This is a genomic window from Sphingobacterium sp. lm-10, from assembly GCF_023554555.1.
Lineage (GTDB): Bacteria > Bacteroidota > Bacteroidia > Sphingobacteriales > Sphingobacteriaceae > Sphingobacterium.
The window spans coordinates 57,672-173,014 of record NZ_JAMJWC010000003.1 but is presented as its reverse complement, the minus strand read 5'-3'; the positions used below and the strand labels follow the sequence as shown (position 1 = coordinate 173,014).

The following is a 115,343-nucleotide window of genomic DNA, read 5'->3' as shown; positions in this document are numbered from 1 at the left end:
CTTTATTACCCAAGGATCCGGACCGGTGGTAACTGTAACCTCACCTTTTTTAAAAGAGCCGACTTCCTGTGTTAGTCTTGTATCCAATGATTATCTGAATTTTACACAGCATCCAAAAATAAAACAGGCCGCTATCGATGGCATCACGAAGTACGGCACAGGTGCTGGTGCATCACCATTGATCGGTGGGCATCATGAGTATCATGTGATGCTGGAGAATAAACTTTCTTCTTTTTTCGGAAAACCCTTAGGTAGCAGTATCGTCTTTACTACGGGATACACAACCAACAGTTCAACATTATTAGCACTATTAAAACCGGAAGATTGTGCGATAGTAGATATGGAAGTACACGCTAGTGTTTATGAGGGGCTCCTAAATACAACGACCAAACGGTTTCCACATAACAGTATGGTACATTTAGAACGTGCATTAGCAGAAGCCAAACAAACGCACCGTACGCGCCTCGTCATTATTGATGGTGTATATTCACAGAATGGAGACTTAGCTAAATTAGATGAGATCAAGGCCTTGGTAAAATCTTATGGCGCATACTTAATGGTGGATGACGCACACGGTATTGGTGTATTAGGCAAGACAGGACGCGGGGCGATTGAAGTTTTCGATGCTTTGCAGGATGTAGACATCATTTCAGGCACATTGAGCAAAGCTTTCGGTCATATTGGTGGATTTATAATTGCATCATCAGATATAATTAATTATTTGCGTTACCAGTCAAGGCAGCAAGTATTTTCATCTACATCAACCCCAGCTACTTATGGTTTACTGAAGGCAATCGATTTGATAGATGAAGAACCACACTGGCGTGCGCAACTATCCGACAACGTGACTTACTTCCGAAATGGACTACAAACCTTGGGGGTAGATATTGGCGATACCGCATCACCAATCATTCCGATCAAGATTGGAGATCCACATCGCACCGCTACTATCGCTAAATTACTGCTAAACGCAGGGGTGTATGCCAACTGCATTGTTTATCCCGGCGTAGCGAAAAAAGACGCTAGAATTCGCACAAGCTTGATGGCGACACATACAAAAGCACATCTGGATCATACTTTAAATGCTTTAGAAGACATAGGAAAGAAAATTAGCTTAAAAAAATTACGCTAAATGATTTTCTTTCTTTCCTATTACGGATATAAATAACTAGTTTTGAATAGGTAGATAAGTAATAATGGCTAAACAACAAAGAAAAACTTACCGCGGCGTAAAAAACGATAAAGAGCGGACAATGGGAAAGCTCGTCATGGCTGTCGGGTCAGTTCTAGAAGAAAAAGGCTATACCGGATTGACCATCGCTAATATCTCTAGAAGAGCTGGCGTGGATCGTAAACTCGTAACCCTGTATTTTGGATCGGTTGAGAACCTCGTAGAAACGTATATCAAAGACAAAGATTACTGGGTAGCCGCTACTGTAGGTGCCATGGAATACTTTGGACAGTCTCCTAAAGAGGGATCCAAGGGTTTTCTCGAGTCTTTGCTGACGAATCAAATGAAGGAGTTTGCGAAAAATCAGGAGATGCAAAAAGTAGTTTTATGGCAGATCAGTGAAAAAAGTGACATCATGTCTAAAGTTACGCAAGAGCGAGAAAAAATGAGCGCTTTGTTCTTTGCTTTTGCAGATCGAGAAATCGGGCCTGATAAATTAGATCTTCGAGCAATCTCCAGTATACTGGTTGCCGGGATATATTATCTGGTACTACACTCTAAAAATACAGATAGCCTATTTTGTGAGATTGATTTAACAACGGAGGATGGTATGAAGCGTATTGAAGACGCCGTTAAACTAATCCTTAAATGGACGTACGACAGTGTAGACATCACGCCGCCAACAGCATAGATATTTATATTTATCTAAAATTTAAAGTCAGATAAATTACGACACGTTCTTATCCATAAAAAAGGGTTGACTACTATTCGCAGTCAACCCTTTTTTATGGATAAGTCCCCTCTATTGTTTACTTAGGTAACACAGTTGTCAGAAATTCTTGATCTGAAGGTGATACGGCAGATCTAAAACGATGTACCAACTGACCATTTGGATTAATAACGAACTTTTCAAAGTTCCATTTAATATCACCAGTAAAATCTGAATTCGGAGCAGACGTCAGGTATTTAAACAATGGTGTTGCTTTGTCCCCTTTTACATCAACCTTTTCCGACAAAATAAAGGTAACTCCATAGTTTTCTTCGCAAAAGGCTTGAATGTCTTCATTTTCATCCAATTCCTGCCCGCCAAAGTTATCCGAAGGGAAGCCAATAATAACTAATTGATCACCATGCTGCTCATGCAGAGCCTGTAAATCTTTGTATTGTTTAGTAAACCCACATTTAGAGGCTGTATTTACCAACACTAATGTCTTACCTTTGAAATCAGAAAGTTTAACTTCCTTACCGTCAATAGTCTTTATGCTATAATCGTACACACTGGACGACGGAATAAGCATCGTAAAAATCAATAACATCTGTAACATATTGTTTGTATTTTTAAAATTAGTTAATCAAATTCAGTACCAAGATTGGCCGCGGCGGTGGAGTTCTCCATCTCCCTACGTATCACAAATTCAAAAAGTGGCTTGATCGGACTTTTGAGTATCCGTCCTACCTTTACGCCATGTAATTCACACACATCACGCAGTTGAAGATCGAAATGGAAGGCTACTCGTCCGACAAAATTGCATTCATGATCCCAGTAGTTTGGATAGGTCATAATATGCGTACGAACGAACTCATCAAAGCCGTTTCGCAGTAAAGTATCTATGTAGGAATTCAATCTATTTTCGTCCATAAAGGGCACAAAGGACGCTAGATAAGCATTTGGTCGGTCTTTTTGGTAAACGTTTTTGACCACAACTTCTTTGGTGACATGGTATTGCTCCTCAAATAGCTTAGCCACATCACGCGGCATGTTTCCATACAAAAAATCCAAAATTAGTTGCTTACCAAACCAAGCACCCGAACCTTCATCACCCAACACGTAACCATTACCATGCAGACTGGGAGATAAATAGTCACCGTCGAAGAAACTCATGTCTGATCCGGTACCAATATTACACACAATACCTTCTTGTGTGCCCAACGTAGCATAAGCTGTGCCCATCAATTCGGTTTCTACGGAAATAAAGGCATCTGGAAATATCTCTGAGAGTGCATTAGAAACAATTTCGCGTCGATCCGGCGTGGAACAACCTGCACCAAAAAAATAGACTTCGTGCACTTCTGAGATGTACGGAATAATTTCGGGCACCTCGCCAAGCACACGAGCAATCTCTTTCTCACTTACAAAATAGGGATTCAATCCTTTTGTTCGAAAAGACAACGGATTGCTATCTGGAAGATGCAACATCCATTCTGAACTCGACGAACCACTATCTGCTACTAAAATCATACGTTATTATTGGTATCCACTTCCTCAAATATACTACTTTTCTAAGCAATTTGCTTTTGCAGCTTGTAAAGCAACCTCAATGATCTGGCTGTAAAAAGAGGTCTCAGTCATTCCAAAAGCACGCACTTGTTGCGGAATAAAACTTTGTGCTGTTTGCCCTGGTGTTGTATTGATTTCAATAAAATAGAAGTTCTCGGTTTGCGTCTGTAGGAAGAAGTCGACCCGCACCATTCCGCGACAATTCAATTTGCGATAGACCTCCCGAATGATCTGGGCACTGAGCACATTTTGCTCTTCTGTAAGATCTGCGGGAGTGATTTCTTCGGTCAACCCAGGAATATATTTGGCTTCGTAATCAAAGAATTCCCGGGTAGTGATTACCTCGGTAGCGGGGAGCACAACTAAATCCCCCTGTTCATTACGAAAGATACCCCGCGAAAACTCGCGACCCTCGATAAATTCTTCTACTAATACCTGCTGCCCGGTATGAGCCGCATCGTAGGCCTTAGCAATGGCCGCATCGAGTTCTTCGAGGGTTTTAACTTTCGTCATACCAATGCTGCTGCCTCCTGCATTTGGTTTTACAAAAAATGGCAACGATAATTTCTCTTTCACTTGCTGTGCCGCCGTTTGGCGATCTCCAGCAAAAAGAAGTACTGAATCGGCCAAGTGCATCGCTGGAATACCGGATAAAACGGCCTTCGTATAGCCTTTATTCATGGTTAATGCAGAAGTGAGGGCATCACAACTGGTGTAGGGCAGGCCGATCATGTCAAAATAGCCTTGTAAGCGCCCGTCTTCACCTGGGCTACCATGCAAAACGATAAAAGCGACATCAAACGTGATAATATGTTCTTCTACAGTAATAGAGAAATTATGCCTATTTACATCCACCTTCATTCCAGATTCCGAAACATAAAACCATTGGTCTCGCATGATGGATATCGGATATACCTCGTATCGTTCAGCATCTAATTTGGAATGTACAAATGCCGAGCTTTTAAAAGAAACCTCCGCCTCCTCTGTATATCCGCCTGTAATAAGTGCAACTTTTGTCTTCATTGTATTGATGGTATGATTAGGATATTGTCCAAAGACAAATATAAATACTTTATCGTGTACCCTACATCATAATTATTCTCACCATCTATAGAAAACAATTACACAACCATCACCTAAGTTGGCATGGCTAGAAACAATTAATTAACCTAATACTTACAAATACATAACATAAAGAAATGACACTTGATATGAAATAAATAATAATTTTGAAGAAATATATAATCTAATAATGAAAAAATATTATTTATTAATAGTATCTGTATCGCTATTTTTAGTTTCTTGCGTCAAGGATCGTATTCTACCCTCTTTGGAGACCTTGTATCAACAACCGGGGTTACCCGTATTAGAAAACCGATCTATTATCCATTATTGGAATTTTAATGATGAAGCGCTACTCAGGCCAACACAGACTATCGGCAATGCCTCAATCAGTTACACGGCTGGCAGCGGTATAGCTGATGCAGTTTCGCCGGGAACAACGTTGAATGCGAGAAGAAGTGATCCCGCTGGTGGCGCACTTCGCTTACGAAATCCTGCAGGCGTTTTAACACTTGATCTCCCCACCAGTAATTATAGAGACATCATCTTTTCATTCGATGTACAACGCACGAGCAACGGCCCACAGCTGAATACGATTGCTTACAGCATTGACGGCACAACATTTACATCTGCTAATCTAACACCTAACATGAATCAGGTAGATTTGGATTGGCAAACGTTTTCTTACAATTTATCCCATATCGAAGGGGCGAATAATAATTCGAATTTTAAAATTCGTATCGCCTTTGATATTGGCAATACAGGTGATTCTGGAAATAACAGATATGATAATATCACCTTAGATGGTACTATCATCGACCTCAATTTTGGAATTCCTGAGTTGGTACATTATTGGGATTTTAATACATCTACCTCTTCTACCCCGGCTGTCACCCCTACTATGACGAGAGGCGGCGCTTCCTTGCTATATAATGGGACATGGGACAGCTATAACATAGGTACTCTGATTAATGCGCGCGAAGACAGTGGAGCCGGATGGGCGCTAAGGCTTCGTAATCCAGCCGGTGCATTCACCCTAACGGTTCCGACCACCGGTTATAAAGACATTAAATTCTCCATGGCGGTACAGCGCACCAACAATGGCGCTGCGACTAATACCGTTACATATACGATAGACGGAACTAATTATATTTCCACCGGTATTTCTTCCAACAGTTATACTCCCGAAAACGAACCTTTGTATGGGTTAGTGACCTTTGATTTTTCGAATATCTCAGGAATAGAAAACAACCCGAATTTTAAAATTCGGGTTGTTTTCTCCAATGGAAGCACGGGCAGTTCGGGCAATAACAGATTTGACAACATCCTCGTAGAGGGGGTGCGTTTATGAAAGCTATATTAGCCGTGTCTGTACTGCTGCTTTCTTCGGCATTTTTTCGGGTGCCTATCAAAAAGCAGATGCGTTACCACAGCAAAATTGTGCTGAAAATTCCAGAACCATCGGACATTTGCTTTTCATCAGACAGCCTATCATTGTATATCGTAAGCGATCAAGGATCTCTTTACCAAACTGATCTTAAAGGAAATATTCTTAGAAAATCTGACGTAGCGGGGACGGATTTTGAAGGTGTTCATGCCGATGAAGAATTCGTCTATATAGCCGATGAAAGCGCGCGTCGGGTTTTGAAGCTGGATAATAAAACCTTAAAACAGGTTGCTGTGTACGATGTGCCCTACAGCGGCGCAAGAAACTCTGGAATAGAAAGCTTAACCTTTAACCAAGCCAGAGGAACTTTCATCATGATTACTGAAAAGAATCCCATCCTGATTTTTGAGCTCGATAAAGATTTTAGAAAAGTAAATCTACACCGGTTTACTTCGGCCAGAGATATCTCCGCAGCCACCTATCACGATGGTCATCTTTGGTTATTGAGTGATGAAGACAGAGCAGTCTTTAAATTAGATCCCTATAGTTTCGACGTATTGCAAACTATCCGCATCAATATCATTAATCCAGAAGGAATCGCCTTTGATCGCGATGGTCAAATGGTCATCTGTAGCGACGACCGTAGAACCCTATATTTTTTTAGCAAGCCCTAACTAATTCTGTGAAAAACCTCCTCATTATATTATTCGCTTTTTCAACGTTAACCGTACAGGCTCAGGTAACTGTGGCCAGCGGCGATCATGTGGTAGAAATTGGCACGGTACTCTCTTCCTATCTTAATTTCAGAACTATCAAACCCGACGCTAGCAATCAGAATCAAAATAATGACCGCTTTAGACTACGAGATGCACGTTTCTACATCAGCGGACGCATTGGAAACGATTATGAGTATAAGCTACAAGCAGATCTTTCGAGTTTAGGCGCCAGAGAAGTCGATCCCGAGACACCAGCATTGTACGACGCATACATCAAGTACAAAGGGTTCAAACCGTTTAACATTACCGCAGGCTATGGAAAACTACCTTATTCTAGATTTTCTATGGTCGCTTTTAAGCATTCTCCCTATTGGCAACGGGCTCAAGTCGTACGAGGTGATCTTTTTTCGCGCAGGGATGTCGGTGTTATGTTAGATAAAAGTCTTTGGAACCAACAAATCAATATTTACGCAGGGGTTTACACTGGGGTTGGCGAGCTTTTCCTACAAGGAGACAACGATCCTTCTGGTGCCTTTGAATACGTAGGCAGGATCGATTTTGCTTTCCCTAGTCGTTATCGCTACCAAGATATCGACACCAAGATTAGCCCCGTTCCTATGTTCGCTATTGGTGCAAATACCCGATATTCCAACAGAAATTTACCAGAGGGCGCATCTTTCATTTCCGGACACGATGGGCGTTATGGCATCAAAGTAATTAATGGCAAAAAATTAGGCGTAGGTATAGATGCTACCTTTCAATACCAAGGTTTCTCTGCCCAATTTGAGTCGCAACTTTTCAAAGCTACACCGCAACATCCTGATGATCCCAACCTGAGAGGGTTACCTCCAGAATTGACGAACGGCTATTTTAAATTCGGCGGATTGGTCGCTCAAGCAAATTATTTCTTCAAACCTGCCAAAACCATCATATCTGGCAGATACGAGGAATTGAATCTGAACGATTTGATACCAGGCAGCTCACAACGCCTCTCTGGTGCCATAGCGTTTCAAATAAACGGTTTTAGATCCATGATCAAGGCACAATACTTTAACATACTGAGAGAAGAATCTATCGACCCGTTAAGATGGACGGAACAATTTAGAATTGGATGGCAATTCGTTTTATAGGTAAAAAAAGAGACTGCCTTTTTGAGACAGTCTCTGTGGTATAAGTTCAAAATCCTATACTTCAATCAATTTCTATAATAAGTTGTAAACGTGCTGTAATTTTGGCTGGGCAATACTTGATCATTTCCTAATAGTTGCAATACCAGATAGTACTGATTGCCGGCGACGGTACTACCTGGAATAGGATCAATCAATATCCACGCTGAGGACGAGTTAGCAGGGATAGTCACTACCCTCTCCGGATTTACAAACTCGTAATGTGTACCTTCTACTGCTGGCATAATAATATTCTGTTGCGCCAGCGGCACTTCTAACGCACCGATTGCATAATTGATGTGTATATCCGTTGAAGATTGATGCCCCACCAATTGTACCAAAATAGAATCACGTCCTCTGTTATTAACCGACACATGCCTGCTTACGAGTGTCATTGCAGTACCGGTAGCATTAAGAAAAACTCCCTCAGGAGTGTAGGCCGCATTCCTTCCCAAAATATGATTTTTAAACTCTACAACCGATGCGCCTGTATACCTTATCTCCCTCTCCTGCTGGCAACTAATAAATGTTGCAGAAGAGAGAATGAACCCTAATATATATATGTTAATCTTTTTCATCTTCATTTTGCTTTCTATAATAAAATCTTAAAATCAATACCCTGGATTCTGTGGCAAACTTGGATTAAGTGTTGCTTGAGCAGCAGGAATCGGTGCGAGCAACCGATGGTCTTCGTGCGACAAGAAACCTACTCCTCCAACAACAGATGCGGATTTGGGCACACCTTGCCCCCATCGCTTCAGATCGAAATACCTCATACCTTCGAAATTAAGTTCTCTGTTTCGTTCTTGTTTAATGTAGTCCACTATTCCAACACCAGTAGGGACACTAGCAGTTGAGGCATTTCTTGATGCGCGTAGACGAACTATCTCAGCACTAGCCTGACCGTATTGCCCTAATGTAGCCAAAGCCTCTGCCCGCATCAACAAGACATCTGCATACCTAACGATAATCAGATTATCCGCATATAGGCCATTTGAGTTATTATACTTATCTGACCATCGGTATTGAGGATGTCTGCTGTCTACAAATATTAAATTTAGTCGGTCGTCGTTAGGATCATTAAATGAGTTATATAACTCTGGGCTGACCGTCTGCCCACCAAATGTCGAGATTCCATTCCATAGCGGTGCATGAGTATAGGAATATAATGAATTGTTAGATCCCAGAGATTGGGTTGCAAAATCGATCCACAGCTGGGTGAAAGCCTCGGGATGTGTAACTTCTCTAAAAGCAGCATCTATATCGTTTGACAAAACTGCGGAGCTATTTGCAAAGGCTAAATCAAAATCTGATAGGGCATCCTGATAGCGTTCCCAGTATAAGTATACTGTCCCTCGAATTGCATATGCTGTACCTAAAGTAAAGTATCGAACCGGATTGGCTGGATTTGTCGAATTCTGGAAGAGCGCAATAGCTTGAGTTAGATCAGACTCTATTTGCGTATATGTTTCCAAAATGGAAGATCTATTTATTGATTGAGCATCTTCTAGGCTATTGGTCGGAGTCAACCTAATTACCGCGGATCTATCGAATCCCGAACCCTGACCCGTGGTTGGTATTTTATTTGGCTCATAACCATACACTCTCGCTAAATTGAAAAAACTCAATGCTCGAATCGTATAGGCCTGAGCTAATATGCTATTTCGAGTACCTTCTTGAGCTTCCGTAACCGTTAAGTTGGGTGTATTTGCTATAACTTCATTGACATCATTGATGACTAAATAGCTTGATGCCCAAATGTTATAATGAGCCATATTGTCGTTTCTATTTGCCGAAAGATAGCGTTGTCCCGACAAATCACCATCCGTCAATATGTTATCGGCTAAGGCATCGCCCATCAATTTCAAGTCTCTCCCGTACAAACTTCCGTCGCCCGCAAGTAAAAAGCGATTGTAGGCAGAGTTTAACACGGCTCCTGCTGCTGCAATATCTGTAAAAACGACATTTGCTGATAATTGATTTTGAGGTTCTATCTCAATCCAGCTCTCACAAGAGGAGAACAATAAACTTAAAAGGGCTGTATATACTAATATCTTCTTTTTCATATGGATTCTACTAAATTTAAAAGGTAAAGGCTGCCCCAAACGTAAATGTTACTGGATGGGGATATACGTTCATTGAATTTGTCGAACCCGCCGCCAACATCGCAGTATTTTCTGGATCCTCACCCGTGAATCGAGTTATCGTCCACAGGTTCATACCTTGAGCAAACACTCGAACACTTTGAATGCTACCGATAATGGATTTTGGCAGGTTATATCCCAATGTAAGCTGCTTAAGTCGGATGTATGAAGCGTCTTGCAACCATCTGGATGAAAACGTGGTGATGGGTGTACTGCCCGGTTCGGCTCCATTGTAAAATGGGCGTGGTATCCCCACAACGTCACCAGGTTGACTCCATGATTCGTACAATTGGTTAACAAGTGAGTTATAACCATATGCTCCCGAAAGCTCCAACGGATAATTAGTATCCGTCCAACCTACATTTCCGTATTGATACTGAAACAATATATCCAAGGAGATTCCTTTGTAGCTAAACGTATTGTTCCACCCGCCGAAGAAGTCTGGATTGAATGATCCGAATGGCCGACGATCATTTACAGCTACCGGATTATACGTTATGTTATCGTTCTGATCGTAGTACATAGCACGTCCATCAGCGGGGTTAACACCAGCCCAAGGGATAGTGAAAGCTTGATTCAGACGTTGACCAACAGTATATCGACCAAAATTGATATTTGGAGTGCCAAAATAAGGCTCAATAGCGGCCTGCTCATTTAGTTCCAATAATTTATTGTCAATAAACCCTATGTTAAACGAGGATGTCCACCTGAAATCTCCAGTATGAACGGGAACAACTCCCAATTCTAAATCAATTCCTTCTAACCTAGCCCTACCCGCATTGACAGTTATTGAGCTGTAACCTGCATCGGTAGGCAGCTCCTGGTCGAGTAGCATATTGCTTCGATAATTTCGATAGATATCGAACGATCCGAAAATACGGTTGTTAAAAAATCCGAAGTCTAATCCCAAATTGACCGAAGACAACTCCTCCCAAGTGAGTGTTGGTACACCCATTTGGTTTGGTCTTAAGGTAGCCTGGCCGTTGTATGCTCCTCCAGCACCTGGAGAGTTGAATAAGGTTAAAGCAGAAAAATTCTCGATAACTCCCTGATCACCAGTAACACCATAACTAGCTCTTAATTTCAATTCATTCATGAAACTCACATCAAAGAAATCCTCGTCAATAATTCGCCATCCTGCGGATAAGCCGTAGAACAGACCGAATCTGTTTTCGGAACCGAAACGGGAAGATCCGTCGTAACGCATATTACCAGAGAACAAATATTTACCTTTGTAATCGTAAGAACCGCTAGCGATCAGGCTGGCCATTTTATACCCAGTAAATGTTGAAAAATACGATGTATTTGTTGCTGCCTGACTAATCAATCGCAGCAATGGATTGGGAAACGTCTGCGCACCAGCTCCCACATTTCTCTGTGAGTAATCCCTGTACTCAAATCCTGCAAGCGCGCTTATGGTATGATCCTGAGCAATCGTCGCGTTGTAATTGGCCGTTAATGTAGTGTTGAAATTTACTGTTCGGGTAAATGCATCATTTCCCGTACCGGCCGTTCCAGCATACGCCGGAATATCACCAGGCCTGTAGTTGTAGTTTCTTGCGTCTGAAAAGTCCAAACCACCAAATGCGCGTAGACGTAAACCAGGGAGCACAGTGTAGTTCAATGCAATCGAGGAGAGTGTACCCCATGTATTTGTTTCGCGATCTTCTTCATTTAGTACCTGTACAATATTATAGCCATAGCCATTTATTAGATTATTGTTCCACGTTCCATCTTGATTATAGATAGAGTTGAGCGTTGGAATTAATAATGCACCAGTAAAAGGTGAATTTGTAAAAAATCCATTTCCGGTTGCTGGCCCAGAGGAGACGGCATTAAATAAGTTAATACGGGTATCCAGAGAGAATCTATCGGAAGCCTGATGATCCAAATTCATCCGCAAATTATTTCTTTTAAATTCCGATCCGATAACTGTTCCTTGCGTATTGTTATGTCCGGCACCAACATAAAACGTCGTTTTATCACTACCACCAGAAACATTCAGATTGTATTGACCTAAATTACCTCTTCTAAATACCTCATCGTACCAGTTAACATTTATTATTTCAGAGGGCTGCAGCCAACTATCAGGATTGTTACCCCATAATCTTGTGTTCCATACATTTACACCAGCCGGACCATTCCCTTGAACAGTGTTATACAGATTGAAATAGGCTTGTCTATATAGCTCGTAGTATTCTGACCCAGTCGCCAAATCATACGGATTAGGATTATCTTGCCAACCTTGCTGTACATCCAAATTGATAACAGTTCGTCCGGCCCTACCTTTCTTCGTCGTAACCAGGACAACGCCGTTGGCAGCCTGAGCACCATAAATGGAAGCTGTGGCCGCATCCTTCAGCACCTGAATAGACTCAATGTCATCTTGATTCACAAAGGAAAATAAGTTTTGGGTCGTCTGTGTAGACACCCCACCAGGATTCATTTGTACACCATCGATAATATATAATGGTTGGGCATTTCCATTCACAGATACGGCTCCCCGAATTGCCACATTCAACCCGCCACCAGGTTGGCCACTACTGGAAGTGACTTGAACACCTGCCAAACGGCCTTGCATTGCCCTGTCAAAAGACTGAGTCGGTAGTCCCTCAATTTCTGCACCACTCAACACAGATACCGCACCTGTAAGACTCTCCTTTTTAATTTCCTGACCGTATCCCGTGACGATTACCTCGGCTACGACAGATTGGTCGGGAGTCAATTCTACGTTGATTATTGTGTTTGACCCGATCGTTATCTCTCGTTCTGCGTAGCCGATAGCTCTGAAAATCAGGATTTGCGTATTTGTGGTAATACTAATTGAATAGTTACCGTCAGCACCCGTCTGAGCTCCAGTTCGACGGTCCTTGCCAACGACTGTAATTCCAGCTATTGGTGTGCCATCGCCCGCAGATGTAACCCGTCCCGTGATTTGCCGTGTTTGCCCATGTGCTATTCCCATAAGGAAAATCCAAAGCGCAAAAAAACTAAGTAATTTTTGTTTCATATTAATAGTGGTTTGTTTAGATATGCACTGGTAGTTACGCTAGCTGAATGACTATTCGCTCACTTTGGATCCCCCCCATTTCAACAGCGCCATATTTCTGCCTTACAAAACAGTTATGGCATCGTCGAACCTATCGCACGCATGTGGCTTACGCTATTGTTAATAAAACAGGAATGGTTTAGCGCAGTAACCTCTACAGCCTACTCGAAAAAGAACATAATACTCGTATACGAATTATTTAAGCACCTCATTCACAGCGGCTATATTCTTGTAATATTCCTTTTTTATCATATCACATGTTACTCCTTTTTTCGTTCCATCTATACTCTGACGTATATAGGTTTTAGAGACACCAAATTTGGTTACTAAATGATCTAATACAACCTGATTGTATTTATTTCGCTTTTTGTTAAATTTGTCCATTGCTCTGTTGGTTATCTAATTGACAACTACCAGATTTTCTGATAAATAATTTCTTAGTTAGTCATTTGATTATCGCTAAGGTAAATATAAAATTTCAACAATTAAAATAAATGGATGAAATTTCAACAAATATCAAAGACAGAATATTGAAAATAGCTGATATTAAACAACTTAATAAGGATAAATTTATTGAGAGTTTAAATCAAAAATATTCTAATTACCGAGGCTTATCTAAGAAATCTTCTCCATCCGCCGACGTTATAGCCGAAATTTCAACAAAACACCCTGATATTAATATCGAATGGGTATTAACCGGCCAAGGAGAAATGCTTCGCCCTTCTGCATTACAAGAGGCTGCACGCAACTATCAAAAATCAACTAAAGAAGTCGAATTTGCCGTGCCGTTGATTTCAATAACAGCGATGGCTATATTTGAGAATAATCTGGGGCAAACCCCAATGCCTAGCGGCATGGAAAAATATGTTATTCCTGAATTTAAGGAATCTAATATTGAGTTTCTTGTCCGCATGAAAGGCGACTCGATGCAGCCTAAGTACTATAGCGGAGATCTTTTGGGTTGTCGTCGCTTACCAATAGATGCCTTTTTCCAATGGAACAGAGTATACGTCTTGGACACGACGCAAGGCCCTCTCATTCAACGTGTACAACAATCTACTAATCCAGGATATTTAACATGTGTATCAGACAACGAAGCCTATCAGACCTTTGAATTGAACTTTGAAACAGATGTCAAAGCATTGGCTATTGTCTTGGGCGCCATCAGATTGGAATAATCTCGATTTTCCATTTATACGGATTGCATGCAATACACGGCTGTGGCTACACTGAAAACTCTGCAAACCACTATTCTATATGTAGCAAACGAAATTGTGTCGCTATAGGCATGTATTAGCCGTGGTTTACATATATTTGCACTACCTTTTATTCATAATGTGTTGTGCATCTATCTATCAGATAGGCCTTGACATACGAGTTAGGGGTGTTTGTATTCTAAGTCTATAAATATTTCGATACTATATGTCAAAATTCTTTCTCTATCTAAGAACTAATACCTTTCGAAAAAATCTGATCTACGCGATTGTAGGCATTATTGTATTGTTCATCCTGACGTATATTGCCTTAAGGATTTATACCAAACATGGTGATCGCCAAGAGGTGCCGGTATTGAAAGGCCTACATATTAGCGAAGCCATTGCCATATTGGATAATGCAGGACTAGAATATCAGGTAGATTCTATTTACCAGTTGGACGCTCGCCCAGGACTAGTCATTGAGCAAGATCCAGAACCGGCGTCGGCGGTAAAAGGTGGTAGAACAATTTATCTTACCATCATTACGCAAAGCGCTCCAGAGATTGCTTTCCCAGAGTTGGTAGACAAAACCCTAATTGAAGCAACTTCTATCATTAAAAATCATTCGCTGAAACTCGGTGATACGACTTATGTAAATGACATTGCACGTGACATGGTTTTGGAAGCGACATTTGGCGGGCAGCCTATTGCTGCCGGGCGCATGATACCAAAAGGATCACGCATCAACTTAGTGCTGGGTAATGGCCGTGGAAATGACCAGGTAACTATTCCTGAATTAGTTGGGCTTCCCTATAGTGAAGCCGAATTTGCCTTGCGCGGCCTTGGTTTAGTTGTTGGAAGCATCAGCTTTGCTGATGGCTCAAGAGACACCTTAAATGGCACTGTGGTAGAGCAAACGCCGGATATTACTGCTCAATTTATCCCATTGGGATCTGCAGTACACCTCAAACTGTCTAATTCCGTTGTTCCAACTACAAACGAATAGATTTATCTACCATGCAAGCTCAACCAGAGAAAAAAAGAAGAAGCCTATGGATTCCTGTCGGAATCGTGCTCATCGTTATCGCGCTTGTCCTATCGTGGGTGGCGTATCTGGCGGTATTAGCGCCGACAGTACAGACCGATGCGGAGTATTTTTATGTACATAGCGACGACAAATACGAAGATGTGATGCAGCGCATCAAAGAAGAAAACATCGTACGAAATTATGCGCTCTTTGAGTATATGGCCAAAGCTATGGATCTTTCTGAAAACATCAATCCAGGCCGATATAGATTGGATTCGGAGATGAACAATCGCCGATTGATTGGCAATCTACGTGGCGGGTATCAAGAAGCCGTAAAATTCAGATTTCAGAATGTACGTCTAAAGGAAAACTTTGCAGGCTTATTAGGCCAAAATTTCGAGGCAGACTCTGTTGAATTTGTTCAATTGCTTCAAGACCAAAAAACGGCAGAAAAATATGGCTTTACGCCAGACAACTTTTTCTCCATGTTTATTCCAAACACCTACGAAATCTATTGGAACACTAAGCCAGAAACTATCATGGCTCGTTTCCATACGGAATATACCAATTTTTGGAATGCAGAGCGAAAAGCAAAAGCAGATGCACTAGGCATGACGACGCAGGAAGTCAGCGCATTAGCAGCAGTAGTAAAAGGCGAAGCCATGCATACCGATGAGATGCCTGCCATTGCTGGCTTATACATCAATCGCTTGAAGAGAAATATGCTTTTGCAAGCCGACCCAACCGTGATTTTCGCCAATAACGACTTCACGATACGCCGCGTGCTCAATCGGCATCTAACTATAGACAACCCTTACAACACCTATCGTTTTAAAGGGTTGCCCCCGGGGCCAATCATGATGCCAAGCATTGTCGCGATAGATGCGGTGCTAGACTACAAGAAACACGATTACCTATACATGTGTGCAAAGGATGATTTCAGCGGGTATCATTTGTTTGCGAAAACGATGGCAGAACACTTGGTAAATGCACGCAAATTTCAACGTGCGTTAGACGAACGGAACATTAAACGTTAGGTGTAAGCGGCATGCGCATTTTTGTCATTCCGCTTTATTAATTTTAACTTAGCCAATATGTTTGTATTCGAAAATAAAATACGTGTACGCTACGCTGAGACAGATCAGATGGGATACATGTATTATGGAAACTATGCCACATATTACGAAGTTGCCCGCACCGAGATGCTTCGAAGTACAGGTATCTCTTACAAGGAATTAGAAGACATGGGCGTAATGATGCCTGTGGTCGAGATGCAGACTAAATATCTGCACCCTGCAAAGTACGACGACCTTATTACAATTAAAACTAGCATTCGTGAATTGCCTAATGTTCGTATCTGCTTCGAATACGAACTATATAATGAAACGGGCGTACTATTGAATACAGGTAAGACCCTGCTCGTTTTTGTGGACATGGCGCGGAATCGGCCTTGCCGGGCCCCAGAAATATTTATGGATAAAATAAAGCCTTACTTCCGGTACGATGAAAAATGTCCATAATAGACTCCTAAACGTAAAAATCTACGATAACTTTATCGAGTGGACAAAGGCTGCCGTGTTACCTGGGTTTGGTTCGCTGCCATTATATACTGTGTTTGCTTTTTTCTTCCAAGAAATTGCGCGGGAATCAATTATCAATAAAGCCTCTTCCCTGGCGTACAATTTTATGCTGGCCATATTTCCCGGAATTATCTTTCTCTTTACCTTAATCCCCTACATTCCGATAGACGATTTTCAGGATCAATTGATGGAACTGATACAAGTTGCGCTTCCGTACAATGTCTTCGAATTTTTGGAGATGACGCTCAATGACATCATTAAAAGACAGAACAGCGGACTACTTTCGGTTGGTTTTTTACTCAGTACATTCTTCGCCACTAATGGGATGACCACACTGATGATGACATTCAATAAGTCTTCACTATCACAAGAGAATCGAAGCTGGGGACAAAAGCGATTGGTTGCGATTTTGCTGTGCCTGGCCATCGTGCTTGCATTGGCCACAAGCATTGCCTTATACGCGGGTTCTAATTACTTATTAAGCTCCATGCGCAACAGAATTGATTACGATCTAAACTGGGTCTGGCGCTTCATGATACCAGCGGTACGCTGGGTCACATTGTTTGGCGTATATTTTTTCACGGTGAGTCTGGTGTACAAATTCGGGCCTAGCAATCGCTCTCGTTGGAAGTTCTTCACCCCAGGTGCTACCCTTGCGACCATCCTGGCTATATTGACCTTCTCGGCATTTGCATTCTATATTAATAATTTTGGCGCTTACAATAAACTATATGGTTCTATTGGCACGTTGATCGTCGTGATGATATGGATGTACCTCAATGCGCTAATTCTTTTATTGGGCTTCGAGTTGAACGCGGCCATTGCCCTTTCTAAACAGAGCATTAAAATTGTACGGCCTCGTACATACAATTCCTTTAAGTCAGATACCAGAGAAGGTGATCAGGAGTAACAAGGGATTAAGCGCGTTATCGCGCTATCTTTTTTTGAACATAAATAGTTGTATATAAAAGTTTTTTGTACTTTTGCAGTCTCTGCAACGCAGGGAAAAGGAGAAAATTAATTAATGGCAAAAAAACAAGAAGCAGAAAAAGAATTAGCAGCGAAAAACGCAGAGCTACAAGGTGCTGACACTAAAGTAGTGAAAGACACTGAAACCATCGAATCTGAAGCAGATTCAAACCTAATCAACGAAATCAAATCCAGTGCATTGAGTACTCCAGAGCAGGACTTTGACTGGGATTTCGATGAAAAAGCCTTCGGTAACTACAGCGAGGCTGAGCGTACTAAACTAGAAGAGCAGTACGCTGGTACATTCAATCAAATTAACCAAGGTGAAATTATTGAAGGTACTGTAGTATCGATCAATAACAAAGACGTGGTATTGAATGTTGGATTTAAATCTGATGGTTTGGTAGCACTTTCTGAGTTCCGCGACCTTCCTGAGTTAGCTGTTGGCGACACGGTAGACGTATTTGTTGAATCTCAAGAGGATGCAAACGGTCAATTAGTATTGTCACGCAAACGTGCTAAGACACAAAGATCTTGGGAAGCAATCAACGAAGCTTTGGAAAATGATGCAATCATTGATGGTTTCGTGAAATCACGTACCAAAGGTGGTTTGATCGTGGACATTAAAGGTGTAGAAGCTTTCTTACCTGGTTCACAGATCGACATCAAGCCTATTCGTGATTACGATATCTATGTAGGTAAAACAATGGAGTTCAAAGTGGTGAAAATCAACCATGAATTCAAAAACGTTGTCGTATCTCACAAAGTGTTGATCGAAGACGATTTGGAGAACCAAAAATCCGAGATCGTTGCGAAATTGGAAAAAGGTCAGGTATTGGAAGGTACTGTTAAAAACATCACAGATTTCGGTGTGTTCATCGATTTGGGTGGTGTGGATGGTCTATTGCACATTACAGATATTTCTTGGGGTCGTATTGAGCATCCAAGAGAGGTTCTTGCATTGGATCAGACAATCAACGTGGTTGTTCTTGACTTTGATGATGAGAAAAAACGTATCGCTCTTGGTCTGAAACAACTTTCTGAGCATCCTTGGGAATCTTTAAGCACTGATCTAGAAATCGGTTCTAAAGTAAAAGGTAAAATCGTAACTGTTGCAGATTACGGTGCTTTCCTTGAAATCATCCCTGGTGTTGAAGGGTTGATCCACGTATCAGAAATGTCTTGGTCTCAAAACCTACGTTCTCCTCAAGAGTTCTTAAAAGTAGGTGATGAAATCGAAGCGCAAATCTTGACTTTGGATCGCGAAGATCGCAAGATGAGCTTAGGTATTAAACAATTAACTCCAGATCCATGGCAAAACATCGCTGAGCGTTACCCAATCGGGTCTAAAGTGAAAGCGGCTGTTAAAAACATGACTAACTTCGGCGTATTCGTTGAGTTAGAAGATGGTATCGATGGTTTGATCCACATCTCTGATCTTTCTTGGTCTAAAAAAATCAACCACCCGAACGAATTCACTAAAGTAGGTGAAGAACTAGAGGTTGTTGTATTAGAGCTTGACGAAGAAAACCGTAAATTGTCTCTAGGTCACAAACAATTGGAAGAAAATCCTTGGGATACTTTCGAAACTATCTTCACAGAAGGTTCTCTTCACGAAGGTACAGTGATCAAAGTAGGTGACAAAGGTGATATCGTTGCACTTCAATATGGTGTAGAAGGATTCTGTCCATCTAAACATGCTGTTAAAGAAGACGGTAGCGTATTGAAAGTAGACGAAACCAATGACTTCAAAATCATTGAATTCAACAAAGAAAACAAGCGTTTGGTAATTTCTCACTCTCGTATCTGGGAAGATAAGAAATCTGAAGCTCGTGTAGAAGAATTCAACGCACGTAAGAAAGAGGCAAAAGCTGCCAACACTGCTGTGAAAAAAGTGAAGGATTCTGTTGAGAAATCTACTTTAGGTGATCTAGGCGTATTAGCTCAGTTGAAACAACAAATGGAAGGCGACGAGAAAAACTCTAAATAGTTTTTGATCGTAACCGAATCATTTTAAATACTCGAAACCCTCCGCAATGCGGAGGGTTTTTTCGTTATATTCGTTTTACATAAACCACTAATGGTAAGACGTATGCACAACCTTCCTCTAATCAATATCGCGGCACTACATGTGCTGATAGCACAAGGCAAATCAGTAGTACTGATCGATGCCACAATCGACAAAGTCAATCAACGTATTGATGCGGACGGTGCTACGCCAGAATTGATTCCTGATTCCGTCTTTATGGATATCGAGGAGAAGTTTTCAGACCATAGCAATCCATTGCCACATACCTTTGTCGACGCGGCAAAATTTGAAAAGGAAGCGCAAGCATTGGGTATTAATCGAGATTCTATTTTGGTGATATACGATCGTTGGGGCGTGTATTCCAGTCCGAGAGCTTGGTGGATGTTTCGCGCCATGGGTCACGAGAATACGTTTGTATTACAAGGGGGATTACCCGCTTGGAAAGAACAGCATCTTCCTATAGTATCCAAACATCTGGATACAGCAACATTGCCCCACGGGAACTTTATCGCCAATCCACAACCAAATTTTTGGAAAAGCAAAGCAGAAATCTTAAAAGGATTAAAAGATCAGGAAAACACGATTATCGACGCCCGCAGCGCTAGTCGCTTTGCAGGCACCAGTCAAGAGCCTCGTGCTGGTTTACGATCGGGACATATTCCCGGTGCACAAAATCTTCCTTTCGACCAAGTATTGTCAGACATACAATATAAAGATTCGTCAGCGCTAAAGGCTATCTTCGATCCGTTGATCGGAGAAAAACCCGTTGTCTTTAGCTGTGGATCGGGCATATCCGCCGCTATTATCGCATTAGCGGCTTACCAATTGGGTTACGAAGATCTTGCTATTTACGATGGATCATGGGCTGAATGGGGCGCAGATGAAAATGTGCCGGTTGAGAGAGATTAAACTTTCGCAACTCAGAAAACCCTATGCAGAAGCACCTGGCAAAGGCACATAATCTTCGTCGCCAACCACAGTTGGAAATTTGCTCTTGAACTAATCTTTCCAGTTCCTGCTCACCTACACTCTTGTTTGAATTTTAAACAAGAGAAAATAAGCTCTTTTTTTCTAATAGATCTTATTTCTGTCCGTACTGAGATCATCCGTCTGTTGCAAAATAGTACCCAAGGATTTATGGATTTTTCCATAAATCAGCATCCCTTCATAAAAATTGTGTATTTTTTATTAAAATCTGAATCTTTATTATGCGACATATAGCGATCATTTTTTTAGCAATATTACCAATCCTGTGCTTCGGTCAAGACATAGACACGCAATGGAAAGAGGTCGACCGATTAATAAGCATTAAAAACTACCAACAAACGCTTCCTATAATACAGGCAATAAAAAAGTTCGCAAAGACCAGTGGAAATAGTCCGGAATGGATAAGGGCAGTATTGGCTGAGCATCACGGATTGACCATCAACATGACTGAAGACTCCGCGTTCTACCGAAAGCAAAATCATCTAATAACCCACATCGGCGAGGCAAGTGGTGTAGAAAAAAGTATACTGCAAAATATGTACGCATCATTCCTCCTACAAAACATAAATAGGCGTCGTGTAGAGGAAGCTGAAGGCTATTTAAGCTGGGACGCCAAGCAAAGAAACGGATACATAGACTCCCTCTTCCGCATTTCGTTAGCAGATAAATCTGCTTTAATTGATGAAACAGTAGCATCATGGAAGACGATCGTCTCTGATTTGAAGAATCAATCCATCGCGCCTACCATTTATCACCTACTAGCCTACAATTATCTGGATTTCTTTGATTTTTACCATACGACAGACGCCGACCAGAAAAAAGAGCTGATCCAGATTTTGCAAGATATCAACAAAGAAAAAAGCTACGATGATGCGTATGCTTATTTGCTATTTAGACCCTATGCTATGCTCGGATCTTGGGATATTCGTCAGCATTCGAAGGAAATTGAAAAGATGCTCCAAGATCATAAGGCACAGTATAACGCACATATCCTACTTTTCATAGCCAACGCGGAGAAAGGGGAAGGAAAGAATAAAGAGGCGATGGAATATGTACATCAGGCGATGAATTTGTATCCAAATTCACCTTGGATAGAAGATGTTAAAGCCTTGTATAAAACGATAAACCGATCATCCGTTTATATCGAAGCTCCTCCTATCAGCCCAAGTGATATGTACACACCGATCAAACTGATGGCGCAGAATACAGATCGGGCCTACGTACGTGTTTACAACGTAAGCACCACACCAAAAAAATTCGAATTATTTCGATCAAGTTATGATACGCTCTCCAATAATGTGACGATTAATGCTCCATTGGTTTACAAAGAGCAAATCATACTAAAATCATTTGACGACTACAATCAACATAGCACAAACTACAAAATAAATCCATTGCCCTACGGCAATTATAAAATACTGATCGCCAATAATCCTGACTTTAAGGACAACGGACAGGGTGAGGATGTATCTGAAACAAATTTGGTAGTGAGTGACCTTTTCATTTCTCCAACGATCAAAAACAAAGATATTTATCCAAAACAAGACCATTTCAACGTCTTGCTAGCTAACCGAAAGAACGGCAGTCCATACAAAGATCAGGCGATCGAATTGTATGCTCAAAATGAAAAAACGCTAACGAAAATTCAAACGCTTAAAACCGACAAAAACGGGGCATTTAACTATTTAGCAGATGGCGAAAAGCATCGCCGTGGTCTGAATGACGTGCTCCTATTCGTTCCCACCGAACAACAGCTTATTCCTTTGGACTATTTTTATAACATCCCTACGCGAAATATTGCTGACAATGACTCAGGAGATGAGATAAAAGAAAACGCGCTGATTATGACGGATCGCGCGATTTACAGACCGGGGCAGGAAGTGCTTTTTAAAGCAACGATTTACACAGAAGATGTACTGAAAGGTAAGGTGGTACAGGATCGTTGGGTAAATATCGTCTGTAAAGATGCAAACCAACAAGCGATAGATACCCTGAAATTGAGCACAAATGCATTTGGTTCCGTTCACGGTAGTTTTCGTATCCCCAAGAACACTTTAAATGGCGTATTCTTTCTCGAGGTGCACAAGGAGGATATGCTATTATCCCGAAAGTCGATTCGAGTAGAAGAATACAAACGGCCCACCTTCGCCGTACGTTTTGAGGAGAATAACAAAACCTATTCAAAGCAGGATACGGTTGTATTCAGCGGAAAAGTAGAAAGCCTTTCCGGAGTAGCACTGCAGCAATCGACCGTAAAATACCGTATTCATTTTCGCGATCCTAGAACATATGGCAAAATTGTGCATCTCGATAGTACGACCCTTACCAACGAAGACGGAAAATTTTCTATACAGATCGCTTTAGCAGATTCGGCTTTTCAAAAGCTAACAGACTTTGAACTCCAAGTGCATGTTGAGGCGATCAACCGGACTGGAGAAATCCAGACGGCAAATACCGCCTACCGGTATTCAGACAATCCCTTACGTATTACGGTAAATTCACTCCCGAGCGTCTTAGAAGGTCAATGGAAAACAGTCATCATTCGCACCACTAATCCTAATGGAAAGCCGCTCCCGGCAACTGGTGTGGTGAATATCTACAAATATGAGAATCCGTCTATTATACAGATGGATCGAAAACCATTTGATTTCAATGCGGAATATCACCTTCTGGACACCACAGATTACGAAAGACAATTCCCATGGTACTTTGATAAGGTCGATCTATTTCCTGAAAGACCTAAGAAGCATGTGGCTACTTACCCCTTTGATAGTGAAGGGTCGGATACTATTCGTGTAGATTTTACATATACATACGGTTCCTACCTGATAGAGGCATTTAGCTATCAGCAATCAGATACTGTGCGGACTACCAGCCGCGTTAACGTCCTTTCCAAAGAAGACCGAAAAATATCAGACAAAGACTTTCTAATCATCAGACCTGACCAAGGTGAGTATTCCTTAGGAGAAAAAGTGACGCTCCATTTCCAGACGGATTTTGAAAATGCGTCGGGCGTATATATATGGACCGTACTCAAGGACGACACGAACAAAGCGACATTTGTGCCTTTCTCAAAAGGCCACGCGACATATACACATACGATTACCGAAAAGGATGTTAGGTACAATACCTGGTTTGAAGTGATGATGATCCATGAAAATAAAATGATAAATCGTCGCGCAGACATCCCACTCAGTAAAGCCGACAAATCCTTGGATATACAGCTCAAAACCTTTCGCGACAAAATAACACCGGGACAAAAAGAAACGTGGAGCTTCACGGTCAAAAACAAAGACAAAGCCGTTGAAAGCGAATTATTAGCCACTATGTACGATACGGCGCTAGATCAGTTTGCCGATCATCAATTCCCTGATGCATTCCCCAGCGGACAGTATCGGCAGTGGTATCAAGTTTATTCAGGTTGGACACTAAACAATTTCACTCGTAAAGCATGGAGTAATACGCTCTTCCAAACCCCACCCCCCTCCTACGATATCTTTGTCCGTTCGCCAAACTTCCGCGACTACGGCCTAATGCACACACAAAATCTCATGTATGGAACACATCGTAAACAATACATGGCCTCCTCAGGAGGTGCAGCACCGATGGGCGACTTTGCGGCTAAAAGAGTGGAAAGTCAAGCCTCTGGGATAATGATTCGTGGAAACAACACCACATCTACCCCTAGCCAACAGCAACTCGTAATCGTCGATGGTTTAGTGGTGAATGGCTTTGATCACAATAGTCTTGATGCCGACAGCGTGCATGAGATGACTATCTTAAATGGTGGTGAAGCTACAGCCCTTTACGGTGCTCGTGCAGCCAACGGTGTGTTGGTCATCACGACGAAAGAGGGTTTTGAAAGTGAAAATAAACTTAATGAAGTACAGGCGCGTGCAAATCTACAGGAAACCGCATTTTTCTATCCCGATCTGCTAACTGACAAAGATGGAAACACCACCTTTACTTTTGACAGTCCTGAGGCGATGACTCGCTGGAGATTGATGCTCTTTGCGCATACTGAAAACCTGATGGCCGGCGCTGCATCTTTCTACACTCGGACGCAAAAAGAATTGATGGTACGTCCAAACCTACCACGATTCCTGCGGGAGGGTGACGAAATTGTGATCAAATCGGACATTCAAAACCTCAGCGAGCTTATTCAAAATGGCTCCGCACGACTAGAAATCATTGACCCCGAAACGAATGCAACTATTTCTTCGGCATTCCTGACGGATAATGGAAAACGCGATTTCACCACTCAACCGAAACAAAACTACACCGCATCATGGACCTTGACCGTGCCAAAAGGCTACGCCGTCGTACAACTTAAAGTAGTGGCCGCTACCGCAGAGTTTTCAGACGGAGAGATACATGAACTGGCGATTTTGCCAAATCGTATCTTGATTACAGATACTAAAAAAATCATGTTGGATAAGGACCAAAGCCAGGACTTAATCATTCAGGCAAAGGACAAAGACAATTTACAGGCAAAGATCCAAGTACAAAGCAATCCAATTTTGGAAATCATCTCCGCTTTGGATTACCTGAAAAACTACCCTTACGAGTGTAACGAACAAATAGCTAGTAAATGGTACGGGTTGAAGATGATACAGTACATCAACAAAAAATATCCCGCTATTGCTACCTATTTTAGCAGGCCTGATCCTGACGACACAGAGTCCAAACTAGAAAGCAACAGCAATCTGAGCGAACTACTTATTACGGAAATGCCTTGGGTGCGACAGATACAAAATGACAGGCAAAAAGTGAGGTCATTGGCTACCCTTTTTAACAGTGATCTCGAGTCGGAAATTCTGCTACTAGAACGAAAATTAACAGGAAATCAAATGGAAAATGGTGCTTTCAGCTGGTTTGAAGGTGGTAAATCCGACCTAAGCATTTCCTTACGACTGTTGGAGATATTTGGTAAGGTCAACAAATTGGATGCAAAACTAATCAACCCGTCTATTCAGGGTATTAGCGAAAAAATCATGCAATTCGCAGATCAAGACACCGCCATTTATGGGTCAAAAGCAGCCACAAACCTGGTGCTTGATTACCTATATACTCGTTCCCTGTGGAATGATCGACAAGTGTTACCCGCTGCACAGGTTGAGCAACTCCGTAAACACATTGATCTGACTGCCACGTACACCGCTAATCAACCCGCGGGTTTGGCGGCAAAAGCTTGGTTGATCAATGCCTCATACGACTATCGCATTGCCAGCATAGAGGTCAAAAATCGGATAACCCAGGAAGCGATTCATGATAAAGATCGGGGAACTTATTGGGAGAGTAATACGGCGCATTATAATAGCATGAGTTTACAAAGCTACATGGTAGAAGCGTACCAGCAGTTGGATTCTTCGAAGCTAGAGCAAATTACCCAATGGATTTACTACAATAAACAGCAAAGCAATTGGCAAACAACCTGGAACACGGTAGATGCCGTATATGCGTTGCTCTTAGCCAATGATCCTAGAGATTTTGTGTTAGATAATGCGGTTACCATCGAAATAGATGACACGCTTGCCGTAGTTGAGAATAAAGTCTTGGGACAAATAAGCACCACCTTAAGTCCTGAACAATTGGTAAAAGACCGCACTATTCAGATTTTGAACACGAACAACCGGAAAATATACGGTGGCATCTATCATCAATACTTTTTGCCACTAGATAAGGTGCAAAAGCAAAAAAGCGAACTCTCGGTATCCAAAAAATTCTTGGTGAAGAATGGAACAGAATGGGAAGAAACGACCTCGTTCAAAAAAGGGGACAATATTAAAGTGCAGCTCACGGTGGTAAACAATGCACCACTTAGCTACGTGCACCTTCGTGACAGTAGAGCTTCCGGGTTTGAACCAATCTATCAACCGTCTGGTTACCAATTCAGGAAAGGGTATTACTTCACCATCAAGGATGCGTCCACCAACTATTTTTTCGACTACCTTCCGAAAGGTCAACATGTCTATGAATACGAAGTAAAAACAAATAACAATGGAACATTTAGTAGCGGCATCACTCAAATCGAGTGTATGTATGTCCCTACGATAAATGCAAGGTCGGAAAATGTGAGACTAACCATTCGCGATTAGTAACGATCATTAGGTGTCACCTAATTTCTGTGACACCTAATTTATTTTCTGTACAAGCATCAGAACGTGCCTTTACAGATTAAAACAGCTTTTTTAAACTAGCGATAAAAAACAGGCTGGCCTACTTACTTAGATGCCCCAGGTAAAGGCACATAACCATCGTCGCCAGGCACGGCGGGAAATTTGTGGTCTACCCAATCTTGCTTCGCTTGATCCAAAATCTCTTTGCTGGTGGCCACAAAATTCCAGGAGATAAAGCGTTCTTCGGGAAATGGTTCACCACCAAAAATATACACTGTAGTGTTGGCTTTCATACTAAATGTACACAAGTGAGCATCCTTGGTAATCAGAATTTGTTTTGGCCCATAAGCGTGCTCTCCACTTTCAATCTCTCCCTCCAGAATGTACAAGCCGCTTTCTCCATACAACTCGCCACGGATATCAATTAATGTATCGTGTTTCGACTTTATCTCCAGCATGTACAACTTGCTATATACAGGTACTGGAGATCTACTGCCGAAAGCTTCCCCAGCGATTAATTTATAGCTGGCATTATCGTCTTCCCAAGCAGGGATATCCTTTGCTTCCGTATGATGAAACTCCGGATCCATAAATTCCAGTTCTTTAGGCAATGCCACCCAGATCTGCAGCCCATGCATGTATTTATCTTTCGTGCGCAAATGTTTTGGAGTACGTTCGGAATGGACGACGCCTTTCCCAGATGTCATCCAATTGACCGCACCCGGGGTAATCTCCATAGCGGTTCCAATACTATCTCGGTGAAAAATAGCACCATCGAACAAATACGTTAACGTGGAAAGCCCAATATGCGGATGTGGGCCAACATCTAAGTTTTCGTGATCTGCCAGACAGGCAGGCCCCATATGATCTATAAATACAAAAGGCCCTATAGATCTCTTCTGACGGAATGGCAATAATCTTCCGACAAGAAAATTGCCAATATCGGCCGCCTTTTCCTCGTGTATAAAATCAATATTAGACATATCTTATCAATTACTGGTTGTCTAAAGATAGTCCATATATTTTGAATTTCCATGCTGTCGTGCTATCGCACGACAGCATGGATTATTATTCTACTCCACCGCCTAGGGCACGATACAAATCCGTGATCGCTTGTAATTTTTCACGCTTGATGTTAATGGCTTCCAGTTCATTTTCCAACGCGCTATTCTGCGCCGTGATGACTTCAAGATAGGTCGCCATACTGCTTCGGTACAGAAGCAAAGCATCGTTGGTTGCCTTGTCTAAGTAGCTTTTCTTCGCTTCGACTAATACGAGACGTTCATCTGCATGGTTAGACATGGCTAACGCATCCGAAACCTCTCCTACTGCCGTCAACACCGATTGTCGAAATTGGACAGCTGCTTTTTCTTGCTCGATCTGAGCAATCTCGTAAGCCGTTTTCAACTCTCTTTTTTGAAAAATGGGTTGCGTTAAATTCCCCGCTACCGTCTTCACAATCGAACCGGGTAAGTCAAACCAAGTGTTGAACCGAAAGGAATTGACACCGATTGAAGGCGTCAGACTTAAAGCAGGATACATCGCTGCCTTAGCCAATCCTGTTTGCGCATTTGCGCTGATGATAGCATATTCTGCCGCTTTCACATCCGGTCGCCTGCTGAGCAATAACGCCGGCACGCCGGTATCGAAAAATTCTTCGGGCATGGCTGCCTTCAGGCTGCCCGCACGTTCCAACGCAGAAGGAAAACTACCACATAGGATATTGATCGCATTTTCCTGTATGGCTATATTTTGTTTAGCCAGAGGAATCAACAGTTCAGCGGTCTTCTTTTGGGCTTCTGCTTGATCTAAAGCCAAAGAACTGGTCATAGCAGATTGATATTGTAGCCTTATCATCGCCAAGGTGCTGTCTCCCAGCGCGACATTACGTTGCGCCACCTTCAGCTGTTCATCTAACGTGATGAGGGAATAATAAGCCTGTGCTACCTGCGCTACAATTCGGGTTTTCAGCGCATTCATATTCTCTCGCTGCGCAAAATAACTAGCCCATGCACCTTCACGTTGCATCGGTACTTTGCCCCATATATCTGCTTCCCAGGAAAGCCGAAGTGTCGCCGTATAATCATCCATGTAGGGAGTGCCCAAAAACTGTTCGCTCAATGAACCATTTAGGGAGTTACGCGAAAGCCACATTCTATTTGCTCCAACCGCTAAATCCAGCGTGGGCAGCAGTTGCAGTTTGGCTTGTTTGTACGTTAACTCTAACTGATCCATGGACAACTTGGCCACCATAATATCGTTGTTATGTTCCAATGCCCTATCGATTAAGGATAACAGAATCTTATCCTTAAAAAATATGTTCAAAGGTAATAATACGCTATCAGCAGTCACTCCCGAGATCTCTTCTCTATAATTTTCTGGCAAGTCCAATTCTGGTCTTGCATAGTTGCGTCCTACCTGGCACGACGTCAGCACAATGGCTATCGCCATGACGGACAGAACGGATTTTGTTAGCTGTCTCATCGTTTTAATCTTTTGTAGGTGTAACTTTAGGTTTTCCTGAAACCAACTCCTGTAGGTATTGGAAGAAAATGTACAATATTGGAATGACGAAAACCCCTAATATTACACCGCTCAACATGCCCATAGCAGCTCCAGTACTAATCGACTTATTTCCCGAAGCTGAACCGCCTGTAGCGAGCATCAAAGGAATCATACCTGCAATAAATGCGAGAGATGTCATGATAATCGGGCGAAGCCGAGCTCTGGATCCTTCTAGTGCCGACTCCAAGATAGAGAGGCCCGCTTTGCGTCGCTGTACCGCAAACTCCACAATCAAAATAGCATTCTTGGCTAATAATCCAATTAGCATGATGAGACCTACCTGCACGTAAATATTATTATCTAATCCTATCGCCCGTATACCTAAGAATGCGCCTAGTATACCGGTTGGAATAGAAAGTAATACGGCCAATGGCAATAGATAGCTTTCGTACTGTGCAGAGAGCAAAAAGTAAACAAAGAGAATACTTAGCATCAGAATGACCAGCGTTTGATTACCCGCCGATTTCTCTTCTAAACTTAAGCCAGTCCACTCAAAACTGTAATCGCCAGGCAATTTGCTCAATACATTTTTCTCTAAATCATCCATGATCGCCCCATTACTCGTCCCTGGATTGGCTACGACATTAATAGTGACCGAATTGTATAAGTTGTAGCGGTTGACGGACTCCGGACCATACACTTTGTTCAAGGTTACCATGGATTTAACAGGTACCATCTCTCCCACGTCATTGCGTACAAAGATTTCATTGAAAGCTTCTTCATCTGTTCTAAAAATACCATCGGCTTTGATGTTAACGCGGTAAAACTTACCAAAACGAGTGAAGTTCAACGACTGATCTCCTGCAAAATAGGTTTGTATTGCGCCTAACATAGCGCTGACATCAACCCCAATTTGGGCGGCTTTATCTTCATCCACTTCTAATTCGAATTGTGGAAAATCAGCTCTAAACATCGTATACGCATACTGTACACCGGGTTGTTGCATAATCTGTCCAATCACTTCATCTGCTCTTTCTTTCAAAGCAGTCGGGTTATTGCCCATGCGATCTTGTAATACCAACTCCGCTCCCGAGGTCATTCCATATCCATCTACCGGCGGCGAGCGGAAAGCCATGATAGTACCCTCTTTTACCCCAGCAAATTTGGCTGAAATGATACCCAAGATCTCATCGATATCGTTGATCTCACCCCGATCCTTCTTGTTTTTTAATTTGACAAATCCCATCGCATAGGCTGGTCCAGCACTATTACTCAAGATATTGAAACCCGTAATACCCGAATTACTCTCTACCGCTTCCATATCCATCAGAAGAGCGTTGATCTTCTCTGCCACTACCGTAGTACGATCTAGCGCAGTACCTGGAGGCATACTCAAACTATAGACGATGAAATTATCATCCTCCATCGGCACAAAGCTGCGGGAAGTACTATTCATGATATAAATCGCTCCTGCCGTAATCAACGCGATAAAACCGGTAGCCAGCCATTTTCGTTTAGCCAAAAATTGTACGCCGACGACATAACGATTTGTCATGTGGTGGAAACTGGTATTGAAAGCTTTGAAAAAACGGCCTCCAAATCCTGCTTTTTTGCCCTCGTCTTCGTCGCCGTGATGTTGATTTTTCAACAATAAAGCACACAGCGCAGGAGTCAATGTCAAGGCGTTAATGGCCGATATGATAATCGCGATCGCTAAGGTATAGGCAAACTGCTTGTAAAATATTCCGGATGATCCGGTCATAAAACCGATCGGAATAAATACCGCGGACATCACCAAAGTAATGGAAATTACGGCACCGGTGATTTCGCTCATCGCACTATGTGTTGCTTCCCGCGCGTTCATGGTAGAACTTTCCAGTTTACCATGTACTGCCTCGACAACGACAATCGCATCATCGACGACAATACCAATCGCCAGCACGAGTGCAAATAAGGTGAGGATGTTGATGGTAAAACCAAAGGCTAACAAAAAGAAGAAAGTACCCACAATAGCCACTGGAACTGCAATGGCAGGAATAATAGTAGACCTCCAATCTTGAAGAAAAAGAAAAACCACTACGAATACCAGCAAAAAGGCTTCGATCAAAGTAGATTTAACTTGCCCCGTTGCCTCGTCCAAGCGTTCTTTGGTACTCATCAAGCTGCTTTGGTTGATACCCGGAGGGAATCTTTTAGCGGCATTCGCTAACTCTTCTCGCACGCCAATTTCAATCTCGTTGGCATTGGAACCAGAAGTTTGCAGAATGGCAATAGTGACGGCATTCTTACCATTGAAACGATTATCGCCACTGTAACTAATGGATCCGAACTCTACCCGAGCCACGTCTTTTAACCGTACCAGATCTGTACCATTTCGTTTCACGACGATGTTTTCGTACTCCTCGGGCTGTGTTTTCTTTCCTTTATACCGAATTACATATTCGAGTGCTGCTTCCGACTCTTCCCCCAGCTTTCCGGGCGCCGACTCCAAACTCTGTTTAGCAATAGCCGCTGTCACATCGTCGGGCACCAGATTGTAACTAAACATCTTTTGCGGATTTAACCACACGCGCATCGAATAATCTTTTGCCCCAAAAACCTGTGCTTGCCCCACTCCCGGCACCCGTTTGATTTGTGGTATCAGGTTGATATTGGCATAATTTTGCAGAAAAAGCTCATCGTACCGATCATTATCTTCGGTGTATATACTGAAGATCATAATCATGCTGTTTTGCTGCTTCGAAGTCGTTAACCCCATTCGAATCACCTCCTGCGGCAGGATCGGCGTAGCTTGTTGCACACGATTCTGCACATTTACTGCTGCCTGATCCGGATCTACGCCCTGCTTGAAGACAACACGCACGGAAAAAGTTCCATCATTACTGGCTGTGGAAGTGATGTATTCCATATCCTCCACCCCATTGATTTGTTCTTCCAATGGTGTTACGACCGAGCGCAACACGGTCTCACTATTTCCGCCAGGATAACTTCCTGACACCTGCACCGTAGGCGGCGCTATATCTGGAAACCGGGTCTGCGGTAAACGCAAAAGACCAATCACTCCCAGGATGACAAATATGACTGATATGACCGTCGCCAACACGGGCCGGTCGATTATTCCTCGTATCATGGATACTATTGCTTTATACTATGTTTAGAGATAGATACTAATTTTTGAGCGTGTCTGCCGCAAGGGTTGGCTCCACCACCATGCCTTCATTGAGCACATCAATCCGGTTTAGGGCTATTTTTTCACCTTGCTTGAGTCCGGATTTCACAATATAATTGTTGCCCGACTTGCCGGTGATATCTATTGGCTTCATCACGACCTTATTGCTGTCTGCCAAGGAGAACACGAAGAAGCGGTCTTGAATATCGCGCACACTAGCCATTGGAATGGTCAGCGCATCAGCAATGGTTCGCGTCAGGATTACCTTTCCGGCACCGCCCGAGCGTAAAGCTTTATCCGGATTTGGGAACGTGGCTTTCATTGCGATGCTACCCGTGGTACGATCAATATTTCCACTGGCTATTTCCAATCGCCCCGGATGCGTATAGGTAGTACCATCTGCCATAATGAATTTCACGGCATCGATCCCCTGATCGGTTTTACTGTCCTTTACAAAAGCGATAAAATCTGCTTCCGTTAGGGAAAAATAGACATTAACTTCGTTGATCTCCGACAGCGTTGTCATAGGCGTAGCATCATTAGGGGTTACCAGATTACCAATACGCTTAGGAATACGACCTATATAACCACTTACCGGCGCTTTGATCAAGCTGAAGTCGGCATTGATCTCGGAAGATCCGAGTGCAGAACGAGCCTGAGACACCTGCGCTTTAGCCGCGGCATAAGTGGCCTCTGCTGCTTCAAGCTGCAACTCCGTGTAGACCTTGCCGGCAACCAAAGGCCGTACTTTCTCTAATTCAATCTTGGCACTCTGCTCTGCTGCCAATGCGGCCTCGTATACTGCGCGGCTGCTGTTTACTTGCTCGTTGAACACATCGGCTTTAATGCGAAACAGCGATTGTCCTTTCTGCACATATCCACCTTCCTGCACAAAGATCTGATCCAGATAACCGCTCACCTGAGCTTTGATATCTACATTTACAATTCCTTCAATCGATCCTGGGTATCTCTTTTCTACCTGTGCTGACCCGGAATGCAATGCTAGAAAGTCAACATCGGGCGTGGCCGGTGCTGGTGCTGATTCTTCTTTCGTTCCGCAGGATATCAAAATTCCAAAAGTGGCCAGACCCCATGTGAAGATCATCATTATTCTGTTCGCGAGGATACGCTTTTTCATATCGTAAAATTCTATTTTGAAATGCAAAATTAAGTAAATAGGTAAATGTAAATGTCAGCCAAGTTTACCGAAGTGTAAAATTTGGGTACTCAAGCGATACCCTAAGGATTCTGAAGTAACGGCTTATTTTGAATGAATAGTGAATTATTAATAATTCAACCAATTTTTAAATAGGGATGCCTTTTCGCGGCTGATGATCACCTCTAATGCTGGATTCTGTTTAATATCTACTTTAAGCTTACCATTGAAATAATTATGCACTTGACCTATAGCATCGACACATACGATGAACTGACGATTAGCGCGGAAGAAAACCGAAGAATCCACCTGTTGCTCTAACTCTTCCATCGTTAAAGGAATCACTTCCTCACTACCATCTGAAAGACGTGCTCTTGTAATTTTCCATTCGGAATAAAAATAAATGACATCCTGCACTAAGATGGATTTATACCCATCCTTATAGGGAAGTAAAAAACGCTTGCGAAAAGGCTTAGGTTGAAAGAAGTGGATCAAATCATCTAAAGCATGCTGGTTTAATACACTCGGATGTTGCTGAGATTCCAATTTCTCCAACGCGGCAGACAGTTCTTCTTTCTCCACAGGTTTTAGCAAATAATCAATGCTGTTGTGTTTGAAAGCACGTACTGCATACTCGTCATACGCTGTGGTAAAAATAATAGGACAATCAATTGGTTTGCGTTCTAAAATTTCAAAACTCAATCCGTCGGATAATCGCACATCCATCAGCATAACATCTGGGCAGGCATTGGCTGCTAACCAATCCAGTGTTTCGGAAACGCATTCCAATACACCAATCACTTCGGCTCTCGGCCTAAGCTCTTTAATTAGTCGCTTTAAGCGGTCTGCATTCGGTTTTTCGTCTTCAACGATGAGTATTTTCATAATTTAAACAGTGGAAGTGTAACGGCGAAAGTATCTTCATCCTGCTGAATATTAGGCTCTGCTGTAGATAGTAATTTGTATCTACGTTTAATATTCTTAATACCAATTCCAGATGATGGAATCTCTTTTCCTAGCGGAAGAAGCGTATTTTCTACTAGTAATTCTCCAGCATCTGTGGTATGTATTCTTATCTGCAACGGGTCTCGTTTGCTCGTTTTGTTATGTTTTAAAGCATTTTCTACTAAAAGCTGTAAAGTAAGCGGCGGCAAGTGATAAGAACGGTATTGAGGATCTACCTGTATATCAAACTGTACACCATCGCCAAAACGCTGCTGTATGAGATAGCGATAAGGTGTTAGAAACTTTAACTCTTCATCAAGTGTAAGCACATCTTTTTTAGCATTGACCAAAAGGTACCGATAAATTCGGCTAAAATTCTCGGCATATTCGTATCCTACCTGCTGGTTTTCCAAAATAAGCTCTGAAAGTACGCTGAGATTATTAAATACAAAATGAGGATCTATTTGGAGCTTCAAGGATTGCAATTCTGCCTCCATGGCTACTTGGCTAAGTTCTGCTGAGCGGATAGCCTCGTTCTTCCAGTTTACAACAAGATAATTCCCAATATTGATTCCCATGATCATCAAGGAGATCACAATACTCACTAACACCCAACGCAGCATTTCCCGCGTTTCCGCTTCCATGGCTAACGGATTATTGTCTGCAATAGGCTGATCTGCAAATATATAAGGACAAATCAGACTGAATAATTGATTAATCAGCATGACGACCGTAAGGTTCAAGATTGTTTCGGCAGCAAGCCTCTTCCCCGGATACTGCGTCCAGGAGATCTTTGTATTCAGCCATTTACCAATATTAATGCTCGACTCGGATATTAGAAAGCAAAATAATAAGGATGTCATCAGATCTAAAAGCACCTGATCACCAGGACGCGTGAAGAATGTATCCCAATAGACAGAGAATGGATCCATCAAGTATACCACTAGGTACAGCAGGAGAAAAGCAGACACTACGTAGATTATCCGCTTGGCCGTGTTATTCAGGAAGCTATCTCTGGTATTATTCATTCATCAAATTATTTATTTTCAGGTTACCGATTACCCACAATACAAATTTGCAAATTTTAACCCTTGCGTACAGCCTAATATGACCAAAGCTCCCATATATTAAACTGAAAACGATGATTAACAGACTGAAGCGTAATCAAAAATATACCGTATTTACACGATAAACCTGCGTTTATTACGGTATTTAGCAGTTAATACTACGTAATAGCATGGGTAAATGCTGCGATTGGCATCGACTTTGTAACTATCCGATACAATACATTAGCACATTTTTTTACACAGCATATAATAAGCATCAGTCATCCACCCCCCGGATGACTTTTGTCTTTTAAAACCTTTCTTTTCTAATGCTTACCTTCTCATAACCCGGTTTTCAAACGCCTGCTTGGTAATTAACGTTCAAGATTAATTGTCAAAATTTTGTCTAAAAACTAAATTTTTTCAAAAAGATTTGAATAGTGTACTTTTTACACTATCTTTGTGTCATCATAATTTAGGTTTATAATTGGTTAGTAAAGGTTTTCATTCTCCCCGTTTGAAAACCTTTTTTTATGCCCCGGAAATAACATTTTTACTCACTTCTTGTTCTTTCAACAGTATTTATATCACTCACAAATAGATAGACAACATCATGAGAACAAATTTATTAGGTGCAACGCTACTATTCAGCACCCTGATCGTTACGTCGTGCGACAACACGCAAGAAAATAAAAAGGGTACAGACCAAATTGAGGAACAAAATCGCTCCTTTGATCAAACGCCCGATCTCCAGGACAGCGTACAATTGGATTCCATTACGGGAGATTCTGTGGATTACAATAAGCCGGAATCACCGCGTATGTAAATTGATCTACTATATCTATGCCAGTATCACGACCTTTTTTCGTGATGAAAAACAAATGAATTTTTGTGGCGTTCGAATGCCAAATGCCAACTATATCGTGACAAAGCCTTTCAAATCGATCCCAAAAGATTTGTTAAATTTGCTGGCTCATTGATCCTGGTATTTACAATTATGAAAAAGATTTCATTTCTTATTTTCTGGTATGCACTGGCATGCTGTATCACTTCTAATTCTTACGCACAGGTGGAACGACCAAAACTAGTGGTCGGTTTAATGGTCGATCAGATGCGATGGGATTACCTTTATCGTTTTGCTGACCGATATGGAGATGATGGGTTTAAACGATTGTTAAAACAAGGATTCTCCTGTGAAAATACCCTGATCAATTATGTACCTACTTTTACTGCAATAGGACATAGCTCCGTATATACGGGCTCGGTTCCCTCGATTCATGGGATCGCGGGAAATGACTGGATTGAGCAAGCTACTGGACAATCGATGTATTGTACCGAAGATGATCTGGTCAAAGGCTTGGGAGCAGATGGCAAAGAAGGACAGCAATCACCGAGGAACCTATTGGCTTCTACCGTAACTGATGAGTTGCGCTTAGCTACCAATTTTAGATCGAAGGTGGTGGGAATTTCCATTAAAGATCGCGGGGGGATATTACCTGCCGGTCATCTGGCGAATGCAGCTTACTGGTTTGATAGCAAATCAGGCAACTGGATTTCCAGTACATTTTACATGGATGCGCTACCCAAATGGGTCAATAATTTCAACAGTCAGGATTTAGCCACCAAATACATCAACCAAGATTGGAATACACTCTATCCAATCAACAGCTATGTCAATAGTATTGCCGATGACAATATTTATGAAGGTACGTGGCCTGGTGAAGATAAGCCTGTATTTCCGAGAAAGACTTCTGAACTCGTTAAGGACGCAGGTTTGGAGTTGATAAAAACGATGCCGCAAGGCAATACTTTCACATTAGATTTCGCGAAGGACGCTATCAAAAATGAACAACTGGGCAATAATCCAGATGCACAGACAGATTTCTTGTGCGTCAGTCTATCCGCCACTGATTATATCGGCCACCGATATTCACTGTCTTCTGTGGAGATTGAAGACACTTACCTGAGACTGGACCAGGACATTGCTGAATTTTTGAAATACCTGGACGACACCGTCGGTGAGGGAAATTACACTTTTTTTCTGACAGCAGACCACGCAGTTTCGTACAATCCATTGTATTATACCGATCAAAAAGGAAGCGGAGGGTATTTATTTAGCCGGCAAATTCAACGCAACTTAAACGAAGTACTAAAGGAGCAATTTGGTCAAGACGGGCTTGTGATTAGCTTAACGAATTATCAAGTACATCTTAATAATAGCTTAATAGATTCTCTGAGCCTTGATGATACTGCTATCCGAAATAGGGTGATCAAAACCCTGAATAAGGAAGAAGGAATTGCCTACGTTGTTGATTTGGAAGGTCATCAAAACATGTTGCTTCCAGCTCCACTGCGCGAGAAGATCATTAATGGTTATAATCGCAAACGAAGCGGATCTATACAAATTATCGTAGACCCGCAATGGTATGCTGGCACACCACGCTCTCCAGGTACTACACACGGCGTCTGGTCACCTTATGATTCTCATATTCCGTTGATTTTTATGGGCTGGGGAATTCCACAAGGGAAAAGTAATAGGCCGGTAGAAATTATTGACATCGCGCCAACTATATCTTCGCTGCTACATATTATGGAGCCAAACGGTAGTATTGGCAAGCCGATTACAGAAGTACTAAGCCATTAAATAATAAAGCCTCCATCGAAAACGATGGAGGCTTCACACATTTAATATTCAAACACAATCGACCAATTATATTAATCGTTAGGGCATCAATACGTGATCAATTACATGGATCACGCCATTAGATTGGTTTACGTCTGCAATAGTGATTTTAGCATCTCCACCTTTGCTATCTTTGATGTATAAATCCTTATCTTTTTTCCAGATGGTTAGTTTCTCTCCTTGAACCGTAGTCAATTGTGCTTTACCATCTTTGTCCAACTTTTTCCAGATTGCTTTTGCATCCAATTTACCCGGTACCACATGGTAAGTCAAGATATTTGTCAACATTGCTTTGTTTTCTGGCTTAACTAAGGTTTCTACCGTACCAGCTGGAAGCATATCGAATGCAGCATTTGTTGGTGCGAAAACAGTGAAAGGCCCTTTACCGGATAATGTTTCTACTAATCCCGCTGCTTTTACCGCAGCCACCAATGTGGTGTGGTCTTTAGAATTAACCGCATTTTCTACAATATTTTTCGACGGATACATTGGAGCTCCTCCTACGGTAACCGTTTTTTCTTTCATTTGTGCTTGCACATCTACTGCTTGTGAGGAAAGTGCCAGTGCTAAAACTGCTGCACTCCATAATGTTGCTTTTTTCATGATAATATTTTTATAGAATAAATTGTATTGTTGTTTCTCTCATTTACGATAGCTTGCTGACTTTGGATGTAAAAACAAGCTTTTTTTTTATTTTTTATCGTTAATAACCTTATGATCAGGCTCAAAATCTAAACTAATAGAATTCATACAATAACGCTTTCCAGTCGGCTCAGGTCCGTCGTCGAAAATATGACCCAGGTGAGATTCACACCGGCCACATTGTACTTCTGTACGTTCCATACCATAGGAAAGATCTTTCAGGTAGATAACGGATTTTTTGCGTACCGGCTCATAAAAAGAGGGCCAGCCACAAGTGGAAGCAAATTTAGCGTCCGCTCGGAAAAGCTGATTGCCACACACGGCACAGTAATACGTGCCGGGATCATCCAAATCAGTATACTTGCCTGTAAATGCCTGTTCTGTGGCACCCTCGCGAGCAACGGCGTAAAGATCTGCCGGAAGTATTTTCTTCCATTCGGCATTCGATACTTTTAGTTTTTTGATATCGGTACGGCTATAATAAGGGTTGTCCGTTTGCGCTTCTGCGACACCTGTCGTAAAAAATACGGCAAGCATGAACAGTAGCGTAGAAATTGGATGTGTATTGATTGCTCTCATTGTTTTAGTTTTAAATACTTTATTATATACGTCGGGAGATTGCTTATGGTTTTAGGGATAATGGTACTATGGAAAGAAAATTTATAAGAGTCTTGATTTTTGATAAGTAATCCCTACATTTGATACAAATACAATTTGATTGAGCCCAATACGACATCTTTCAGAAGAAACGCTAATCAGTTTGCTCCAAAAAAGGGATCGCAGAGCATTTAATTATCTTTATGATAGTTACTCTGGTGCACTATATGGAGTAGTGATTCGCATCGTCTTACATAAGAATTATGCTGATGAGGTGATTCAAAATGTATTTGTTAAGATATGGAATCATATCGAACAATTCGATCAACAAAAGGGACGCGTATACACTTGGATGCTGAATATTGCGCGCAACGCCGCAATAGATTATATAAAATCTAAGGGAGTAAAGAACGAACAAAAAAACCAATCGCTTCCCGATATCGTAAATAGGTCTGAGAGTTCTAATTATGCTGTGACAGAACCTCAAGAAAAAACAGATTTAATTGGACTCAAAGAAGTGTTAAACGCTTTGAAACCAGAATGGAGAAAGCTGATTGACTTGGCTTACTATCAGGGATATACTCAAAAAGAAATCGCTGAAGAATTAGATCTACCTATTGGAACTGTTAAAACGAGGGTGCGGGCGGCATTGTTACAGCTGAAACAAGTGTTGAATGAATATCAATAACGGCAGTGGATATTAAAGAATACATATCATCAGGAATTATAGAATCGTACGTTCTAGGTATCGCTACCGAAGAGGAAGTGAGCATACTGGATTGTGTACGCAACAAACATCCTGAAGTAGAAGCGGCCATCAGAGAAGTAGAGATCCTATTCGAAGATACAGCCACGCTACAAGAGATCGCACCTCCTGCGGACTTGCGAGACTCTATTTGGGCTACCTTAGAACAGAATGAGAAGGACCATATTCATCAGAAACCGGAAATGGTCGAAGTTGAATACGATGCACCTGTTACAAACACCGTGCCGAATCGTCGTGTCATCCAATTTAGTCCTCTAGCGACTGCTGCAACAGCTTTATTGGTTTGTAGCATTGGTGTAAACGCATACCTTTATCAGCAGCGCAACGCGACTAATGTTGCGATGGCTCAAAGCGAAACTAAAAACAGTACTACAGAATTGCTTTTAGCAGATGCTTATAAAAGTCTGGATATGTTGCAAAATCCTGCAGTCAGCATGGTATCATTAGCTGGTGTGGAAAACCATCCTGAGTTAAGTGCGGTCGTATTTTGGAATAAGGAAGACAGCAAAGTTTATCTCATGGCAGATAAACTACCCAATGCTCCAGAAGGCAAGCAATATCAACTATGGGCCTTAATTGACGGACAACCAGTGGACGCTGGTACAGTTCCATTGATGAAAGAGGAAGTAATGCATGCTATGAAATCGATCTCCGAAGCGCATGCTTTTGCCATTACCTTGGAAAATAAAGGTGGCAGCCCTTCCCCTACTCTTTCTGAATTACAAGTGATCGGACAAATCTAGTTCACTCTTTTCTACTATTTTCGGACTAATAACTGAAGCTTCATTCTAAATGAATAGGAGTTTACATCTATTGAGCAATATCAAGCATCCATACATTTATTAATATAATATAGTATAGTGCTTATCAATAGGAAAATACTGCAGCGCACAAGTCCTGTGTAGAGGTAGACAAAAAAAGGTCTGTTTCATCGAAACAGACCTTACTCTCACATCCCCCTCCCTACAAATCTAATCATGCAATGCCTTTATCAGCTTACGCTTGAATAAAAAGACCTGCAATATCTAATACAGCTGGTGCTGTTAATGGTTCGTCAAAAGACTGTGTGGCAATAGCTGGAGTAAATCTACCGCTAACACCTGTTAATGTAGTAATATCTACACCTCCTTGTATTAGGTTATCTTCACCTGCATACACTGGATCTACTGCTGCTCCGATTCCAGAATCGTTTGCTCCAGTAATCCAAGGTCTTTGGTTAGCTGCTGCACCACCACGCGCTCTACGCATTGATCTCACGTGTGCCGCGTGACGCGCTTCTACAGAGTGAATCTGTAAAGCTGCTGTCAAAACCACCCGGTTTCCTTTCAAAATACCGGCTTGTCCTTTATAAGCACGTACTCCTGTATCTTCAAAAGCTTGTGCCAAAGCCAAAAATGTATCATAGTCACTAAATACGTTGGCAAAAGCTCCGCCTGCTGTGAAGTCAAACGTCGGTTTAGAAACCGCGTTTCCTTGCAACACGCTTTTTAGAAATTCTACGTGAGCTACTTCATGATCACGGATTGTAATGATAGCATCTCTAGCTGCACCTGAAGGGATTAAGCCCGCACGGCTCGCTCCGATCGTATAGTATTCTGCTTCCAGGTACTCCAATGTTAGGGCATAATTCAATACACCATTCACATCGGTAGGTGCAGACTGTCCATATGCTTTGTTAAATAAAGCCGTAACTGCCAAAGGCAACGCTGCTAAAGACACTTTCTGTCCAAGATTGAACATATTGCGAATAGCCTGACGACGTGGACTGATTCGTTCGTTGAACTCAGGATCCACCTGAGAAATTGACTCGAAAATATTTTGTAAATTCATGATGTTCTGTTTGTAGTTAGAAATTAATAAGTAGGTAGATCGCGGACATCCACTTTAGACTTGATGAATGGTGCTGCCGCCTGCAGAACCTGCGTTGGGCTGTTAGAAACATCCAGACCATTGCTATCAATTACTTCACTGTTCGCAAATGATCCATTACTAATCAGATCACGGATCACCGCAGCGTGACGCGCCTCTACAGAAACAATTTTACCTGCCAACAAAAGATATTGTTCATCTTTAATCAACCATCCAGCACCATTGTAAGCAGATACACCTAAATCTTCAAAAACTTTTGCTGTACCCAATACACTGTCTCTGCTCGAAAAGTTGACTGCAGAGAAATCAAATTCTAAGGAGTTAATAGCCCCTCTACCTAGCGCAGCCTTGAAAAATTCGCGGTGAGCTACCTCATGGTCACGTACATCTGTAAGCAACGTTCTTTCTAGATCAGATATTCCTGAAAATGGTCTATTGGCTACTTCAATATAAAATGCAGCTTCCAATTGCTCTAAAGCGTAAGCATAATTTAAAATTGCAATATCACCACTTCCAAAATAGAAGCCACTGCCATTCATATCGTCTGGCCCATCATCTTTGTTACAGCTTGCAAAATTTAATAAAGCAACACCAGCGAGACCGCCGCCAGCGAGTTTCAAAAAGTTTCTTCTTTGAAGTCCTTTGCTTGTATGATCGGATTCCTCCGCATACAATTGGTCTTTCAATGCGTTTGTTTCTTTCATGACAATATATTTTAGTTTTAATATGATAGTTTTATGACATGTACGATTAAACCATCCTACTTGGATTTTCACCCGCATGATTATTTTTAATAATATGCCCTCACGACATCAAAAAGGCATAAAATATTTTAAAATAAGTTATATTTCACCGTCTATTAACACAGTCTTTCTTCCAAATACCAGCATGTTGATGCAAACTAAAACTTGGTATTAATGGTTAAACATGTATTAATTTGCAGTTAGTAAACACATAAAAAATGATAGCAACAAAAGGTTATGCCGCACTTAAAGCGGGAGAAAAATTAGTCTCATGGGATTTTGAGCGTAGGGATTTAGGTCCGAAAGACGTCCAATTCGACATATTGTATTGTGGCGTATGCCACTCAGATCTGCATCAGATTCGCGATGATTGGTTCAAAGGCCTATATCCTATGGTACCTGGGCATGAGATTGTAGGTCGTGTGGCACAAATCGGAGATCAGGTAAGTAAATTTAAAGTTGGTGATCTGGTAGGCACGGGATGTATGGTAGACTCCTGTGGTGAATGTGAAAGTTGTCATGATGGGGAAGAACAGTACTGTGCAGAAGGAAACGTTCAAACCTATAATAATGTCAACAAATACACAGATGGTATGCCTACCTACGGCGGATATTCGAAAACCATCGTGGTAAAAGAAGAGTTTGTATTGAGTGTACCAGAGAATTTATCATTAGCAGGTACTGCACCGCTACTCTGTGCCGGAATTACGACTTATTCTCCGCTACGCCATTGGAAAGTAGGTAAAGGATCGAAGCTAGCCGTTTTGGGGTTAGGCGGACTAGGACACATGGCAGTGAAGTTTGGTGTAGCATTTGGTGCCGAAGTAACCGTGTTAAGTACTTCAGAAAGTAAGCGTGAAGATGCAAAACGTTTAGGAGCGCATCATTTCATCGTGACTAAAGACGAAAAAGCATTTAAAGACGCGCGCAAATCTTTTGATTTTATTCTGGATACGGTTAGTGCGGAGCATGATATCGCATCGTATATGTCTCTATTAAAGACAAACGGTACTCATATCTGTGTCGGCGTACCTCCGAAGCCAGCGCAAATCCCACCTTTCTCCTTGATTATGTCGCGAAATAGTGTTGCCGGATCCATGATTGGTGGTGTTGCCGAAACACAGGAAATGCTGGACTTCTGTGGTAAACACGATATTGTCTCCGATGTAGAGGTGATCGACATGGATTACATCGACCAAGCTTATGAAAGAATGGAGAAAAATGATGTAAAATACCGTTTCGTAATCGACATGGCTAACTTTTAATAGTTAGCCATCGAATATTTATTTAAAAAAGTTAGCATTATGTCAAAATTATTCAGTCCGATTACCATAAAATCCATCACTCTAAAGAACCGAATCGTGACGTCTCCAATGTGCATGTATTCTGCCGAAGATGGTTTCGCGACAGACTGGCATTTAGTACATTATGGCACTCGAGCAATGGGAGGTGCAGGCACGGTGATGCTGGAAGCTTCCGCCGTACGCCCAGACGGGCGGATATCTGTTGGTGATCTAGGGATTTATAAAGACGGGCATATAGACGGGCTCACCCGTATCGCTAAATTTATTAAAGACAATGGATCGGTGCCTGCTATCCAACTGGCACATGCCGGCCGCAAAGGAAGCACCTGGGTTGCAGGTGATCAGATGAAAGTATTGCATACGAAAGAAGAAGGAGGCTGGACTCTATTAGCTCCGTCTGCTATCGCTTTTTCGTCCGATACACCTACGCCAAGGGAGATGAACAACGAGGATATTTTACAGCTCCAGCATGACTTCCGCGCAGCCGCAAAAAGAGCAAAGCAAGCAGGTTTTGAATGGATAGAAATTCACAGTGCACACGGGTATTTGGTCAATGAATTCCTTTCTCCGCTGTCCAATAAACGTACCGACTCTTATGGCGGGAGCCGCGAAAACCGAGCAAGGTTTCTTTTAGAAATTGTGGAGGCCGTAAAAGAGGAATGGCCTGTAGATCTTCCAATATCAGTGCGAATTTCTGCTACAGATTGGACTGAAGAGGGTTGGACTTTAGCGGATTCTAAGTGGCTTACCGAGAAGTTGGTTGAAGCTGGTGTAGACATTATTGATGTCTCCAGTGGTGGTGTGGTCGGTGGTATACGTATTCCGATAGGCCCCGGATACCAACTACCGTTAGCAAGTGGCTTGAAGAGTTCGCTCGGTGAAACTGCCGTCGTGGGCACCGTTGGACTAATCACGAACGCGCAACAGGCGGAAACTATATTGGTCAATGGTGATGCAGATTTGGTATTTCTCGCTAGGGAATTATTGCGCAACCCCTATTTTCCATTGGCAGCTGCAGCAGAACTTGGAGAAAAATCTACTCCCCCGGTACAATATACACGTGCATTCGTATGATAAATAATGAGGGAATGAATAAAGGTATAAACGTAGAAAGTACCTGTTAATTAGTTTCTAAAAACTAATTACAATTCAGATTGTAAATAGAGCAGTAATTATTAATTCCTTATACATATGCAGCAATCAACGAGAGAGCCTTTAGATATACTACACGATTTGGTCAAAATTAACAACGATCGAATGGAAGGTTATACGAAGGCTATTGAATTACTTCCAGGCGGCCAACATACTGATCTGCGTAAAGTATTTGAAATGTACCGTGGGCAATCTCATGACTTTAAGGAAGAAATCACTCCACTAGTTTTGCAAATCGGACAAGGGCCGATAGATGGCACGCCTCTTAGCGGGAAAATATTCCGCGCATGGATGAGCTTGAAAGCAGCCTTATCCTCCACAGATCGCGCTAGTATATTAGAGCTTGCAGAACGTGGTGAAGATGAATTTACTAGCGCATACACCAATTTTTTGGAGAATGAAATCGGAGAAGATAATCCAATCCGCCAAATGGTATTGAGGCAGAGTCAGGAACAACGAAGTGCCCATGAGCACATCAAAATGCTTCGCGATAATGCCCGGGTAAATACCTGATTTAAACGCGACAACTCTAATCGTGATGCAGGTACTTTCCCGGTATCAGCCCACTATATATGCGTTTAATAATAATCGGCCTAAATTAAATACTTTAGGCCGATTCTACCGATCCGCTATTGTAAAGGTTTAAACCGGATTAGCTATAGCATACTGCGCCTTATGGGAAGTGAGATGTTAGGAAATTTAACAGAAAATCCGTACCTTTGTCCTAACACCTCAGGATAGTCCGGCTAGACTAGCTAGGACACGGGATTAGTCAACAGTCAAAATGTTGACGATTTCATTATTGTTTCACTTAAATCCATTTATGTCAAGAAATCAGCTCACATTCAAAAAGAAAGAACGCGCTAAAAAGCAACAACTGAAGAAAAAAGAAAAGTTGGAAAAGCGAGAGTACAACAAATCAAACAACAATAAAGGTAAAGATCTAGAAGAAATGTTTGCCTATGTTGATGAGTTTGGTAATATCTCGAACACTCCGCCAGAGACGACCTACAAATTCAAAGAAGAGGATTTGCAACGTCCTGCCGACCCAACAGAAGTTTACCGCTTCGGTAAGGTCTCTTATTTCAACGATGCCGGTAGATACGGCTTCATTCGTGATAACGAAACGAGTGATACAGTTTATTTCAACGATCGCCTAGCAGGCATCGATCTTAAGATTGGTGATAAGGTGAAGTTTAAATATGCGCGCAGCAAACAAGGTAATCAGATAACCGAAGTCGAGCTACAAAATTAACCCTTTCGAGGGTGACCGTCAAATGCCCGACATGCATTTGCCACTATATAAAAAAGCCCTGATATTATCCATTTCTTTATGAATGGATAATATCAGGGCTTTTTTGAATGATCAGAAATCTGTGTTACACACCCTCCTCGATCTGAAAACCAATCAGCTTCTGAATACTTTTCAGTACACTGCGCTCCTCTTGGCTACAGAAAGATAAAGCGACTCCTCCTCTACCTGCACGGCCTGTACGACCGATACGGTGTACGTAGGTTTCGGAATCTGCTGGCAAATCATAGTTGATAACGTAAGGCAGTTCATGTATATCAATACCACGTGCGGCAATATCGGTTGCTATCAACATATTGATCTTACCCGCCTTAAAATCTCCCAAAGCTTTCTGACGTGCATTTTGCGATTTATTACCATGGATAGCGGCAACAGTAATACCATGTTTGGATAATTTCTTGACCAAACGATCCGCACCATGTTTAGTACGTGTAAACACTAAAGACTGCTTAATGCCTTTGTCTTTCACTACTCGGATCAAGAAATCAACCTTATCCGTCTTTTCTACGAAATAGATGGCTTGCTTAACGGTCTCTGCCGTAGAAGATACAGGAGATACGGAGATCTCCTTTGGCTTCTGCAAGATTGTATTTGCAAAAGTCCGAATAGCAGGTGGCATCGTAGCCGACAAAAATAACGTCTGACGCTTAGCAGGTACATGCTTCAAGATGCGTTTAATATCATGGATAAATCCCATGTCCAGCATATTATCTGCCTCATCCAATACCAAGTACTCCACTTGGTTTAACTTGATCAAACCTTGATTTATCAAATCTAAAAGACGGCCAGGCGTAGCTACTACAATATCCAAACCAGCTTTAATTGCATCTACCTGACGGGATTGCGTAACGCCTCCAAAAATCACGGTATGTTTCAATCCAGTGAATTTGCTAAACATCGCGAAGCTTTCTCCAATTTGTATACTTAACTCTCTAGTAGGTGCCAACACAAGCGCTTTGATACCGCTGCGTTTTGCGGTTGTGGCCTGACTAATTAACTGGATAATCGGAATGGCGAAAGCGGCTGTTTTTCCGGTTCCTGTTTGTGCACATCCTATCAAATCATCGCCTGAAAGTATTACGGGAATCGCTTGCTCTTGTATGGCGGTAGCTTGTGAGTAGTTTACCTCTTTCAAGGCTTTTTTTATAGGATCTATTAATCCCAAATCTTCAAATGTCATTTTTCTTTAAGTTGAACGTTGAACCCGCTCTTCACGATTATTGCGAAAAACAGGACATCAAATCTGTAAATTTAGATGTCGGGCTGAATATTGCAAATAAGCTGGGGGTAGCAGAAAATAAGCATAGGCAGAGCCTCAATCGTCCACAAAAGTAGGTATATAAAAGTTGATAACGCAATTTAATCCACACTGCTGAGTGTGGCGATCATTTCGTGGGTTTTTTGTTTCAACTCATCCGGAAAATCTGACAAAGCGTCGTCTTTCAACGCAAATAATCCCTGTTCCTCATACATATCTGGCTTATAGAAGCAAGATCTAATAGACTTCGCTTTAGACTCAGATCCAGAGAAATAGGATTTAAACTCAGAATCGATCGTCTCCACTAACTTATCTAACTGCTCTTTGGTAATGCTGTGTGTATTCATATCTTATATACAATCGAACACATCAAGTAGTTTTAGCCCCCTAGTTTCCTAGGTAATATGACTCACTGTGTAGCACGTTGTAAATTCGTAATATTATACTACCTTTATAGACTATTTTAGTCGGTATGGCAGTAAACCATGTTCTCTGTGAGAACGAACCAATCCAGTTTGTTGGTCGGATTCAAAGTTTTGGGAAGCTAATAATTCTGGATCATAAGCAATGTATCATAGGTTTTAGCGAAAATTGGGACTATTATTTGGGTGAAGAGGACTTAGCTGTTTATTTGGGCGAACCAGCGGATAAGCTCTTTACACGATTTGCCGCGCACGCTAGCGAAAAGCTCATTGCCTTTATTGATGGAATACCGCTCACTGGAGATGATAGGCACGTGATGCCTCTTCAGCTAGATGGGTACAACTACATTGTTAAAGCATATCGCGTAGAACAACATCTTCATGTCGAATTGGAAGATGTTGGTGATGTTAACGAGCATACTTTACTCCTCTCCTCGTATTCTAAAAAAATCAATCAAGCTGGAGAACACGTTTGGGATGCGCTATGTGAAAATATACGTTCTATAATTGGTTATGACCGTGTAATGATTTACCAATTCTTGGAAGATAACAGCGGACAGGTTATTGCGGAAAATAAGCGAAGTGACATCTCCTCCTATTTCGGATTCCGATTTCCTGAATTCGATATCCCTAAACAGGCACGAGCACTGTACTTGAAACACCACGTTAGGCAGACATGGGATATTGACGGACAGACCTACGCAATTTTATCGAATCAAGCGGCTCCTTTTGATTTGACTACCTGCAACTTACGTGCTCTTTCGCCAATCCACCTCCAATATTTGAAAAATGCTGGCGCTCAGGCAAGTATGAGTTTTTCGATCATTGTACAAGGCAAATTATGGGGACTAGTCGCATGCCAGCATAGCATGCCAATTCATGTAGACTATCCAAAACGCACACTTGGATTATTCCTAACCGAATTTGCTGTTAATAAACACCTCACTATTGCCAGTGAACGAGATTTGGAATTCGATCGTCGTATCGCTTCTTTAGAGTTAAAACTGAAAGAAAGCATGCTGATTAAAAGTGATGTACTCACCGCACTACGCTCAGATTTGCCTGAATTGGCCAAACTCATCGATGCCGATGCGATAGTAGTTGTCAACAAAGATCAGTTACTCGTTCATTGCACCACGTTAAATAATTATCAAATTCTCGAATTACATCAATTTGTATCGGCCACAACCGAAAAATTAGTATTCGAGGATCATTGTTTTGCTATAAATCATCGAGAAAAGTTATCCTTCGAGCTACCATTTGCAGGTCTTTTGCGAGTAGATATTGACTTGAGCCGATCGTTTAGCATCTATGCGTTACGAAATGAAGTAATCACAGAAGAGGAATGGGCAGGCAATCCCGAGAAGATTATGGAATATGATGCGCAGGAAGATTTATTCCGACCATCTCCGCGACAGTCTTTTGATGCTTGGAGAAAGCAAATTCATGGCACAGCACCCCAGTGGACCAATGATCAGGTATTTTCTCTGAAAAGAATTAGACAGATTGTTCGGGAAAGCATCCTACGTAAATCCGAAGAGATCATCAGTCTAAATCAGGAGTTAATACAACTCAACAATGCATTGGATACCTATTCGTACACGGTTACGCACGACCTTCGTAATCCCTTGTCTTCCATAAAGCTAACTGGACAGTTTTTGCAAAAGAAATTAGGAAAAGAGCATGAGCTCGTTGCCCGAGGCGCCAGCAATATATTGGATTCTGTAACGGTGATGGAAAATTTGATGGAAAAAATCTTGGAGTTTTCCCGCGCAAAAGTATACCAATACGAGCCAGAATGGGTCGATGTATCTACCTCCATTCGGAAGATCATTCAGGAGAATGTAGCACGATACAATAAGGACGTTGCGAACATTGAGGTTAAAAACCTACTTCCACTCTACGGAGAGAAAACGTTGTTTCATCAGATCTTTGCTAACATTATTGGAAATGCAATCAAATATAGCAGTAAAACGGAAAAAGCACATGTATGCATAGAAAGTCATGTCAGAAACAACAGTATCTATTATCGTATCACAGATAATGGCATTGGCATTGATGCTGATGAGCTGGCAAACATCTATGATGTTTTCAAACGCATGTCCAACTCCTCTGGTTTTGAAGGGACAGGCGTTGGAATGGCGATTGTGAAGCGTATCGTAGAAAGATTAAATGCTACGATTGACGTGAGCAGCGAGTTAAAAAAGGGTACTACAGTACACCTCGTATTCCCAAATGCTAATATTCCGATCGAAATGCTTTCTCAAAGTACACAGGCTGGCTAATCCTCCCTATGCATACTATAATAAGCGCCCTAGAAGTCTTCGTCGGGAAGAATTTCTGCTACTCGGCCAATGCTACCATCTTCCAAGCGCACCTTGATTCCACGACTATGGTAAGGTGCAGATGTCAACAAATCTTTCACGACTCCTTCTGTCAGCGTACCGGTACGCTGATCTTTCTTCAAGATAATATTCACTAAAGTTCCTCGTTTTATATCTGCTCTCGTTTTACCGTCCATTGTTTTTTCTCCAAAATTACGAAAACTTAAAGTGAGTGGGAACAGTTTAAATTGAATTTTCAATGACTATCTTCGCAAGATGGAGCTTACACCAGAACAACTAAAAGAAGCATTGCTAGGCAAAAAGCATCCCAACAATATTCGGATCAACCCTGCTGCCGTGGTCATCGATGCCGATCAATTTCTTGCTATACAGTTTGATATGGTGGCTCGACACAAAGGCGATCTTCAGCGCTCTGCCGCCTGGCAACGGTTGCGGGAATTCTATATAGCTACGAACGAAAACAGTTAACTAGCTTTCCCACTCCGCAAATCCCAGAAGGATTGTATAACTTTAGGTACACACGAAGAATTCATATTTTTGTTCAATTATGGAAACAACAGAAAACACGTACTATGAGGGCCAGGTATTATGGGCACAAATCGATGCCAATAGACATTTAAGACACTCGGCTTACGCCGATTTCTGCGCTCAGGCACGATCAAACATGCTTAAAAATATTGGATTATCACTCAACGATTTTGCAAAACATCAGATCGGACCAATCCTTTTTAGGGAAGAATTGATCTACTTCAAGGAGATTCACCTGGATGAGTATATTCGGGTAGAGGTCGAAATGAATAAATACAACATCAGTAATTCACGTTTCTCTTTCCGCCACATTATCTACAAGGAAAATGGTGTGAAAGCAGCCGAAGTAAATGTGGATGGTGCTTGGTTGGATCTTAAAAGCCGAAAGTTAGTGGCTGTACCAGCGGATTGGCAATCCTTTCTTCATCGTATTCCGACCTCAGAAGACTACGTAGAGATCGGCGAATAAGGTATTATACTTACTTTTACACATGCTATTTTTAGTACCCACCCCTATTGGCAACTTGGAAGACATGACGTTTCGGGCGATCCGTATACTCAAGGAATCCGATCTTATACTTGCAGAAGATACGCGTACCAGTGCACCACTGCTGAAACATTTTGGCATTGAGAAAAGAGTATTTGCACACCATCAGCATAATGAGCACAAAGCCGTGCAGGAAATTATTCGCTTTCTGAAAGAAGGCAAACAAATCTCTCTAATTTCGGATGCCGGCACGCCAGCGATCTCCGATCCTGGTTTTCTATTAGTGCGCGAAGCGATACGCGAGGGCATTGAAATACAGTGCTTGCCTGGTGCTACGGCTTTTGTCCCCGCATTGGTCAATTCTGGGTTACCAAACGACCGCTTTTGTTTCGAGGGATTCTTGCCGGTAAAGAAAGGTCGGCAAACGCGATTGATTGCGTTGAGCACGGAAAATCGCAGCATGATTTTCTATGAATCGCCACATCGTATTGAGCGTACTATTGATGATTTTATTCAATATTTTGGTGAATCGCGACAGGCTTCCATTTCCAGAGAGTTATCTAAGCTATATGAAGAAACTATCCGCGGTACCTTGTCGGAATTGAAGAGTCACTTTGCAGAACATCCGCCAAAAGGCGAATTTGTATTCTGCGTAGCCGGACAAGAAAGTTAATAGGGCTTTTTCCTTATCTTTGGTAAATACAGTTGCTTCGTTTTAAACATTTTATAGACTAGAAATGAGTATCGAAAAATATACATGGGATGGCCAGGACGCCAAAGTGGTAGAGAAAATCCACGCAAAAATCCTGGATATGCTGACCTCAGGCGAATCCATCAACTACATTGCTTTGCAAAAAAAACCTGCCGTGACACTATTTCCAGACAGCATCACGCTAAGTAACAAACGCATTTTCTTGTGTGAGTTTGCTAAGCTTGGTTTGGCGACTAACTTCGAGATATTTTCCTGGCACGACATTAAAGACATTTCCTTCAAAGAGGAAATCTTTGGCTCCAAAGTGACCGTCATTCCGTTTACTGGCGAGAACCTTACGGTAGATTATATACCGAAAGTGCAGGCACGCAAGCTGTACCAGTTGATCAAAGAAGCGCTGGATAACATGCAAGATGCGAAAAGCAGCCCGAAGGAGAAGGAAACGCCACTCTCCCCTCCACTGCACGTTCCGCATCCTGCTACTCCTCCGGCACCGAAAGCCATTACCTTTGATGACGAGGAGAGCAAGCTTCCGGGACACTTTGCTCCAGCAATGGATCGCCCTGCACCTGCGGCGATTGACCCGCCGGTAATACCAACGCGTCCAGCCCCTAAAGAAGAAGAAGACGATGAAACCACCAAGAAATTGACGCGTCTGAAAAACTTGTTCGACAGACAACTCATCTCCCAAGGAGAGTACGAAACGAAGAAAGCAGAAATTCTAAGAGACTTATAAGCTTGCACAATGCGCAACAATTATCTTCTGGCACTTTTTAGTGCCTTTTTATTGTGGTTTGCATGGCCACCCATACCCTACAGCAGCCCCCTACTTCTCATTGCATTCGTACCTTTATTGGTCGCAATAGAACAGGTGATTCGTGGAACTTATCCTCGAAAAGGTCGTAAGGTATTTCTACTCTCTTTTGTCACCGGCGTTGTTTGGAATACAGCCTCCATCTATTGGGTGTACAATGCGATGAATGCCTATCTGCCCGCTGGTGTATCGGTATTGATTGCGCTTATTCCTTTCTGCCTGGCTCCGCTGTTAATGGCCTGTGCCTTCCGAGGATATTATGCGCTACGCAAAAAATGGAATATTTGGATCAGCTTTGTAGGCTTAGTTTCCTTCTGGATTGCCTATGAATATTTGCATCAGACCTGGGATCTTGCCTTTCCATGGATGACGCTCGGCAACGGCTTTGCCTCTGCGCATCAGCTCGTGCAGTGGTACGAATACACGGGTGCTTATGGTGGTACTCTCTGGATCTGGATTGCTAATATTTTATCTTTTCTTATTTTCTGGCAATACAAAGTGAAGGTCAGCGCCTATGCGCAATCGCGATTGATCGGACTCCTTGCGGCGATCGTGCTGATCCCAATGGGCTATTCCATCTTGCGATACACACAATATGAAGAGCATATCAACCCGTCGGAAATTGTGGTCGTGCAACCAAACATTGATCCTTACCAGAAATTTGGTTCTATTACGCCAAACCAACAGTTAGACATATTACTTAATCTTTCCCGTCAGGTAGCGAAGCCAAATACAGAATTTTTTGTATGGCCGGAAACCGCTATCTCTTCGCCGAATGGCATCAATGAAGATGATTTTCGGGAATATCCCGCCTATCACCGTATTTTTGAATTCTTGAATGAATACCGCAATGGCAATGTGCTTTCTGGAATAGAAAGCTACCGCATCTACCCGGATCAACAAAGCATTACCGCCAGGAAATATAATGAGGGCGTATTCATCGACCATTTCAATGCTGCAGTATTAATCGACCAGTCAAGTAAGTTGGAGTTTTATCATAAATCAAAATTGGTTCCAGGAGTTGAACAGCTTCCTTTTGGAGAAATTCTGGCTTTTATGAAACCGTTATTTGCACATTTTGGAGGTACTACTGGTGGTTATGGTAGCCAGCTGGAACCTTCTGTTTTGTATTCGCAAAGTGGGATTGGTGCCGCGCCGGTCATTTGTTACGAATCGATCTATGGAAACTACGTGGCCAAGTATATCGAAGACGGTGCACAATTTATCGCCATCGTGACGAACGATGGCTGGTGGAGCGATACCTCTGGCAAGGATCAGCATTTTCAATATGCTCGACTTCGAGCGATCGAAAACCGTCGTTGGGTAGTACGCTCTGCCAACACAGGAATCTCTGGCTTTATAAACCAACGCGGAGACGTGGTGCAAAAAAGTGAATGGTGGGTGCCAGCGGCACTTAGTCAGGAAATCAACCTGAATGAAGATCTGACTTTCTACACGCAATTCAAGGACCTTATCGTATACACTTTTTTATTACTTGGCCTGATGTCGGTTATATTATTATTAGTGAGACGTACACGATAATACGTTTTTGATTTCCGATTAGTTATATTTGTGGCATGCAAGTTTATCTGGATAATGCCGCTACTACCCCGATCGATCCTTTGGTGATCGAAGTGATGGTAGAAGCTATGACAAAAAGTTATGGAAATCCATCGTCTATTCATGGACATGGACGTGAGGTAAAAACCATGATTGAGCGGGCACGCAAAACGGTTGCGAGTCTGATCAACGCTTCGCCTTCCGAAATATTCTTCACTTCGGGTGGTACAGAGGCAGATAACATGGCGATTGTGCGTGCTATTGAGGGTTTTGGTATTACGCATGCGATTACTTCGCCTCTGGAGCATCATGCGGTACTGCACACGTTGGAAGAACTAGAAAAAGAAGGCAAGGTACATTTAGACTTACTTCGGGTCAGTGATACTGGTGTGATCGATTTAGCTCATTTGGAAGAGCTGCTGGCGCAAAACCCCAAAACGTTTGTTTCCATCATGCATGCCAATAATGAGTTGGGCAACCTGACTGACATTGCGCGTGTATCACAAATCTGTCAACAATACAATGCCATTTTCCATTCGGATACCGTGCAGACCATGGGACACTACAAACATGATTTGAAAGAACTACAAATCGATTTCATCACCGGTGCAGCCCATAAGTTTCATGGACCCAAAGGAGTAGGGTTTTTATATATCAACGGAAAAAATAAAATAAAACCGCTATTATTCGGAGGCGCTCAGGAGCGTAATATGCGTGGTGGTACAGAGAATGTATACGGTATCGTCGGTTTGGCCAAAGCATTGGAGTTGGCGTATGCTGATATGGAAGGTCACCAAGAAGCCGTGCAGTCTCTGAAGAGTTACATGAGGGAGCAGTTGATTGAACGTATACCGGAAGTAGCTTTCAATGGCATTGATAACGATAAAGACGCGCTTTATACTGTACTGAATGTATCGCTACCTCCAAGTGATATGGCAGATATGATGTTGTTTAATCTAGACATTAAAGGGATTTCCGCTTCTGGAGGCAGTGCCTGTAGCTCCGGTTCAGACATTGGCTCTCACGTGCTGCGTGGTATCGGGGCAGATCCTCAACGACCATCCGTACGTTTCTCTTTCTGTAAATACAATACAAAAGAAGAAATCGATTACGTGGTAGAGCAACTTGAAAAACTATATGTAAAATCATAAAAAATAATCGGGCTCACCAGATATTGGTGAGCCCGATTATTTTTTATGCATTTTTATAGAAAGCGATAGATCTCTTGAAAGATCAGTCTACTCTATCTAGAATATATTTCCCGGCAAGATTACCAGTCATCTCTTTACCCGAAAGATCGAGTTGACTTAATCGATCTCCCTCTATCTTATAATTATAATCTTCGCTTTCCAGGTGTAGAACATCAGAATCTACACGCCATACACCATCTTTGTGAAAGAGCTCATCACTTTTACCTACATAGGTATAATGAAGGGAATAGGTGCGGTCTTTATTCAAAACGAGTGTTGTGGAGATAGCAGAACAATCTGCACAGGGTAAATTACCCTCATACCTTCCAGAAAGGTTGTATTTCTGCCGACTACGATCTACGTTGGATTCCACATCAGCATTTGCCTTGTTGTTGATACATGATATCGAAACAAGGCATGCCGTCAGGATGGAAATGATATATAAGTAGATCCGCATAGCAACATTTTATCTCTATATTAGACCTTAACAAAAAAAGTACCATTTCCTGATATTGCTCAAACAATTAACAATAATTTACGTTGGAGATTAGAATTCATCCTCTTCGTCTTCTCCCAATGCGAGGTTGTAAGCACCCCGCAATTCGTTTAGGGCGTGCATATTTCGTTTTGATTTGGCTATCTCCATACCTTGTTGGTAGATTTCCAATGCCCTATTAAGTTGCTCTTCCTTTTCTAGAAATTTACCAAAATGATAGTATGTACCTACGTAATCTGGGAAGTTTGAAATCATGTTTTCAAAACCCGCTAACGCATCCAATCTGTTATCCAGCTTTACGTACTCCATAGTAACCGCATAATGTAAGAATGGATCTTGTGGGGATTCTTTTAATAACTCCTGTAATTGCCCTAAACGTTCATTCATAGCTCAAAGTTACTAAAACCTAAAATAGGTTCTATAAGGAAGATGAATTGCTATCACAAAATCCAAAAAAAAGCTATGCTGGCATAGATTTTTACACTATATTGATATTTGTTAAAAAATCAATTAAAAAGGAAAAATTAAAAAATAAATCACTGATTTAACGGAGTTTTGATAACGTATTTTTAATAATAACGGCTAAAAAACAATAAAATCGTAACTCAATTAGGCTCAGTAATTCAGAAGAACACAACAATAGGCCATAGAATTTAGTTTATAATAATGTAAGTTTGAATAGAACGCACACACATCGTTTAAATATAAATTATGAGAATTTTAGTTTGCATTAGTCATGTGCCGGACACCACGTCCAAAATCACTTTTAACAGTGATCACACCGAGTTCAATCAGTCCGGTGTACAATTTATCATTAATCCGTACGACGAAATCGCCTTGGCGCGTGCCGTAGAACTAACAGAAGGTACCGATGGATCCATCACCGTGATCAATGTCGGTGACGCGAGTACAGAGCCTACTATCCGCAAAGCATTGGCTGTAGGCGCCACCGATGCGGTACGAATTGATGCCGCACCGCGCGATGCTTGGTTTGTGGCGAAGCAAATTGCGCATTATGCATCGGAACAATCATTTGATCTAATATTGACAGGAAGAGAATCCATCGATTACAATGGTTCGCAAGTAGCCGCATTAGTCGGAGAGCTCTTGAATATCCCGTCTGTATCTATTGTAAAAAAGTTTGATATCCAGGATCGCGAGATTACCATCGAACGCGAGATCGAAGGTGGTAAAGAAGTGTTGAGCACACAGTTACCAGTCGTGTTAGGCACCGCAGAGGGCGTTGCAGAGCCAAAAATCCCGAATATGCGTGGCATTATGTCGGCACGCACCAAGTCGCTTCAGGTAGTTCCTGCGGTAGATGTACCGGTATTAAGCAGTATCTCAAAATACGAATCTCCAGCTCCTCGTGGTCAGGTAGCCATGGTAGATGAAGTAGAACAGCTGGTGAATCTATTGCACACCAAAGCAAAGGTTTTATAATTATTTAAAAGAAAAAAACATCATGGCAATACTCGTATATGTTGAGAATATAGAAGGCAAATTCAAAAAATCGGCTTTTGAGGTCGTTTCGTATGCTAAGGCAATCGCTCAGGAACAAAGCACAAGTGTGACTGCGCTATCGATCGGAAATGTAGCCGATGAAGAGTTGAATAAATTAGCGGCGTTCGGTGCTTCCAAAATAGTGAAAGTCGATCAAGAACAGCTTAAACAATTTATTAATAAGGCTTATGCTGCTGTCATTGCAGAAGCAGCGTCCAAAGAGCAAGCCCATATTATCGTCCTATCAAACTCCTTTAGCGGTAAAGGACTCGCCCCGCGTTTGGCGGCTAAATTAGAAGCCGGCTTAGCGGATGGCGCCATGGAGTTACCTACGTTTTCTGGAAATGACTTGCAGGTAAAGAAGACCGCTTTTTCTAACAAGGCCTTTGCGACAGAAGTGATTACCGCAGACAAAAAAGTGATCGCGGTAAACCCAAATTCGCACGAGCCCGTTCGCAGCGAAGAAACTCCGGTTATCGAGACGTTATCCCCTTCGGTGGATGCTGGCGATTTAAATCTGGTGGTAAAAGATATTGTACGTGCTACAGATAAGATCTCTTTGCCAGAAGCAGAAATAGTGGTATCTGCTGGACGAGGCATGAAAGGCCCAGAAAATTGGGCTATGATTGAAGAGCTTGCAGAAGTACTCGGTGCAGCAACCGCCTGTTCTAAGCCCGTGTCAGACGCTGGATGGCGCCCGCATTCTGAACATGTAGGACAAACCGGCATAGTGGTAAGCCCTAACTTGTACATTGCGATCGGTATATCTGGAGCGATTCAGCATTTGGCAGGAGTAAGTTCTTCCAAAACTATTGTAGTCATCAACAAAGACCCAGAAGCTCCTTTCTTTAAGGTAGCAGACTACGGCATTGTAGGCGACGCATTGGAAATCGTACCTAAACTAACAGCAGCGATACAAGCACATAAAGCAAATTAATAAAACATAAAATCGGTTAATTGCTGATTCCAAGGCAACCACGGCTGTAAAAAATGCCCTGGTTGCTTTTTTTTTGCTGTTAATATTTACATCTTTGTAGCGGAAACGGACCGACTTGGTCTTCGCGCTCGGATAGATTATTCATCAAGCGATCAGCAAGACTTCGTAAACGACCAATGGGACATTGTGCATGAAGAAAATACAATTAGATATCGTAGGACTTTCCTACAGTCAAACCCAGTCTGGTGCTTACGCGCTTGTGTTAGGGGAAGTGGGTGGCAATCGCAGGTTACCTATTATTATAGGTGGATTTGAAGCCCAGGCTATTGCAGTGGAGATTGAAAAAATGACTCCCAGTCGGCCGCTAACACACGACCTGTTTAAAACCTTTGCAGAAACATTCTCCCTGAGTGTATCTGAGGTTTTAATCTATAATCTGGTGGATGGCATCTTTTACGCCAAATTACAATGTCGTGATAGTGAGCAGGTAATCACGGAAATAGATGCACGCACCTCAGATGCAGTAGCGCTGGCGGTACGTTTCAAATGCCCGATATACACCTACGATTTCATCATGAGCTCGGCAGGAATCGTCATTGAGGGCAACGATTTTGCTTTCCTAGAAAACATCGAAAATTTTGGCAGTAGCCATGCTGACAGGTCCCAAAAAGAGGAAACCGCAGACAGTCAGAAAGCAGAAAATATACCTGCAAAAAATACAACCAAAGAGCCCGTTTCTCCGTATGCTTCTCTATCTATGGAACAATTAGAGAGCAGTCTGGAAAAAGCAATACAAAGTGAGCAATACGAGACCGCAGCGAAAATTCGCGACGAAATCGATCAAAGAAAGCCATAACTTCATATTATTAGCATTTTTTCTTAATCTACCTTTTTTATATGTCTATAAAATTGCGATTGACCATCATGAGTTTCCTGCAGTTCTTTGTTTGGGGAGCCTGGTTAATTACTATTGGAGTCTACTGGTTTCAAAATAAGGGCTGGTCAGGAAATGACTTTGGAGCTGTATTTTCCACCTTGGGGATTTCTTCACTCATTATGCCTGCCCTTACCGGCATCATTGCCGACAAATGGTTAAATGTCGAGAAATTGTATGGTGTATTACACCTCCTCTTTGGGGCAATCTTTCTCTACCTACCACAGGTAGACGATCCCAACCAGTTCTTTTGGGTTATCCTCGCAGCGATGTTTTGCTATATGCCGACAATCGCACTATCCAATTCTATTGCATACACTATTCTAGAAAAAAGTAAATTGGATGTGGTCAAAGTATTCCCACCAATTCGGGTATGGGGTACCATAGGATTTATCGCGGCCATGTGGGTAACAAATTTATCTGGCAATAAGGCTTCTGAAGGACAATTTTACCTATCTGCCATCGCAGCTTTTGCTTTGGGTATCTATGCCTTTACCTTACCAGCATGTCCACCGTTACGTTCCAAATCAGAAAAATCCACCTTAGCAGGACAGCTCGGATTAAAAGCCTTTAGGCTTTTTTCGAACTACAAGATGGCCTTATTCTTTGTATTTTCTATGTTTCTTGGTGCGGCACTGCAACTCACCAATATGTATGGAGATACCTTTCTTTCCCATTTTGAATCGTTTCCGAAATACGCGGATTCGTTGATCGTGCGCAATTCGACCATCATCATGTCCATTTCTCAGATCTCAGAAACGGTTTTCATTCTGGCGATCCCCTTCTTTTTAAAACGTTTTGGAATTAAGCAGGTCATGCTTATTAGCATGTTGGCTTGGGTATTACGCTTTGCGCTATTGGCGTACAGTGATCCGGCAGACGGTTTGTGGATGATCGTACTATCCTGTATTGTCTATGGTATGGCCTTTGATTTTTTCAATATCTCCGGGTCGCTTTTTGTAGAAACGTCTACCACGCCCGACATCCGCTCATCAGCACAAGGTATGTTTATGATGATGACCAACGGTTTCGGCGCTATTTTAGGTAGCCGTCTCAGTGGTTATGCCATCGATCACTTTTTGTTAGATGCACAAGGTAATATGATGTGGACAGAAATATGGCTTTGCTTTGCTGCTTACTCTCTCTTGGTGGCCTTCTTGTTCTCCTTTATGTTTAAGCATAAGCACGACCCGGCAGTGGTACAATAACACCACGCGCCATCAAACAAAATTGATTACTATAAACGGCAAATGCCTTAGGTTTCCCTAAGGCATTTGAAATGATGGAGGTGGGGCGTCTGCCCCCCACTCCCTATTCGGTCGATCTCCCATTTCGAATTCTAACACGCCGCCTTTCGCTAACTCTTCGTGAGTAAACCAAGGCTTATCCCAGGTTTGGCCATTCAGCGTAGCTGATTGTATATATTTATTTTTTGCTGTACGTCCTTGCGCTCTAATCGTAAATTCTTTCCCGTTCGATAATTTCATCGTGATATTCTCGAAGAACGGCGTACCGATCGTATACACAGGAATACCCGGTGTAACCGGGTAGAATCCGGCCATCGAAAACACGAGGAATGCCGACATACCACCACCGTCTTCATCGCCCGGCATGCCCATCAAATCATTTCTAAACCATTGATGGATGAGATCATCTATTCGTTTTTGGGACATCCATGGCTTACCCGAATAATTGTATAAATAGGGAATGTGCAAGCTGGGCTCATTAGCCATAGAAAACTGTCCGACGTTGCCGGTGTGATCGGGCAGTTGGCTATAAAATTCGAACTTACTTTTACCTAAAGGCTCTCGGAAAGTACGGTCTAGCTCTTGATTAAATTGCTCTCGGCCGCCCATCAACGTCATAAGGTCGCTCACATTATGCGGCACATCCCAGCGATATACCCAGCCATTATTCTCCCCATAATATTCGCGCGCACCCTGACCACCGGCATACCGGTAATCAAATGGCATAATGAATTTTCCATCTTTATCTTTGGGATGAAAGAATTTCGTTTCTGCATTAAACAAGTTCCGATAATTCAGTGCATTTTTTAAGAAACCTTCTGCATCTTGAGTATGTCCGAGTGTTTGTGCAAGCTGGCCCAAAGCCCACTCATCGTACGAAGTACCTAAGGTTACCGCGATCGGCTGCCGCTTTTCAAACCGATGCACTTCTGGCACGGTCTCTTCCTCACCCGGGTACAACGCCGGAATAAATCCATGTTCTTTGTAAAAGTTGTCTAACCATCCCGCTGGAGCCGCAGACCATGGTGCAAGGGTTTTCTCCTGTACAGCACGCTTGCCACTTTCATAGGCCTTTTCTATATCAAAGCTTCGCAACCCCTTCGCGTAGGCGTCGGCAACAGTAACCACCCCGTGATTAGAATTCATTCTTCTAGAATCTCCGGTGATCTCCGGAAATGTTGGCATCCAAAAATGATCCATCTGTTCGGCCATACGTACATACGATTGAAGCACATCTGACTCCACTTGCTCATCAATCAATAACCTTAATGGATGGGTAGCACGATAGGTATCCCAGATCCAATCGTCTGTATAAAAAGGTCGGGAATCTGTATGCACTTTCCCATCAAAGGCACTGAAATACCGATTGTCTTCGCTGATATTCACCGGACGCTCAAAACAACGGTATAAAGAGGTGTAAAATACTACTCTGTCATCGGCTTTGCCACCCGCTATCTGCACGGTAGAAAGACGCTCATTCCAGATATCGCGACCAGCATCTGCGACCCTTTGTACATCAAAATGTTTGATCTCCCGTTGCAGGTTGCGCTTGGCTTGCTCCGCATCGATAAAGGATATGCCATAGCGAAAATGCAATTCTTGCCCTCCCCTATCAAAAGTTAACACCACAGCGGACTGCTTACCGGAAACGGCTGTTTTCTTAGCGATCAATTTGCCGTTTTCTATCACACCCGCAGTACTGGCTTTTTGATCAAATTCACCATACAAGTAAACCGTGGTATTATTTTGAAGTTCCTGTGAAGCCGTAATGCTATTTCCACTCACCTTCACGCTTCCCGACCCAGAGTTGAAAACAACTGACTTATCTTTTCCCAATTGAAAGTTTAGCGCATAAATGCCGGATTGATGCGAAGGAGCAAAAGCAACGTCTATTTGCTCCTCTAAAAGCGATACGCCATAATAGTAAGGCTTTATTTCTTCGTTGTCATAAGCATATGCATACACATTTTTCCAAGCGGCATGCTGAGACCCGTTTACCGGACTCAGGTTGAAAGCCGAGCGCCCGCGATGACTAGTTACCACCAGCGGCAATCCGCGCAACTGATCGGTTGTGAAATCATTTCGCTCAGGATACACACGCAACATACTGTTCGGCAAGTGTACTGTAGGATATGTCGGTACGAGCAAGTGGCTGATATTGCCCATGTAGGGATTTACATAGTCCACTGGCTTTTGCAGATCTGCTGTACTAGATTGAGCGAAGGTAGTATGTAAGAGCCCTATTGCCCCAGATAACAATAAAAAGGATTTCAGCATAAATATGTTTTTTGGTGCTTCAAGATAATGATAATATACAAGTCTAACGATACAAAAAACGATTTAGTAAAGTCTAATAATCAATGTATCCGGTATACTTCATGATTCATCTAGTGATACCCCACATTAGATATCTAACATCTACAATCATAAAATTTAGTACCTTAAAGAAATATAAATTATGAATCTCAGGCTATTTTGGAGAAAGTATTTAAAATCGATAAACAAACCTATCAAGATCTTCAGATATTTGGCGAGCATCACCAAAGTGTGTTTGCATGCTTCGATAAAACTATAACGGTTGGCGGTAAAGAGGCTCTTCAGTATATATTCTACCATCCGTCTTATGATCTGCATGTTATCCAATCTCGACAGCAGGCCATCCTAGCCTGTCTGAATAGCAATCTTATCTTTCCTTTCGATCGTGGGATGATGGAGGATTTGTCCAAGTATTGGAGGTCTGCTTTTTCGGATGCGGATAGGAAAAACACGTTATGGTCCACGATTGCCTTATGGGAACAGTACTCCGCCAGTTTCTATTACAAGAAGTGCTATATCCAAGATACGGTGCAAATACTTAGGCAGCTGGATGATTTGCTGGTGACATTAGATAGTCATGGAAATTCAAATCCGATTCTAGCATTTGAAAACATTCAACTGATTGTTAGGCAGTGCCTGACCGTGATTGTTGGGAATGACTTTAAGACCAGAAAAATGAAAGTCAGTCGGAGAAATATACATATATATGATGAAAACATCCGAGTCCATCTGACCGACAAAATGCAAAAAATACTCGAATTTATTTATGATTTGGATGCTTATACAGCCATAGCGGCTACAGCCAAAAAAATGAAGTTGACGTTTCCGCGCGTACACGTTCCTGGTTCCCTTGATACTATTGAGATAGAAGGTCTTTATCACATTTTTTATGAAAAGTCAGTCAACAATGACATTTCATTTGAAAGGCAATGCAATCTATGGTTTCTTACTGGAGCCAATATGGCAGGTAAATCGACCCTAATAAAAGCATTATCTATAGCAATATATCTAACACACATCGGATTGCCAGTCCCTGCTAGATCCATGCATACGCCTGTCTTAGATGGCTTATACACTACCATCAATCTGCCAGACAACTTGGAAGCTGGATACAGCCACTTTTATCATGAAGCGATCCGACTCCGTGACATTATCGATCAATTGGAATCCAACTCCAACTCCTTTATTGTCTTGGATGAGCTCTTTACAGGCACCAATTACCAGGATGCATGTGCGTCAACAAAAAAAGTGGTGCAGTATTTAACGAAGTTGGAAAGACCATTCATTATTATTTCTTCGCATTTAACAGAGTTGGTTGATGGTATTAAGGCGTATCCGAATGTTCAGTTGTATTGCATGAAAACAGAATTAGCTAAAAATGAAATACCAAAATTCACTTACCAATTAGGAGAAGGCGTGGCCAATGAAAAACTTGGATTATGGTTACTGGAAAGAAGTGGACTACTGGATGCTGTTGAAGAATTAATGATTAAGAATAGTCGTCAATAAAAAATAATAAAAAAATCACAGCAAAGACAATATTGATTAACACTTCAGCGTTATATATTTAAATTTTCATAATTTAGGTTAATAATTGGTTTGGTTTAAATCCCGCAGCTCCCCGCTACGGGATTTATTTTTGTATGCTTTAACCCTCTACCACCTCATTTTACCGACATTATTTTTTCGAGATTATTTCTGCCGATCGATTCAATGCACTTACCGAATAAATACCGATTCTGGTCTATTAGCCCTACTCGACCATCGACTTACACACTACTTTTGAGTCATAGAAACAATCAAAAAAAAATAAAACATAGAAATCATGAAAAAAACAATCACCTCCATCGCTGCAGCTTTACTGATGATCATCAGCTTCTCATCCTTCGCAGCAAAACCTATTTACTCAGCTGCGCCTACTGCATCGAGCAATACCTTGTCGGCTTACGTATCCTCTCTTACGGAAGGACTAAATGACTTCAATAATATGATATTTGCCAAAGACTTCGAATACCGCAATACGGCTGATCGTACTGAAAAGACATTTAATCGTAGGCAGTACATGCAATTTTTGAAGAACAACAAAGGGCTGAAATTCGACTGTACAACGACCTATCAAATACTTGACGAAACAGGGAATACCAGTTTAGCTAAAGTGACAATGGCTTTCCGCGATTTCACCCGAGTAGATTACGTCACCTTACATGCAAACGATCGCGGGTGGAAAGTAAGCAAAGTGGTTACCACTTATCCTACTACTAGTACAGTCGTTCAATAACAAAATATTTAAGCCTATCATATACAGCAAAATAGCTAGATAAAACGAATGTTTTATCTAGCTATTTTGCTGTATTGCAGAAAGCGAATTTTATTAGTCCAGCAATTCAGCTAATAACGTTTGCAGTTCTTCACCTGTTACGTTTCGAGCTACAATGATACCGTTCGAATCAATCAAAAGATTTGAAGGAATGAAACGAACGCCATAGAGTGCTGGCGCTTCGGTATCCCAAAAAGCTAAATCAGATACTTGCGTCCAATCCAATTGATCATCTTTGATCGCTTTTAACCACGAGGATTTATTTCGATCCAAAGAAACCCCGAACACATCAAATCCCTTGTCTTTATATTTATGATATGCTTTGACGATATTTGGGTTCTCCGCCCGACATGGCGGGCACCAGCCAGCCCAAAAATCCAATAAGACATATCCCTTACCCAAGTGATCAAAGAATCGGATTTGATTACCTTCCGGATCTGTCGAGACGAAGTCAATCGCTTTATTACCCGGCAAAACCGCTTCCTGCTTTGTCGCTAAATCTTTCAGGATGGCAACATACTGTGTTTGGGATAATGAAGGATCTAGCAAGGCTAGGTGTTCTCTAATTTCTTGCGGAGACAAATCATATGAATAGTTACGAAACAGCGCGAAAGCTGCCACGATGGATGTCGGATCTTCTTGGATAAATTCTGCTGCCGTTAGCTTATTTGCTCTTTTTTTGTACCCCTCAAACTGCGACTGCCATTTGGAACCAGAAACCTCGGCCGTTCTTAAATCCTGATCTTTCCCTACGATAATTTTTGTAGGCTGATCGTCCAAAAACACTTGCAGTTCGGTACCAGCAGATTCTAAACTTAGCCCGTATAGTTCAGGCAGCGGAACCGCTGTTGTAAAGGCAAATGCTCCATTTATTACCTCCGTGGAATCAATGGTTTTAAACAACTTATTGTCGTAACGTTGCAGATATATGGTACCTTCTTTCACATCTTTAATAGTACCAGAAAGTTGCAATGGGGTTTTGGACTGTGCCTTAGCTTGTCCGGCCAAGATTACCAAAATGGCAAGGCAAATGATTTCTATTCCTTTATACATATATTTATCTTATTTGAGATATCTCTGAACAAGCATGACCTACACGGCCTATTCTAGCTTATAGCCAATAACAAAGGTAATCAACATTTAATTATCTACCAAAAAGGTATACTTTTTAAAGTATTTCCATTTTTGGTATCTCAGCGAAAAAAACTATCTTCGCCGACACCAATTATTTTCTCAATATGAACAATTTTATATTTACCATCTATTGTTTCTTTTTGACGCTGTTACTATTTGGATCGGCAGCGGCTCAGGAACGCAAAATTGATTTTCATGAACAAGGCCCAAGGGCGCATACATTTTATGTGGAAGCTGGTGGACCGGGTTTTCTGTCTTTAAATTACGATACCCGGTTTCGGCAAACCAGAAACGGTTGGGGTTTTCGGGTAGGTTTAGGATATATTGATATCGATGACGATGCGCTGTTTACTGTACCGGTTCAAATTAATTACTTGCTCGGCAAGAATGGCAACTATTTCGAGATTGGAGGCGGCGCTTCTTTAGTGCGTAACACGGCCCCTATGTATTATGACTACTACGGTTACAATTCACGCGGAAGATCCAGAGATTGGGAAACGCAGGTAATGGGTACACTCCTTTTTGGCTATCGCAGACAACCGGTAAATGGCGGATTTAATTTTAGAGCAGGGCTATCCCCGATTATCTTAGACGGTGATTTCATTCCCTACATACCGCATCTGTCTTTTGGTTATTCCTTTTAAAAGATTTAACTAAATAAAGAGGAGCAAACTATTATGGGATGAAACTGTTTGATAAACAATACGTTCACAAAAAAAACACCACCTATGATTAATTCTCGCCGTCGTTTTCTACAACAGCTTACTTTATCTGCTATTGCAGTACCCGCTTTAAGTGCCTACCCCTTTTCAATACCGGATGAAAATCCCGGATTGGACACCGACAAACCGATCTTGAAAGTAGCAATAATGGGGTTAGGTGGTTATGCAGAACGTGTTGCGGAGGCGATGCAATCGTCTACAAGAGCTAAGATTACAGGGTTGATCAGCGGAACTCCGGAAAAATTAAGCACTTGGGGTACCAAATATAAAGTGCCAGAGGGCAGCCGATATAATTACGAGAACTTCGATCAGATTAAGGACAATCCAGAGATTGATGCCGTGTATATCATTACTCCGAATGCATTGCATCATGGCCAAACTATCCGTGTGGCTAAAGCTGGGAAACACGTGATTTGCGAAAAGCCGATGGCAATTAATGCCAAGGAAGGGCAAGAAATGGTAGATGCCTGTGCGGCAGCTGGCGTGCAGTTGCTTATCGGCTATCGAATGCGTTTTGAACCGCATACCTTAAAGGCAGTCAAACTACGCGAAGAAGGTAAATTGGGCAAAATCAAGTTTTTTCAAGGACAAACGGGATTTAAGATTGGAGATCCGAACCAGTGGCGTGTCAATAAAAAGTTGGCTGGTGGCGGCTCCCTAATGGATATTGGGATCTATGCGATCAATGGTGCACGTTATATGGTGGGCGAAGATCCAATTTGGGTGACCGCACAGGAAACGAAAACCGATTTCGACACGTTTAAAGAAGGCGTGGATGAAACTATCCAGTTTCAACTAGGGTTTCCAGGCGGTGCAGTAGCATCATGCTTATCGACTTATAATATGAATCATCTCGATCGCTTTTACCTCGTTGGGGAAAGCGATTTTGTAGAAATGCAACCTTCGACTGGATATGGGCCGATTAAAGGTCGCACTAAAAGTGGACCGCTAAATGAGCCGCATGTAGTACACCAAACCGTGCAAATGGATGAAATGGCACAGATCATACTAGACGGCAAAAAACCCATATTACCTGTCGATGGAAAAGTCGGCTTGCAGGATATGAAAATTATTGAGGCTATTTACAAAGCCTGTGAAACCGGACAGCGACAGGAGTTGAATCTGGGATGATAAGGCTTTACATCTTAATTATGTATTAAATAAATTCCTCCGGATATCTTCTCCATAAAGAGAACAATATCCTCGTAGATTTAAATCACTAAAACACAAGATCTGTAAATTACTAGTTATAGCAACCCTCCAAACCCCTTAATAATCGCCTTCATTGTCTTTTGAACACCTTAAATAGTACCGTCTAAAAAAGCGTTAACAATTACATAACATAACACCTGTTATTAATTAACATTTTCCTAATCTTATCCTAATACACGCTACGTAACATTGCAGAGAAATTGATAGCGATGAATTTTTTAGAGATACGATCAGCATTAACCTTTATTACCTTTTTTTTATTTATTACCTCTTCTTTCGCCCAGACGGGCGCAGTCAAAGGGATTGTTCGTGACGCGGATACAAAAGCAGTAGTTACTGGAGCATCGGTAATGATTGCTGGCACGACGCAAGGCGTTGCTACCAATGCAGAAGGAGTCTTTCAAATTTCAGGTATCCAACCTGGCACTTATAGTTTAAAAGTTTCCTTCATATCCTACCAAGACTTGTTAGTAGAAGATGTGAAAATAGAAACAGACAAACAACTAGAATTGAACCTCGAAATACGAACCTCCGGCGGAGCATCTTTAGAAGAGGTAGTTGTAAGTGCTACGCGTCTTCGAAATACGAACAATGCTGTCTTGACTGAAATACGTTCCGCGCGTCAAGTAGTTAGTGGCATCTCCCAACAACAGATTGCAATGTCTCAGGATCGCGACGCGGCTCAGGTCATGACACGCATACCTGGTGTAACGATCGTCAACAATCGTTTTGTAAATGTTCGGGGTATACCGGAACGTTACAATCAGGTTATGCTGAATAATGCTATAGCTCCTAGCACGGAAGTAGATAGACGTACATTTTCATTTGACTTAATTCCAAGCAATGTCCTGGAGCGGATGATGATCTACAAATCAGGATCTGCAGACAATCCAGGAGATTTTGCTGGAGGCCTAATTAAGGTGTATACGAATAGCGCTAGCGGCGAGAATTTTACGACTTTTAACGTCGGATCAAATCTTCGCGCAAATACTACCTTTCAACCTTATCGATTTAACAGGACATCCTCAACTGATTTCTTAGGCTTCGATGGAGGCGAACGGGCATTGCCAGGAGCTGTACCAACGGAGAATATGCGCGGTCTTCCAGTTAATGACCCCTTGCGCACTGATGTTCCCAAATCATTTAATAATGACCTATCTTACCAGTCTCGGACTGCCCTACCTGATTTTAATTTTGGAGTAGGCCTGGGTAGAACATGGGATCTCCGGAATGGTCGTCGGCTGAGTACCTTGTCACAATTGAATTATTCTCAATCCAACCAATTCTTTCAGCGACGCTTTAATCGGTATGAGATTCAGGATCCCGCGGATTACGGAACACCGGCACCGCTAAGATTGGATTTTAATGATGAACAATATGAGCAGGAAAATCGTGTGGGATTACTGAGCAATTGGTCATTACTGCTCAATCCCTTTCACAAAATCGAGTTCAAGAACTTATTCAACCAAATTGGTGAAAACGTAACTATCCTTCGGGAAGGTCTAGACTATGTTCAGCAAAGTAATCTAAACAGAAGGAATTATTTGTATCAGTACCGCTCTAGATCAATTTATTCTGGTCAGTTAGAAGGAACCCACCGGTTTGCCGCCGGAAAAACTAATTTAAATTGGGTTGGTGGTGTAAACTATTTAGGCGAAAATCAGCCTGACCTTAGACGGTTCCGCACCCTACAAAGCGCTTCAAATCCCGCTATTTACGACATGATCCTTCCGTCCTCCACGAACCTATACGACACAGGACGCTACTTTGGAGAACTTTCAGAAATAGGCGTTAATACGAGTGTTAGCGTAGAGCATCAGTTAGGCGGCATTACAGATAATCCGATTGTACTGAAAGGCGGTTTGCTAAATGAATATCGTGATCGCTCGTTTTCATCCAGGTATTTCAGCTACCGTACGACTGGCGATACAAATCCCGACGAAATAAACAGATTGACTTCACTTCCGTTGGATCAAATCTTTGCTGACGAAAACTTCCGAAGTGATCGTTTTATTATCGATGAGGGTACCAGCCCTATCGATAGCTATACGGGATCTAATATTTTATCAGCAGGATTCGCCAACATTGCCATTCCCTTAGAAAAGGTTAATATCATAGCAGGTTTTCGTGCAGAGTATAACATTCTGCGTCTAAACTCTTTCGATGGTAGCGCACTACCTGTGAATGTGGATAACCGTGTATTTTCTCCTTTGGGATTCCTCAATGTGGATTACGATTTGACGGATGTGCAAAAGATTAGGTTTGGTTATGGAAGATCAGTTAACCGCCCGGAGTTTCGGGAGATTGCGCCGTTCCTATTCTATGATTTCGAATTAGATGCAAATAGAAATGGTAACCCAAATCTAAAAGTTGCCACCATTGATAATCTTGATTTACGCTATGAATGGTACCCGCGTCAAGGAGAAAGTATTAGTCTAGGAGGATTCTACAAAAGATTTAAAGATCCAATTGAGACGGAAGTTATCAACCAAGGCGGAACCGACGGCCAAGCTTTCACGCTAAATAATGCGATGTCTGCCTATGCCTATGGTGCGGAGATTGAGATCCGAAAATCTTTCAGCGGCCTTACTGAGAGTTCTTTTATAGACCGTATGAGTGTTAATTTAAATGCATCTGTTATTAAGTCTGAAGTGGATTATGGATCAAGTATCATTGGCGATATACAAGATGCAAGAAGACCATTGCAAGGACAATCACCATATATTATCAATGCTATTCTAAATTACCTTGATGAAGAAAACGGTTGGAATATGAGCGCAGCTTATAATGTGATCGGAAAAAGGATTTTTGCTATCGGAACCGTTAGTGCTCCTGCCGTATACGAATTACCTAGAAATAGTATAGATCTAACTGTTAGCAAACGATTTACTAGATCTATCGCAGCAAAAATAGGTGTACAAGATCTACTTAATGCACCTTTCCGATTCTATCAAGATACCAATAGAGATACCAGAATTGACTTTGTGAATGATGACCCTATTATAAATTTTAGACGAGGAACACTCTTTACGACTTCATTAATTTACACCATTAAATAGCGCTTAAAAAACTAAAATTCAAATCGATATGAAAATTTCAAAATTTATTACGCGAAAATTAGCCTCCTACGCGGCAGTAGCATGTACGGCGTTTGCTTTTGCAAGCTGTAGTTCAGATGTGGTTGACCCTGTCGGTCCAGATGATGATGGTGTAGTTGTTCTACAGGGAGACATCACTACAAGAACCCTTACCGCAGATCAAAAATACCTACTTAGAGGTCAGGTGTTTGTTCGTGCTAATCAAACCTTGACTATTGAGCCGGGCACAGTGATTATGGGAGAAAAATCTACTAAAGGAACTTTAGTTATCGACCGTGACGCGAAAATTATGTCTGAAGGTACGCGCGAAAGACCAATTATTATGACCTCCAATCAAGCACCTGGCGATCGTGACAGAGGAGATTGGGGAGGTTTGGTTCTATTAGGCAGAGCACGCGTAAACTTGGATAATCCGGCAGTAGAGGGAATTACTCCTGCGGTAAACTATGGAGGAACTGACGATAATAATAACACCGGAATCCTGACATTCCTTCGAGTAGAATTTGCAGGTATTGAGTTAACACCAAATAATGAAACAAACGGTATCACATTAGGTGGTGTAGGTAGAGGTACCAAGTTCGAAAACATCCAAGTATCTTATGGAGGTGACGACGGTATTGAGTGGTTTGGCGGTTCTGTTAATGGGAAAAACCTGATCGTATTCGCTACTTGGGATGATTGTTTTGACATTGACAACGGCTTTTCCGGAAAATTACAATTCGGACTTGGAATACGTTACCCAAGCTATGCTGACCAGTCAGAATCTAATGGCTTTGAATGGGATACAGACGGAGACAATAACCTTAGTCGCTTCAAAACATCTACTGTAGCGACAAACTTTACGATTATCGGCCCAGCAATTGATGGCAACTCTATTAATGCAAATTTCAGACATGCCGTAGACCTTCGTCGTAATGTAGCCGGATCTATCTTCAACTCTGTTTTTGTTGGATACCCTACAGCATTGCGTATGAATCACCTATCAGCTTACAACAACTACGCTGGAACAAATCCAGATGGCGTCATTCAAAACAACATCTTCTTCGCCAGAGCTGCAGCTACCGCCGCAGGATCCAATCTAACAGGAGAAGGCGCAAATCTTACTGGCATAACAGCGGCTAACGTGTTGCAATATCTACAAGCTAATGGCAATACTATCGAAGCTGGAGCAAGCGCACAGACATCGGAAGCATACACTAGAGTAGGTATCAATCCAAATTTAGTATTTGGACGTCGTGTAAGAACGGAGTACGCAATCAACCCTAATTTTGCAGTAACATCTGGATTGATTACTACTAAGGGTGCTAAATTTGATCATGCGAAGTTTAACGAAGCAGAAGCACGCTCTGCAGTAGCAGGTGGTGATAATTGGAAATTTGATCGTGCAGTCACATTTGTTGGTGCCTTCGGCGCTACCGATTGGACTCAAGGATGGACCAACTTTAATCCAGTAGCCCACGTTTACTAAGGTTCTCTTATTCAGAAAAGCAGGGATTTTTGATCCTTGCTTTTTTATTGATCATATTTGCTCATGAAATATTATACTACACTTATTGCAATACTGCTTGGTTTGACAGGATGTATTCGTTCTACTTCTAACGACTACAGAACAGAAAATAGCTTAACTGAGCTAAAACAAGATTCATTTAAATATGCAATAGTTCGCTACGCGGGAAAACTTGCTAAAAGAGCGAGCTTCGAATCCAAGTTCGATCAACGCTATGATGACGAGTATCGGAATATGGCTAGCAACATGCAATTGGATAAATATTATGAAAATCCTAAAGATGGTTATACGTATTTCCAGATAAGGAGAATTGCACCGAGTATACATGAGCGATATGTAGCTACAGGAGGACGATTAAAGCGTGATGATCAGGGTAAAATTACAGACTACGAAGAAATCTACCGAACTTGGAAGATGGATAAATCGGTACTCGAAGAAAAGACCGTTTCATTTTTCGATGATATGGTTAAAGGCAAAGACCTATCTCCTTATTACACAGAAAATATCGGAGATACTGAACACATCGAATTTCCAGATAATCAAACCTATTTTAATAAAGAAAATAGAAGATGGGAAATGATATCATCAGATTCTTCCGCAGTAAAATAGCTCTAAAATCATAAAAGAACAATTTTAAGAGTGGTTAATGTTTTTCCACCACTCTTAAAATTGTTCTTTCCTATTTACTGCCCTATTAATATTTAAAGAACACCAGTATCGTCTTTATCATAAAATTTATGTTTCTCTCGTGATATTTGTTTCATAATTTGATTTCACATAAATGGAGGAGAAGCAGGGTATAAAATTAGTCATCCTTCTGTTTATTCCTTCAAATTCGTTGTCAGACCAAGAAAAATTGTGTTTGGTTTCCCATTCCAAAAGCAGTTCCAATAAAACCCTATAATCTTCCAGTATAGTTTAAAAATTTACAACAACTTCCCTGAACCTAGATCTCACTCAGTTTGTTGAAAATCATTTTTAACTGAGTAATTTGATGGCTATAAAATATCAAATGAATAAACTACTTTCATTTGATGATTTACTAATTAAAAACATAAAGTTAAATAAGTTAACACATTAATAATCATTAATTAAAATCCTATTAACAGGAAATTGGTTGATTTGAACACAAAATTTAAAGGATGAATTTGAGCCCTTTGCATAACTGAAACAGACATAATATAGCAATAGGCACATATTTAAATCAAAGCGACTCTATTTCTATACCCTAAATTGGATGCTCTCAAATTTCTAGAAAAAGCTCTCATGCGAAGTAATTTAACTACATATTGTAATCGAAAAATATAAGTTTTTTCTATCAAACATCTTAATTTATTAACTACATGGAATCTTTTGACAATTAACCATATGCAGTAAAATAGTTTGTTAAGGCAGATTATTATCGGATAGGGTCGATCAACAAGAACCCTAGTATTAAGAGACATCGAAATCCTGTTTAAACCAAATCAAAAAAAATAAAGTATGAAAATTAAATTTTTAGGCCTATATGCCTTAATACTGCTAACTGCAGTAAGTTGTAAAAGAGAACTTGAAGGATTTGATAAAACTCTTCCTCGACACGCCGATTCAGGAGATGGAGGGTTAGATGTATTGGGGTATGGATACGACGTTATAAACGGTAAATACGCTTTAGCGGAATCCGCAACTAGACGTGTAATTGACGTCAGGAAGTTGAAAGGTGCGTTACCGGGCAGAGTTAGAGATTTTGGTGGCACGTATGTTACTTATCCCATGAAATCAGAAGAAAGCTATGAAAAATACAAAAAAAGTAAGGCTTTAACAGTTGATATAAAATCTGGAATTAAAGTTTTCGGACTATCTTTATTCGGATCAGACTTTAATACCTCGTTCGATCAATCTATTTTAAATGAAACCACAAGATCTTTCGCTCAAATAGACATGTCCGTCAAGACAGCAACGTTAGAGATATTAAGCGATGGATCTAATTACAATTACCTCCTTGGTTACTTAGACACTGATTTTTTAAACGCATGCAACACGTTAACAGCAGATCAGTTGATAAACGTTTACGGAATTGGAATTTTGAGAAAAATAGATGTCGGCGGAAAACTCACATTAAATTATTCTAGTGTAATCTCAAATGGAGATAAGTCGACAACAGTCAAAGCTGGGGGTGCAGCAGCCTTTAAGTTTTTATTTAATGTAGACCTTACCACATCCTTCTCCTATACTCAACAAGATGTAAATAGAAACACCAATCATAGATTAGCCTATCAATCAATGGGTGGTACGGGAGCGATAGGGATAACCCACGCAAATTTAAATCAGCCAGCATCATTCAATCCGAACGTTTGGTCAAGTACTGTAACAAGAAGCAATAGTGTATTAATCAATTTATATGACGATAGTTTCATCTTATTACATGAATTGATACCAAATACTGAAAAAGCTAAACTAGTAAGAGATCTGATTTATGAAAGATTGGGCATGATCAATTCTGTCTATGCTTCAAATGGCAAATTATTAGCAAAGGTATGGGGTAGTCCGAATCTGGATGATTACGCTTTCACCTCTTTCGAGCAAATCAACCTCAACGCTTCACCAAACGCTAATGTTATGGCTCATAATGTAATTTTAAATAGAGGGGGGACTACAGATGATAACGAGTATTTTTATACAGGTTTGGGGGGGTATCATTATAATCACTGGGAGGCACAAAGATTTTTAGGCGTTGAAAGAAAAAAATTAAATCCAGCAATAAAATATAAAGTGGCATATAAATACATGTCATATGGCCCTAAACCTATTCCTAATGCATCCAGTTATCAAATAAAACAACTACCACCAACATCATTGGATGAGGGGAGGACTTGGTATCAGGCTAGCAAGACTATCACAGGGGTGACATCATTTGAAGAATGCTGTTTTGTTGCTAAAGTTGTTGATGATTTTGTGGTGTATCCTGAAGGAAGTAAAATAGAACTTTACCTATATAGCAGGCATACAGGAAATTTTGTACAAACTATAGTCTTCGATTAGCATTTTACTATAATAGCATTAGCTGCTATTATAGTACAGTAGCGCCAACAGATGATATCTGTTGGCGCTACTTTTTTCATAGTACTACATTATCAAAAAAATCGATCTCTTCCCTGTATCTTTTTTATTAGATACACCCCTCCCACCCGTTCAAATTAGTTTAAGCCTAAAAAAAATGCTAATTTGCACATAAAAAAGAGGTGAACTTATGCAGAATTACGTCCTGAAAACAGAAGGCCTGACTTTTCGTTATGGATCGCAAAGCCCGATGCTGGCTTTTAAAGATCTTTACGTCAGCAAACAGCAACATACCTTATTGCTTGGCGATTCTGGAACTGGGAAAAGCACGCTTCTTAATCTTCTGGGCGGGCTATCTAATCCCACAACGGGTCAGGTACTTATCAACAACGACGATATATACCAACTATCAGAATCTGCTTTGGATAAATTTCGCGCACAGAATATTGGTTTTATCTTTCAGGAAGCCCATTTACTCAAGAACCTTACGCTATCTGAAAACATCAGATTAGCACAATCCCTGGCTGGCTACCCAGTAGATCAAAAGCAAATTGACTCTTTACTGGAGCAATTACAGCTCGCGGAACATGCTCAAAAACACCCAAACCAACTCAGTCGCGGACAGCTACAGCGTGCAGCTATTGCGCGTGCCATCATCAATCGGCCCGCAATACTATTAGCAGATGAACCTACAGCATCTTTGGATGATAACAATACGCAACGCGTACTAACATTGTTGAAAGAAATGGCAGATAAGCATGGTTCTACGTTGATCATTTCGACACACGATAAGCGCATAAAAGATGAATTTACAAACACGTACTTCCTTTAATAGAAATTTTTGACATGAGCATTCTACAATTAGTTTGGAAGAACATCACACAGCAGCTCGGCTCGGCATTATTGAGTATCCTACTTACCGCATTTGGCGTAGCGATCTTGGTCGTGATCTATATCACGAGCGATACGTTTGAAAAGCAGCTGGATAATAATAGCAAACATATTGATTTGGTGATCGGTGCTAAAGGAAGCCCTTTGCAATTGATACTCAGTTCTATCTACCACGTAGATTATCCTACAGGGAATATTCTCTTGTCGGATGCTGCACAATTTAGTGACAATCCATTGGTTGATCTCGCTGTCCCCATGTCTCTGGGTGATAATTTCAATGGACATCGTATCGTGGGTACGGATAGTAGCTATTTTGACCTTTACGAACTGGAGATCGCACAGGGCGGTATGTGGACGAAGAGCTTTGAGACGGTAATAGGCAGTGAGACCGCACGTAAAAATAAACTCAAAATTGGCGATCAGGTACATAGTGCGCATGGATTAGCTGAAAATGGTCATGTGCACGACGAACATCCATTTACAGTGGTTGGCATCTTAGAACCAACCGGAACGGTAGTGGATAACTTACTGCTATGCAACTTGGCCAGTATATGGGACGTGCACGATATCGCACATGACGATGAACATGAACATGCTAACGAAGATCATACGGAAGAGCACCAGCATGTGAATAACGAACATGATCACGATCATGGACATATGCACGACGAAAAAGATCCTCACCACGATCACGAACACCCTCAGGAGTTGGTCGCTAATGCAGCAGATGCCCGCGCAGCCGCTCAATTGGAAAATAATCTCCCTGATACCACAACGACTCACGTAAAAAGTATCGGCGACGATGTATACAAATCACAAGGTTTAGAAATTACCTCCCTACTCATAAGGTACAGTAGCCCGGCAGCAATTAGCACGCTCCCACGGATGGTCAATCAATCTACGGCTATGCAAGCTGCTTCGCCAGCGATGGAAACGACGCGTTTATTTTCCTTACTGGGAGTAGGTATTGATTCGTTAGAAATTCTAGCCTACGTCATTATGCTGATTGCGGGTTTAAGCGTATTTATTAGCCTATACAATGCTTTAAAAGAACGCAAATATGATCTGGCAATAATGCGGTCTTTGGGCGCAGGAAAGACTAAACTTTTTACGTTGGTTATAGTCGAAGGATTAGTAATTACACTTATTGGAGGTTTAGTTGGATTACTATTTGGTCATTTGGCGCTCTTTTATATCAGCACTCAAACCGGGCAAAGCGCCGATTTCATACAGGCATTGGCTGTTAGTCCAACAGAGCTGTTCATTCTGTTAATTGCGGCAGCGATAGGCACTATTGCGGCCATACTGCCGGCTATCAAAGCCTACAACACAACAATATCAACCATACTAGGTGACAAATAATAATTTGATAAAATGATGAAGCAGATCTTTATTGCAATTGCACTTACTTTCACCGCGTTCGCGTCGCAGGCACAGATTGGCGGTGGTCAGTATCCGGGTATGGAAGTACCCGATCATACTCCCATGATGAATAAAACCTGGGAGGCCATCGATAAAATGATGTATAAAGTGACCACCCAAGGTAACAAAAAGGTGTACACGCCAGAATATCCGCCCGTGCTAAAAGCACTAGAAAATAAGCAGGTAGATCTACCAGGATATATGGTGCCCTTAAAAAGCGGAAGAAATCACACGACCTTTATGATGTCGGTATTACCACTGGCGCAGTGTCAATTTTGTGGCACAAATGGCATCCCTCCTATGGTAGAAATCATTATGAAAGGTGGAACAACCGTGAAATTTTCGGACGAGCCGATCAAGTTACGAGGTAAAATGGTATTCAATCCAGAGCCATTAAAAGGAAATTCAGAAATCCAGATTTTAGATGCTGTCGTGGTAAAATAAAAAGGAACTATTAATTAACAATAGATTGGGTTTTCCGCTTTTGGTGGTAAACCCTTTTTTATGCTTTATATTCTGTTGAGCACAGAAATTTCTGCTGTAGCCATCAGTGCTGCCGTTTCGGTACGCAAGCGGCTTTCTCCTAAAGACGTCATCTTGAACTCTTCCTTCATTGTTAGCGTAATTTCCTTTTCAGAGAAGTCGCCTTCTGGCCCTATTAATATGAGGTAAGATCCTTGCGCTGGCAGCAAAGTGGATAAATAAGATTTCTCCATATCCACACAATGTGCGATCGCTTTATGGACTGCTATGGAAGAAGAACGTTGCTGCTCCAAAAATTGCGTAAAAGTGATCGCAGGATTTATTTTTGGCAAATAGGCTTTTAACGACTGCTTCATCGCAGCGATAGCCACTTTCGTAAGACGCTCTATTTTCACTTCTTTTCGCTCCGAGTGTTCGCAAATAATCGGCGTAATCTCGTCTACACCAATCTCAGTAGCCTTTTCGATAAACCACTCCAAGCGATCGATATTCTTAGTTGGCGCGATGGCAATATGCAGGTAGTAATTTCGTTTTTGAAAGTCACGCTCGTACGATAGGATACGCAGGGCGGTTCGCTTTGGATGAGCATCAATGATTTCCGCGTGTAACAGATCACCGACACCATTAACTAAGTGCACCGTATGGCCGATTTGCAAACGAAGTACACGAATGGCATGCTTACTTTCTTCTTCGGAAAGGAGGTACTCCTTGTGCGTATGCTGCACATCTGGAGTGTAAAATAACAACATAAATTTAATCGTTATCTTCGGTGTCGTCGTGCGGTGTCTCTACTAAATCCAACTTCACAAATTCGATATTTTGCTGTGTCTTCTTCATAATCGTAAAGATGTAGCCTAGGTCTTCACAGCTATCACCTACATCAGGAATACGCTCGAAAACATGGCTAACTAATCCGGCCACGGTATCATAATCTGAACTCTCTGGTAGTTCTAGCGGAAGAAATTCATTGACATCATGCACATTCGCCCCTGCATCTACCATAAATTCGGTATCGGAGATGCGCTCTACCAATGGCGTCTCTTCATCGTACTCATCTTGAATCTCACCGACCAACTCTTCGACGATATCCTCTAGTGTAACCATACCAGCGGTACCACCAAATTCATCCAACACAAAAGCAATTTGGATACGCTTCTGTTGAAATTCTGCCATCAGATCATTGATCTTCTTGGTCTCCGGAATAAAGTAAGGCTTGCGCATGATCCGCTTCAGCACGACTGGATTACCTTTCGCGACAATAGGAAGTAGATCTTTTGTATGCACCAAACCAATAATTTGGTCGATATTATCCTGGTAAATAGGCACCCGAGAATAACCTTCTTCAGTAACCCTATTAATAAAATCTTCTGGCGTTTCATTGACTTCTGCCGCAACAATTTTCGTACGAGGTACCATGATGTTTTTCACAATACGCTCATTGAAGTCAAAGACGTTCTTGATCAACTCGTGCTCCGATGTATTTAATGCACCACTTTCACGGCCTTTTTCCAACAGGTATTGTAATTCTTCTGACGAATGACTTACTTCATGGGCATTAACCTGAATACCAATTAGCCTTAAAAGCATATTGGCAAAGCCATTCAATACCCAAATGATAGGCTTGAAAACATAATAAAAGAACTGTAGTGGCAAAGCGATTCGCATCGTCGTTGCGACCGGCTTTTGGATGGCAATGGACTTAGGAGCCAATTCTCCAAAAACAATGTGTAAGAAGGTGATAATGGCAAAAGCTAATACATGGCCCAGGTTAGTGGCCCAACGCCCAGTTAGTTCAATATTGAAAAAACCGAACATATTATTCACTATTTCCGTCATCACCTTCTCGCCTACCCAACCTAAAGCCAGTGAGGCCAGTGTAATACCTAGTTGTGTGGCGGCAAGATAACCATCAAGGTGCTCGGTAATATTTTTGGCCATCGTGGCCACTTTGCTACCAGACTTTGCCTGAAGTTCTATCTGCGATGCCCGAACTTTGACTATAGCAAACTCCGCTGCAACGAAAAAGCCGTTAGCAAGAACCAAAAAGATTGTCCAAAAAATATCGAGACCCATTTATATATTGTATCTATTTATTACCAAACTCTTTTTTATACAATTCAATGCTCTCTAAAATAACATTTTCCGCATAAGTTCTGCCATATAAATTTTCGATTGTCACATTCTTATTTTCCAAAGCTTTATAATCTTGGAAGAAACGGACAATTTCCTTCATCGTGTGAGGAGGCAATTCAGAAAGGTCATTGATGTAGTTTACAGACATGTCGTGCTTTGCAACCGCGATAATCTTATCATCTTGCTCACCGCCATCAATCATGTGCATCACACCAATTACTTTAGCCTCAATCAGGCTCATCGGATATACATCTACTGAACACAGCACAAGGATATCTAGAGGATCTTTATCATCACAGTAGGTCTGTGGAATAAAGCCATAATTAGCTGGGTACATAACCGAAGAAAACAAAACGCGATCTAATTTGATCAAGCCGCTATCTTTGTCGATTTCATACTTTGCTTTAGATCCCTTAGGGATTTCGATGATGGCATTTACGGAACTAGGCAAGTCGTCGCCAGGCGATACCTGATGCCAAGGGTGTTGTGTACTCATGTAATGTATTAACTATTTAACTGTTTTTGTTTTTTACGCTCTTTTAACTGACGTCTTAATAAGGCAATGGCAATAGGTAAAAATGCCACGACAATCAATCCGACGATAATATATTCGACATAATTAATTACTTCAGGAAACTTCACCCCTAAGTAATAACCGGTCAATGTCAATAAAGACACCCACAAAACGGCTCCAATAATGTTGTATAAAACGAACTTTCGGAAATTCAGCTGTACGACACCGGCAAATATGGGAGCAAATGTACGTATAATTGGCACAAAACGACCGATTATCAAGGCGGTACCTCCCCACTTCTGGAAAAACTCTTCTGCCATAACCACATACTTGCGCTTAAATAAAAAGGAATCCTTTCGTTTGAAGAGCATGGGCCCAGCTCGATGCCCAAACCAGTAACCAACAAAATTACCTAAAACTCCGGCGGCCAGAATACCGAAGTACAGGACGAAAATGTCCACGTCTATCTTTCCTAAGGCACAAAATAAGCCCGCAAGGAAGAGCAGGTAATCTCCCGGCAAAAAGAAACCGAAAAAGAGCCCGGTCTCTGCAAATACAATAAGACAAACAATGTAAAACCCGCCATGACTTAGCAGGTATTCAGGATCCATCAATTGTTGAAATGATAGTAGAAACTCTTGCATATTGATCAATTTACGTCCCTATTATCGTCATGCACATAGGCTGAACAAAGACAATCATTGAATAATGAAATCGGTGTAATGGATATCTCGTAAAGGGTGTTGGTGGCTTATCCATGAGTAACTTCGGAAATAGCTTCCCTTACCTGTTCTGAAATAGCCAACATCTCTTCTTCAGAAAAATCCAATTTAGGTTTTTCAAAGTTGAGATCGGAAATCTGATTGATGGGCACCAAATGTATGTGCGCGTGCGCTACTTCTAACCCTACAACAGCCACACCAACACGTGCACACGGGATTGCTTTTTTGATGCCTTGCGCAACGATCTTTGCAAACATCCACATACCCATATAGGCATCATCACCGATATCAAAAATATAGTCTGTCTCTTCCTTAGGAACCACTAGAACGTGTCCTTTGGCAATAGGTCTTACATCGAGAAAAGCAAGATAATCATTGCTCTCGGCAACTTTATAGGCAGGTATCTCCCCAGAGACAATTTGTGAAAATATTGTAGACATACGTACTATTAGTGTATAAAAAACTGGCTTCTGATTTTCATAACATCCCACATTGTACTATTGTTTCACAATGTTAAAGACACGAAAATCTATCCAGTGATCATTAGCAAATATAACAAAAAAAGAAAGAAGTCGTAATAGGCTATTTTCGACTTCTTTCTGAGATACAATGTTGGATCGTGCGGTTATGGCAGAACCGCACATAACCACTACAAAATTTCTAACGGGATATTTCCAAGATTTCTAAGTCCAACTCTCCAGCAGGAACAGTTACCGTGGCTATATCTCCTACTTTTAATCCTAAAAGCCCTTGAGCGATCGGTGATTTGACAGAGATTTTTCCAGATTTGAAATCGGCCTCTGTTTCAGACACCAACTGGTAGGTCATCACTGTGCCATTCTTCACGTTTTTTATTTTCACAATGGATAAGGCCAAAACCTTGGATGTATCCAGATTGGATTCATCTATGATACGTGCCGTCGACAAAACAGTTTCTAACTTGGCGATCTTTGCTTCGTGCAAGCCCTGCGCCTCTTTCGCTGCATCGTATTCTGCATTCTCTGAAAGATCTCCCTTATCTCGCGCTTCTGCAATGGCATTCGCGATTTTCGTACGACCTTCCGTTTTCAGATACTGCAATTCTTCACGAAGTTTAGCCAACCCTTCTTCCGTATAATAAGTTACTTCTGCCATAATAAACTACTTAATTAGCACCATGTTATTTAATAATAGACAATAAAAAAGGCAAGACCATACTATCCATTAGAGGACAACATGGCCTTGCTCATTATCACGAAAATAATGATCTGTATCTGTAAAAGCAAATTTAATCTGGAATTTCGGACAAGTCGTCTACAAACTTGTAACCCAATCCTCGCACGGTCTGCAAATAAGACGGTTTATCTGGATTTTTCTCTATTTTCTTTCTCAAACGTACCACATGCATGTCCAAGGTACGTGTATTCACGTTAGAGCTATATCCCCATACAGCCTCCATCAACTCATCTCGTGTTACATCTTTACCTTTGTTGCGTAGGAAATGTAACAAGATGCGATTTTCCAAAATAGTCAATTCAATTTTCTTTCCGTCGCGCACTAAAGAGTGGATATTGGGGTGATGCTCTGTTTGTCCAAAGTGATATACCTCCGCACCAGATTTAGGCACAAAAAACCGCACCTTATTCTCGATCATAGCAACCAGTACGTCCATATTAAATGGCTTGGTAATGTAATCGCTTACACCGTAGCTATATGCATCGATTTTGTCTACATCCTGCGATTTGGCCGTCATCATGATAATGATATTCTCGAACCCAGCTTTGCGCACAGCCTCGCATACCTCGATTCCTTCTTTACCTGGCAACATCCAATCTAGCAACACGATATCAGGTTGCTTAGACAGGATAATTTTCTCGGCTTCGAGGCCATCTGCTATTTGCAACACCTGATAATTTTCTGTTTGCAACCTATGGCTTACTAAAAACCGTAGGTTTTCATCGTCTTCTACAACGGCTACTGTTATTTCTTTTTCCATGTGATCTCTTACTTTTATTTTGGGAAGGTCAATGTGAATATAGTACCCTCACCCAACACGCTCTCTACTCGGATTTCTCCTCCCATAAACTCGGTGATTTCTTTACAAAATGCTAATCCAAGACCTATGCTTCCTCCTTGATTGTATTGGTTTTTTATACGATAAAACTTTTTAAATATATTTTTTAATTCGCCCTTTGCAATTCCGATTCCTTTGTCACTAAATACAATAACAAAGCTTTTCTTAGTCTGCTCCACTTCAACATGAATGGAGCGACTACCTGCTTCTGAATATTTATAAGCATTGTCTACAAGATTGTGAAATACAGAAGCCAGCAAAACAGGATCCGTATACAACTCATCTTTGACATTAATGTGATACGTAAGACTGATATCATTGTACTTGATACGGCATGCTTTGAATATCTCATCGCAAAAGTCGTGCAAATTAATCCAATCCCCTTTGTAAGGTATAGATTTGTTCTCAATCTGCGCATAAGACAACAATTTATTCATCAGGTTGTTAAGCTTATCTGCTTCCTGATCCAGAATACGACCGTACATAAAGCGCTCTTCATCACTTACTTTTTGCGCGCTTTTTATATTATTACCCGCGATCTTAATTACGCTGACAGGAGTCTTGAATTCGTGCGTCAGGTTATTGATAAAATCATATTGCAGCCGATACAATCGATTGTTGTTATTAATATTACGATAGATTAAATAAATAATGGACAACAAGACAACGTATAAAAAGGAAATACCGAGTACGACGGGTATGAGCCAACGATAGATTTCTTTGGAAATAAACTCTTGTGAAGAATCAAACTTAATCTTGAAATCAGACAAAGCACCCGGTAAGGGCAGTTCGGTGGTATAAAACGTCTTTTCCTCCATCGCTGCCGGATCGGTTAAGGGAGTGATCGATATCTTTTCGTAATACCTGGGCTGTGTGTTCCTAAGCCGTAATTTTTGCGGATTGATGCGGAACAAAAACATATCTTGCTCAAAGAACGCGTCGGGCAAGCTATCATTGAGCAGTAAAGCCTTGTACAACAACAGGTCACTGATGCGTGGGATATTTAAGTAGCCAATTTTACCGGGTGAGAACGAATAAAAGACACGATAGATTTCGTCTTCAGTCAACGTGGTGGATTCATTCACCTTCGCTATGTAATCAAAAAATTTGATCGCTGCATTATTAAAGTCACCTCCATACGGATCCGGTTTCTCCTGAAAATTGGAATTACTCCTAAGCCGATAGTCGCTATCCAGTCCAAAACTAATTATAGCCTTTGAGTGGAAGAGTAAATTATCGCGATAACGTACGCCCCGACTCATCATTTTGGAGTTGGTGATGGTCACATCGTAGAAAACGACTTCTTCTACGAAAGGATTTTTACGCAGCGTCTGTTCTGCAAATTGCCGAGCCTGTGTAGAATCCAAAAAACCCTGATAATAGGACAATTCGGGTATTCCATTGTATAAAAAATCATTGAATTGCTTAATCGTAGCATCGAACACATCGGTCTTTCGATTATAAAACTCCGATTCCACATGATTGGCAATGGTAGATCGGGCCAGACCAACGGCTACTACGTACAAGACGGTCACCATAGCCAGAAAGGCAATCAGCAAACCAAAATTTTTCTGATAGCGAACAACAGGTTGTGGCACGTGGTCTCTTTTTAATGTAAGTATTGTTTCAGAAAGCTTTCTACTTCCTGAAAATACAAGGTCATATTCTCCTCGCTTTTAAATCGGCGACCTTCATCTTCCTTGAAGATATAGCGCACAGGAACATTATTTTGCTTTAAACGGGCTACGAATTGATTCGCATCCGTCACAGACGTATATTTATCCTTTCCTCCCTGAAAAAATAAGACTGGCTTTTTCACCTTGCCGGCATGAAACAATGGCGAGATCGTCTTAAAGAACTCTGCCTCACGCTCTGGATTACCAATAATCTGATAATACATCTGTACGTAAGGCTTTAAATGCGGCGGAATCTCTTTGAAGTAAGTAAACAGATTGCTATACCCGGAAGAAGAGATGATGCATTTGTACATAGATGGATTGAAGCTAGCCGCGTGTAAGGCCGAATAGCCCCCAAAGCCGGTACCCATGATAGCCATCCGATTTTTATCTGCCTTACCCTCATGGATTAGCCAGGTTACGCCATCTGTAATATCAGACTGAATCCTACCTCCCCACTCCCGAAATCCGGAAGACCAAAATGCTTTACCATAGCCCATCGTTCCGCGGTAATTGATTTGAAAAACAGCGTAACCTCGATTGGCCAGAAATTGCACTTCTGGATTAAAGCCCCAATCATCGCGACGACTTGGACCATCATGCACCAGCACTACGAGAGGACAATTTTTATGTCTTCCTTTTGGATAGGTAATAAATCCATTGATTTCCTTATTATCCCGCGCATTGAACTTCACAGGCTCCATAGGCAGCATATCTGCTTCCTTAAGACCAGGAAATGCCGTCATCAATTGTGTGAATTGATTTTTGCTGCTATTGTAGTAATATACTTCTCCTGGTCGCACATCGCTGTATACACGAATGATAAAATGTTGCAGGGATGGATCCATATCCAAGAAATCGACGGCATAACCTTTGAAGTGCTGCTGTACAGTTTTATAGGTATTGTGCAGGTTGGAATCAAAAAATGTATAATTTTTTCTGCAGGCACTGGTTGTTGCAAAAAGCTGTCGATGCAATTGATGCGAATACCCTTCATTATTAACATCTACATCACTATCAGCAAAAATCTCCCGCACTTCTTTTCCGGTAGAAACATCGTACTCCACTATCGCAAACTTGTCTCTATTTTGATTCGACATCGCTACGACCGAACGGGTAGATTCTCCTAAATACCCCAGCGGATTCACCGATGTCTTGAAGTCATACACCGCGATCTCCTCAAACTTTTGTTGTTCATTCGCTCGGTACAAAATTGATTCTTGCACACTATCACTCGTCAGTGCAAGACGTACGACACCATCTGGCGAAGGTATCCACGAAGTGATCATACCAGGATTTTTATACACCAACTCAGGCGTGCGCCCATCTAGAAAAATTTTGTATAGATCAAAGACGCTGGAATCGCGCATGTTGATAGACGCATATATAGCGCCCTGATAATCGCGAATAGGCTGTGTAAACTTTAATCGGCTTCTGACAGGCTCAAGCAGCTGCTGAATGGAGTCTGTAGCGACATCTACCGCAAATAGACGCAAGACATCATCGAAATAATGCGAATTCGAAAATACAATGGTACTATCATTAGCCCAATGAAAACTCTGCACATTCAGATCATCCTGATAGGTCAATTGCTTGGATTTATCATCATCTTCCAAATCCATGATAAATATGTTTTTGCAATGATCATGCATGCCCAAATAGGCAATCATACTTCCATCTGGCGACAGCTTAAAGTTGCTGCGCTCGGATTTAAATATGAAATCTTCGACAGGGATTACTTCATTTTGCTCCACCCCGGAGCCACACGCATGTAAAAAAAGCGAGAAAGATAAAAGGATGTAGTTAATGTATTTATATCTAAAATTCATAGATTCCAGCAGCACATTTTCAAATATTGGAATTATTTAATGATTTGACCGTTATGCAACTTTAATTTTACAGGGAAGGGAATGTTACTGTTCGAAGAATGTTCGTCACAAAAAAACGTTAATTTTGCAGTATGTATTTGTATAACATATCTATTATTTTGGAAGAGTCCGCACATGCTGACACCTTAAACTGGATCAATTCGACGTATCTACCAGCTCTTTCTTTAAATCACAACCCGCAATTTCTGACGATGTTGGATTCACCACACGAGGGACATACCTATTGCCTACAGGTAAAATTTAGCGATCAAGATGCGTTAGAGAATTTTAAAGCCCAATACATGCCGGAGCTGCAAAACTACTTGGCGACTCACCACGCAGAGCGCGCTTTTTTATTCGACAGTACCATGCAATACCTGTAGGTTAAAAGCCGCTTATGAGCTATTAGAGAAACTTACTTTGAGGCTTCACACGAAATTTTTTGTACCACAAAATCCCTACACCTGCGCCGATAATAAAGGGCATCGCCAATAGAAAAAGAATGCCATCATTGAGGCCTTTGCCTTGTGTATTGCCTTCTTTAGTACTATTTTCAGCGTTTAGTGTACACATGGCGCATTGTGCGTTTCCGCGAAGCGGTATGATCGACGATACGGCGAAAGTTAAAATCAACGCCAGAACGAAATGCCTGATATAAACCATACTACAAAAGTAAGTAATTAAATAGAGTTAGCGGAATCAGATTATAGCAACGCATTAAACTTTTCCCAAAATCCATCTACTGGAAGAGCTGCCTCAATACGTGTTGGCTCGTCTTTCACAGGATGATCAAAGGTTAAAGAACGCGAATGCAAACAAATGGTTCGTTGATGGCTCCCTCTCGGATAGCCATATTTATTATCTCCAACTATTGGGCAGCCCATATAGGCCAACTGCGCTCTAATCTGATGTGTACGCCCCGTCAGTGGCTTTACTTCTAATAAGTAAAAACCATTTAACTCTCCAATCACTTTATAATCCAGCTCTGCTCGGCTACCATTCTTAATCTCACGATTATATGCCTTCGTAATCATCTTTTTACGATCACGTAACAACCAGTTCACCAATTTCGCTTCTTCATCTGGGGGTTGGTTTCTCACCACAGCGAGATAACTTTTTTGTACCTTTCTATCATGAAACAAGCGGTTCATACGATCCAATGCCTTACTTGTTTTGGCGAATAGGATCATCCCACTGACTGGGCGATCCAAGCGATGAATGACACCCAAAAAAGCAGCGGGTTTATTGTATTTTTTTGCCAAGTAGTTTTTGGCCATCTCTTCTAGCGAGATATCTCCTGTTACATCTACCTGGACGATATCACCTCCACGCTTATTAATAGCGATCAGATGATTGTCTTCATATATAACGTCTTTATCAGAAATTCCCATGTACGCTGCTACCTCTTCTTATCGACCGCTATTAATATTTTTAATGGAATCCTGACGTGCTTTTTCTTCGGCCTTCGCACGTTTTCTAAAGAATCCGCGCAACAAGAAGTTGCTTTGCAGTGCCTCCATATTCTCATCCAGTTTCTCTGTACTCAGATTCAGATTTCTTAAAATCTGCTTAATCTCTTCCGCAGCAGCAGGATCATTGGTGAGCACACCAATGGCGTTGTCCTTCTCATTCAGACGGTTGGATACCTGATCTAAATTGACCATTAATGCACTGGCTGTCTGTGTAACGCCCTGCAACTGTGATGCAGAAGCACGTAAGCTGGCGAAAACTGCCGTATCAGTTGTTAAATCATGGATTAGCCCATTGTCACTATTTAATTTATTGGTGAGCGTCACCACATTTTTCATACTGCGATCTACACCGTTCATAGCGCTTTGCATAGAGGCTAACGAAGCCTTCAATGAATTCGCAATGGATTCATCGGCCAATAAAGCACCAACAGATCCCTTGCCTTCAACCAGATTCGCCGACAGTAAGGCAAAGTTCTTCGTTATTTCCAAGAGATTTTCGTTGTTGATCTGTAGTGTTTGCAACATCGCTTCTACACCACCGGTAGCCTTGGAGCTGATCTGATCGCCATCTACGATAGCGGGTGCGGCGGCAGTTCCACCTTCCAGATTGATAATTGCATTACCGATAAGGCCGTCAGATCCCAGCGAAGCCTGTACATCTTTTCGGATATATTGACTGGATTTCTCTTCAATATGCATGACTACACGTACATTTTCTACGCTCTCAAACGCAATTTGCTTTACGATACCGACCTTTACACCCGAAAACCACACATTATTGCCCACCTTCAACCCTTTCACATCATGGAAATAAGTGGTCACTTCAATATTCTTGCTAAATCTATTTTGTTGTGTACCCAATACCAGTATTCCGGCAACTAGAATAATCAAGCCAATAAAAACAAATAGGCCGACTATCAGGGAACGTTTTGTGTCTGTTGTATTGCTCATAGCTATTACTACATTATAAAATTATAATCATAAAATGGTTTAACACGGTTATCATCCGTATTAAAAATCTCATCGAACGTACCTTGGCGTTCGAAGCGTCCGTCCAGCAACATGACCATCCGATCACTCACCTGTTTGGCACAAGCCAAATCGTGTGTAATGATGATGGAGGATGTTTTATATTGCTCTTGTACCGTATTAATTAAATTATTGATCTCCAAGCAGGTGATTGGATCCAACCCTGCTGTGGGCTCATCATACATCATGATATCTGGCCGTAAGATTAGGGTTCTGGCGATGCCAATTCGCTTTCGCTGACCACCACTAAGTTCAGAGGGCATCTGGTTGATAGCCTGAGAGAGCCCTACACCTTCTAATACATTTTCCACTTCCTTATCTATCTCGGCTCTAGTCAGATTTCGCTTATTGCGAACGAGCGGAAACTCTAGATTTTCCCGAACGGTCATACTATCGTACAACGCACTATTTTGAAAGGAGAAACCAATACGCAAACGCATCTTTTGTAGTTCCTTCTCGGATAGATCAGTAATTTCTTGTCCCAGCACACGTATTGCACCAGCATCTGGCATCAATAAGCCCGAAATCAACTTGATAAGCACAGATTTCCCCGTTCCAGAACGTCCTAAAACGACTAAATTTTCGCCATTATACAGTTTCAGGTCTACATTGCGCAAAACATGCAGATTACCGAAAGATTTGCTGACATTATCTACATGAATAACCACATCTTGCTGGTCTATAGCAACCTTTTTTTTCTCCATGTCTCTATCCGATTAATGCTAACACCTGGACAATCAATAACTCCTCAATAAATACAATAAACATGGAAGCTACTACAGCACTATTGGCGGCCTTACCAACACCTTCTGTGCCTTTCGAAGAGAAGAAGCCCACGTAGGTACTTACAAAACCAATGGTAAAACCAAAGACTAATGCACGAAACGACATTGCAAAAATATCGATCATCGTGATTGAATTGAATACCTGATTGAGGAAGCTCAACATGCTGAGCTGTTCTTTAGAAATAATACTGAGATAACCGCCGAAAAGACCAATACCCGCAACATAAAACGTCAGTATCGGAATCATGAAAGTCGTCGCAAGTATGCGTGTTACGATCAAGAATTTGAAAGGATTGGTTCCGGAAACCTCCATGGCATCGATTTGTTCGGTAACATTCATCGAGCTAAGCTCTGCACCAATTTGCGAACCAACCTTACCAGAAGCGATTAACGCAGTAACTAAAGGAGCTAATGCCCGCACAATAGCAATTGATATTAACGCGGGCAACCAAGACGATGCACCAAACTCTTCCAAAGAAGGTCTGGATTGTTTTGTAAATACAAAGCCCACGATAAAACCCGTCAAACTTATTAGCGGGAATGACTTCCACCCCACCTCATAACATTGGCGAATAATTTCTCTGAACTCAAATGGCGGACTGACCACTTCTCGGAAAAACCGCATCAGAAAACGATGGATTTTCGCGAATTCTAATAACAACACCTTTAACTTGCTCCCCATGGAAATGAGTTGTTTTTCTAGTACTGACTTATTTTTGAAACAGGTCAAAGCTACAAACTTTTTAGTTCTGGTTCATCCTGTCATTCAAATATTGCATTACACAAAAATTCAGCCAAGGATTGCTGACGTTGAGGGATTGTTTCGAGGAACTCCATTAAACTATATCAAGGCCTTACATTGACTTGAAAATCAAATTCTTCGCGTCGGCAGCTAAGCAGTTTATTTTGTCTATACTTCCCCTTTCGGACTAGTTATTTTACATTAAATACAGTTGCATAAAAGCATAATAATTATGCAATAAAACAACCTCTAGAATATATTTTTTTATTTACACCTTGCTTTAGTTAATTCAAGTAATAAATGGATCTTCATATATCGTACAGAAACAAAAATTAAATAGTAGTGTTGTCTCATTTGAAAACTATTACACATAACTATTGAAAATTTCACATTTTATGGAAGAACTACAACACACACGACAAACATCCTCAGGCAATGGTTTGAGACGATTATCTTGGAGCGCTATATTCGCCGGCGTCCTGATAGCCATCATTGTACAATTTTTACTTTCTTTACTTGGTTTGGGGATAGGTCTTTCCACCTTTTCACCGACTACAGACGATTCACCCTTTAATGGGTATGGCACCGGAGCATCTATATGGTGGCTACTTTCTGTGCTGATAGCCCTGTTCACGGGAGGATTGGTCACCGGTTGGCTATCTTCAAGTTATGATAAGATCGACAACATTTTACACGGTGCTGTGACATGGGGTCTATTTACACTTCTTTCCTTGTATATTATCACTTCTTCAATCGGCAATATTATGGGTGGTATAGGTACTGTTATTGGCAAGGGTGCATCTGCAGTAGGTAGTGTTGTGGAGGAAGCCGCCCCCGAGGTAACCTCTTTTATCGGCGATCAAATTGACTTGGATGGCGAGGATTTGGAAAACTTGAAAGAAGAAGCGCTAACTATGCTTCGACAAACAGGTAAGAAAGATTTACAGCCAGAAAACATTGAAAAAAAGGTAGACAAGGCTACTGATGAGGTAGGCAAAGCCTCCAGCAATGTAGCTCAGGATCCAAATAAGATCGATAGCGAAGCGGAATCTCTGTTTGATAAGCTATTCGACCTGAAAGAAGACATTTTATCTGCGGCTGATCAAGAGGCTTTGGCTAATATAATTTCAGAACGTACTGATAAAACCAAAGAGGAATCGAAGGAATTGGTCTCTAATTGGGCTGAAGCAGCAGACAATATAAAACAAAAGATCAACGAAGCTACACAACAGGCGGCCGAGAAAGCTGAAAAAATTAGCGAGGAAGCAACAGATGCTGTTGGTAAAGCAGCAATTCTAGGATTTTTTGCGCTACTATTGGGAGCCGCAGCGACAATAGGAGGTGCTATATTGGCAAACAATAAAAGAGCTGCACAGTATGGTAACCGCCGAATGCTATAGATTTAAAAGCGAAAGAAATCACAAAACTATAATACATCGCAGTAAGCAAAAAAGGCGTCCTCTCCGGACGCCTTTTTAGGTGCAATTCATATTATTTTACCTTTGCCCGATACCTGGCAAATCTCAATAATCAATTTTCAAAATTAAACCTAGAATTTATTATGCAGTCATAATAATAAATACGAATGATAACATAAAACTTGCGGCTATGAAACGATTCTTAACATCCACATTCTTGGTGACGATTGTAGCAACACTTTTAAGTGTGTTGCCCACCAATAGATCTTTTGCACAGGGCCGAATCTCATTCGATGTTTTCTACAATGAGCTTTCTCCTTACGGACACTGGACCAATGATCCACAGCATGGCGACATTTGGTTTCCTCAAGTAGGTCGGGATTTTATGCCTTACGGTACAGACGGATATTGGACCATGACTGAGTATGGCAATACTTGGGTTTCCAACTACGACTGGGGATGGGCACCTTTTCATTACGGCCGTTGGGTACACACCCCTTACAGAGGTTGGGGATGGATTCCAGGATACGAATGGGGACCAGGTTGGGTAGAATGGCGTAATGGCGGTGGATACTATGGATGGGCACCAATGAGCCCAAGGTTATATGTAGCGACCAGTGTACCTTTTGATTTTTGGATTTTCTTACCCACACGTCGCATTCATGCACATAATATGAACCGGTATTGGTCGCGAGGACAACGTGGCATTTTTAACCGTACCACGGTTATAAATAATACGTATATCGTAAATAATAATCATTACTATGGTGGGCCGTCCGTTCGCAATATGGAGCGAAATCTAGGTAGCCGTATCAGAGTAAATCAGGTAGCTTACACCGATCGTCCGGGTGCACGTGGTGTATCCAACAGAACGGTAAGTATATATAGGCCAGATCGTCCGAATGGAAATAATGGTCTCTTTAATAGCAACCGTGCGGCAGCATCGGGTCGCGGAAGTTCCAATGCTCGCACATCATCACGTGGAGCTGCAGGAGCCACCAGCGGCAATGTAAACCGGGAATCTAGTGGAAGAGCAGCGACATCTTCTAGCAGAGGAACAGCTACCTCATCATCAAGAGCGAGTGGCACAACGGTTTCACGCGGAGCGGCAGGAACCACCAGCGGCAACGTAAACCGGGAATCTAGTGGAAGAGCGGCGACCTCTTCTAGCAGAGGAACAGCTACCTCATCATCAAGAGCGAGTGGCACAACGGTTTCACGAGGAACGGCAAACACTACGCAACGTCCTGCAGAGCAGGCCACCCGCCCGAGATCATCATCGGAGCGAGCAACACGATCGCAATCTGCACCGGCTACTCGAGAGAGAGCGGCAGCTCCAGCTCGTTCGGAGAACCAAGGAAGCAGCCGTGCAGCGGCTAATACGGTGCCGCAACAGCGGTCGTCATCAAGTGCTGCTCCTGCTACGAGCAGTCGCGGATCTTCTTCTAGGTCTGAACCTGCACGGTCATCAGCACCACGTGCTAGTACATCCGATCGTGGATCTACTGTTTCCAGCGGTTCGTCGAGCAGAGGTTCGAGTAGCAGCTCTTCCGGTAGTGCACAGAGCCGGAGTTCGGAGAGTTCCTCATCATCACGGGGAGCAGGATCAGGAAGAGCTGGCAGATAGGCATCTATAAAAATTTTCTATTTAATTGTTTATTTATCAATAAGCGGGAAAGCATGTTCTTTCCCGCTTTCTTTTACCAGATCTTTAAAGTCGAAAGTATTTATTATTTTCACCACTCGTAATAATTACAACGCACATGCCTAGAATATCTTCCCTATTGGACAATGATTTTTACAAGTTTACGATGCAATTCGCTGTCGTTAAACTGTTTCCCAAGGCGAGAGCTAGGTACCAACTGATTAATCGTGGTAAACATGCCTATCCTCCTGGGTTTGGTGATAAATTACGAGAGAAAGTCAATGAAATGGCTCAACTTCGTCTTACCCGCACCGAAAAGAATTTCTTTGCATCCCGATGCCCATATATTGATCCAGTGTACTTCGACTTTCTCCAAGGTTATCGATATGATCCCGACGAGGTAGTGATCAGACAAGAAGGAGAATCGCTCGACATACATATCGAAGGGTACTGGTACCGTACCATTTTGTGGGAAGTGCCGATTATGTCACTGATCTGCGAATTATACTACCAAATGACGGAACAGCAACGAATCGCTGACGAGGAAGTTGTTAAAATTGTACGTGAAAAGATTACGAAATACGATGCATTAGATATTACTATTGCCGACTTTGGTACCCGACGCAGGCATTCCTACGATGTACATGACTTGGTGATACGCACCTTGCAAGCACATCCCTCTCCCACCTTCATTGGCACGAGCAACGTGCATTTTGCCATGAAATATGAAACCCGCCCAATTGGCACACACGCCCACGAGTGGTTTATGTTTCATGCAGCAAAATATGGATATAAGATGGCCAATCTCCTCGGTTTGGAGCATTGGTCTGAGGTGTATCGAGGCGATCTGGGTATTGCCTTATCAGATACGTACACCACGGAGGTGTTCTTTAAGCAATTCGATAAGAAATTGACTAAGCTCTTTGATGGCGTTCGGCACGACAGTGGCGATGCCATTGAGTTTGCTACCAAAACCATTCAACATTATCAAAGTAAAGGTATTGATCCACTTTCCAAAACGATTATCTTTTCTGATGGATTGGATTATGAGAAAGTAGCACATATCGTTAGTTTCTGTCGCGGAAAGATCGGACATTCCTTTGGTATTGGCACAGACTTTACCAATGATGTTGGCCTTCCGAGGATGAATATTGTATTAAAGATGACCGAAGCTTTTCCTGATGAAGGCGAGTGGACACCGGTCATCAAATTATCGGACGAACTCTTTAAGCATACCGGAGATCAAAACGAAATCACGCTGGCAAAGCACGTACTGAACATTCATTAAGCTTTTATGGAATACGATCCTTATGGTGACGCACTATTAGCAGTGTACCATCAATCGCCAAACAGGCAACCGCTATATCTACACACTAGCTATGGCGATACCGACGAGATGCCTGTTGATGTTTTTTTTCGCACGGAAGATGACTTTTCCGAACTGGAACACATTGCGCTGGCCCTTTGTGATGGCCACGTTTTAGATGTTGGAGCTGGGGCAGGCGCACATGCCTTGTATCTACAATCGAAGAACTTTGCCGTCACCGGTCTGGAAATCTCTTCTTTAGCAGCAGGCGTTATGCAGCAGCGCGGTGTACACGACATTTTGCAGGCAGATTTCTTCGAACATAAAAACGCCACCTATGATACCCTTTTGTTTTTGATGAACGGAATTGGTATTGCAGGAACACTAGCTGGATTTCGCGCATTACTCCAACATAGCAAAACTTTATTGAGCGATCGTGGACAGTTGTTGTTTGACACCTCAGACATTTCCTACTTATATAACGACTTTGAGATTGAAAGACCGGCTCACTATTTCGGGGAGATCAACTATCAATATGAATATGACGGCCAGATGGGTACCGAATTCCCTTGGCTTTATCTGGATCAACAAACGCTGATTACGATCGCAAATGAAGAAGGATGGGTTGTACAAATACTTTTTGAGGACGATCACGATCAGTATCTGGTGCGGATGGAGCCTAAGCCGAAAGAACCAGACAATCTTTTCTTGTAACAATTGTTAACAAACGTTAAAATACATAACTATAAGTTATAAATAGAAACATAATCCTCCTTACGACGTTCTATATAGATGAAAGTCATTAAGTAATTGTATTCAAAAAACACAAACATAAAAAAGGAGAAATCATGAAAAAGTTATTTTTAACAGGTATTAGTTTATTATTCGCAGTAGCATTAACATTTGCACAGAATGTAGGTCCAGAAGAAAAAGCACGTGCAAAATCGGCTGAATTAACCGAGAAATTACAGTTGACACCAGAGCAACAAGGTCCGGTACATCAAATTATTTTAGAAGGCGTACAGGAAAAACATGCCTTAAAAGCAGATCAAACATTAACAGAAGAAGCTAAAAAAGATCGTTTGAAGGCTGGAAAAAAAGAGAAGCATGAAAAACTAAAAGCGCTACTTACTGATGAGCAGAAAACACAGTATGAGGCGTGGGTGAAGGAACAAAAAGAAGACTAATACGAATAATATCAACTTAGTTATCTAACAAATCAGGGGGTGTAATGAAAATTACACCCCCTGATTTGTTTAATTCTTGTATCCACTTTATTCGGGCAATAAACTAATCGATGTATTCAAATCCTACATAAGGGACCAATACTTTGGGAATTTTTATTCCCTTTTCTGTTTGGTGATTCTCCAGCAATGTAGCTACAATACGTGGTAATGCTAATGCCGAACCATTTAAGGTATGTGCCAAAGTCATTTTACCTTCCCCATTACGAAAGCGTACTTTTAAACGATTAGATTGAAAAGTTTCGAAGTTGGACACAGAAGACACTTCTAACCAGCGTTGTTGTGCTGTACTATAAGTCTCCATATCATAAGTAAGTGCCGATGCAAATCCCATGTCTCCACCACATAGTCGCAATACTCGGTATGGAAGCTCTAACTTTTGCAATAACGACTGTACGTAGGTACTCATTTCTTCCAACGTGTCATACGATTTATCCGGATGCACCACTTGTACGATCTCTATCTTATCAAACTGGTGCAAGCGATTCAAACCGCGCACATGTGCGCCATAAGAACCCGCTTCTCGACGAAAACATGGTGTATAAGCACAATTCATAATCGGAAATTGCTCTTCCTTTACAATTTCATCGCGGTAAATATTGGTGACAGGTACTTCCGCCGTAGGGATCAGGTACAAATCGTCTTGGGTGATATGATACATTTGCCCTTCCTTATCTGGCAAGGCACCGGTAGAATAAGCTGAAGTCTCATTCACTACATGAGGGACCTGCACCTCGTGGTAGCCCGCTTTCATTGCTTCGTCTAAGAAAAAATTGATCAAACCACGCTGTAAACGCGCCCCTTTACCCGTATATACCGGAAATCCTGCTCCAGCGATCTTCGTGCCCAGTTCAAAGTCAATCAATTTATATTTTGCGGCTAGTTCCCAATGGGGAAGCGCATGATCTCCTAAGCTCGGGATCTCGCCGTGCTCTAATACCACCTCATTTTCTTCTGGAGATGTGCCAATCGGTACGGAGGTATGTGGTAAGTTCGGCAATTGCACCAGCTTATCATGTAACTCCTGCTCCACACGAACTAGCTCGTCGCCAAATTCCTTAAGCTGCGATTTGTGGCCAGAAGTTTTTGCTTTGATCGCTTCCGCTTCTTCTTTTTTACCTTGTCGCATCAGCTCTCCAATCTGCTTGGCACAAGAATTCGCTTCGGCAGCTATCGCTTCCGAGTTGCCTTGAAGGGTACGACGCGATTCGTCTAATGCGATTACATCATCTATCAAATTCAACTCTTTGAAGTTTCTCTTCTGCAATCCTGCGATTACCTCATCCTTGTTTTCACGGATATAACTGATCTGCAACATAAATATGTATATAAACTGTTTTTCTTGTTAAAATATGTTTTCCTTATCTCAAACGAATGCCCTAATCTTGTCTACGCAAATAGAATGGTCATGATTTGTTATTAGATGGCGCGGAAAATCGTACTACAAATGTCTAAAATAAACTGTCAAATTTTAAATATATATGAACATATCCATAAGAATTGGCTATTTATCTAAAATGACGCTATTAAATAACAGAACAAATTCTGTTCACTACGTCGGCACGGCCGTCTTGGTGGATTAGTTTTCTTGTTAAAGGTGAGCCGCTTTTTGCTTATACTTGTACCTACAAACAGTTTAACAATGACTCGTTACTTCCTCTTTTTCTTTTTGACTTCGTTGTGTTCGCATCTCTTTGCTCAACCCCAAGCTATTCGGGACTTTATCGTCAAAGAGAATCTATCGCAGAATGGAAAACTAGCTATTATCGCAGTAGATACCACAGAAAGAGCGGACGATAGAATACGAGGAAATTTCCTGTTTTCTGTCAATGGATTTCAACAAAATTTGAACTTTCGGGATGGTGTGGCTGTCATCGCTGATCCCATAGAATCGTCCACCTTTGTATTTTTCAAGCACAAAAATCAAGACAACGAGGTTGGCAAATTTTATTTTATCCGAAAAACAGATAATGGCCTCAGCCCCTACAAGGTAAATGGGCTAACCTTAGTAGTATTGCCGATTGCCGTTTTGTTGATTGCCTATGCCTTTAAGCGTTTACTGGTTGTATTTGTAGTGGTCGCCCTGGTGTATGGTTATTTGCATTTCTCCAAAGGATTGGATATTTCTCAACTGTTTGAAAGCTTCTTCTTCGGTCTGCGCGGATTACTTTAAAACGGCATTCCTACCCCAAAATTATATTGAATAAAGCTGTAGCGATCCGGTCGATGCCGTTCAAAATAAGCAGCCCTGAATTCCCGGGAGTTAAACAAATGTTGAATTACCCACTGGTCGGATCCGGAAAATTGTGGATCCTTTACTTTCATTCCGGCATCCAGCCGGATGGTAAAATAATTCATATCGAACCGCAATCCAAACCCGGTACCCAGCGCAATTTGCTGGAAAAATCTATCGAACCGAATTTCTCCACCCGGATTGAGGTTGGGAGTAAGCTCGCGCAGGCGCCATACGTTACCGGCATCCAGAAAGGTAGCACCATTAAGCCGTGCCCCCAAAAACTTATTTAAGATCCGAAAACGGAATTCTGCATTCGTTTCCAGCTTCACCTCTCCCAATTGATCCAAGTTACGCAGGTTGACCCGCAGATCTTCGGTCAGTCCTTCCCGACTATAGTTACCCGGACCCAAAGTACGTGCCTGCCAGGCACGAATACCATTCATCCCTCCGGCAAAAAAGCTCTTCTCAAAAATTAACAAGGTAGAATTATTGCCATACGGCACCGCAACGCCACCATTTAAGCGAAACACAAATTGCCGATTGCCTCCTAAATGCCGGTACAATCGATAATCTACCTCACCTTTGATATATTGCAAATAAGGAACATTGAACACCAGTCGCTGACCTTGCTCATCGGTATTAAAATTGAATAGGTTACTCAATAATCCCAACGTATTGCCGCTTACATCGACCATACCTCGCAAAAAAGAAAAGTTCTCTACCCGGTTGAGCTTGTTGCCATTGTAGGTAATTGCATATTGAGAACCCAGACCAAAGTACTGTCGGTCATTGGTCTCCACATACAGCTGAAATCCTTGATCACGGAGCCGCTGGCTGAAGGTCTCATTTAATCGTCCTTCCCGATATTCCAACACAATTGGGGTATAACTATGCAAGATGTTTTCTGCCTGATGCCAGGAATAATTTAAGGTATTGATCAGGTACCGATTGGAGTATGTGTTATCTTGGAAGAATAGCTGTAAACTGGATGAAATGGTAGTACGTGGCAAGCCATACGATCCTACACTACGCACCCGAAAGGGTGTCAAGATACGTGGAAAGACGATGCTCGCACCGATTTGAAAGTCATTATTAAAGATTTTATCGGTAATGCTACCAGGCAATCTCGGATCGAAAAGGATCCCATAACGCGTTCGAATTTCCAACAATTCCGCCCCTCCAAAGATGTTACGATGTGAGTAGGTGTTGGCCACATTGAAACCACTCATACCTGAGCTAAACACAAACTCTCCCTCGATCTGGTTACTCATCGCAGGACGCGGCGTAAGCTCGTAATGCACATCCAGTAAAGTCGAGTCGATCTTTTCATAGTTGATCTTTACAGAACGGAAACCATTTGTTTCGAATAATCTGTTATAAGAAAGTTCTTCACGATTTAGGCTGTAGGCCATTCCTTTGCGCAGAAAGACGTAGCGAGCCAGTGGTCTTAAGCGGAATTTACCGGTCTCATCTTCGAATTGTATGCGTCGAGACGTATCCAGCTTGCTTTCTGTTTGCACCTCAGGCAGGCCATCCGGTTGACGGATACGTACGAACACATTATTGATATGAAAAATTTGATGACGCGCAGAATCGGGGTTGGTGAAATCAATTAAAAGTTTGGTTTGATTTTGACGGCCAATCGTGTCAACACCCACACGCATATATTGTCGTAAGTATTCATAGTAGCCTTGGTTTTTCATGGCTACATACATGCGTTCCCGTTCGTCAAACAGATGACGTTCCATATAGGGGCCACCAATACGCACTTGTGTACGAGGCAATATTTCTGTCTGATAGATATTTTCGATTTTCTCGTCGGAAAAACTGCGGTCTATTTCCGAGATATGATACCGAGTACCCATATCTGCTCGAAAATCAATATAAGCTTTCTTCTTTCTGATTTCGATATCAGGAGTAACCTCGGCATCAAAATAGCCATTCGTATTCAAAAAACGCTGTATTTGATTGGCCGAAAGATCCACCATAGCCGAATCCAGAATACGAGGAGGTTCGCCGACATTTTTAATTCCCTCGGTCTTATAGCGTCCATTTTTCGTATTGAAAAGGTTATATATCTGGAGATATAAGCGGGAATTGGGGCGAATATCGTTGGATACATACAGCGAGGCAGACTCCCGCAAGCCGGAGGGCACCCCCACGATATCGACATCTTTGACCAATGCCTGGCCGTCGTCCAGGTATTTCGCTGATCGGCAAGATGTGGATATTATTGCGAAAAGCGTTATTATTGCACCTAGAATATACGTCTGATATCTTATCATCCTGCCATGTTATCAAAATCGCTCATTCGTTTAATTACTTCGCTGCAACATAAAAAGTTTCGTAGACAACATGGTCTATTTTGTGTGGAAGGGGTAAAATCAATTTTAGAATTTGTCGACTCTACCTACGAGGTAAATATGATATTTGCCACCTCATCTGCCGCTGCAAAATTGAACAAAATCCCTCAAAATATAAAGCTTGTATCTGTTAATGAAGAGGAATTAAAAAAAGTTAGCTTCTTAACTAATCCTCAGGGTGCGCTGGCCTTGGTAAAGATTCCATCGAGCGAAAGGATCTCCACCGAACAATTATCGGGCAAGCACAGCCTGATCTTGGATGATGTACAAGATCCAGGCAATATGGGAACCATTGTACGCACGGCCGAATGGTTTGGATTCACCCAGGTTATTGCGTCGTTAGATACGGTGGATGTATACAACCCAAAAGTCGTGCAGGCAACCATGGGATCATTGGCTCGTATGCAGATCATATATATGGATATTGAAGCACTAATCAAAGAAACCACGATCCCCTCTTATGGCGCATTACTAGCCGGTAATTCTATTTATGAAACCGATTTTAAACAGGAGGGAATGATTATTCTGGGCAATGAAGGCAATGGCATTCGCCCAACCATTTTACCACATATTACGCAGGCAGTCACCATCCCCTCTTTCGGGCGTGCTGAATCACTAAATGTTGCTGTTGCTGCTACGGTATTTTGTTCCGAAATTGCACGCAGAAAGCAAACATTCTAAGTAATTAACGGTTAATAGATGGATATATCGTGGGGATATATTTACCTACACTAATTAGGCCTTACAGTAAACATGGAAAATCAAAAAAAATCGACTACCTATTCGATGTCCTTAGCAAGTAGTCTGCTGGCTATGATTCTTATCATCGCAATTTTATACTACACCAGTAGTGTGGTATTGCCCTTGTTATTTTCAATTTTGATATCAATCATGCTATATCCGCTTGCACGGCTCTTCGAAAGATTGCGTTTGGGTAAAGCTTTTTCCGCGATTTTGTCGGTGATTGTCGCCATTGTTATCATGTCTGGCTTGGGTTGGTTTATTGTGTATGAAAGCATTGTCATTGGCAGAGATGCTTCCGCAATCACTGGCAAAGTCATGTCTGTGTTGGAGAACTCCGAAGCTTGGTTGCAAAACACGTTTGGCATAGAACGTAATCAAGTAATGGCGCAGTTGCGCGAGCAAGGCGACAAGGCCATGGATAATGTAGGCGGTATGCTGTCATCTACTTTTGGTTCGATCGGCAGTATGTTAGCGGCTACCGTTTTGGTCCCGTTATTTACGTTCTTCCTATTGTACTATCGCGTATTTTTCCGCGAATTTTTCTTCAAAGCATTTCATTCCGTACCTAAGCAAAAAGTACATGACACGCTCGATCGTATTTACGATGTCGTTCAGAGTTACCTCTTAGGTTTGATTACCGTGATGGGAATTGTCGCCGTATTGAATACCATCGGTTTGATGATTTTAGGTATTGACTACGCTTGGTTTTTTGGCACCTTGGCATCCTTACTCATGTTATTACCATACATCGGTATTGCGATCGGATCGATTCTTCCGGCATTGTTTGCTTTAGCTACTAAAGATAGTGCATGGTACGCGATCGGTGTGGTTGCTTGGTTTCAAGTGGTGCAATTCCTCGAAGGAAATATCATTACACCAAACATTGTAGGCAGCAAAGTGAGCATCAATCCGTTGATGGCGATTATTGCGATCTTATTGGGCGGTATGATTTTTGGTTTAGCCGGTCTTATTCTGGCCTTACCGATGGTGGCTACGATCAAAGTAATCTTCGATGCGATTCCTTCTATGGAAGCCTATGGTTTTCTGATTGGCGAACCAGAAAAAATGCATTTACAACGTAATTCTACCCAACAGTTGCTGATGAAATGGGGCATTGTACGTGAGCCAAAAGTCAAGAAAAAGAAAGTAATTATCGAAACAGAAGTCGCTGAAGTGGAGGTGGACAAACGCAAAGAAATTACCGAGCAATCTCAGGTGAATACGGTAGCCGTCGAGCGTAAAGTCGGAAATCCAAAGCAGGATTTTCCAAAAAGTGATGATCTGGACTCCGATCCAAATTCACAAAAATAAATAAATCAGGGTGGTCGTTTTAGACTACCCTGACTAATAAACCTTTCAGGTATTCTCCTTCGGAAAAGGATGCCCGAACCGGATGATCCTCTGGTTGGTGAAATTGATGAATAAACTGAATCTCCTTACCCGCATCCAGTGCTGCCCAAGCTAGAACCTGTTTGAACGTATCAATATCCATCGCGCCGGAGCAGGAATAGGTAGCTAACAACCCTCCGCTCTCTAACAATAAAAGACCGCGTCTGTTGAGATCTTTATAGGCTCTCGATGCTTTTTCCAAAGTAGATCTGGATGGCGCGTATTTCGGCGGATCTAGTATGATAAGGTCAAATTTCCGACCTTCCTCACCCAATTGGCGAAGGTATTTATTCACATCAGATTGCACTGGTGTATTTCGGGATGCATCGAACCCATTCAACTGGATATTATCTTTTAAGGTGGCAATGGCCAGGGCAGAACTATCTACCGATGTGACATGTGTAGCACCAGCCTGCAAGGCATTTAAAGTAAAGCCACCGGAGTAAGAGAAACAATCTAATACGGATTTGTCAGATACAAATTGCGATACCAAACGTCTATTTTCTCGTTGATCGCAGTAGAAACCAGACTTCTGTCCTTCTACGATATTGATGTGATAGCGGATTCCATTTTCAACGACTTCGACATATTCGGGCGGTATTTCGCCGTACCGTACGCCGTTATCGTCGGGTAGTTGCTCGTATTCTCTGGATTTAATATCGCTGCGCTCGTAAACTCCTTTTGGGGAGAGGAGCTGCACCAGTTCGTCCACGATAAGATGCTTGATCTGATCTACTCCGGCTGCATGAACTTGGATCGAGATAAAGTCACCATACAAATCGGCGATCAATCCCGGCACAAAATCCGCTTCTGCAAATAGTAGTCGGCAGGTCGTGTTAGTATCATGCAGCAGGTGGCGCCGAGCTTCCACCGCTTTTCGCACGCGGTTGCGCCACCAATCGGCATCTGGCACGCGTTCTGGATGCCACTCCAGCAAACGTACGGCAACGCGGGAAACCGGATTGAACATACCATAGGCGATAAACTCTCGTTCTGCGTTAAATACAGAAACCAACTCACCAGATTGCAGTTCATTATCTTTTTGAGCGATCGCTCCCGAGAAAATCCATGGATGTAGCTGCCATGCAGCTTTGTCTTTTGTTTTGTGAAGAATAACTTTTTTCATACCTACCGCTACCTGACCGCTCAACGCAATGCCATTATTTAGTCGGCAAAGGTAGGATATCTTTTTTAAACCTCATCGCAATCTACCGTCACCACCCGTTCAAACAGCTCGTAAAACTTTTCGGTTAATGTGCCATCATTATCATAATGATAGATTAAGTCATTGACCTGATTCCACCAACCATAGGTCAGCACATAGTCAAAGGCTATCTCCTGCCGATGATCTAGCTTCATATTGGCCTCATATTTTTTCCATAAGGCTTCAGGGTAGGCGTTTCTTTCCATTTGTTCCTTTACCAGTTGGCCATACTCCTTCAACAGTACGTCTCCGCCATCTACTAATGCTGTCACATACTGCTGTACCTGTTTATTGTTTTCAAACTTCCCTTTTAAACATTTAGGATCATCCGCCGCCCCTACCCGTATTTGCTGAATATCGTAAGATTCCTCTAAATAGCGAAGCATAGAGTCTCGAGCCATAATAAAATCCGGTGTTTGTACTATTTTCAAGCTGGAGAACTGATTTTTCAATGTATCATAGCTACTTTTCAATTCTTCCAGGTTATCCCCATCAAAATACAGGGCTGCCCGACTCAAAAAATAGGTATCTTTCAAGACCGTTTCCGTATACTTATTCGCATCGTAATAACCTTTGTATATACACAGATCGTCGCTAAAGTCTAGTACCGCCAGTTTTTTCTGTGCGAATACCGGTAAGACACTTAGCGCGGTCATCAAGATTGCTATACTAAACCCTACTTTTTTCATTGCCTATTATATTTACGTCAAAAATACGGCTTTTTCAATAGATAAAGCACTTAAATCTAACTAGTCTGCACGGTCTGATTCGGAAGTTCGAAAACCACTCACCACACCAGCATGATGAGATGTCGTACCATGTTTATCAGACCAATACCAAAATAATAGCATCAGGTATCCCGCATGTATCAATTGAGATTCTACAGCCGACCAATTTTCGATTGTGCTGCTTCCGAAAGTTAACAGAGCCATCAAAGCCAGTCCGGCAAAAATGGTATAGCGGACTTGTATACCCAACAGCAATACGATCCCGATAATAGCTTCTGCAATAGGGATAAAATAGCTGAATCCCAGCACCGCCGCAGAAGGAAGAATGGATTCTTCCATGTTAGACACCATACCATCCGCAAATTCCTGCAATTTGGGTAGGCGAACTAAGCCATGACCGGCCAGTGAGATCGCAATGGGAAGTCGAAGAAAGAAAAAGCTGATTTTTACATTTTCCATCATGTTATTATTTTATTTGTGGTGGGTATTGGAGTATGTTCTGCCAATAGCCCTTCCTGTTTCAATTCATCCCAAAATGCAATAGGAATTTCCGCTGCAAACGATGCCGCATTGGCCGACGCTTGTGCTGCTGTGCTAGCTCCCGGAATAACGGCGGAAACCACTTCAGGGGCAGCGGAGAATTGTAAAGCAGCAGTGCGCAGATCAACTTGATGTGCCGAAGCTACGCGCATCAATGCGGCACGTCGTTCTGCCATACCCGCTGGCACATTACCCCCATACAAATAGCGATCCTTACCGGCTAGATACCCGGCAGATAATGGGGCGCCGACAACTATTTTGACATCTTTCTCTGCCGCTATCGGAAACACCTTGTTCAAAGCATCTTCATACAGCATCAAAGAATATTGGCAAGCAGATAGAAAAACATCAGGATCCGCCACTTCAAAGGTTTTCAAAATCGGTTCAATGGTATTAACTCCCAATCCCCAACCTTTAATCAAGCCTTCCTCTCGCATTTTCGTCAGCTCCGGCATAGCGCCCTTTGCTGCCTCTTGAAAATGCTTTTCCCAGTCTCCCTTAAAATCGTCATTATCGGGAGAAAGGTCATGGATATAGACAATATCTAAAGATGCAACACCCAGTCGTTGCAAGCTATCTTCTACACTTTTCCTTGCTCCTGCAGCAGAATAATCATACACATAACGGAAGTTCAACTTTCCCTTCCACAGACCATTCTCCAGCTGGAAATTATCTTCGGGGTGCAGTATTCTACCAATTTTAGAAGATAGTATAAAATCGGCGCGATTCTTATCTTTCAGATACAAGCCCATCCGGCGTTCGCTGATTCCTAGCCCATACCAAGGCGAGGTATCAAAATGCCTTACACCCGTATTCCAGGCAGATTCCATAGTTTGCAACGCTTTCAAATCGGTGTGTGGTTGAAATCCATTGCCTATCGCTACGCCTCCCAAACCAGATTTCGCAGAAAAGGCTCCTTTCTTAATAGCAGAAACAGAGGAGGAGACCTTGTTTGCATCTGCAGGTATTGGTGAGCCACCGGCGAATAAGGAAGAAGCCATCACTCCGGCAGATGCCATTCCTGTATGATGTAAAAAATTGCGTCTTTTCATAAGAGGTACTATCTAGGACTATGATGAACAAAGCGCAAAACAATGCGCCTCTTAATAAACGGATGCGCCGCTTAATAGTTTCGTATCAAAATGAAAAAATGGCAAAAATGACTTCGTGTATTTCTAAAATACCTACCCTTAAAAGATATTTCTTTTAAATATAATTAGTATATTCGTGTAACACTTTTATTATCCTGGCCGATCCATGTATCTAAGACATGCGATTGGTACGAATTTCTAACTTCAAAAGAATGAATAGGCGACAACTTATCAAACAAGCAGGATTCGCAACGGCAGCCTTTGCCATGAGCCGCGATCTTTTTGCAGCAAACACATCCGTATTTACACAAAGTACTTTCATCGATGAATGGATTTATCTTGGATCCAACGAAAATCCACATGGGCCGTCGAAAGCGGCTCGGGAAGCGATGAGCAAGGCGCTGCTCAGTACAAATAGATACCAATGGAAAGAAAGCGCTAAACTGATCAGCGCTCTAGCCCAACCCCATCGGTTAACGGATAAAAATATACTTCTCGGCGCAGGCTCTTCAGAATTGTTGGGCTTAACGACTCTTTTCGCTTCTTTCAAGAAAGGCAATATCATTGCACCAGATCCCACTTTTCGACTTTGGACAACCGCAGCACAGCACATGGGATTACAGATCAAGTGGATACCACTTACGGAAGAGAAAGATACCGACCTCACAGCGATGCATTCGGCCATTGATTCGGACACGAGCATGGTGTATTTGTGTAATCCGAATAACCCGACTGGCATCCCGATTCCAGATCAGGAATTACGCGATTTTATTAAAGCGGTGCCAAGCCACGTGATCGTTTTGATGGATGAAGCATATACCGAATTTGAAGATATACCGAGTACGGTTCCTCTGATTGACGAATTCCCAAATCTTGTCATTGCGAAAACATTTTCCAAAATCTACGGACTAGCAGGTGCACGTATAGGTTATTTGCTCGGAAATGAAAAAATCATCGAGTCGCTTGGCAATCTACAGCCCTGGCAGAATGCAGGGCCCAGTGCCGTTAGTGTGGCGGCAGCACTCGCCTCCCTACAAGACCAGGATTTCGTGACGTATTGTAAAACAGAAAACGCTAAAAATAGAGCCATCTATCACCAAGGCTTAGCAGATCTAGGGCTGCGCCACACGCCCTCCACAACTAGCTTTTCTTATTTTGATACGGCGAATTATCCGGGTAATTTTGTGGCAACATTGGAACAGAATAAAATCATGGGAGCACGGAGTTTTGAAGAAAACAGCACCTGGATGCGCCTGAGTATAGGAACCACCGAAGAAATGAAACAAGTAGTAAGCGCTTTGAAAGCCGGTAGTTAATATTGATTAAAAAAGAAAGAGGCTTGTCTAAAAAAGGGCATTGAAGAAAAAAATGCGTCATTGCGAGGAAGCATGACGAAGCAATCTAAATTTTTTGTACATAAGATTGCTTCGTCGTCGTTCCTCCTTCTCGCAAGGACGTTCATAGCTTACTTTTTAGACGACCTCTTTCTTTCCTACTTAATTAGTTCGCTCCCGCTCTTAAGGCAGGGTTCTGCTGTTCTTCTACCAACGGTACCGCAAAAATATAGTAGCGACTGTTGGGTGCGAAGGCATTTCCATCCGGGAATTTCACGACACGGTGCCCTTGGCCATTCACGACCTTCTGCTCACCCGAAGGTGTGGTTACCGTTACCTTGACTGGACTTCCTGCTACATCTAGAAATGACTTACGAACGACCGATTTCTGATTTCGAATAATATCCGATAAACCGAAGCCTTCACCCCAAAGCTCTTTGCGTCTTTCCAACAAAATCGCTTCAACCAAATCTCCCTCTTGCGCGGTGTAAGGAACCGCATTTCTTGCCGCACGCAAGGTATTTAGTGCATCGATCGCGGCGCTATTGTTGGCTGCTCTAGCATATGCTTCCGCCTGTATGAGCCACATCTCTGACGAACGCATATATACAATATCTCCAATGAGGTTCTGTTTAAATTTAAACTTCTTGTACCGCAAGAAACCTTCACGACCAGGTAAGCCATCCCACTCAAAAAGTGCCGTACGCACATCTTGCGGAGCAAAATGTTCTTTAAAAAATGGATCTGCCATGAAACTAAAATAAAAGGATCCCGACGAAGAAACATCCAGGTAATGAAACGTGTAACTGGCGGTACTTTGATCCGTTGTTTGTAAATGTCCCCAGATCCATTCTGGATTTTGCGCGTCATTGAACCCCGCGTAATAGGCTTCGGCATTCATCAAAGGATAACCCTCCGCAGCAGCAGCCGCTGCGGTAGCCGCCAACTCCCATTGCCCCGTGTTCAAGTAAGCGCGTGCGAGCAAGCCATTAGCCACATGTTGATTTACACGGTATTTCTGAGCGCCAGGCCGATTATATCCAGCAAGCTTAGTGACGGCATCCCTAAGGTCTGCAGTAATCAATGCATAAATCTCCTCCAAACTAGCTTTCGGTTTACCTTGCGTGGCCGTCGTACTTGGCTCAGTATATATCGGCACCGTCAATGCCGTCTTGTCTTTCAAGTAACTAAATTGATAAAAAGAGGCCAGATTGAGGTAGGCAAAAGCGCGTAATGTCTTAGCCTGACCAATCAAGCGATCTTTATCCTCACGCGATCCCTCCGCCTGCTCGGTCTTCGCAATCACGTTATTGGTATTGTCGATCACCTTGTAAAGCAACGTCCAGAACGCATTCACCCGGTTCGTAGATCTGTCAAACAATTCAGTGAAGGCATATGGATCCCGATAGCCATATTTGGTGGTAACGGCCACGTCGTTTGCCATGGCATCACTGGTACGCATAAAGGCAGAATAACCAGGGTTAGCAAAGGTAAAATACGTATCGTTCAGATACCGCCAAGTTCCATTGATAACGGTTTGAATGTTACTGGTATTTTTGTAAATCTCCGTATCCGTCACTGCATCCGTGGGCATCGTATCCAACTGATCTTTACAGGAGGCCAGTGTCAATACAAAGAAGGTAAGAGCGTATATTTTATATTTTGTTGCGAATAAATTCATGCTATTTTTTTTTTAAGTCTTATAATCCAATCTGCACTCCTCCGGAGAATGTTTTAATCGCCGGGTAACGGAAATAGGTAGCCCCTTCCAGGGTTTGTTCCGGATCCATTCCTTTATGCTTGTAGAAAGTAAATAGGTTTTCTCCCTGAACAAACACCCGAAGTCGGCTGATGCCAATACGGCTCATAGTAGCTTCCGGGAAGGAATAGCCGACACTCAGGTTTTTAAGACGAGCAAAACTACCATCATACAAAAAGCGAGTAGATGCGGAGGTCCAGTTCAAATTATCAGTGGTAAGGCGTGGTACATCCGTCTCCCGGTTTTCTGGGGTCCAGCGATTCAGCATCTCTTGGCTCCAGGCACGACCTGGGTTATTACCATTGTGCAACAGCTGGATATAATCATTATCCAATATCTGCCCACCTAAGCTAAAACTCAACAAAGCATTCAGATCAAAATTCTTATAGGTAATGTTATTGGTAATACCCCCTACCAAAGTTGGCAATGAGCTTCCTTGAATAAATCGACCCGCATCGCCGTACACCGAAGTTGTTTCGTCGGTTTGTATACCGTCGGCATCTGCTTTGTACCAGAGTGGCGAGCCGTTTTCAGGATTCACACCGGCCCAAGTTGGCAAGTAAAAATCATAGATTGATCCACCTAAGCGCAACATCTTATTGCCGCGGATAATATTGTTTGCCGTAGGCAATTCGGTGATCCGGTTCTTAAAATGCGAGAAATTCAGGTCCAGATTCCAGCGAAAATTCTCGTTACGTACCGGAATAGTACGGATATCCACATCTATACCGGTATTGCGCATGGTACCAATATTGGCATCGTAGCCTGTATATCCTGTAGATAGCGCCATGGGCATCGTAAACAATAAGTCTTTACTCTGGCGGTTGAAATATTCTACAGAGAAGGCGATACGATTTTTCAGTATCGCTACATCCACACCCGTATTGAAGTTGAGGTTCGTTTCCCATTTAAGCTCTGGCGTAGCCAAGCGATTGGTGATGGTACCACCCTCACCCAGATTGTTGAGAATAGAATACAGTCCCTGATACGCATAATACACACCTAAATTATCATTCCCCTGGCCACCATAACTAGCCCGCCAGGTTAATTGGTTCAGCCAATCCTGATCTTGTAAAAATGATTCATTCGAGATCTTCCAGGCAGCTCCCAATGACCAAAAAGTCCCCCAACGTGTACCAGCAGCAAAGCGAGACGAACCATCCGTACGTATCGATCCGGACAATAGATAACGATTATCGTATCCGTATTCGGCGCGACCTAAGAAACTCAACAAGCGATAATCCTGACTCAATCCGGTAAAGGAATTGAGCTGTGAAGCAGCTATTGGTTCATCTAAGCCAGGTAGCACAAAGCGCTGACGGCTTCCACTCATATTGGTCGTTTGGAAACTGTAAAATTCCTGTCCTGCCAGTACATTGAGGTGATGTAGATCAAATTGCTTGTCGTAGGTCAGGATGTTATTCCAGGTTTGTCCCACTGTACGCACATTACTTTTATTCACGGATCCGAGGTATTCCACACCTCTACCCACGGATGGATTCACGTAAAAATGATCATTCCTATTGATGTAATCTACACTATAGGTAGAGCGGAATTTCAAATCCGGACTGATAATGGCTTCCAAATACGTTCGGATAGAGGCATTCTCCCGTTGGATATCATTTTTATCTAACGGTAAAGATGCGGCAAGATTGGAGCGTGGAATGGCGGCACTTGGACGGTATTCGCCAAAATCCCAAATCCTATCGCCATTGGCATCCAGCCGATAACTGCCATCCGCTTCGCGCTCATAATAAGGATAGAAGCCTGGCGTCAAACGGGTGAAATTGATAATATTTGCGGTATTACTATCTTCTGATTGCGGAAACTGTTGCAAGGCACTGCTGGCAGCAAAATTAAAACCTGCATTCAACCACTCTCTTGCTTTTGCATCAATATTTGCACGCACGTTGTATCGTTTAAATCCAGAACCAATCGCGATTCCTTGATCGTCCAAATAGCCCCCAGATATAAAGTAACTATGTTTATCACCACCGCCACTAATGCTTAAGTCAGCCTGCGTACGTTGCCCGGTACGTTGTAATACGTCGGTCCAGCTATCATTCCACAAGGCTTGCGCTCCAGGTTGCAAACGCCCATCCAGCCCAACGGGCTGGGAGAAATTAGCACCATACGGGTTGATCCCCAAATCCGTTACCAAAGATGCACTAGCATTTCTCGCCGCGACATCGGCAGCCAACCCGTTAGACAGGTTTTTATTGCGTACGGCTTCCCAGTACAATTGGAAATAATCGTCTGTTGATAGCTGTTGGTAATCTTGAATAGCGCGGTTGGAGACGCCTTTGGTGACGTTTAAGTTGATGGCTGCCCGATCGCTGGCTCTTCCCTTTTTTGTCGTAACGATGATCACACCGTTTGCACCACGCGAGCCGTACAAAGCGCTGGACGCCGCATCTTTCAAAACACTGATGGATTCGATATCATTCGGATTGATTGCACTGATATCTCCAGCATAAGGATTGCCATCCACCACATAAAGTGGATTGCTAGATGCATTGATAGAGCCGATACCCCGAATACGAACAGTAGCATCCGTACCGGGCTGTCCAGACGCAGCCACCGCCTGCAAGCCGGGAACTTGACCTTCCAAACCTTTCGATAGATTAGATATCTGTCGGTTTTCTAATTGCTTACCACTGATGGTTCCGACCGAACCGGTAATATTCTCGCGGCGAGAAGTACCGTAAGCCACCACCACCACCTCACCAAGATCTCGGCTGGCGGCTTCCAATGCTACATCTATGTTATTAGCATCTGCGGCGCGCTGTATCGTACCGTATCCTACATAGGAGAATTCCAGACGTGCATCCGCTTGTCTGACTTCTATACGATAACGGCCATCTTCTTGTGAAGAAACACCAAATTGTTGACCAACAACCCGAACGCTCACGCCAGAAAGAGGTTGACCGGTAAGCGCTTCGGTAATAAGCCCTTCTACCACGCGTTGCTGCGCAGACACCTGATAGACAGGCAGAACAGCAAGCATCAGAATGAGGGGGAGAATAAAGGGGATAGTAGTAATTTTCCTTTGCATATAAACAAAAATTTAAATGTAATTGCGCTACGAAGTGGCAGATACTAAACCAGTTAGACTAGATTAATCAACACTGGTAATGGAGATGCTAAAACGTATTATAGTAATTTGCGAGCAAATATAATACATAATCCACCTAAGTAGTAGTCTTTTTAGTGTAAAAATCACACTATCCACTAGCAGTCAACTGTTTATTTTTTTTATGAAAAGGACATGAACCATTAGGATGCTGGGTCACTGTAATTGGTAACCCAAGGTTGGTCTATGCCATATCGAGTAGGATCTTGCGAAGTTATTATTTCTAAAGTACCTCCCTTAGCAATTTCTTTTCGGGTAATCCAGAGCCGTCCCAAATCTTTTCCGTTCCATAAGATTTGTTGGATATAACGTTCACCTTTCTCACCGCTTCGCTTTATGATAAAAGGTTTTCCCCTATTTTCTAATCGCACTTCATCAAAAAATGGGGTAGATAAATAATAGATAGGTTCTCCGATCAAAGGCTGATGCAACCCAATAGCAGAAAGCACCCACCAGGCAGACATCGCTCCCGCATCATCGTCCATTGTGCGTACAAATGCTTTTGGTTCGTTTTTATAAATTTTATCGATGTGCGCGCCAATGCCGCGGCTATTATCATTGAAGTAATATTGTACTACCGTATCTAGGGCCAAGCGATGTACCCATTCCTGGTATCTCCAAGGCGTTGTGCTAGCGTTGTACAACGTGAAAGACTGCAGATCCGGTTCGTTCGCTCTGTTAAAATAATAGTTATCATAGAAATCATCGAGTTGTGCCGTGAAAGCCGCTTGCCCTCCGGCCAATGTCACTAATCCTTTCACATCAAATGGCACATTCCAACGGTATTGTCGGATTGTACCTTGGTACATATTGCGTGCTGACATACGATCTACATCGCGCTTCGTCAAATCTTTGAATTCTCGATCCCATAC

General features: G+C 42.0%; 99 protein-coding genes (2 of these 99 cut by a window edge). 53 read left to right on the top strand and 46 right to left on the bottom strand.

What is annotated here, in order from left to right; translation table 11 throughout:
• Positions 1–1,132: the 3' portion of an aminotransferase class I/II-fold pyridoxal phosphate-dependent enzyme gene (locus M8998_RS15390; RefSeq protein ID WP_249994428.1), read on the top strand. Its footprint begins 134 nt before the window's first position; only the last 1,132 of its 1,266 coding nucleotides appear in the window; the start codon falls outside the window, past its left edge; its stop codon occupies positions 1,130–1,132.
• 64 nt (positions 1,133–1,196) lie between these two features.
• Positions 1,197–1,862, top strand: a complete 666-nt coding sequence (locus tag M8998_RS15385) for a TetR/AcrR family transcriptional regulator (RefSeq protein WP_249994426.1) — start codon at positions 1,197–1,199, stop codon at positions 1,860–1,862.
• 118 nt (positions 1,863–1,980) lie between these two features.
• Here M8998_RS15385 and M8998_RS15380 read toward each other — a convergent pair whose 3' ends face one another.
• Genes M8998_RS15380 through M8998_RS15370 form a run of 3 tightly spaced genes read right to left on the bottom strand, consistent with a single transcriptional unit; the run spans position 1,981 to position 4,472 of the window.
• On the bottom strand, positions 1,981–2,496 hold the full coding sequence (locus M8998_RS15380; RefSeq protein ID WP_249994424.1) for a glutathione peroxidase: 516 nt from the start codon (positions 2,494–2,496) through the stop codon (positions 1,981–1,983).
• A 23-nt stretch (positions 2,497–2,519) separates the two neighbouring features.
• Positions 2,520–3,410, bottom strand: a complete 891-nt coding sequence (locus M8998_RS15375) for an N-acetylglucosamine kinase (RefSeq protein WP_249994423.1) — start codon at positions 3,408–3,410, stop codon at positions 2,520–2,522.
• Positions 3,411–3,443: 33 nt separating this feature from the next.
• Positions 3,444–4,472, bottom strand: coding sequence for a D-alanine--D-alanine ligase (locus M8998_RS15370; RefSeq protein ID WP_249994411.1), 1,029 nt, complete (start codon positions 4,470–4,472; stop codon positions 3,444–3,446).
• A gap of 229 nt (positions 4,473–4,701) precedes the next feature.
• Here M8998_RS15370 and M8998_RS15365 point away from each other — a divergent pair, with 229 nt between their 5' ends.
• From M8998_RS15365 to M8998_RS15355, 3 genes are read left to right on the top strand one after another with little or no spacing between them, the layout of a single operon-like run.
• Positions 4,702–5,862 carry a hypothetical protein gene (locus tag M8998_RS15365; RefSeq protein WP_249994409.1) on the top strand — a complete coding sequence of 387 codons (1,161 nt, stop codon included), beginning with the start codon at positions 4,702–4,704 and terminating at the stop codon, positions 5,860–5,862.
• A complete protein-coding gene (locus M8998_RS15360) occupies positions 5,859–6,572 on the top strand; it encodes an SdiA-regulated domain-containing protein (protein WP_249994407.1) in 714 nt (237 codons plus the stop codon). The genes M8998_RS15365 and M8998_RS15360 overlap by 4 nt, the downstream gene beginning before the upstream one ends.
• Before the next feature lie 8 nt (positions 6,573–6,580).
• Positions 6,581–7,744 carry a porin gene (locus M8998_RS15355; RefSeq protein ID WP_249994405.1) on the top strand — a complete coding sequence of 388 codons (1,164 nt, stop codon included), beginning with the start codon at positions 6,581–6,583 and terminating at the stop codon, positions 7,742–7,744.
• 65 nt (positions 7,745–7,809) lie between these two features.
• Here the strand turns inward: M8998_RS15355 and M8998_RS15350 are convergent, their stop codons facing one another.
• The 3 genes from M8998_RS15350 to M8998_RS15340 are packed head-to-tail and all read right to left on the bottom strand — an operon-like array spanning position 7,810 to position 12,934.
• A complete protein-coding gene (locus tag M8998_RS15350) occupies positions 7,810–8,358 on the bottom strand; it encodes a hypothetical protein (protein ID WP_249994403.1) in 549 nt (182 codons plus the stop codon).
• Positions 8,359–8,391: 33 nt separating this feature from the next.
• On the bottom strand, positions 8,392–9,846 hold the full coding sequence (locus tag M8998_RS15345) for a RagB/SusD family nutrient uptake outer membrane protein (protein WP_249994401.1): 1,455 nt from the start codon (positions 9,844–9,846) through the stop codon (positions 8,392–8,394).
• A gap of 16 nt (positions 9,847–9,862) precedes the next feature.
• On the bottom strand, positions 9,863–12,934 hold the full coding sequence (locus M8998_RS15340; protein ID WP_249994398.1) for a SusC/RagA family TonB-linked outer membrane protein: 3,072 nt from the start codon (positions 12,932–12,934) through the stop codon (positions 9,863–9,865).
• A 533-nt stretch (positions 12,935–13,467) separates the two neighbouring features.
• On the opposite strand from M8998_RS15340, the gene M8998_RS15335 reads away from it, so the two are divergent.
• The 8 genes from M8998_RS15335 (at position 13,468) to M8998_RS15300 (ending at position 26,859) form a co-directional block, all read left to right on the top strand.
• The gene (locus tag M8998_RS15335) at positions 13,468–14,151 is read left to right on the top strand and encodes a S24 family peptidase (protein ID WP_249994396.1); all 684 of its coding nucleotides are present in this window, start codon (positions 13,468–13,470) and stop codon (positions 14,149–14,151) included.
• A gap of 244 nt (positions 14,152–14,395) precedes the next feature.
• Complete coding sequence (locus M8998_RS15330; RefSeq protein ID WP_249994394.1) at positions 14,396–15,175, top strand: PASTA domain-containing protein; 780 nt, start codon at positions 14,396–14,398, stop codon at positions 15,173–15,175.
• 11 nt (positions 15,176–15,186) lie between these two features.
• Positions 15,187–16,233, top strand: coding sequence for an endolytic transglycosylase MltG (mltG, locus tag M8998_RS15325; RefSeq protein WP_249994392.1), 1,047 nt, complete (start codon positions 15,187–15,189; stop codon positions 16,231–16,233).
• A 57-nt stretch (positions 16,234–16,290) separates the two neighbouring features.
• On the top strand, positions 16,291–16,716 hold the full coding sequence (locus tag M8998_RS15320) for an acyl-CoA thioesterase (protein WP_249994390.1): 426 nt from the start codon (positions 16,291–16,293) through the stop codon (positions 16,714–16,716).
• Positions 16,700–17,686, top strand: a complete 987-nt coding sequence (locus tag M8998_RS15315; RefSeq protein ID WP_249994388.1) for a YihY/virulence factor BrkB family protein — start codon at positions 16,700–16,702, stop codon at positions 17,684–17,686. The genes M8998_RS15320 and M8998_RS15315 overlap by 17 nt, the downstream gene beginning before the upstream one ends.
• Positions 17,687–17,800: 114 nt before the next feature.
• Complete coding sequence (gene rpsA / locus M8998_RS15310) at positions 17,801–19,735, top strand: 30S ribosomal protein S1 (protein ID WP_249994386.1); 1,935 nt, start codon at positions 17,801–17,803, stop codon at positions 19,733–19,735.
• 102 nt (positions 19,736–19,837) lie between these two features.
• Complete coding sequence (locus M8998_RS15305; RefSeq protein ID WP_249994384.1) at positions 19,838–20,683, top strand: sulfurtransferase; 846 nt, start codon at positions 19,838–19,840, stop codon at positions 20,681–20,683.
• Positions 20,684–20,982: 299 nt separating this feature from the next.
• Positions 20,983–26,859 carry an alpha-2-macroglobulin family protein gene (locus M8998_RS15300; RefSeq protein WP_249994382.1) on the top strand — a complete coding sequence of 1,959 codons (5,877 nt, stop codon included), beginning with the start codon at positions 20,983–20,985 and terminating at the stop codon, positions 26,857–26,859.
• Positions 26,860–26,984: 125 nt separating this feature from the next.
• Here M8998_RS15300 and M8998_RS15295 read toward each other — a convergent pair whose 3' ends face one another.
• The 6 genes from M8998_RS15295 to M8998_RS15270 all read right to left on the bottom strand — a co-directional run bounded on the left by M8998_RS15295 (position 26,985) and on the right by M8998_RS15270 (position 35,683).
• Complete coding sequence (locus M8998_RS15295) at positions 26,985–27,863, bottom strand: pirin family protein (RefSeq protein WP_249994380.1); 879 nt, start codon at positions 27,861–27,863, stop codon at positions 26,985–26,987.
• 85 nt (positions 27,864–27,948) lie between these two features.
• A complete protein-coding gene (locus M8998_RS15290; protein WP_249994378.1) occupies positions 27,949–29,364 on the bottom strand; it encodes an efflux transporter outer membrane subunit in 1,416 nt (471 codons plus the stop codon).
• A 4-nt stretch (positions 29,365–29,368) separates the two neighbouring features.
• Positions 29,369–32,515 (bottom strand): efflux RND transporter permease subunit, encoded by a 3,147-nt coding sequence (locus M8998_RS15285; protein WP_249994376.1) that lies wholly within the window; start codon positions 32,513–32,515, stop codon positions 29,369–29,371.
• Between the two features lie 37 nt (positions 32,516–32,552).
• Positions 32,553–33,692: an efflux RND transporter periplasmic adaptor subunit gene (locus tag M8998_RS15280; RefSeq protein ID WP_249994374.1), complete on the bottom strand. Its 1,140-nt coding sequence runs from the start codon at positions 33,690–33,692 to the stop codon at positions 32,553–32,555.
• 147 nt (positions 33,693–33,839) lie between these two features.
• The gene (locus M8998_RS15275) at positions 33,840–34,595 is read right to left on the bottom strand and encodes a LytR/AlgR family response regulator transcription factor (RefSeq protein ID WP_249994372.1); all 756 of its coding nucleotides are present in this window, start codon (positions 34,593–34,595) and stop codon (positions 33,840–33,842) included.
• Positions 34,592–35,683 (bottom strand): sensor histidine kinase, encoded by a 1,092-nt coding sequence (locus M8998_RS15270; protein WP_249994370.1) that lies wholly within the window; start codon positions 35,681–35,683, stop codon positions 34,592–34,594. Before M8998_RS15270 ends, M8998_RS15275 begins: the two co-directional genes overlap by 4 nt.
• 631 nt (positions 35,684–36,314) lie before the next feature.
• Here M8998_RS15270 and M8998_RS15265 point away from each other — a divergent pair.
• Complete coding sequence (locus M8998_RS15265) at positions 36,315–36,527, top strand: hypothetical protein (RefSeq protein WP_249994368.1); 213 nt, start codon at positions 36,315–36,317, stop codon at positions 36,525–36,527.
• A 171-nt stretch (positions 36,528–36,698) separates the two neighbouring features.
• A complete protein-coding gene (gene pafA / locus M8998_RS15260) occupies positions 36,699–38,345 on the top strand; it encodes an alkaline phosphatase PafA (protein WP_249994364.1) in 1,647 nt (548 codons plus the stop codon).
• Positions 38,346–38,423: 78 nt separating this feature from the next.
• Here pafA and M8998_RS15255 read toward each other — a convergent pair whose 3' ends face one another.
• A complete protein-coding gene (locus M8998_RS15255) occupies positions 38,424–38,987 on the bottom strand; it encodes a fasciclin domain-containing protein (RefSeq protein ID WP_249994362.1) in 564 nt (187 codons plus the stop codon).
• Positions 38,988–39,074: 87 nt separating this feature from the next.
• Entirely contained in the window at positions 39,075–39,605 is a 531-nt protein-coding gene (gene msrB / locus M8998_RS15250) for a peptide-methionine (R)-S-oxide reductase MsrB (RefSeq protein ID WP_249994360.1), read from the bottom strand.
• Between the two features lie 139 nt (positions 39,606–39,744).
• Here msrB and M8998_RS15245 point away from each other — a divergent pair, with 139 nt between their 5' ends.
• Together M8998_RS15245 and M8998_RS15240 are read left to right on the top strand one after the other, a co-directional pair.
• On the top strand, positions 39,745–40,311 hold the full coding sequence (locus M8998_RS15245; RefSeq protein ID WP_249994358.1) for an RNA polymerase sigma factor: 567 nt from the start codon (positions 39,745–39,747) through the stop codon (positions 40,309–40,311).
• 5 nt (positions 40,312–40,316) lie between these two features.
• A complete protein-coding gene (locus tag M8998_RS15240; RefSeq protein WP_249994356.1) occupies positions 40,317–41,132 on the top strand; it encodes an anti-sigma factor in 816 nt (271 codons plus the stop codon).
• Positions 41,133–41,385: 253 nt separating this feature from the next.
• Here the strand turns inward: M8998_RS15240 and M8998_RS15235 are convergent, their stop codons facing one another.
• A complete protein-coding gene (locus M8998_RS15235) occupies positions 41,386–42,219 on the bottom strand; it encodes a ferritin-like domain-containing protein (protein ID WP_249994354.1) in 834 nt (277 codons plus the stop codon).
• Positions 42,220–42,242: 23 nt separating this feature from the next.
• On the bottom strand, positions 42,243–42,962 hold the full coding sequence (locus M8998_RS15230; protein WP_249994352.1) for a ferritin-like domain-containing protein: 720 nt from the start codon (positions 42,960–42,962) through the stop codon (positions 42,243–42,245).
• A 257-nt stretch (positions 42,963–43,219) separates the two neighbouring features.
• On the opposite strand from M8998_RS15230, the gene M8998_RS15225 reads away from it, so the two are divergent.
• The 4 genes from M8998_RS15225 (at position 43,220) to M8998_RS15210 (ending at position 46,712) form a co-directional block, all read left to right on the top strand.
• Positions 43,220–44,266, top strand: a complete 1,047-nt coding sequence (locus M8998_RS15225) for an NAD(P)-dependent alcohol dehydrogenase (protein ID WP_249994350.1) — start codon at positions 43,220–43,222, stop codon at positions 44,264–44,266.
• Positions 44,267–44,305: 39 nt separating this feature from the next.
• Complete coding sequence (locus M8998_RS15220) at positions 44,306–45,379, top strand: NADH:flavin oxidoreductase/NADH oxidase (RefSeq protein ID WP_249994348.1); 1,074 nt, start codon at positions 44,306–44,308, stop codon at positions 45,377–45,379.
• A 117-nt stretch (positions 45,380–45,496) separates the two neighbouring features.
• Positions 45,497–45,970, top strand: a complete 474-nt coding sequence (locus M8998_RS15215) for a PA2169 family four-helix-bundle protein (protein ID WP_249994346.1) — start codon at positions 45,497–45,499, stop codon at positions 45,968–45,970.
• Positions 45,971–46,280: 310 nt separating this feature from the next.
• On the top strand, positions 46,281–46,712 hold the full coding sequence (locus M8998_RS15210) for a cold-shock protein (RefSeq protein ID WP_249994345.1): 432 nt from the start codon (positions 46,281–46,283) through the stop codon (positions 46,710–46,712).
• Positions 46,713–46,836: 124 nt separating this feature from the next.
• Here M8998_RS15210 and M8998_RS15205 read toward each other — a convergent pair whose 3' ends face one another.
• Entirely contained in the window at positions 46,837–47,949 is a 1,113-nt protein-coding gene (locus tag M8998_RS15205; protein ID WP_249994343.1) for a DEAD/DEAH box helicase, read from the bottom strand.
• 179 nt (positions 47,950–48,128) lie between these two features.
• On the bottom strand, positions 48,129–48,374 hold the full coding sequence (locus M8998_RS15200; RefSeq protein WP_249994341.1) for a hypothetical protein: 246 nt from the start codon (positions 48,372–48,374) through the stop codon (positions 48,129–48,131).
• A gap of 125 nt (positions 48,375–48,499) precedes the next feature.
• Here M8998_RS15200 and M8998_RS15195 point away from each other — a divergent pair, with 125 nt between their 5' ends.
• Positions 48,500–50,734 carry an ATP-binding protein gene (locus tag M8998_RS15195; RefSeq protein WP_249994339.1) on the top strand — a complete coding sequence of 745 codons (2,235 nt, stop codon included), beginning with the start codon at positions 48,500–48,502 and terminating at the stop codon, positions 50,732–50,734.
• Between the two features lie 29 nt (positions 50,735–50,763).
• Here the strand turns inward: M8998_RS15195 and M8998_RS15190 are convergent, their stop codons facing one another.
• Complete coding sequence (locus M8998_RS15190; protein ID WP_249994337.1) at positions 50,764–50,970, bottom strand: YwbE family protein; 207 nt, start codon at positions 50,968–50,970, stop codon at positions 50,764–50,766.
• A gap of 79 nt (positions 50,971–51,049) precedes the next feature.
• Between M8998_RS15190 and M8998_RS15185 the strand changes: the two genes are divergently transcribed.
• The 6 genes from M8998_RS15185 (at position 51,050) to M8998_RS15160 (ending at position 56,046) form a co-directional block, all read left to right on the top strand.
• The gene (locus tag M8998_RS15185) at positions 51,050–51,262 is read left to right on the top strand and encodes a DUF6965 family protein (RefSeq protein ID WP_249994335.1); all 213 of its coding nucleotides are present in this window, start codon (positions 51,050–51,052) and stop codon (positions 51,260–51,262) included.
• A 79-nt stretch (positions 51,263–51,341) separates the two neighbouring features.
• Positions 51,342–51,791, top strand: a complete 450-nt coding sequence (locus tag M8998_RS15180; protein WP_249994333.1) for an acyl-CoA thioesterase — start codon at positions 51,342–51,344, stop codon at positions 51,789–51,791.
• Between the two features lie 22 nt (positions 51,792–51,813).
• The gene (gene rsmI, locus M8998_RS15175; protein WP_249994331.1) at positions 51,814–52,482 is read left to right on the top strand and encodes a 16S rRNA (cytidine(1402)-2'-O)-methyltransferase; all 669 of its coding nucleotides are present in this window, start codon (positions 51,814–51,816) and stop codon (positions 52,480–52,482) included.
• Between the two features lie 64 nt (positions 52,483–52,546).
• Entirely contained in the window at positions 52,547–53,257 is a 711-nt protein-coding gene (locus tag M8998_RS15170; protein WP_249994329.1) for a PH domain-containing protein, read from the top strand.
• A 9-nt stretch (positions 53,258–53,266) separates the two neighbouring features.
• A complete protein-coding gene (lnt, locus tag M8998_RS15165; protein ID WP_249994326.1) occupies positions 53,267–54,877 on the top strand; it encodes an apolipoprotein N-acyltransferase in 1,611 nt (536 codons plus the stop codon).
• A gap of 35 nt (positions 54,878–54,912) precedes the next feature.
• Positions 54,913–56,046, top strand: coding sequence for a cysteine desulfurase family protein (locus tag M8998_RS15160; RefSeq protein WP_249994324.1), 1,134 nt, complete (start codon positions 54,913–54,915; stop codon positions 56,044–56,046).
• Positions 56,047–56,128: 82 nt separating this feature from the next.
• Here the strand turns inward: M8998_RS15160 and M8998_RS15155 are convergent, their stop codons facing one another.
• Positions 56,129–56,542 (bottom strand): copper resistance protein NlpE, encoded by a 414-nt coding sequence (locus M8998_RS15155; RefSeq protein ID WP_249994322.1) that lies wholly within the window; start codon positions 56,540–56,542, stop codon positions 56,129–56,131.
• Between the two features lie 90 nt (positions 56,543–56,632).
• Complete coding sequence (locus M8998_RS15150; protein ID WP_249994320.1) at positions 56,633–56,968, bottom strand: tetratricopeptide repeat protein; 336 nt, start codon at positions 56,966–56,968, stop codon at positions 56,633–56,635.
• A 324-nt stretch (positions 56,969–57,292) separates the two neighbouring features.
• Here M8998_RS15150 and M8998_RS15145 point away from each other — a divergent pair, with 324 nt between their 5' ends.
• The 4 genes from M8998_RS15145 to M8998_RS15130 all read left to right on the top strand — a co-directional run bounded on the left by M8998_RS15145 (position 57,293) and on the right by M8998_RS15130 (position 61,163).
• Complete coding sequence (locus tag M8998_RS15145) at positions 57,293–58,024, top strand: electron transfer flavoprotein subunit beta/FixA family protein (RefSeq protein ID WP_249994318.1); 732 nt, start codon at positions 57,293–57,295, stop codon at positions 58,022–58,024.
• 22 nt (positions 58,025–58,046) lie between these two features.
• On the top strand, positions 58,047–59,021 hold the full coding sequence (locus M8998_RS15140; protein WP_249994316.1) for an electron transfer flavoprotein subunit alpha/FixB family protein: 975 nt from the start codon (positions 58,047–58,049) through the stop codon (positions 59,019–59,021).
• A gap of 190 nt (positions 59,022–59,211) precedes the next feature.
• Positions 59,212–59,877: a bifunctional nuclease family protein gene (locus M8998_RS15135; RefSeq protein ID WP_249994315.1), complete on the top strand. Its 666-nt coding sequence runs from the start codon at positions 59,212–59,214 to the stop codon at positions 59,875–59,877.
• Positions 59,878–59,918: 41 nt separating this feature from the next.
• Positions 59,919–61,163, top strand: coding sequence for a nucleoside permease (locus M8998_RS15130; RefSeq protein ID WP_249994313.1), 1,245 nt, complete (start codon positions 59,919–59,921; stop codon positions 61,161–61,163).
• A gap of 57 nt (positions 61,164–61,220) precedes the next feature.
• Here M8998_RS15130 and M8998_RS15125 read toward each other — a convergent pair whose 3' ends face one another.
• Complete coding sequence (locus M8998_RS15125) at positions 61,221–63,479, bottom strand: GH92 family glycosyl hydrolase (RefSeq protein WP_249994311.1); 2,259 nt, start codon at positions 63,477–63,479, stop codon at positions 61,221–61,223.
• Between the two features lie 198 nt (positions 63,480–63,677).
• On the opposite strand from M8998_RS15125, the gene M8998_RS15120 reads away from it, so the two are divergent.
• Positions 63,678–65,027, top strand: a complete 1,350-nt coding sequence (locus M8998_RS15120; RefSeq protein WP_284040542.1) for a MutS-related protein — start codon at positions 63,678–63,680, stop codon at positions 65,025–65,027.
• A gap of 316 nt (positions 65,028–65,343) precedes the next feature.
• The gene (locus M8998_RS15115) at positions 65,344–65,796 is read left to right on the top strand and encodes a nuclear transport factor 2 family protein (protein ID WP_249994309.1); all 453 of its coding nucleotides are present in this window, start codon (positions 65,344–65,346) and stop codon (positions 65,794–65,796) included.
• Positions 65,797–65,889: 93 nt separating this feature from the next.
• On the opposite strand, the gene M8998_RS15110 is transcribed toward M8998_RS15115, so the two are convergent.
• Positions 65,890–66,888, bottom strand: a complete 999-nt coding sequence (locus M8998_RS15110) for a TlpA disulfide reductase family protein (protein ID WP_249994308.1) — start codon at positions 66,886–66,888, stop codon at positions 65,890–65,892.
• Positions 66,889–67,073: 185 nt separating this feature from the next.
• Here M8998_RS15110 and M8998_RS15105 point away from each other — a divergent pair, with 185 nt between their 5' ends.
• The 9 genes from M8998_RS15105 to M8998_RS15065 all read left to right on the top strand — a co-directional run bounded on the left by M8998_RS15105 (position 67,074) and on the right by M8998_RS15065 (position 79,304).
• Positions 67,074–67,613: a hypothetical protein gene (locus M8998_RS15105; RefSeq protein ID WP_249994307.1), complete on the top strand. Its 540-nt coding sequence runs from the start codon at positions 67,074–67,076 to the stop codon at positions 67,611–67,613.
• Positions 67,614–67,697: 84 nt separating this feature from the next.
• Positions 67,698–68,822 carry a Gfo/Idh/MocA family protein gene (locus M8998_RS15100; RefSeq protein WP_249994306.1) on the top strand — a complete coding sequence of 375 codons (1,125 nt, stop codon included), beginning with the start codon at positions 67,698–67,700 and terminating at the stop codon, positions 68,820–68,822.
• Between the two features lie 290 nt (positions 68,823–69,112).
• Positions 69,113–71,962 (top strand): TonB-dependent receptor, encoded by a 2,850-nt coding sequence (locus M8998_RS15095; RefSeq protein WP_249994305.1) that lies wholly within the window; start codon positions 69,113–69,115, stop codon positions 71,960–71,962.
• A gap of 28 nt (positions 71,963–71,990) precedes the next feature.
• Positions 71,991–73,469 (top strand): beta-helix domain-containing protein, encoded by a 1,479-nt coding sequence (locus M8998_RS15090; protein ID WP_249994304.1) that lies wholly within the window; start codon positions 71,991–71,993, stop codon positions 73,467–73,469.
• 63 nt (positions 73,470–73,532) lie between these two features.
• Entirely contained in the window at positions 73,533–74,117 is a 585-nt protein-coding gene (locus tag M8998_RS15085; protein WP_249994303.1) for a hypothetical protein, read from the top strand.
• 873 nt (positions 74,118–74,990) lie between these two features.
• Entirely contained in the window at positions 74,991–76,529 is a 1,539-nt protein-coding gene (locus M8998_RS15080; protein WP_249994301.1) for a hypothetical protein, read from the top strand.
• Between the two features lie 208 nt (positions 76,530–76,737).
• Entirely contained in the window at positions 76,738–77,379 is a 642-nt protein-coding gene (locus M8998_RS15075) for an ABC transporter ATP-binding protein (RefSeq protein WP_249994299.1), read from the top strand.
• A 14-nt stretch (positions 77,380–77,393) separates the two neighbouring features.
• Entirely contained in the window at positions 77,394–78,800 is a 1,407-nt protein-coding gene (locus M8998_RS15070) for an ABC transporter permease (protein WP_249994298.1), read from the top strand.
• A 12-nt stretch (positions 78,801–78,812) separates the two neighbouring features.
• Entirely contained in the window at positions 78,813–79,304 is a 492-nt protein-coding gene (locus tag M8998_RS15065) for a DUF3299 domain-containing protein (RefSeq protein WP_249994297.1), read from the top strand.
• A 65-nt stretch (positions 79,305–79,369) separates the two neighbouring features.
• Here the strand turns inward: M8998_RS15065 and M8998_RS15060 are convergent, their stop codons facing one another.
• The 9 genes from M8998_RS15060 to M8998_RS15020 all read right to left on the bottom strand — a co-directional run bounded on the left by M8998_RS15060 (position 79,370) and on the right by M8998_RS15020 (position 88,270).
• Positions 79,370–80,092, bottom strand: a complete 723-nt coding sequence (locus M8998_RS15060; RefSeq protein ID WP_249994296.1) for a 16S rRNA (uracil(1498)-N(3))-methyltransferase — start codon at positions 80,090–80,092, stop codon at positions 79,370–79,372.
• Positions 80,093–80,096: 4 nt separating this feature from the next.
• Positions 80,097–81,416, bottom strand: coding sequence for a hemolysin family protein (locus M8998_RS15055; protein ID WP_249994295.1), 1,320 nt, complete (start codon positions 81,414–81,416; stop codon positions 80,097–80,099).
• A 13-nt stretch (positions 81,417–81,429) separates the two neighbouring features.
• Positions 81,430–81,972: an inorganic diphosphatase gene (locus M8998_RS15050; protein ID WP_249994293.1), complete on the bottom strand. Its 543-nt coding sequence runs from the start codon at positions 81,970–81,972 to the stop codon at positions 81,430–81,432.
• An 8-nt stretch (positions 81,973–81,980) separates the two neighbouring features.
• Positions 81,981–82,634: a DedA family protein gene (locus M8998_RS15045; RefSeq protein WP_249994292.1), complete on the bottom strand. Its 654-nt coding sequence runs from the start codon at positions 82,632–82,634 to the stop codon at positions 81,981–81,983.
• Positions 82,635–82,741: 107 nt separating this feature from the next.
• Positions 82,742–83,152, bottom strand: coding sequence for an HIT family protein (locus tag M8998_RS15040; RefSeq protein ID WP_249994291.1), 411 nt, complete (start codon positions 83,150–83,152; stop codon positions 82,742–82,744).
• Positions 83,153–83,372: 220 nt separating this feature from the next.
• On the bottom strand, positions 83,373–83,846 hold the full coding sequence (gene greA, locus M8998_RS15035) for a transcription elongation factor GreA (protein ID WP_249994290.1): 474 nt from the start codon (positions 83,844–83,846) through the stop codon (positions 83,373–83,375).
• 133 nt (positions 83,847–83,979) lie between these two features.
• A complete protein-coding gene (locus M8998_RS15030; RefSeq protein WP_249994289.1) occupies positions 83,980–84,687 on the bottom strand; it encodes a response regulator transcription factor in 708 nt (235 codons plus the stop codon).
• 14 nt (positions 84,688–84,701) lie between these two features.
• Positions 84,702–86,363, bottom strand: coding sequence for a sensor histidine kinase (locus tag M8998_RS16310; protein ID WP_249994288.1), 1,662 nt, complete (start codon positions 86,361–86,363; stop codon positions 84,702–84,704).
• 11 nt (positions 86,364–86,374) lie between these two features.
• Positions 86,375–88,270 carry a S9 family peptidase gene (locus M8998_RS15020; protein WP_249994287.1) on the bottom strand — a complete coding sequence of 632 codons (1,896 nt, stop codon included), beginning with the start codon at positions 88,268–88,270 and terminating at the stop codon, positions 86,375–86,377.
• Between the two features lie 131 nt (positions 88,271–88,401).
• On the opposite strand from M8998_RS15020, the gene M8998_RS15015 reads away from it, so the two are divergent.
• The gene (locus M8998_RS15015) at positions 88,402–88,692 is read left to right on the top strand and encodes a DUF4286 family protein (RefSeq protein WP_249994286.1); all 291 of its coding nucleotides are present in this window, start codon (positions 88,402–88,404) and stop codon (positions 88,690–88,692) included.
• Positions 88,693–88,714: 22 nt separating this feature from the next.
• Here M8998_RS15015 and M8998_RS15010 read toward each other — a convergent pair whose 3' ends face one another.
• From M8998_RS15010 to M8998_RS14990, 5 genes are read right to left on the bottom strand one after another with little or no spacing between them, the layout of a single operon-like run.
• Complete coding sequence (locus M8998_RS15010) at positions 88,715–88,972, bottom strand: CAMCR motif-containing small membrane protein (protein WP_502957377.1); 258 nt, start codon at positions 88,970–88,972, stop codon at positions 88,715–88,717.
• Between the two features lie 41 nt (positions 88,973–89,013).
• Positions 89,014–89,700, bottom strand: a complete 687-nt coding sequence (locus M8998_RS15005) for an RluA family pseudouridine synthase (protein WP_249994283.1) — start codon at positions 89,698–89,700, stop codon at positions 89,014–89,016.
• A gap of 18 nt (positions 89,701–89,718) precedes the next feature.
• The gene (locus M8998_RS15000; protein ID WP_249994282.1) at positions 89,719–90,732 is read right to left on the bottom strand and encodes an MlaD family protein; all 1,014 of its coding nucleotides are present in this window, start codon (positions 90,730–90,732) and stop codon (positions 89,719–89,721) included.
• 8 nt (positions 90,733–90,740) lie between these two features.
• The gene (locus M8998_RS14995) at positions 90,741–91,514 is read right to left on the bottom strand and encodes an ABC transporter ATP-binding protein (protein ID WP_249994281.1); all 774 of its coding nucleotides are present in this window, start codon (positions 91,512–91,514) and stop codon (positions 90,741–90,743) included.
• Positions 91,515–91,518: 4 nt separating this feature from the next.
• On the bottom strand, positions 91,519–92,277 hold the full coding sequence (locus M8998_RS14990; protein ID WP_249994280.1) for an MlaE family ABC transporter permease: 759 nt from the start codon (positions 92,275–92,277) through the stop codon (positions 91,519–91,521).
• Between the two features lie 455 nt (positions 92,278–92,732).
• Here M8998_RS14990 and M8998_RS14985 point away from each other — a divergent pair, with 455 nt between their 5' ends.
• The 5 genes from M8998_RS14985 (at position 92,733) to M8998_RS14965 (ending at position 97,893) form a co-directional block, all read left to right on the top strand.
• Positions 92,733–93,737 (top strand): coiled-coil domain-containing protein, encoded by a 1,005-nt coding sequence (locus M8998_RS14985; RefSeq protein ID WP_249994279.1) that lies wholly within the window; start codon positions 92,733–92,735, stop codon positions 93,735–93,737.
• A 208-nt stretch (positions 93,738–93,945) separates the two neighbouring features.
• Complete coding sequence (locus tag M8998_RS14980) at positions 93,946–95,382, top strand: DUF6600 domain-containing protein (protein WP_249994278.1); 1,437 nt, start codon at positions 93,946–93,948, stop codon at positions 95,380–95,382.
• Positions 95,383–95,518: 136 nt separating this feature from the next.
• The gene (gene pncB / locus M8998_RS14975; protein ID WP_249994277.1) at positions 95,519–96,688 is read left to right on the top strand and encodes a nicotinate phosphoribosyltransferase; all 1,170 of its coding nucleotides are present in this window, start codon (positions 95,519–95,521) and stop codon (positions 96,686–96,688) included.
• Positions 96,689–96,694: 6 nt separating this feature from the next.
• Positions 96,695–97,420, top strand: coding sequence for a class I SAM-dependent methyltransferase (locus M8998_RS14970; RefSeq protein WP_249994276.1), 726 nt, complete (start codon positions 96,695–96,697; stop codon positions 97,418–97,420).
• A 134-nt stretch (positions 97,421–97,554) separates the two neighbouring features.
• Positions 97,555–97,893: a hypothetical protein gene (locus tag M8998_RS14965; RefSeq protein ID WP_249994275.1), complete on the top strand. Its 339-nt coding sequence runs from the start codon at positions 97,555–97,557 to the stop codon at positions 97,891–97,893.
• Positions 97,894–97,996: 103 nt separating this feature from the next.
• Here the strand turns inward: M8998_RS14965 and serS are convergent, their stop codons facing one another.
• Positions 97,997–99,268, bottom strand: a complete 1,272-nt coding sequence (serS, locus tag M8998_RS14960; RefSeq protein ID WP_249994274.1) for a serine--tRNA ligase — start codon at positions 99,266–99,268, stop codon at positions 97,997–97,999.
• A gap of 324 nt (positions 99,269–99,592) precedes the next feature.
• Here serS and M8998_RS14955 point away from each other — a divergent pair, with 324 nt between their 5' ends.
• A complete protein-coding gene (locus M8998_RS14955) occupies positions 99,593–100,123 on the top strand; it encodes a hypothetical protein (RefSeq protein ID WP_249994264.1) in 531 nt (176 codons plus the stop codon).
• Here M8998_RS14955 and tamL read toward each other — a convergent pair.
• Positions 100,120–102,471 carry a translocation and assembly module lipoprotein TamL gene (tamL, locus tag M8998_RS14950; protein ID WP_249994263.1) on the bottom strand — a complete coding sequence of 784 codons (2,352 nt, stop codon included), beginning with the start codon at positions 102,469–102,471 and terminating at the stop codon, positions 100,120–100,122. The genes M8998_RS14955 and tamL overlap by 4 nt on opposite strands.
• A gap of 6 nt (positions 102,472–102,477) precedes the next feature.
• Between tamL and M8998_RS14945 the strand changes: the two genes are divergently transcribed.
• Together M8998_RS14945 and M8998_RS14940 are read left to right on the top strand one after the other, a co-directional pair.
• Positions 102,478–103,230, top strand: coding sequence for a TrmH family RNA methyltransferase (locus tag M8998_RS14945; protein ID WP_249994261.1), 753 nt, complete (start codon positions 102,478–102,480; stop codon positions 103,228–103,230).
• 72 nt (positions 103,231–103,302) lie between these two features.
• On the top strand, positions 103,303–104,604 hold the full coding sequence (locus M8998_RS14940) for an AI-2E family transporter (protein WP_249994259.1): 1,302 nt from the start codon (positions 103,303–103,305) through the stop codon (positions 104,602–104,604).
• A 19-nt stretch (positions 104,605–104,623) separates the two neighbouring features.
• On the opposite strand, the gene M8998_RS14935 is transcribed toward M8998_RS14940, so the two are convergent.
• The 4 genes from M8998_RS14935 to M8998_RS14920 form a co-directional block, all read right to left on the bottom strand.
• Positions 104,624–105,808: a class I SAM-dependent rRNA methyltransferase gene (locus M8998_RS14935; RefSeq protein WP_249994256.1), complete on the bottom strand. Its 1,185-nt coding sequence runs from the start codon at positions 105,806–105,808 to the stop codon at positions 104,624–104,626.
• A gap of 65 nt (positions 105,809–105,873) precedes the next feature.
• Positions 105,874–106,575 (bottom strand): hypothetical protein, encoded by a 702-nt coding sequence (locus M8998_RS14930; RefSeq protein ID WP_249994255.1) that lies wholly within the window; start codon positions 106,573–106,575, stop codon positions 105,874–105,876.
• A gap of 60 nt (positions 106,576–106,635) precedes the next feature.
• On the bottom strand, positions 106,636–107,076 hold the full coding sequence (locus tag M8998_RS14925; protein ID WP_249994253.1) for a DoxX family protein: 441 nt from the start codon (positions 107,074–107,076) through the stop codon (positions 106,636–106,638).
• Entirely contained in the window at positions 107,073–108,206 is a 1,134-nt protein-coding gene (locus tag M8998_RS14920) for an aldo/keto reductase (RefSeq protein WP_249994251.1), read from the bottom strand. The genes M8998_RS14925 and M8998_RS14920 overlap by 4 nt, the downstream gene beginning before the upstream one ends.
• 251 nt (positions 108,207–108,457) lie before the next feature.
• On the opposite strand from M8998_RS14920, the gene M8998_RS14915 reads away from it, so the two are divergent.
• Positions 108,458–109,561 (top strand): pyridoxal phosphate-dependent aminotransferase, encoded by a 1,104-nt coding sequence (locus M8998_RS14915; protein ID WP_249994249.1) that lies wholly within the window; start codon positions 108,458–108,460, stop codon positions 109,559–109,561.
• A 184-nt stretch (positions 109,562–109,745) separates the two neighbouring features.
• Here the strand turns inward: M8998_RS14915 and M8998_RS14910 are convergent, their stop codons facing one another.
• The 3 genes from M8998_RS14910 to M8998_RS14900 form a co-directional block, all read right to left on the bottom strand.
• The gene (locus M8998_RS14910) at positions 109,746–111,260 is read right to left on the bottom strand and encodes a RagB/SusD family nutrient uptake outer membrane protein (protein WP_249994248.1); all 1,515 of its coding nucleotides are present in this window, start codon (positions 111,258–111,260) and stop codon (positions 109,746–109,748) included.
• Positions 111,261–111,279: 19 nt separating this feature from the next.
• Positions 111,280–114,393 (bottom strand): SusC/RagA family TonB-linked outer membrane protein, encoded by a 3,114-nt coding sequence (locus M8998_RS14905; RefSeq protein WP_249994247.1) that lies wholly within the window; start codon positions 114,391–114,393, stop codon positions 111,280–111,282.
• 221 nt (positions 114,394–114,614) lie between these two features.
• Positions 114,615–115,343, bottom strand: partial view of a glycoside hydrolase domain-containing protein gene (locus M8998_RS14900; RefSeq protein WP_249994246.1) — the 3' end only. It continues 1,308 nt past the right edge of the window; the window shows 729 of its 2,037 coding nt (coding positions 1,309–2,037); its start codon lies beyond the right edge, outside the window; it ends in the stop codon at positions 114,615–114,617.

Coding starts and splice junctions, on each gene's coding strand:
- M8998_RS15385 (WP_249994426.1), top strand. CDS start 1,197: ATGGCTAAACAACAAAGAAAAACTTACCGCGGCGTAAAAAACGATAAA.
- M8998_RS15380 (WP_249994424.1), bottom strand. CDS start 2,496: ATGTTACAGATGTTATTGATTTTTACGATGCTTATTCCGTCGTCCAGT.
- M8998_RS15375 (WP_249994423.1), bottom strand. CDS start 3,410: ATGATTTTAGTAGCAGATAGTGGTTCGTCGAGTTCAGAATGGATGTTG.
- M8998_RS15370 (WP_249994411.1), bottom strand. CDS start 4,472: ATGAAGACAAAAGTTGCACTTATTACAGGCGGATATACAGAGGAGGCG.
- M8998_RS15365 (WP_249994409.1), top strand. CDS start 4,702: ATGAAAAAATATTATTTATTAATAGTATCTGTATCGCTATTTTTAGTT.
- M8998_RS15360 (WP_249994407.1), top strand. CDS start 5,859: ATGAAAGCTATATTAGCCGTGTCTGTACTGCTGCTTTCTTCGGCATTT.
- M8998_RS15350 (WP_249994403.1), bottom strand. CDS start 8,358: ATGAAAAAGATTAACATATATATATTAGGGTTCATTCTCTCTTCTGCA.
- M8998_RS15345 (WP_249994401.1), bottom strand. CDS start 9,846: ATGAAAAAGAAGATATTAGTATATACAGCCCTTTTAAGTTTATTGTTC.
- M8998_RS15340 (WP_249994398.1), bottom strand. CDS start 12,934: ATGAAACAAAAATTACTTAGTTTTTTTGCGCTTTGGATTTTCCTTATG.
- M8998_RS15335 (WP_249994396.1), top strand. CDS start 13,468: ATGGATGAAATTTCAACAAATATCAAAGACAGAATATTGAAAATAGCT.
- M8998_RS15330 (WP_249994394.1), top strand. CDS start 14,396: ATGTCAAAATTCTTTCTCTATCTAAGAACTAATACCTTTCGAAAAAAT.
- mltG (WP_249994392.1), top strand. CDS start 15,187: ATGCAAGCTCAACCAGAGAAAAAAAGAAGAAGCCTATGGATTCCTGTC.
- M8998_RS15320 (WP_249994390.1), top strand. CDS start 16,291: ATGTTTGTATTCGAAAATAAAATACGTGTACGCTACGCTGAGACAGAT.
- M8998_RS15315 (WP_249994388.1), top strand. CDS start 16,700: ATGAAAAATGTCCATAATAGACTCCTAAACGTAAAAATCTACGATAAC.
- rpsA (WP_249994386.1), top strand. CDS start 17,801: ATGGCAAAAAAACAAGAAGCAGAAAAAGAATTAGCAGCGAAAAACGCA.
- M8998_RS15305 (WP_249994384.1), top strand. CDS start 19,838: ATGCACAACCTTCCTCTAATCAATATCGCGGCACTACATGTGCTGATA.
- M8998_RS15300 (WP_249994382.1), top strand. CDS start 20,983: ATGCGACATATAGCGATCATTTTTTTAGCAATATTACCAATCCTGTGC.
- M8998_RS15295 (WP_249994380.1), bottom strand. CDS start 27,863: ATGTCTAATATTGATTTTATACACGAGGAAAAGGCGGCCGATATTGGC.
- M8998_RS15290 (WP_249994378.1), bottom strand. CDS start 29,364: ATGAGACAGCTAACAAAATCCGTTCTGTCCGTCATGGCGATAGCCATT.
- M8998_RS15285 (WP_249994376.1), bottom strand. CDS start 32,515: ATGATACGAGGAATAATCGACCGGCCCGTGTTGGCGACGGTCATATCA.
- M8998_RS15280 (WP_249994374.1), bottom strand. CDS start 33,692: ATGAAAAAGCGTATCCTCGCGAACAGAATAATGATGATCTTCACATGG.
- M8998_RS15275 (WP_249994372.1), bottom strand. CDS start 34,595: ATGAAAATACTCATCGTTGAAGACGAAAAACCGAATGCAGACCGCTTA.
- M8998_RS15270 (WP_249994370.1), bottom strand. CDS start 35,683: ATGAATAATACCAGAGATAGCTTCCTGAATAACACGGCCAAGCGGATA.
- M8998_RS15265 (WP_249994368.1), top strand. CDS start 36,315: ATGAGAACAAATTTATTAGGTGCAACGCTACTATTCAGCACCCTGATC.
- pafA (WP_249994364.1), top strand. CDS start 36,699: ATGAAAAAGATTTCATTTCTTATTTTCTGGTATGCACTGGCATGCTGT.
- M8998_RS15255 (WP_249994362.1), bottom strand. CDS start 38,987: ATGAAAAAAGCAACATTATGGAGTGCAGCAGTTTTAGCACTGGCACTT.
- msrB (WP_249994360.1), bottom strand. CDS start 39,605: ATGAGAGCAATCAATACACATCCAATTTCTACGCTACTGTTCATGCTT.
- M8998_RS15235 (WP_249994354.1), bottom strand. CDS start 42,219: ATGAATTTACAAAATATTTTCGAGTCAATTTCTCAGGTGGATCCTGAG.
- M8998_RS15230 (WP_249994352.1), bottom strand. CDS start 42,962: ATGAAAGAAACAAACGCATTGAAAGACCAATTGTATGCGGAGGAATCC.
- M8998_RS15225 (WP_249994350.1), top strand. CDS start 43,220: ATGATAGCAACAAAAGGTTATGCCGCACTTAAAGCGGGAGAAAAATTA.
- M8998_RS15220 (WP_249994348.1), top strand. CDS start 44,306: ATGTCAAAATTATTCAGTCCGATTACCATAAAATCCATCACTCTAAAG.
- M8998_RS15215 (WP_249994346.1), top strand. CDS start 45,497: ATGCAGCAATCAACGAGAGAGCCTTTAGATATACTACACGATTTGGTC.
- M8998_RS15210 (WP_249994345.1), top strand. CDS start 46,281: ATGTCAAGAAATCAGCTCACATTCAAAAAGAAAGAACGCGCTAAAAAG.
- M8998_RS15205 (WP_249994343.1), bottom strand. CDS start 47,949: ATGACATTTGAAGATTTGGGATTAATAGATCCTATAAAAAAAGCCTTG.
- M8998_RS15200 (WP_249994341.1), bottom strand. CDS start 48,374: ATGAATACACACAGCATTACCAAAGAGCAGTTAGATAAGTTAGTGGAG.
- M8998_RS15195 (WP_249994339.1), top strand. CDS start 48,500: ATGGCAGTAAACCATGTTCTCTGTGAGAACGAACCAATCCAGTTTGTT.
- M8998_RS15190 (WP_249994337.1), bottom strand. CDS start 50,970: ATGGACGGTAAAACGAGAGCAGATATAAAACGAGGAACTTTAGTGAAT.
- M8998_RS15185 (WP_249994335.1), top strand. CDS start 51,050: ATGGAGCTTACACCAGAACAACTAAAAGAAGCATTGCTAGGCAAAAAG.
- M8998_RS15180 (WP_249994333.1), top strand. CDS start 51,342: ATGGAAACAACAGAAAACACGTACTATGAGGGCCAGGTATTATGGGCA.
- rsmI (WP_249994331.1), top strand. CDS start 51,814: ATGCTATTTTTAGTACCCACCCCTATTGGCAACTTGGAAGACATGACG.
- M8998_RS15170 (WP_249994329.1), top strand. CDS start 52,547: ATGAGTATCGAAAAATATACATGGGATGGCCAGGACGCCAAAGTGGTA.
- lnt (WP_249994326.1), top strand. CDS start 53,267: ATGCGCAACAATTATCTTCTGGCACTTTTTAGTGCCTTTTTATTGTGG.
- M8998_RS15160 (WP_249994324.1), top strand. CDS start 54,913: ATGCAAGTTTATCTGGATAATGCCGCTACTACCCCGATCGATCCTTTG.
- M8998_RS15155 (WP_249994322.1), bottom strand. CDS start 56,542: ATGCGGATCTACTTATATATCATTTCCATCCTGACGGCATGCCTTGTT.
- M8998_RS15150 (WP_249994320.1), bottom strand. CDS start 56,968: ATGAATGAACGTTTAGGGCAATTACAGGAGTTATTAAAAGAATCCCCA.
- M8998_RS15145 (WP_249994318.1), top strand. CDS start 57,293: ATGAGAATTTTAGTTTGCATTAGTCATGTGCCGGACACCACGTCCAAA.
- M8998_RS15140 (WP_249994316.1), top strand. CDS start 58,047: ATGGCAATACTCGTATATGTTGAGAATATAGAAGGCAAATTCAAAAAA.
- M8998_RS15135 (WP_249994315.1), top strand. CDS start 59,212: ATGAAGAAAATACAATTAGATATCGTAGGACTTTCCTACAGTCAAACC.
- M8998_RS15130 (WP_249994313.1), top strand. CDS start 59,919: ATGTCTATAAAATTGCGATTGACCATCATGAGTTTCCTGCAGTTCTTT.
- M8998_RS15125 (WP_249994311.1), bottom strand. CDS start 63,479: ATGCTGAAATCCTTTTTATTGTTATCTGGGGCAATAGGGCTCTTACAT.
- M8998_RS15115 (WP_249994309.1), top strand. CDS start 65,344: ATGAAAAAAACAATCACCTCCATCGCTGCAGCTTTACTGATGATCATC.
- M8998_RS15110 (WP_249994308.1), bottom strand. CDS start 66,888: ATGTATAAAGGAATAGAAATCATTTGCCTTGCCATTTTGGTAATCTTG.
- M8998_RS15105 (WP_249994307.1), top strand. CDS start 67,074: ATGAACAATTTTATATTTACCATCTATTGTTTCTTTTTGACGCTGTTA.
- M8998_RS15100 (WP_249994306.1), top strand. CDS start 67,698: ATGATTAATTCTCGCCGTCGTTTTCTACAACAGCTTACTTTATCTGCT.
- M8998_RS15095 (WP_249994305.1), top strand. CDS start 69,113: ATGAATTTTTTAGAGATACGATCAGCATTAACCTTTATTACCTTTTTT.
- M8998_RS15090 (WP_249994304.1), top strand. CDS start 71,991: ATGAAAATTTCAAAATTTATTACGCGAAAATTAGCCTCCTACGCGGCA.
- M8998_RS15085 (WP_249994303.1), top strand. CDS start 73,533: ATGAAATATTATACTACACTTATTGCAATACTGCTTGGTTTGACAGGA.
- M8998_RS15080 (WP_249994301.1), top strand. CDS start 74,991: ATGAAAATTAAATTTTTAGGCCTATATGCCTTAATACTGCTAACTGCA.
- M8998_RS15075 (WP_249994299.1), top strand. CDS start 76,738: ATGCAGAATTACGTCCTGAAAACAGAAGGCCTGACTTTTCGTTATGGA.
- M8998_RS15070 (WP_249994298.1), top strand. CDS start 77,394: ATGAGCATTCTACAATTAGTTTGGAAGAACATCACACAGCAGCTCGGC.
- M8998_RS15065 (WP_249994297.1), top strand. CDS start 78,813: ATGATGAAGCAGATCTTTATTGCAATTGCACTTACTTTCACCGCGTTC.
- M8998_RS15060 (WP_249994296.1), bottom strand. CDS start 80,092: ATGTTGTTATTTTACACTCCAGATGTGCAGCATACGCACAAGGAGTAC.
- M8998_RS15055 (WP_249994295.1), bottom strand. CDS start 81,416: ATGGGTCTCGATATTTTTTGGACAATCTTTTTGGTTCTTGCTAACGGC.
- M8998_RS15050 (WP_249994293.1), bottom strand. CDS start 81,972: ATGAGTACACAACACCCTTGGCATCAGGTATCGCCTGGCGACGACTTG.
- M8998_RS15045 (WP_249994292.1), bottom strand. CDS start 82,634: ATGCAAGAGTTTCTACTATCATTTCAACAATTGATGGATCCTGAATAC.
- M8998_RS15040 (WP_249994291.1), bottom strand. CDS start 83,152: ATGTCTACAATATTTTCACAAATTGTCTCTGGGGAGATACCTGCCTAT.
- greA (WP_249994290.1), bottom strand. CDS start 83,846: ATGGCAGAAGTAACTTATTATACGGAAGAAGGGTTGGCTAAACTTCGT.
- M8998_RS15030 (WP_249994289.1), bottom strand. CDS start 84,687: ATGGAAAAAGAAATAACAGTAGCCGTTGTAGAAGACGATGAAAACCTA.
- M8998_RS15020 (WP_249994287.1), bottom strand. CDS start 88,270: ATGAATTTTAGATATAAATACATTAACTACATCCTTTTATCTTTCTCG.
- M8998_RS15015 (WP_249994286.1), top strand. CDS start 88,402: ATGTATTTGTATAACATATCTATTATTTTGGAAGAGTCCGCACATGCT.
- M8998_RS15010 (WP_502957377.1), bottom strand. CDS start 88,972: ATGGTTTATATCAGGCATTTCGTTCTGGCGTTGATTTTAACTTTCGCC.
- M8998_RS15005 (WP_249994283.1), bottom strand. CDS start 89,700: ATGGGAATTTCTGATAAAGACGTTATATATGAAGACAATCATCTGATC.
- M8998_RS15000 (WP_249994282.1), bottom strand. CDS start 90,732: ATGAGCAATACAACAGACACAAAACGTTCCCTGATAGTCGGCCTATTT.
- M8998_RS14995 (WP_249994281.1), bottom strand. CDS start 91,514: ATGGAGAAAAAAAAGGTTGCTATAGACCAGCAAGATGTGGTTATTCAT.
- M8998_RS14990 (WP_249994280.1), bottom strand. CDS start 92,277: ATGGGGAGCAAGTTAAAGGTGTTGTTATTAGAATTCGCGAAAATCCAT.
- M8998_RS14985 (WP_249994279.1), top strand. CDS start 92,733: ATGGAAGAACTACAACACACACGACAAACATCCTCAGGCAATGGTTTG.
- M8998_RS14980 (WP_249994278.1), top strand. CDS start 93,946: ATGAAACGATTCTTAACATCCACATTCTTGGTGACGATTGTAGCAACA.
- pncB (WP_249994277.1), top strand. CDS start 95,519: ATGCCTAGAATATCTTCCCTATTGGACAATGATTTTTACAAGTTTACG.
- M8998_RS14970 (WP_249994276.1), top strand. CDS start 96,695: ATGGAATACGATCCTTATGGTGACGCACTATTAGCAGTGTACCATCAA.
- M8998_RS14965 (WP_249994275.1), top strand. CDS start 97,555: ATGAAAAAGTTATTTTTAACAGGTATTAGTTTATTATTCGCAGTAGCA.
- serS (WP_249994274.1), bottom strand. CDS start 99,268: ATGTTGCAGATCAGTTATATCCGTGAAAACAAGGATGAGGTAATCGCA.
- M8998_RS14955 (WP_249994264.1), top strand. CDS start 99,593: ATGACTCGTTACTTCCTCTTTTTCTTTTTGACTTCGTTGTGTTCGCAT.
- tamL (WP_249994263.1), bottom strand. CDS start 102,471: ATGATAAGATATCAGACGTATATTCTAGGTGCAATAATAACGCTTTTC.
- M8998_RS14945 (WP_249994261.1), top strand. CDS start 102,478: ATGTTATCAAAATCGCTCATTCGTTTAATTACTTCGCTGCAACATAAA.
- M8998_RS14940 (WP_249994259.1), top strand. CDS start 103,303: ATGGAAAATCAAAAAAAATCGACTACCTATTCGATGTCCTTAGCAAGT.
- M8998_RS14935 (WP_249994256.1), bottom strand. CDS start 105,808: ATGAAAAAAGTTATTCTTCACAAAACAAAAGACAAAGCTGCATGGCAG.
- M8998_RS14930 (WP_249994255.1), bottom strand. CDS start 106,575: ATGAAAAAAGTAGGGTTTAGTATAGCAATCTTGATGACCGCGCTAAGT.
- M8998_RS14925 (WP_249994253.1), bottom strand. CDS start 107,076: ATGATGGAAAATGTAAAAATCAGCTTTTTCTTTCTTCGACTTCCCATT.
- M8998_RS14920 (WP_249994251.1), bottom strand. CDS start 108,206: ATGAAAAGACGCAATTTTTTACATCATACAGGAATGGCATCTGCCGGA.
- M8998_RS14915 (WP_249994249.1), top strand. CDS start 108,458: ATGAATAGGCGACAACTTATCAAACAAGCAGGATTCGCAACGGCAGCC.
- M8998_RS14910 (WP_249994248.1), bottom strand. CDS start 111,260: ATGAATTTATTCGCAACAAAATATAAAATATACGCTCTTACCTTCTTT.
- M8998_RS14905 (WP_249994247.1), bottom strand. CDS start 114,393: ATGCAAAGGAAAATTACTACTATCCCCTTTATTCTCCCCCTCATTCTG.